This is a genomic window from Novosphingobium sp. ZN18A2 (genome assembly GCF_036784765.1).
GTDB lineage: Bacteria > Pseudomonadota > Alphaproteobacteria > Sphingomonadales > Sphingomonadaceae > Novosphingobium.
Window position 1 is genome coordinate 1973624 of sequence record NZ_CP136651.1, and the last position, 114755, is coordinate 2088378.

Sequence of the window (114755 nt, forward strand, 5' to 3'; positions counted from 1 at the left end):
GTATCTCAATTCGCCCGATACCCCGCTGTTCGACAAGGGGCGCACGCTTTACAACCTGCACCGCGCCGCGCCCGCCGCGCGCCGGACGGACCGGCTGGTCGTGGTGGAAGGGTACATGGACGTGGTGGCCCTCGCCGCCGCCGGAATCGCGGAGGCGGTCGCCCCGCTGGGCACGGCGCTGACCGAGCACCAGATCGAACGGCTCTGGCGCGTGGTCGAAACGCCCGTGCTGTGCTTCGATGGAGACGCGGCGGGCAAGCGCGCCGCGAAGCGCGCGGTGGAGCGCGCCCTCCCCCTGCTGCGCCCCGGCCATTCGCTTCGCATCGTCAGCCTGCCAGGCGGGATGGACCCGGACGACCTGATCAAGGCCGAAGGACCGCAAGCGATGGAGCGCGTGCTGGAAGGCGGCAAGTCGCTGGTCGAGACCCTGTGGGAGGCTGAGCGCGATGCGTCACCGCTTGTCACGCCCGAAGACAAGGCGGGTCTGAAGGCGCGCCTGCTGGACCATGTCGAGACGATCCAGCACCCCGATATCCGTTCGCTCTACCGCCGCGACCTGCTGGAGCGATTCGATTCGTTTGCCTTCGCGCGGCGCGACCGCCAGCGCGGATCGCCGCGCGGGGTTGCTCCCTGGCGCGCGGCCGCACCCCCGCCGATGCCCGCACAGGCGCGAGACAGGCTGCGGCGGATCGGCAACGGGGATGGCCTGCTGGCCGCCGTCGTCGCCGGATTTATCGCGCGTCCGGCCTTTCTGGCACGCCATGCGGAGACGCTGGCGAAGGTCGATTCGCCCGACCGGGGCTTTGCCGCGACGATCGACGCGCTCATCGAAATTTCGGAACGCACGGAACCGCTTGAAACCGCTGCACTCCATACCATATTGGCCGAACGTCGGTTGAAGGTTCCGCAACCTTCCGATTATGCCGGAATGCGGTTCGGTTTTCTGGAGGCCGGCAGCGGAAGCGGGGGCGATGAACTTGCCGAAGCGCTCTCCCTGCTGGTTGAAAGACCGGCTATCGAGGCGGCGCTGGCAGAAGCGACACGGCGCTTCGAACAGGAACTTTCAGACGAGGCCTTTGCCGAACAGCAAAGGCTTCGTGAACGAAAGCTGGCCTTCGAGGCCCGCTTGAGGCAAATGGCAAGCTCCCGCGCGGGGCAGGAATAGGTAAAACAGACGAGCGATGGCTTCGACCACCAACGAAACCGATAGCGGCGATGCTCCGCTGATCGACCTCAACGATGCTTCGATCAAGAAGCTGATCGCCCGTGCGAAGCGCCGCGGCGTTATCACGGTCGATGAACTCAACGAGGCTCTGCCCTCCGACCAGATGAGCCCCGACCAGATCGAGGACATCATGGCCGCCATCTCCGAGATGGGCGTCAACATCGTCGAATCCGACGAGGACGCGAACGATCAGGAGGATCAGGGGCCGGAAGAGATCGACGAATCGAACGACGACGACAGCGGCGGCAGCCCCAAGCCGCAGGTCGAGACCAAGAAAAAGGAAACGGTCGAACGGACCGACGACCCGGTGCGCATGTACCTGCGCGAGATGGGCGCGGTCGAACTGCTCAGCCGCGAAGGCGAAATCGCGATCGCCAAGCGTATTGAGGCCGGGCGCGACACGATGATCATGGGCCTGTGCGAAAGCCCGATCACCTTCCACGCCATCATCCTGTGGTCCGAGGCGCTGAACAACGGCGAAATGCAGCTGCGCGAGATCCTCGATCTCGACGCCATGCTGTCGAAGGAGCCTGCGCCCGAAAACCTTTCGGATGACGAGGAAGGCGAAGACGACGGCGAGATTTCCGAAAAGACGGCCGGCCCTTCCTACAAGGAAGAGGACGACGTCGAAGAGGAAGAGTCCGAGGAAGACGACGAAGACGGCCTGCGCGAACGGCGCACCCGCCAGACGGAGGACGACGACGAGGACAACACCCTCTCGCTCGCCCAGATGGAGGCGGCGCTGAAGCCCGAAGCGCTTGAGAAGTTCGCGACGATTACGGACCTTTTCCGCAAGTTCGAAAAGATCCAGGCCGCGCGCCTCGACGCGCTGGGCGCGGGCAACCCGTTCCCGCCGGCCAAGGAAAAGCAGTACCAGCAGCTGCGCGAAGACCTTACCGCGCAGGTGGAAAGCGTGCAGTTCCACGCGACCAAGATCGAATTCCTGGTCGACAACCTCTATGCCTTCAACCGCCGGCTGACCGCGCTGGGCGGCCAGATGCTTCGCCTTGCCGAGCGCTACAAGGTGTCTCGCAAGGATTTCCTTGAAAGCTACATCGGCAACGAGCTGGATGAAAACTGGCTCCAGGCGCAAAGCGGCAAGGACAAGAAGTGGGCCGCGTTTGCCGACGCCGAAGTCGAAGCGGTTGAACGCATCCGCGCCGAAATCGCCGACATCGCGGCCGCCACCGGCATGTCGCTGGGCGAATTCCGCCGCATCGTGAACATGGTCCAGAAGGGCGAACGCGAAGCGCGCATCGCCAAGAAGGAAATGGTCGAGGCGAACCTGCGGCTCGTGATCTCGATCGCCAAGAAATACACCAATCGCGGTTTGCAGTTCCTTGATCTTATTCAGGAAGGCAACATTGGCCTGATGAAGGCGGTCGACAAGTTCGAATACCGCCGCGGTTACAAGTTCAGCACGTATGCGACGTGGTGGATCAGGCAGGCGATCACCCGCTCGATTGCCGACCAGGCGCGCACCATTCGCATCCCGGTGCACATGATCGAAACGATCAACAAGCTGGTGCGCACATCCCGCCAGTTCCTGCACGAGCAAGGGCGTGAGCCCACGCCGGAGGAAATGGCCGAACGGCTTTCGATGCCGCTCGAAAAGGTGCGCAAGGTGATGAAGATCGCCAAGGAGCCGATCTCCCTCGAAACGCCGATCGGCGACGAGGAAGACAGCCATCTGGGCGATTTCATCGAGGACAAGAACGCGATTATCCCGGTGGACGCGGCGATCCAGTCGAACCTCAAGGAAACGGTCACGCGCGTGCTGGCCAGCCTTACCCCGCGCGAGGAGCGCGTGCTGCGCATGCGCTTCGGCATCGGCATGAATACCGATCACACGCTTGAGGAAGTGGGCCAGCAGTTCTCCGTTACCCGCGAACGCATCCGCCAGATCGAGGCGAAGGCGCTGCGCAAGCTCAAGCACCCGAGCCGCAGCCGCAAGATGCGCAGCTTCCTCGACCAGTAAAGCACGCTGCCAACACGAAATCAGCCAACACGAAATCAGGAGGGGCGCCGGCGATGCTGGCGCCCCTTTTCATTGCGCAGCGTCGATATCAGTGATCCGAACTGTAGACCGCGACAGTTGGCGCAATCGGGTCGAGGCGCACCCACAAGGCGATGCCCGCTGCCGCAAACAGCAGGATCGCGCTGAAGAATGTCGCCCTGCCGCTTGCCGTGATCCGCACCAGCGGCCAGGCAAGGGCGGATGAAAGCGCCAGCGGCACCACGGCGGCAAACGGCATGACCGGTCCCACCGCCTGCATCGCCAGATGCCCCAGCGTCAGCATATAGCCGATACCGATCATTGCGGCGGCGCTACCGGCCAGCGTTCCCGCCAACTTTCCCAGCCGGGATGCCGCGAGCGCCATCCCTCCCAGCAACAGTGGCACAAGGATCGGATATGCCGCCGTCGGCGCCAGCGCTTGTGCCACCGCCCCAAGCGCGAGCAGCGGTATGGCGGCACCGATCGCGAATCCCGGTGTCGTTTCTTCGCGGCGGATTCCCGTCCAGCCGGTCACCAGCGTCCACACGGCAGCGCATATCAGCAGGGCCTGTGCTTCAAGGCGCGGGATGGCGGCCAGTCGGTCATAATAATTGACGTTCGGCCCCGCGCCCGAAAGCAGGTTGAACAGCCACAGGGCCACGCCCGCCCCGGCGACGAGCAGCAGCAGCGAGGCGAATCCGCGACCCAAGGCGCCAGCCCGCGTGCGCTTCCAGCCCCCGATGGCATAGCCGGCAATGGCCAGCCCCAGGATCGCCCATCCGAATGCTGCCGCGTAATGCACGAAAACCAGACCGAACAGGTCGAAGAAGACAAGGTCGGGCGCCCTGCCCGGCAGCTTTTGCGCCGAAAGCAGGCCGCGCGCGATATCCAGCACCTGCCGCCCCATGTCCTGCATCGCCCCCTGGTCCAGTGCCGCGGGCGTCGCGGCGGGCGAATGATAGAGTTGCGGCCTGCCGATGAATGCGAAGTTGAATCCGGGAAGCCCGACGGCCTTCGATTCGGTCATGTCGGTATCGTTGGGCAGCACCTTGTAGACGAACACGCTCAACGAACTGGCCACCGGGCGATGCACGCTTCGCGCGAACAGGCGCATCATCACGCCGTTATCCTCGCCCGTCTCGAACATCGAGGTGCGCCCGCCCCCGCCGCGCGCCTCGGTATTTACGACCACGCCCACCTTCTTGCGCAAAGGATCTGCGCTGAAGAAACCGTGCGCGCCGTCCAGCCCCAGTTCCTCGCCATCGGTGAACAGCACCATCAGCGTGCGCCTTGGCCGCCCCTGCGAAAGAATCGCGCGCGACGCTTCCAGCACGGAGGCAACGCCCGCGCCATCGTCCGCAGCGGCGGGAGACCCCCAAACACTGTCGTAATGCGCCATCAGCAGAACCGCGGGCATCGCGGGATCGGTGCCCGGATAGGTCGCGACGATATTGACGAGTCGCGGGGAGGGAACGGCTTTGCCGCCCTGCCGGTCCACCGCCTTGCGTCCCGTTGCGGTCAACGGCACGGGGTGCGTGACGACATGGAAGCCCAGGCTTTCCAGACGCTTGACCAGGTATCCGCGGATGCGCTCGTGGTCCGCGCTTCCGGCCGGGTGTGGGACGCGACCGATCGCCTCGATATCCGCCATGGCGCGGCCCGCCGAAAATTCGCGCGGTGGAGCGTTGGCCGGGAGCGGTCCGGGCGGAGTCGTCCCTATGACCGCAAGCGCAAACGCACCGCACAACGCAATCAGAAACGCGAACCAGTTACGCATGTCGAATGTCCCCCTCGCCCCTCGCTGCACCCCCCGCGTAGGGCCAAGGCGCGCGTTTGGCGAGAGCAATGCCGGCCCGTCCACAGGGCGGGCAACCGCAATGCGGTCGAAAGTGGCAGGGTAGGCCTGCCCAAGACTCGCCATATGACGAAGTCGCGACTAAGGGGTGCCCAACGATTCCCCGTGCAGGACAGGCCCACGCTCATGCGCATTGCCATTGCATCCGACCACGCCGCGTTCGACCTCAAGGCCGAACTGCGCGAATACCTTATCGAACTGGGGCACGAGGTCGCCGACCTTGGGCCGGAAACCGCCGACCGGGTGGACTATCCCGATTTCGGATACAAGCTCGCCTCGGTCGTCGCAGATGGCACCGCGCAATTCGGCGTTGCCCTGTGCGGTTCCGGCATCGGCATCTCCATGGCGGTCAACCGCGATCCCGCCTTGCGCTGCGCGCTGGTTTCCGAACCGCTTTCCGCGTCGCTCGCGCGTGAGCACAACGATGCCAACTGCATCGCCATGGGCGCGCGGCTGATCGGGCTGGATATGGCCAAGGCGTGTCTCGATGCGTTCCTGAGCACTGAATTCGGCGGCGGACGCCATGCCGGCCGCGTTGAAAAGCTTTCCCACCCCGCAATCTCGCAGGAGACCGCCCGATGAGCACCGCCGCAGCCTCACAAAAGGTCCGTTCCTCGGGATTCTTCACGTCTCACCTGGCGGACGTCGATCCAGAGGTGCACGCGGCGATCCGGGGCGAGCTGAAGCGCCAGCAGACCAAGATAGAGCTGATCGCCAGCGAGAACATCACCAGCCTTGCGGTGCTGGAAGCGACCGGTTCGGTTTTCACCAACAAGTATGCCGAAGGCTATCCGGGCAAGCGCTATTACGGCGGCTGCGAATATGCCGACGTGGTAGAGACGCTGGCGATCGAGCGCGCGAAGAAGCTGTTCGGCTGCAATTTCGCCAACGTCCAGCCCAATTCGGGCAGCCAGATGAACCAGGCGGTGTTCCTTGCCCTGCTTGAACCGGGCGACACCTTCATGGGGCTGGACCTGAACTCTGGCGGACACCTGACGCACGGATCGCCCGTGAACATGAGCGGCAAGTGGTTCAATCCCGTGCCCTATGGCGTGCGCCCTGACGACCACCTGATCGACATGGACGATGTTGCCCGCCTTGCCCGCGAACACAAGCCGAAGCTGATCATCGCCGGCGGCACCGCCTATTCGCGCATCTGGGACTTCCCGCGCTTCCGCGAGATCGCGGACGAGGTCGGCGCGTGGCTGCTGGTCGATATGTCACACTTTTCGGGCCTTGTGGCGGGCGGCGCGCATCCTTCGCCCTTCCCCCACGCGCATGTGGTGACCACCACCACGCACAAGAGCCTGCGCGGGCCGCGTTCGGGCGTGATCCTTACCGATGACGAGGCGCTGGCCAAGAAGCTCAACAGTGCGGTTTTCCCGGGGATGCAGGGCGGCCCTCTGGTTCATGTAATCGCAGCCAAGGCGGTGGCGTTCGGCGAAGCGCTGAAGCCCGAATTCAAGGCCTATGCCCAGCAGATCGTCGATAACGCGCGGGCGCTTGCCTCCAGCCTTCAGGAACAGGGGCTGGCCATCGTTTCGGGCGGTACGGACAACCACCTCATGCTGGTTGACCTTACGGCGAAGGACGTGACCGGCAAGGCGGCCGAAAAGGGCCTCGATCGCGCCTGGCTGACCTGCAACAAGAACGGCATCCCGTTCGATACGCGCTCACCATTCGTTACCTCCGGCATCCGTCTCGGCACGCCCGCAGGCACGACGCGCGGATTCGGCACGGCCGAATTCCGCACCATCGGTGAGCTGATCGCCGAAGTAGTCGACGGAATGTCGAGAAACGGCGACGAAGGCGATGGCCAGGTCGAACAGCGCGTGCGAGACCGGGTGGCGGACCTTTGTGACCGCTTCCCGATCTATCCGGAGATGTGAATATGAACGACCGCGAACCCGATCTTGCCGCCCGCGCCATGGATGAAGCCAAGGCGATGGCAAAGGAAGGCATGGGGCACCCCAGCACCAGGCCTGTGCTGATCGGAACCGCGGTGGGTGCCGTTGCGGGCGCCCTGCTCCCGGTGGTTTCGGTGCCGCTCGGCATGGTTGCCGGCGCGGGGTTCGCGTTCTGGCAGAGGATCAAGCGATAAACGATGCGTTGCCCGTTCTGCGCCCATGAAAACAGCCAGGTAAAGGATAGCCGGCCCAGCGAAGACAACGCGGCCATCCGGCGGCGGCGGCAATGCGAAAGCTGCGGCGCGCGCTTTACCACGTTCGAACGCGTGCAGTTGCGCGAAGTGATGGTTCTGAAAAGCGGCGAAAAGCGCGAACCTTTCAACCGCGCCAAGATCGAGAACAGCGTAACGCTGGCCTGCCGCAAGCGCGGAATCGCGCAGGAACGGCTCGACCAGCTGATTTCGGGCATCCAGCGTCAGATCGAGACGATGGGCGAAGGCGAGGTCCGCGCCCAGGCGATCGGTGAAATGGTGATGGAGGGGCTGCGCCAGCTCGACAGCGTGGCCTATATCCGTTTCGCCAGCGTCTATCGCGACTTCACCGAAGCGCGCGATTTCGAGGAATTTGCAAGCTCCGTTCGCGAGGTCGGCGGATCTTGAACCCGGCGCCGGTCATCGTGCTGGTGCGGCCGCAGCTTGGCGAGAATATCGGCAAGGCGGCCCGGGCCATGCTCAATTTCGGGCTGACCGAAATGCGGCTGGTCACGCCGCGTGACGGATGGCCTAATCCATCGGCCGGTCCCGCCGCATCGGGTGCGGATATCGTGCTGGAAAACGCGCGGGTGTTCGAAAGCGTGGCCGATGCGGTTGCGGATTGTGCCCACGTCTATGCCACCACCGTGCGCAAACGCGGCGTTACGAAGCCGGTCCAGACGCCGGAGGAAGCGGCGCGCGCGATCTCCACCCAACCCGGGCGAAGCGCATTCCTGTTCGGGCCTGAGCGGTCGGGGCTCGAAACGGACGACGTCGCGCTTGCAAGAACGATTGTGACGGTGCCGATCAATCCCGAATTCGGATCGTTGAACCTGGCCCAGGCGGTGATCCTCTGTGCCTATGAATGGTCAAAACATGCCGCGCTTGCGCAGCCGACGGTGGAAGACCTTCTTCCCCCTGCCCCGCAGGACGAGTTTGAAGGGATGTTCGAACAGCTTTGCAAGCTGCTGGAACCAAAAGGCTATTTTCTTCCGGAAAGCCGTGCCGCATCCACTCGTCGCACCTTGCGCACGATGCTGACCAAGCCGGCCTGGAACCATCTTGAAATCCGCACCCTGCGCGGTGTGCTGTCCGCCATGGCGCGCGGACCGAAGGAATAGACCTCCGCCTATTCCCCGGACGAGCGCAGCCGTTCCCAGGCCTGGCGTTCATACGCCATCGATGCGTCCACCAGCCTGTCCCAGAAATCGCCGACCAGACCGACGGGCACCCCCTGTTCGAATGCCGCGCGCCGGGCGGACATCACGTGGGCGCGGTGGGGCGCCTCATCCGCGATGGCGCTGTGATCCTGCTTGAAGCGTGCAGCGGCCCGCATATAGGCGAACCGCCGCGACAATTGCGCGATGATTTCGCGGTCGATCTGCTCTACGCCCGCCGTCACATCGGCAAGGCTCTGGCAGTCCTCCGGCTCGGGCGCCCCCATGCTCATCGGGCCAGTTTATCGCGATTGTTTGCGCCTTGCTATGCCCCCTGCGCTTGACAAATCCGGCAATGGCGCTAGTTGCGCGCCTTCACTTCGAACCCGCCATTGCGGCGGACAACGTTCGATTGGCCCCGCACCCCGGTGAAGCGGTGGCCGCGTCCGGAAACGGTCCGGACGGTGCGATGCCGGGTTCAAGCGGGGCGAATCGTCGCCCGGCCAGCAAATTGGAGGCATGCGCCATGTCGAAGCGCAAGGCATCGAAGTACAAGATTGACCGCCGTCTGGGCGAAAACATCTGGGGCCGCCCGAAAAGCTCGGTCAACAACCGCAGCTATGGCCCCGGCCAGCACGGCCAGCGCCGCAAGAGCAAGCTTTCGGACTTCGGCATCCAGCTGCGCGCCAAGCAGAAGCTCAAGGGCTATTACGGCGACGTGACGGAAAAGCAGTTCAAGCGCACCTACCAGGAAGCGTCGAAGATGAAGGGCGATACGGGCCAGAACCTGATCGGCCTGCTCGAACAGCGCCTGGACATGGTTGTGTATCGCGCCAAGTTCGCGCCGACGATCTTCGCTGCCCGCCAGATCGTTTCGCACGGCCACATCCGCGTGAACGGCGTGAAGTGCAACATCGCCAGCCGCCGCGTGCGTCCGGGTGACATCGTCAGCCTGGGCAACAAGGCCAAGGAAATGGCGCTGGTTATCGAAGCGCAGTCGCTGGCGGAGCGCGAGATTCCGGAATACGTGGCGACCGACGGTACCGACAAGGTCACCTTCGTGCGCGTCCCGACGCTGGACGAAGTGCCCTATCCGGTGAAAATGGAACCGAACCTGGTCGTCGAATTCTATTCGCGCTGATCGGTTCGACCGGAACGAAATTGCAAAAGGCGGGGTGTTTGCCCCGCCTTTTTCTTTGGCCGGTCGTCATGGAAGCGTCAGGGCGGCGCTACCGGCGTTGGTAATCGCGCCGGAAATCGCTTGCGAAGGCGGCAAAGCGGTCGTCCGCAATCGCATCGCGCATCGCCTGCATCAGTTGCTGATAGAACCACAGGTTGTGCTCGGTCAGCAACATGGCGCCCAGGATCTCGCCCGACTTGTGCAGGTGGTGGATATAGGCGCGCGAATATCTGGCGCAGGTGGGGCAGGCGCAGCGATCGTCAATCGGGTCCAGATTTTCGGCGTGTTTTGCGTTGCGCATGTTCAGCGTGCCGTTCCACGTAAACGCCTGCGCGGTCCGGCCCGAGCGTGTCGGAAGAACGCAATCGAACATGTCCACGCCGCGTTCCACCGCGCCGACAAGATCATCGGGCTTGCCAACGCCCATCAGGTATCGCGGACGGTCGGCGGGCAACTGGCCGGGCGCGAAGTCCAGCGTTGCGAACATCGCTTCCTGCCCCTCTCCCACGGCAAGCCCGCCGATCGCATACCCGTCAAACCCGACCTCCGCGAGCTTGACGGCGCTTTCTCCGCGCAATTGCTCGTCCAGCGCACCCTGCTGGATACCGAATAGGGCGGCGCGCGCCGCGTGCTCTCCGCCCGCGTCGAATGCGTCGCGGCTTCGTTTCGCCCATCGCATGGACATTTCCATCGACCGCGCGATCTCGTCGCGCGGGCGGTCTGCGCGCGGGCATTCGTCAAAGGCCATGACGATATCCGAACCGAGCAATCGCTGGATCTCCATCGATCGTTCGGGGCTCAGCATATGCCGCGACCCGTCAAGATGGCTGGCGAAGGTCACGCCGTCCTCGGTGATCTTGCGCAAGTCCGCCAGGCTCATCACCTGGTATCCGCCGCTGTCCGTCAGGATCGGCCGGTCCCAACCCATGAACCTGTGCAGACCGCCAAGCCGCGCGATGCGTTCCGCGCCGGGACGCAGCATCAGGTGATAGGTATTGCCAAGGATGATGTCCGCGCCCGATGCGCGCACATCCTCTACCTTCATGGCCTTGACCGTGGCGGCTGTGCCCACCGGCATGAAAGCCGGCGTGCGGATATCGCCGCGCATCATCGAAATGGTGCCGGTGCGCGCCTTGCCGGACGTCGCGTGGATCGAGAACGAGAAACGGGTGGTCATACGTCCGCCCGCCCCTAGCCGCAGCCTGGCCATTCGTCGAGATCAGCCGATACCGAATATGCCTTGCAAATGGACCGGCGCCAGTATGGCCGGAGCCGGTCCGCAATCGACTCTGTCCGGAACGCATGGTCCGGTTGTTCTGCGGCGCCTTTCACGGCAGCAGCAGGCTGGCGTCACCATAGCTGTAGAAGCGGTAGGCATTGACGATTGCGTGCGCATAGGCGGCCTGCATCCGCTCCAGCCCCATCAGCGCGCTGACCAGCATGAACAGCGTGGATCGCGGCAAGTGGAAGTTGGTCATCAAGCCGTCGATCGCGCGGAAGGTATAGCCCGGCGTGATGAAGATCGACGTATCGCCTTCAAACGGGCGGATCACCTTGTCTTCGCCTGCCGCGCTTTCCAGCACGCGCAGGCTGGTTGTGCCCACAGCGATCACGCGATTTCCGGCAGAGCGCGCCGCGTTGAGCCGCGCGGCGACGTCAGCGTCAATCCGCCCCCATTCCGCATGCATGGCATGGTCCGTGGTGTCATCTGCCTTTACGGGCAGGAACGTGCCCGCACCGACATGCAGGGTAAGCGTTTCGTGCCCGATCCCGGCATTTTCCAGCGCCTGCATCAGGCGCGGCGTGAAATGGAGCGCGGCCGTGGGGGCGGCCACGGCGCCTTCCTTTTGCGCGAACATCGTCTGGTAATCGCTGCGGTCGGCCTCGTCCGTGCCGCGCTTGCCCGCGATATAGGGCGGAAGCGGCATCTGCCCCGCCCGTTCCAGCAGGACTTCGACCGGCTCTTCGCCTTCGAACGCGAACATCCAGCTTCCGTCCGCAAGCCGATTTTCCGCGATGGCGGATACGCCTTGCGGAAATTCCACGCGGTCCCCTTCGCGCAGGCGCTTCGCATTGCGGACGAATGCCTGCCAGCGACGCAAGTCGACACGCTTGTGCAGCGTTGCCCCTATCCGCGCCTCGCCGCGTCGGCCTTCCAGTTGCGCCGGGATAACGCGGGTGTCGTTGAACACCAGGATATCGCCCGGCCGAAGCACATCGGGCAGGTCACGAACCGTCCGGTCGGCGAACGGCGCGCTCCCTTCGGCCACCAGCATGCGCGCGCAATCGCGCGGGCGGGCGGGCCGCAGGGCAATCCGCTCGGCAGGAAGGTCGAAATCGAAAAGGTCAACGCGCATGGGCGCGCCGATAGCGCAACAATCCGCTCAGTTCGAGAGCGGCTTGTCGAGCATGTCGGGGGTAACCGTCTCTTCCGGCGCCGCTGCCTTCGGCGCAGGCGGCGCCTTGTGGTCGCTGGCGATCGACGCCTGCAGGATGCGCGTCGGGTTGGCCGGCGGTTCGCCCCGCGCAATGGCATCGACATATTGCATGCCCGAGATCACGCGCCCGAAGTTGGTGTATTTGTGGTCCAGCCCGAAGCGCGGATAGAACATGATGAAGAACTGGCTATTCGCCGAATTCGGATCATCGGTACGCGCCATCGAAACCGAGCCGCGCAAGTGCGGCGCTCCGTTGAATTCCGCCTGAAGATCGGGAAGTTTCGAACCGCCCTGCCCCGTGCCGGTGGGGTCGCCGGTCTGTGCCATGAACCCGTCGATCACGCGGTGGAATATTATGCCGTCATAAAAGCCCTGACGGGTCAGCGTCTTGATTCGCTCCACCGTCCTGGGCGCCCACTTGGGTTCAAGCCTGATCGCGACGCGCCCACCGTCGGACAGATCGAGCAGAAGGATGTTTTCGGGATCGTCCTTCATGTTGAAGTCGACGTGCCAGAAATCGGTCGTTGCAGCCGTGGGACGCGGCGCCTCTGCCGGTGCAGCCGCGGCCGGGGCTGCGGCATCACTGGCAGGGGGGCTGGCGGCCGGGCTGGCAGCGGGTTGCGCGGCCGCTGGCGCGCTGTCCTGCGCCATCGCCGGCGTTGCGGTGAAGGCGGCAAATGCAAGAACGGCAGGGCCGATTGCAGCAAGGAAACGCGTCAGCATCGGGGACTTTCCATTTTTCATGTCGCAGGCGCGGATAGGGCGGTCACGCTGTCCTTGCAATGAACGATTGTAGCGGCCAGGGCCCGCCGCCGGGATAGTCAGTAATCGCCCAGGCGGCCGATCCTATCCACCCGTGAAATCACATCTTCGCGCACGGTGGGCGTCACGAAGTCTTCGATCTCCCCGCCGAACATGGCGATTTCCTTTACCAGCTTGGATGCGATGGGTTGCAGGCTGACATCCGCCATCAGGAAGACCGTTTCGATCCGGTCGTTCAACTGCTGGTTCATTCCGGCCATCTGGTATTCGTACTCGAAGTCGGCAACGGCGCGCAGGCCGCGCACGATAACGGTCGCGCCCTCGCGCTCGGCGAAGTTCATCAAAAGCGCGTTGAATCCGATGACGTCGACATTGTCGATCCCCTGGCTGGCGATCTCCCGCTTGACCATCGCAATCCGCTCGTCCGGCGTAAACATCGGATTTTTCGAAGGATTGGTGGTTACGCCGATGATCAGCCGATCCACCAGCTTTGCGCCACGCCGGATGATGTCGATATGCCCAAGCGTGATCGGGTCGAACGTCCCGGGATAGACTCCGATACGTTCCCGACCATTGTGATCTGGCATGTCAGCGATCCCTTTCAACGATAAAGCGCGCCAGTGCGCGCAGCAGGTCGGCCTTCGGGCCGTAGGATGCGAGATGGGCAATGGCCTGGTCGACCAGCATGTGCGCCTGCTCTCGCGCGCGGTCGAGGCCAAGGAGCGTCAGGAACGTCTCTTTCCCCTGCGCTTCGTCCTTGCGAAGGGCCTTGCCGGCCAGTTCCTCGTCCCCCTCTGCATCGAGAAGGTCATCCACGATCTGGAAGGCAAGGCCGATATCGCGGGCATAACCGCGAAGGTGGGTCCGCCCTTCCGGCGGCAGATGGCCCAGGATGGCCCCCATTTCGACCGCCGCGCCAAGCAGCGCCCCGGTCTTGAGTTGTTGCAGCCGGGTGACGGTTGGCAAATCGAAGCTGGCGGTTTCCGCGACGATATCCATCATCTGCCCGCCGGCCATGCCGCCCGCGCCCGATGCACCGGCAAGTGTGCGGACAAGTTCCACGCGCACGAACGGATCGCCGGTTGTCGCCGGGTCCGCCAGCACTTCGAAGGCGAAGGCATGAAGCGCGTCGCCGGTAAGCACGGCGGTTGCTTCGTCGAAGGCGATGTGCGTGGTCGGCTTGCCGTGGCGCAGGGCATCGTCGTCCATGCAAGGGAGATCGTCATGCACCAGCGAATAGCAGTGGATCGCCTCAAGCGCGGTGGCGGCACGGACAGCAGCATCGCGATCGACGCCGTAAAGCGCGGCCGTTGCCGTCAGCAAGAGCGGGCGAACGCGCTTTCCGCCTCCGATCGCTGCATAGCGCATCCCTTCCACCAGCTTGCGCCGCGGATCGTCGGGCAAGGGCAGCAATGCATCGAAGCTCGCGTCGATCTCACGCGCGATCGTTTCGAGCGCGGGTTTCAGCAAAGCGTCCGAAGGCGCGGTTTCGGCCACGCTCAAGCGCCTGCCGGGCTCTCGTCGAACGGGCGCGTTCCACTTGCGTTTCCGTCCCGGTCCGCAACGATCGCTTCTATCCTCGCCTGCGCGGAATCGAGCCGCTTCTGGCAATGCTGGCGAAGCGCGTCTCCGCGTTCGTACAGGCCGATCGACTGGTCGAGCGGCACGTCCCCGCTTTCCAGCTTGCGAACGACATCCTCTAGCTCCCTCAGCGCATCCTCGAACGAGAGCGCATCGATATCAGGCTGGGTCTCCATGAGTGCGAGCATTGACGGCGCGGACGCCAAGGGTCAAGCAGGGAGCATAAGGGGAGAGGGGCAAATGCATCCGATTGTCGTTTCTTTCGCGGCCCGGCCGGGCCACGCAGATCGCATCGCGGGCTGAACGACGATGTTCATCGGACACTGGGCCCCTGCCCTCGCCGCCGCAACGAGCCGCCGCGCCCCGAAACTGGGCACACTGTTCATCGCCGCCCAGCTTGTCGACTGGCTGTTTTTCGCGTTCCTGCTGCTTGGCATAGAGCATATGCGGTTCTCGCCCGGCATCACCGCGATGAACCCGATGGACCTTTATGACATGCCCTATACCCACAGCCTGCTGGGCAGCCTTTTCTGGTCAGTGCTGTTCGCGGGACTCGTCTGGGCCGTCATGAAAGACAGCGTTGCGGCCGTCATCGCCGGTGCGGTCGTCTTCTCGCACTGGTTGCTGGACCTGCTTGTGCACACCCGCGACCTGACCATCGCCGGATCTCCGCCCAAGTTCGGGTTCGGCCTGTGGAACCATCCGGCCGTAGAAATGCCGCTGGAAGTGGGGATCACGTTGCTGGCGCTGTGGTTCTACTGGCGCACGATGAAGCCATCCACCTTGCGCGTGCTTGTGCTGGCGGCGGTGCTCCTGCTTCTCCAGGCGGTCAACTGGTTCGGCGGCGCGGCAAGCGAGGTGAGGCCGGGGACTAGCTATCTGGCGTTCTTTGCCTATGGCCTTGCCACGCTCACCGCGTGGTGGGTGGGGAAAAGCGCCCCGGCGCGCGCGCGACAGGACGGCCGCGTAAACGCATAAACGGCCTAGCCGCGCGCGCGACACGCGGCTAAAGGCGCGGGCATGAGCGATATCAACCCGGAAGTCGTCGCCGCGCATGGCCTGTCCGAAGAAGAATACGGGCACGTCCTTCACGCCCTTGGCCGTGAGCCGAACCTTGTAGAACTGGGCATTTTTTCGGTCATGTGGTCCGAGCATTGTTCCTACAAATCGAGCCGAATCCACCTGAAGAAGCTGCCGACAGAGGCGCCGTGGGTAATCTGCGGCCCTGGCGAGAACGCGGGCGTCATCGACATCGGCGATGGGCCTGACGGCCGGAAGCTGGCGGCCATCTTCAAGATGGAGAGCCACAACCACCCCAGCTATATCGAACCCTATCAGGGCGCGGCGACGGGTGTGGGCGGCATCCTGCGCGACGTGTTCACGATGGGCGCGCGTCCCGTCGCCAACATGAACGCGCTCCGCTTCGGACGGCCCGATCATCCCAAGATGAAGCACCTGGTGCAGGGCGTGGTCGCGGGAATCGGGGGATACGGCAACTGCGTGGGCGTGCCGACGGTGGGCGGCGAAACGAATTTCGATCCGGCTTACGACGGCAACATCCTTGTCAACGCGATGACGGTGGGCGTCGCCGATGCGGACAAGATATTCTATTCGGCGGCGACGGGCGTCGGAAACCCGATCGTCTATGTCGGTTCAAAGACCGGGCGCGACGGCATCCACGGCGCGACGATGGCCAGCGCCGACTTTGGCGAGGATGCCGAGGAAAAGCGACCGACCGTTCAGGTGGGCGACCCCTTCACCGAAAAACTGCTGATCGAAGCCTGCCTTGAACTGATGGCGACCGACGCGATCGTTGCGATCCAGGACATGGGTGCGGCCGGCCTCACCTCGTCCAGCGTGGAAATGGCCACCAACGGCAAGGCCGGCATCCGGCTAGACATGAACAAGGTGCCCTGCCGCGAAGAGGGGATGACACCCTACGAAATGATGCTCAGCGAAAGCCAGGAGCGGATGCTCATGGTGCTGAAGCCGGGCAAGGAAGCCATGGCAGAGGCGATTTTCCGCAAGTGGGAACTGGATTTCGCGATCATCGGCGAAGTCACCGATACGCAGCACATGGTGCTGGAATTCGATGGCGAGGTGGTTTGCGACATTCCGCTTGGCCCGCTTGCCGCCGATGCCCCGCTTTACGATCGCCCGGCGTTGAGCCGCGCGGATTACAAGAGCTGGGCAAAGGTTCCCGCTCTCAAAAACGTGCCCGAAAAGCCCGACATCCGCGCGGACCTGCTGAAGATGATGGCCTCCCCCGCCCTCGCCTCACGACGCTGGATCTGGGAGCAATACGATTCGCAGGTCGGTGCCGATACGCTTTCGAAGCCCGGTGGCGATGCGGCGGTGGTTCGCGTCCACGGCACGAAAAAGGCGCTGGCGATGAGCACGGATTGCACACCGCGCTATTGCTATGCCGACCCCTACGAAGGCGGGAAGCAGGCCGTTGCCGAAACCTGGCGCAACATCTGCGCGGTCGGCGCAAAGCCGCTGGCGATCACCAACTGCCTGAACTTCGCCAATCCGCAGCGGCCGGAAATCATGGCCCAGATCACCGGCTGCCTTGAAGGTATGGGCGATGCGTGCCGAGCGCTCGATTACCCGATCGTTTCCGGCAACGTCAGCCTCTATAACGAAAGCAAGGCCACCGGCGGCGGCAGTGCGATCCTGCCCACGCCCGCGATCGGCGGCGTCGGCGTGCTGGACGACATGGACAAGATGGCGACCATCGCCTTCAAGGACGGCGCGCAGAAAATCCTGCTGGTTGGCGCGGACCCGCGCGTTGTCCCCGAACTGGGCCAGTCCTTGTGGCTTGACGTTTGCCACGGAATTCGCGGCGGCCAGCCCCCGAAAGTCGATCTGAAGGCGGAGCGGCGGCATGGCGAATTCGTGCGCGAACTGATCGCCGGGGAAATCGTGACCGCCGCGCATGACGTATCGGACGGCGGAATCCTTGTCGCAGTTGCGGAAATGGCGCTTGCCGCGAATATCGGCGCGAGGCTGGAACTGCCTTCGTTCGAAGACCTGGTGGATGCGGAAAAGATCCGCCACGCATGGTCGCTCTTCGCAGAGAACCAGGGGCGCTACCTCGTCACCGAGCCGTTCGATTCGCACGTTGTCGAGAAAATGGCGCGCGAGCGGGATATCGGCTGCTGCTTCGTGGGATGGACCGGCGGCGATTCCATCGTGTTGAGCGTGGGCACCGAAGCCAACTACCCGGAGGTCAGCCTGTCCGACCTGCGCGAAGCGAACGAAAGCTTCTTCCGCGACTGGATGGAGGGATAGGCGAAACGCCGCTGCCGGTCAGGCGGCGGCGAGGTCTTCCTGCGCGCTGGCCGGCGCGAGCATATCGTAGGGGTCGATACCTTCCTGTCGCCAAACGCGATGGCATTCCCGGTACCAGTCGGGATCGGGAATGTTCAGCATTTGCCGCGCTTCGGCCAGGTCCATGGCCAGAAGGTCGCGGATCGACATACCCACCAGCGAGGGGCAGGCGACGCCGGTCTTGTGCGCCTGGCGAACCGCTCTCCACACCGGCGCGCTGGTCTTGCGCAGGCGTTTCATATGCGCGGCGCCCGCGTATCCCAGCAAGAGGTGTCCGTGGCTGGGGTTCTGTCCGTGCGTGAAGAGAAGCACGCACTGTTCGCCCAGCGCATCGCGGCCATAGCCGGTCAGCACGTGCATAAGGTCATGCGTGTCGCGCAGGCGATGCCCATACCACTGGATCAGGTCGGGATAGGTCGGCCGGTCCGCCTTTTCCGATTCCTCGACAAGGCCGGCCGCGCTCAGCCCTTCCCGCTCCATGAAATCGCAATAGGCGTGCGCCACCGATCCCGCAGGCAAACGGCGCAAGGCCGCGTGATCGTCAAGGATGGAGGGAAGATCCGCCTCGGTCGCGCGCAGATGCTCGCCCTGATCGCTCAACGCGAGGTCACGCACGCGGGGGATAAAGGTCTTTGATGGCAGCGCTTCGAATATCTTGAAAACTTCCGCCGTATTTTCCTTGTCCTTCAAAAGGATACGGAAATGATGCCACGCCTTCAGCGGCTCGTACTTGGGTTGCGGCCGCGATGGATCGCGCAGCGGCGTACCGTCACTGGCGCAGATGGCGCCTCTTGTCGCGGAATTCATAACACTGGCATCGGTCATCGCGGCGAGCCTTGCATCGGTTCGGAGGATCGGATTTGCCTCCAGTACTTACATATATGTCAATATAAGGTTTCAAACCGAAATGCAATGTGTCTCGCCGGTCAACCCGTCACCCATTCCGACTGCTGGATGCCGAGCAGCGAGAGGACGGATGTCAGGTCGCCGCGATCGATCCATCCGTCGGCGGCGGCCCGCGCCTTTGGCTTGGCGCGATAGGCAAGCCCGTAGGTCGCTTCCTGAAGCATGGGAATGTCGTTCGCGCCGTCGCCCGTGGCAAGGCTGACCGCCCCTTCTCCCAGTCGCGCGGCCTCTTCCAGCAGAACGCGCTTCTTTACAGAACTGTCGGTAATCCCCCCGACAAGGCCGCCGGTCAGCTTGCCGTCCTGCACCCCCAGGCGATTGCCCACCACGCGTTCGAAGCCGAGCTGTTCGGCCACCGGATCGGCGAACTGGTGAAAGCCGCCTGTTACCAGCACGGTAAGGCAGCCGCGCGCCTTCAACGTGGACACCAGCGTGCGCGCGCCGGGCATCGGCTCAATCCGTTCGGCAAGGCATTGCTGGATCGCCGATTCGTCCAGGTCGTGCAGCAGCATCACGCGTTCGCGCAGCGCGCTTTCGAAATCGAGTTCGCCCTGCATGGCGCGTTCGGTGATTGCCGCGATCTGCGGCTTGATCCCGGCGAAATCGGCCAGTTCGTCAATGCATTCGGCGGAGATCATCGTCGAATCCATATCCGACACGAACAGACGCGGCACTTCGATCGGCCGGTTGCTCAGCAACAGGTCGCTGGGGGCGAAGCATTCGTCCAGGATCGCGCGCACGCCAGCCGGATCGCCGTCCGCCAGTTCGATCTGGAGAACGTGCGAGCAGAATTCCAGCATCCCCGCGCCAGCGATGTTCCAGCCCTTTTGGGACAGGCGGGAAGCGGCCGTCGCAAGATTGTCTTCAAGCGTGGCCGGGTCTGCTATCAGCCGGGCAATGAGCACGAACGCGTCCTTTTCAAATGCAGCCGCCGCGCGGCCAAGGCTGGCGCTCATCGCAGGGCCGACCGCCAGCGGCAAGTCCGATCTTGCGGTGCGCCTTGCCCTTCTTGCGGCGGAGCGCGGGCAACAAGCCATCGTCATCAACGCCGACAGCGCGCAGGTCTATGCCGATCTTGCGGTATTGAGTGCGCGCCCGACGCAAGAGGACATGCGCGGGGTACCGCACCGGCTTTTCGGAACCTGGAACGGAGCGGTCGCCTGTTCTGCGGCGGATTGGGCCAACGCGGCCCGGCAGGAGATTACGGACGCCCATGCCGCGGGCGTGCTGCCCATTCTGGTGGGTGGCACCGGCCTATATATCCGCACGCTGCTTGAAGGGATCGCGCCCGTGCCGGAGATCGATCCGGCGATACGCGATCGGGTGCGGGCCATGCCGGTCGCCGATGCCTATGCCGCCCTGCAGGCGGAAGATGCCGAACGGGCCGGCAGGCTTGCCCCCAATGACGCTTCGCGCATCACGCGCGCGCTGGAGGTTGTCCGGTCAACCGGACATCCGCTGTCCTTCTGGCAGGAACGGCGCGAAGGCGGGATCGGCGGCATGGTCACTTTGCTGCCGCTTGTTTTGCTGCCCGATCGTGCATGGCTCTATGAAAGGTGCGACAGGCGCTTTTCCGCGATGTTCGAGGACGGGGCGGTCGAGGAAGCGGAAACCCTGCTTGCCCGCCAGCTCGATCCGGCGCTTCCGGTGACGCGCGCGATCGGGGTGCGAGAGATCGCCGCGATGCTGGCCGGAGAATTGTCGCGCGAAGACGCTGTCGCCGCCGGGCAGCAAGCCACGCGAAACTATGCGAAGCGGCAATATACCTGGCTCAGGCACCAGCTTCCGCACGAATGGCCACGAGCCGCATCGGAAAATGTCATTTCTGACGATCAAATTGTTTCATTATTTCAATTATAGAGGTTGACAGGATACTTTTCGTTCATTAGCAGCCCACCCAACCGTCCGGCTTGCCGGATGCCCGGAAGGGAGAGAACGGCCCGGCGCAGCCAGCCCTGCGCCGGGCCTATTGTTTCCGCGCGGGCACAGGCGCATGGGGCGGTGAGCACAAGAAGGAAGATTTGACGTGAAAAGCGAGCGCAGCGGCGCCGAGATCCTGGTCGAGACCCTGTGTGCCAAGGGAGTCGAATTCGTCTTCGGCTATCCCGGTGGCGCGGTCCTGCCGATCTATGACGCGTTGTTCGACGACAAGCGCATCCGCCATATCCTGGTCCGGCACGAGGCCGGCGCGGCCCACGCCGCCGAAGGATATGCCCGTTCGACCGGCAAGCCCGGCGTGGTGCTGGTCACGTCCGGCCCCGGCGCGACCAACGCGGTGACCGGGATCGCGGACGCCTTCATGGATTCGATCCCGATGGTGGTGATCACCGGCCAGGTGGCAACCGGCCTGATCGGCACCGACGCATTCCAGGAAGCCGATACGATCGGCATTACGCGGCACTGCACCAAGCACAATTACCTGGTGAAAAACCCGGAAGACCTTGCCGCCACGATCGACGAGGCGTTCCGTATCGCGACAGAGGGCCGGCCCGGCCCCGTTCTGGTCGATATTCCCAAGGACGTGCAGGTCGCGACCGCATTGCTGGATCTGGACGCGCTTGAAAAGCGCACCCGCTTCGCGCCGCAAACCGAAGGCGCGCCGGCCGAAATCGCGGACGCGGTCGCCATGATCTCCGCGGCGCAGGCGCCCGTGTTCTATACCGGCGGCGGCGTGATCAACTCCGGCCCCGAAGCGACACGGCTCCTGCGCGAATTGCAGGCGCTTACCGGCGCACCGGTCACGTCCACGCTGATGGGCCTTGGCGCCTTCCCCGCCGATCATCCCGCATGGCTGGGGATGCTGGGAATGCACGGCACATACGAAGCGAACCTGACGATGAACCGCGCCGATCTGGTCGTGTGCATCGGCGCGCGCTTTGACGACCGCGTGACCGGCCGGCTTGATGCGTTCTCGCCCGACAGCCGCAAGATCCACATCGATATAGACCGCGCCTCGATCAACAAGACGGTGCCTGTCGACCTGCCCATCGTGGGCGACTGCGCAACCGTGCTTGGCCAGTTGATCGCGGCGTGGAAGGCCAACGGATACGAAAAGGCAGACCTTACGGAATGGTATGCCCGCATCGACGGCTGGCGCGCGCGGCAGAGCCTTGCCTATCCGAAAAACGAAGCCGCGATCATGCCGCAACTGGCGATCGAACGCCTCTATGCGCTGACGAAGGATCGCGATCCGATCATCACCACGGAAGTGGGCCAGCACCAGATGTGGGCGGCACAGCACTTCCACTTCATGGGGCCGAACAGGTGGCTGACCAGCGGCGGGCTCGGCACGATGGGCTATGGCCTGCCGGCAGCCATCGGCGCGCAGCTTGGCAACCCCGATGCGCTGGTGATTGACGTTGCGGGCGAAGCCTCTATCCAGATGAACATCCAGGAACTGGGCACCGCCAGCCAGTACCGGTTGCCGGTCAAGGTGTTCATCCTCAACAACGAATTCATGGGCATGGTCCGCCAGTGGCAGGAACTGACCTATGAAAGCCGCTATTCCAATTCCTATTCGGACAGCCTGCCCGATTTCGTCAAGCTGGCCGAAGCCTATGGCTGGAAGGGCATTCGCATCGAACAGGAAGCGGACCTCGACGCCGGGATCAAGGCGATGATCGACCATCCGGGTCCGGTTATCGTGGATTGCCTTGTGGCCAAGGAAGCCAATTGCTTCCCGATGATTCCAAGCGGGGCTGCGCATACCGAAATGATGCTTTACGGCGACAGCGTTGCCGGAACGCTCGACGATGAAGCCAAGGCTCTGGTCTGAGGACACCCGAACAGTGATGAAGATCAAGGAGCAGGCATCGGAACGCCACGTGCTGGCGATTACCGTGGACAACGAAGCGGGCATTCTCGCACGGATCGCGGGCATGTTCACCGCGCGCGGTTACAACATCGACAGCCTTACCGTTGCCGATATCACGGAAAACCACGCGGTCAGCCGTATCACCATCGTCACCCACGGCCCGCCCTCGGTGATCGATCAGATCCACGCGCAGCTTGAACGGCTGGTGCCGGTCCACAAGGTGACAGACCTCACCGAAATCGGCCCTTATGTCGAGCGTGAGCTGGCGCTGGTGAAAGTCGCCGGCAAGGGCGAAACCCGCGTCGAGGCGCTGCGCCTGGCCGACGTGTTCCGCGCCAAGGTTGTCGACACGACGACAGAAAGCTTCGTTTTCGAATTGACCGGCGCGCCGGACAAGATCGACCGTTTCGTATCGCTGATGCGCGAGCTTGGCCTCGTCGAGGTCGGGCGCACCGGCGTTGTGGGCATGATCCGCGGCGCGGAATCGGTTTGAACCACACCACTCTCCAAGATGCCGGCAGGGTCCGGCGCAAGACATGAGCAAGGGACTAACATGAAGGTCTATTACGACGCCGACTGCGACCTCAACCTGGTAACCGACAAGAAGGTTGCCGTGCTCGGCTATGGCAGCCAGGGGCACGCCCACGCGCAGAACCTGCGCGATTCCGGCGTCAAGGACGTTGCCATCGCCCTCCGCCCCGGTTCGGGGAGCGCGAAGAAGGCGGAAGACGCCGGCTTCAAGGTCATGGCGAATGCCGATGCGGCCGCATGGGCCGACATCCTGATGATCCTGGCGCCCGACGAGTTCCAGGCCGAAATCTATGCGGCTGACATCCACGCCAACATGAAGCCCGGCGCGGCGCTGGCCTTCGCGCACGGCCTTAACGTCCACTTCGGCCTGATCGAGCCGCGCGACGACATCGACGTGATCATGATCGCGCCGAAAGGCCCCGGCCACACCGTGCGCAGCGAATATCAGCGCGGCGGCGGCGTGCCCTGCCTGATCGCGGTGGCGCAGGACGCAACCGGCAATGCGCACGACGTGGCCCTCGCCTATGCCAGCGGCGTTGGCGGCGGGCGTTCGGGCATCATCGAGACGAACTTCAAGGAAGAGTGCGAAACCGACCTGTTCGGTGAGCAGGCCGTGCTGTGCGGCGGCCTGTCGCACCTGATCATGGCGGGCTTCGAAACGCTGGTCGAAGCCGGTTACGCGCCGGAAATGGCCTATTTCGAATGCCTTCACGAGGTGAAGCTGATCGTCGACCTGATGTATGAAGGCGGCATCGCCAACATGCGTTATTCGATCTCGAACACCGCGGAATACGGCGATTACCACACCGGTCCGCGCATCATCACGGACGAGACCAAGGCCGAAATGAAGCGCGTGCTGGCAGACATCCAGCAGGGCAAGTTCGTCCAGCGCTTCATGACCGACATCAAGATGGGCTATCCCGAGATGAAGGCAAAGCGGAAGCTGCAGGCCGAACACCCGATCGAGCAGACCGGTGCCCAGCTTCGTGCGATGATGCCCTGGATCGGGGCGAACAAGCTGGTGGACAAGGCCAAGAACTGACCGACCGGCGGCCAAGAGCCGTCGACGATCGTAATGGAACCATAACGGAGTCTCCGGTATTGATCCAATTTGGAGGAATACCGGAGACCGTTCGTGGTTCGCAGTTTCGTCAATGCGGTGATGCTTGCAGCTGCGCTTGGCGCGTTGGCGGGGTGCGGGCAACGCAATGGTGGCGCGCCGGGACCGGACGCCTCTACCGTTACTGCCGCTTCCGTAACGCCGGACGCGAACGCTTCCTCCGCTTCCGCTGACGATCCATGCGGCGCCACGCGCGTCGAGAAATACATGAACCGGCGCGACGAACCGACCCTGCGCGCTGAGATCGCCGGGCTTTTTCCCGGAGAGACCATTCGCTGGATTCGTCCGGGCGAGGCTGTCACGCAGGACTATCTGCCCGGACGGCTCAACATCATCGTAAGCGAAGACAACCGGATAGACGCCATCCGCTGCGGCTGACGCCGTCGCGCTCCACCGCAAGGATCAGCGCATGGCGGCAAAAGCCTTGCGCAGTTCGGCGGTGAAAGCCCCCGGTTGCTCCCAGGCGGCGAAGTGGCCGCCCTGTTCCATGTCCCCCCAATGGACGAGATCGGGAAAGACCCGTTCGCACCATTTGCGCGCGGCGGGGATGATTTCCTTCGGAAAGGCGCTCACCGCCACGGGCATTTGAACCGTTTGCGGGGAAAAGCTCCCGAAGCTCTCCCAATAGAGCCTTGCGGACGATGCGCCGGTCGCGGGCAGCCAGTAAAGCATGATGTTGTCCAGAATGGCGTCGCGGCTCAAAGCCTCTTCGGGAGAACCGGCGTTGTCCGTCCACGCCCACATCTTTTCGTAAATCCACGCCGCGAGGCCGACCGGGGAATCGACGAGGCTGTAACCGATTGTCTGCGGGCGGGTGCGCTGCTGCGTGGAATAGCCCGAATCCCATTCCTGATAGTGTTGAAGCGCGGCAAGCGCGCGTTGCTCGTCAGGACCGGGCGCGGCAAGATCTTCCGGCTGCGGACGCGCAATCGGCATGGTCAGGTGGATGCCCGCACAGCCCGGCACCTTCTGGACGCCGATTGCGGTCGTCACCGCCGAGCCCCAGTCGCCGCCCTGCGCAAACCACCGGGTATAGCCAAGCCGCTCCATCAGAACGCCCCACGCCCGAGCTATCCGCTCTACCCCCCAGCCGGTGCCTTCGGGCTTGCCGGAAAAGCCGAATCCGGGAAGCGAGGGCATGACAAGGTGAAACGCGTCCTGCGCCCTTCCCCCATGTGCTTCGGGATCGGTCAGCGGCCCGATCACATCACGAAATTCGACCACGGAGCCGGGCCATCCATGCGTCATGACAAGAGGGGTGGCATTTTCCACCGGAGAACGGACGTGCAGGAAATGGATGTCCAGCCCGTCAATCCGGGTGATCGACTGCCCGCTTTCGTTCAGCCAGTCCTCGCACCGGCGCCATTCATAGTCCTTGCGCCAATAGCCGACGAGATCCTGCATCGCCTGCAGCGGCACGCCCTGCGACCAGTCGCCCACCGTTTCCTTCTCGGGCCAGCGCGCCATGTCGATGCGTCTTGCCAGGTCATCAAGCTGGCTCTGCCGGATTTCGATGCAAAGCGGTTTCACGTCTTCGGCCACGCACATCCTCCAAAATTGCCCGGTTCCAATATTGTCCGGAAAGGTCTTTCGTGCATCATGCCCGCGCAACGATCTTGCGTCGATGCCTCTTTCGGCTCCTGCAGGACTGGACATTCGCGCGCGAATTGATCATAGGCTCGCCGCATGACGATCCGGCTGGACCTTACCCTGCGACTTATCCGCCCTTGGGCGTGAGCTGACGCGTCGTATCCGCGGCGCGCACGGCGCCCAGGGGACCCGACGACCCGACAACGGCACCGCAGAATTCCAGAACCGAGATACAAAGCCATGACAATGCTCCGCGACCCTTCGGTGAAATACCGACCGTTTCCCCAGATCGCCCTGCCTGACCGGCAGTGGCCCACGCGCGTAATCGAAAAGGCGCCGCGCTGGCTTTCCACCGACATGCGCGACGGCAACCAGTCGTTGATCGACCCGATGGATGCCGAAAAGAAGAAGCGCTTCTTCGATCTGCTGGTGAAGGTCGGCCTCAAGGAAATCGAGGTCGGTTTCCCCAGCGCTGGCGCGACCGAGTTCGATTTCATTTCCGGCCTCGTCCGTTCGGGCAGCATTCCCGACGATGTGCTGGTGCAGGTGTTGACCCAGTCGCGCGAAGACCTGATCAAGACCTCGTTCGAAAGCCTTGAGGGCGCGCATGCGGCGATCGTCCATCTCTACAACGCGGTTTCGCCGCTGTGGCGTCAGGTGGTTTTCGGGCTGGAAAAGCCACAGATCAAGGATATCGCGGTCGGCGGCGCGAAGGTGCTGCGCGATCAGGCGGCGCGCTTCCCCGGTACAGACTGGCACTTCGAATACAGCCCAGAGACATTCTCTACCGCGGAACTCGATTTTTCGATCGAATGCTGCGAAGCGGTGATGGACGTGCTGCAACCGACGGCGGAGCGCCCGATCATCCTCAACCTGCCGGCAACGATCGAGGCGGCAACGCCCAACGTCTATGCCGACCAGATCGAATATTTCTGCCGCAACCTGCCGAACCGCGACCGCGCGGTTATCAGCCTGCATACGCACAACGACCGCGGCACCGGCGTCGCGGCGGCGGAAATGGGCCTGATGGCGGGCGCCGACCGGGTGGAAGGCTGCCTGTTCGGCAATGGTGAGCGCACGGGCAACTGCTGTCTGGTGACAGTCGCGCTCAACATGTACACGCAAGGTGTTGATCCCGAACTGGATTTCTCCGACATCGACGAGGTTATCCAGACGGTCGAATACTGCAACCAGCTGCCCGTGCCGGCGCGCCATCCCTATGGTGGGGAACTGGTGTTCACCGCGTTTTCCGGCAGCCACCAGGACGCGATCAAGAAAGGCTTCGCCGCGCAGGAAAAGCGCAACGACCAGGTATGGGCGGTTCCCTACCTGCCGATCGACCCGGCGGACCTTGGCCGCAATTACGAAGCGGTGATCCGCGTCAATTCGCAGTCCGGCAAGGGCGGCTTCGCGTGGGTGCTCGAACAGGATCGCGGGTTGAAGGTGCCCAAGAAGATGCAGGCGCACTTTTCACGCCACGTGCAGGACCTGGCGGACAAGGTAGGGCGCGAATTGCAGGCGCAGGACATCTGGGACGTATTCCGTGAGGCCTATCGCCTTGACGAACCCCAGCATATCCAGCTGGTCGACTATGACGAAACCCGCACACCCGACGGCACGCGGATTTTTTCGGGCAAGGTTACCGTCGACGGCAAGGAACGCACGATCAGCGGGCGCGGTAACGGGCTGATCTCTTCGGTCGTCGCAACGCTTCGCGAAGAATTCGGCGTAAACCTGACCGTCCGCGATTATTCCGAACACGCGATGGCGACTGGCACCGATGCGCGCGCGGCCGCCTATGTCGAATGCGAGCTTCCCGATGGCGAGGTCATCTGGGGCGTCGGCATCGATGAAGACGTGGCCACCGCCACCGTTCGCGCGGTGTTGAGCGCGGCGAACGCGGCGGAACGCTGAATCATACACCCTGCCGGCGGCGCCAGGAACGCGGCCGGCTGGGGTTTCCCGCGTGCTTCTGATTGCGTTGCAAAGTGTCACTCGACGGGCGCGTCCGCGTAATCCATAGTCTGCCCCAACGAAAACGAGCGCGTGGGAGCGGACTGGAAATGAACGACGTTACGGCCGAAGAGATTCTGGAACCCGATCTGCCGATTATAGATCCGCACCACCACCTTTGGGACTTGCGGCCGCTTATCGGCAGTTTTCCGGAACCGTATCACCCTTTCATCGCCGCTCTTCTGCCGTCCGCATATTACACGTTCGACGCGCTTAACGCCGATGCGAAGAGCGGTCACAACGTGATCGGCACGGTATTCATGGAATGCGGCGCCTTTTACCGGGCCGGTGCCAGCGACGCGATGAAGCCGGTTGGCGAAGTGGAGTTCGTGAACGGAGTTGCCGCGCAAAGCGCAAGCGGGCTCTATGGCGATTTTCGCGCGTGCGAGGCGATCATCGGCCATGCCGACATGCAGCTTGGCGACGGCGCGCGCCCGGTCCTGGAAGCGTTGATCGCGGCGGGCGGCGGACGGTTCAAGGGCATCCGTCACCAGGGCGCCTGGGATGCCGATCCGGATGTGCTGGGGCCGCCGTTCCACGCGCCCGAGGGGCTTTATCATTCGGCCGCTTTCCGGACGGGTTTCAAGCACCTTGGCGAACTGGGCCTTACCTTCGATGCCTGGTTGCTGGAACCGCAGCTTGGCGACGTGCTGGACCTTGCGCGGGCCTTCCCCGATCAGCCGATCGTGCTCGACCACTGCGGCACCCCGCTCAACATCGCGAGCTACAAGGGCAAGATGCCCGAACGTTTCGACGCATGGCGCGAAAAGATCCTTGAAATCGGCAAGTGTCCCAACGTTTCGATCAAGCTGGGCGGCCTGGCGATGGCTTTTTGCGGGATGCCCGAGGAAGGGCCGGAAGCGGGCGTTCATTCCGAGAAACTGGCCGATATGTGGCGTCCCTATATAGAAACCTGCATCGAGGCGTTCGGCACGGACCGCGCGATGTTCGAAAGCAACTATCCGGTCGACAAGTGGGGCGCGAGCTATCCGGTGTTGTGGAACGCCTTCAAACGACTGGCAAGCGGCGCCACGCCCGATGAGAAGCGCGCGCTTTTCGCCGGGACGGCGGCAAGGTTCTACGGCATCGAAGACCTGTTGACCTGAACGGCACACCGCCGCATAGCATCAGTTTAACCGATCGATTAACACGGAGTCCGTCCGAGCATGGCCTTGCCCGACGTCTGTTCCCGCTTGCGCCTGCCGGTCATCGGCTCGCCCCTGTTCATCATTTCCGGACCGGAACTGGTCATCGCCCAGTGCAAGGCAGGAATCGTGGGCAGCTTCCCGTCGCTCAACGCCCGGCCGGTAAGCCAGCTTGACGAGTGGCTGCACCAGATAACCGAGGAACTGGCCGCGCATAACCGCGCCAATCCGGATCGTCCGGCGGCGCCCTTCGCCGTGAACCAGATCGTCCACAAGACGAACAACCGGCTCGATGAAGACATGGCGCTCTGCGAAAAGTGGCAGGTGCCGATGATGATCACGTCGCTTGGCGCGCGTGAGGACGTTTATGCCGCCGCGCATCGCTGGGGCGGGATCGTTTTGCATGACGTGATCAACGATTTCTTCGCGCGCAAGGCGGTTGAAAAAGGCGCGGACGGGCTGATCCCGGTCGCCGCCGGCGCAGGCGGCCATGCCGGCACCCAATCGCCTTTCGCGCTGATGCAGGAGATTCGCAGCTGGTTCGATGGCCCGGTGGCGCTGTCGGGAGCAATCGCGCACGGACGATCAATCCTCGGCGCGCAGGCGCTTGGCGCCGATTTTGCCTATATCGGCTCCGCCTGGATCGCCACGCAGGAAGCGCGCGCGGCAGAGGGGTACAAGAAAATGATCGTGGAAAGCGCGGCGGGCGACATCGTCTATTCCAACCTGTTCACTGGCGTTCACGGTAACTATCTGCGCAATTCCATCGTCAATGCCGGGCTCGATCCCGACAACCTGCCCGTCAGCGATCCGTCGAAGATGAACTTCGGTTCGGGCGGAAATACCGAGGCAAAGGCGTGGAAGGACATATGGGGCTGCGGCCAGGGTATTGGCACCATCGACGCCGTTGAAACCGTTGCCGACCGCGTGAACCGCTTTGCGGACGAATATCACGAGGCCCGCGCCGCCCTCGCGCGCGAAACGGAACGCTACCCCCACTGAGTCGCGCCCCAAAGCGCATCGGCCATCCGGTCGAGATGACTGAAATCCAGCGCCGGATCGTGCCGGTTGAGGGGTAGTGCGCCGATCCGGCGGGGATCGAGCAGCAGCCGACGCAGCGCGCGTTGCAGCAAGTCCAGGCGCGCCAGTGCGTCCGTATCTGCAAGCGAGGCCGCACGCCCTCTGCGCGCGGACCACGCGGCCTCGATCCGGCCGACACGTTCGATCACCATTTCGTTATAGTGCCGGTGCGGCCCGCGATGTAGCGGCAGGCCGATCCTGCGCGCCGCGACACGCGATGCGGGAAGCAGCATCCCGTTCCGGCGGAAATCGTGAAAGCCGGTCCGCTCCGCGCCCAGCGCTTCCAGCATTGCCGCCAGCGACCGCCGCCGCAGCAACTGGCGCGGCAATATGTGGTGCCGCTGCAATCCGGCATCGTAAGCCGCATCCCCCGGCCGGTTGACGGCGCGGAACGAAAGCGTCGATCGAATGTGCCCCGTCACACCCTGCTTGCGGAAAGCAGTCCGCCGGGTCCGGGCTCTACCCGCAACGCTCCGCACCCCGGAAATTCGATCGTTTTCGCGGCTTCTGCCGGCCCGTTCGCCACCAACCAATCGGCAAGACGCATGGCAAGCCGGCCATCGTCTGCGGCAAGGTCCGGATCGGCCGAAGCAAGCTCGAAATCCTGCCCTCCGGCGAACGACAAGCCGGTGCTGCACAGGTTCCCGATGCGATTGCGGTAGAAGGCCGCCAATGCAAGCGACGGGAACGGGCCGCCATCAAGCCATGCGGTAATCGCGCTTTCGAACCAGTTCGCGCTGCTCAGGCTTTTGGAGGGCAACCATCCCACTGCCCTTATCCCGTCCAGCCCCGAAAGCGCCGCGGCCAGCCCGGCGACCGTGCGAATGACGGGCATCAGCCGTTCCGAACCTGCAAGGTGCGGACCAAGCGCGATGATCACGGCCTCGCCGGGCGGATCTGGGGTAGTTGCCGGCAGGTTGAAACGGTGTGGCATGGACGGCAGGTCTGCCGGACCTCCCGGCGAAAGGCCGACAAGATCGAACGTCAGGCCATCACGCAGAACCTCTATCCATCCGGAAGCGGCATCATCCGCGTGGGAGACGGTAAAAGCCCCTGTTCCCGCCGAACACGCCTTTATCGCCGCAAGGCCGGGCCGGCGGCCCGATTCGAAAACGAGACACGCCATCCGCATGCCTTCGTTCCGCCGGTCGCTGTCAGCCACGTTTGTCCCCTTGCAAGACACTTGGCCTATCCGTCACGGTGCGTCGAGTCAGCACAACCGTTGACGCCTCCATTTCGGAGGCTGATCCCGAAATTCAGGTTCAAAACGCACCGATCTCCAGGCCGGTGACAAGCGCCTGGCCCATTTCCCGACATTGCTTCAGGATCGCTTCGTCCAGCGTCTTGGGCGCCAAGATCTCGTCGGGTGTCTGCGCATCCGTATTGGCGATAAGGCGTTCGGCAACGCGCTTGAGGCGCCATCCTGTCGCTATGCGGTCGATCTGGGCCTGTGCCCCCGCTCCGTCCGATCCGGCGGCGATCAGCGTGGCGAAGGCTCTTCCCTCTACCTTGCCCAGAACCGGGTAATAGCACCGATCGAAGAACTCCTTCATCTCGCCGCTCATCGTCGCGAGGTTTTCCGGGCAGGCGAAAATATATCCCCCTGCCCCCAGGACATCGTCCGAATCCGCATCGCACGCGCGCAGAACGCGCACGTCGCCCGCCCCGCGCGCACCTTCGAACGCGGCTTCGGCCATGGCTTTCGCGGCACCTGTGCGCGAATGCCAGACGATAAGGAGCTGCCTGGAACTCATAGGCTGAAAGGTCTCCGCGCGGTGCGAGCGGTTGTCAACAAGTCCGTGCGCACCGGCGACGGCCCTCTTTCTTGTCGCCCCGCAATCGGATAGCCGGATGGGCATGAAGCTCGTCACATGCATCGATTGCTCCCTTTCCGGCCTCGCCTGGCGCTGGCGCGGCGGCAACATGGATATGGCGGACGCTGGCCTGCCTCCGGGCGGGCTGGATGAGAACCTTGTGGACCAGTTGCTGCTCTCTCGCGGCGTGGCGGCAGACGACCTTGCGCGGCACCGCCGCCCGACCTTGCGGGACTTCCTGCCCGATCCTTCGATCTTCCGCGACATGGACAACGCCGCCGCGCGCCTTTCATCCGCGGTCGAAGCGGGCGAGGCGATCACGATCTATGGCGATTACGACGTCGACGGTGCAACCAGTGCGGCCCTGCTGATCCTGCTACTGCGCGAACTGGGTGTTGAAGCGCGCCATTACATCCCCGACCGCCTGCTGGAAGGCTATGGCCCCTCGGGCGAAGCTCTGGTGCGCCTGGCGCGCGAGGGATCGAGCCTGATCGTGACGGTCGATTGCGGCGCCATGGCGCACGAAGCGCTGGCTGCCGCGGACAAGGAAGGCGTGGACGTTATCGTGGTGGACCACCACAAATGCGCGCCGGAACTTCCGCGTGCGGCGGCGCTGGTCAATCCCAACCGGCTGGACGAAGACGACGAAGCCGCCGCGCACGGGCATCTCGCCGCCGTCGGTGTCGCGTTCCTGCTGGCAATCGCAACCGTGCGGGACTTGCGCGCGCGCGGTTATTTCAAGACACGCCGCGAACCCGATCTGATGGCCCTGCTCGATCTCGTCGCGCTGGGCACCGTGGCGGACGTTGCGCAGATCAGGGGACTGAACCGCGCCTTCGTGGCGCAAGGCCTGAAAGTGATGGGCAAGCGGCGCAACACGGGGCTTTCCGCGCTGATCGACGCAAGCAGGCTGAACCGGGCACCGACATGCAGCGACCTTGGCTTCGCGCTTGGGCCACGCATCAACGCCGGTGGCCGCGTGGGAGAGGCAACGCTTGGCGTGCGCCTTCTGACCACGACCGATCCCGACGAAGCACGCGACATCGCGCAGCGGCTATCTGCCCTGAACGAGGAACGCCGCGCGATCGAACAGGCGGTTCAGGAAGCGGCCGAAGCGCAGATGGATGCGCAGCACAACCGCTCCGTCCTGCTGCTTTCCGGCGCAGGCTGGCATCCCGGCGTGATCGGCATCGTTGCCGGGCGAATCAAGGAGAAAAGCGGAAAGCCGTCGCTGGTGGTCGCACTGGACGCGGACGAGGCCGGCAACGGCAAGGGATCGGGCCGGTCTATTGCCGGGGTGGACCTGGGCGCCGCAATCATCGCCGCGCGCGAGGCCGGGCTGCTGGTCGGCGGCGGCGGGCATGCAATGGCCTGCGGGCTGACAATCGAACCGTCGCGCTTGCCGGACCTCGCCGAATGGCTGGACGATCGCCTTGCCCGCGACGTGGCCGAAGCGCAGGCGCGCCAGTCGCTGTTGCTTGACCTGTCGGTTGCGCCCGGCGGATTGACGCCTTCGCTGGTCGAAACGCTTGAAGAAGCCGGGCCGTTCGGCGTGGGCTGGCCGGGGCCGCGTGTCGCGGTGGGGCCGGTGCATCTCGTCAAATGCGATATCGTGGGAGCAGGACACGTCCGGATGGTGGCCGCGGGCGCCGATGGACGCAGTTTCAAGGCTATCGCATTCCGCGCCGCCGAATCCGAAATGGGCCAGGCGCTGCTGCATGGCGCGCGCGGCAGAAAGCTATGGCTGGCGGGCCGCGTGAAGATGGACGACTGGGGCAGCCGCCCCGCCGCCGAGCTGCACGTAGAGGATGCCGCCTGGGCGGATTGAACGGCTATGCACGGCCAGTGTCACAACGGGGGTTGACCCTTTTCGATCTGTCCCTTAGAGGCGCGGGCCTTGCCAGCGGCGCCAGCCGTGCACGGCCCCTTCGTCTAGCGGTCAGGACGCGGCCCTTTCACGGCTGAAACACGGGTTCGATTCCCGTAGGGGTCACCATCTCCGCCGAGCCAGCGCTCGGGCGCGATGGCGCGGAGCGGTGAAGCAGAACGGCCCCTTCGTCTAGCGGTCAGGACGCGGCCCTCTCACGGCTGAAACACGGGTTCGATTCCCGTAGGGGTCACCACTTCCCGATCCAGACAAGACCATCTGCGGGCACGAGCCAGCCTGCCAGCCACACGTTCCGTGATGCGGTCGCGGGCCGCACCGCCGTCGGCAAACGCAATGCCCGTCAATCGGTCGATTCGACGGGTTCGGCGGTCTCCTTCGGTTCCGGCACGAAATCCGGAACGCGGCGCGCGGTCAGAATCTTTACCGGCGGGTCCAGCATCTGCCCTTTCAGTCCGCCCTCGCCCTTGGTGGGCGAAAGCGGGGATTCCCAGATCGCTTTTACCACGTCCATTCCCGCGACGACGTGCCCGAACGCCGCATAGCCGGCCCTTGCTTCGGGATCGTCGGATTCGGGATGTGCGTCCAGCGATGGCATGTCCGACAGGAGTATCGAAAACTCGCTGGTCGCCGTTCCCGGCGCGAATCGCGCCATGGAGAGCGTTCCCGCCTTGTGCAGGATACCGGTCTCGCTGGTCGGTTCGTGCGCGATGGGTGGCAGCACGCGCTTGGGATCGCCACGCGTGCCGGCCTGTATCAACCCGTTGGGCTGTTTGCCCCAGTCGAGCCGCATGGAGCGGTAGAAAACGATGCCGTCGAACCGCTTCTCGTCCACATAGCGCAGGAAATTGCGCACGGTGACGGGCGCATCCTTCGCATCGAGTTCGACAACGATCGTGCCCTTGCCGGTGTTGAGCGCAACGTCCACGGTATCCGGAAGCGGCGCTGCGGACGGTTCGGACGCGGGCGAACGCGGCGCGGCACCCGCCAGAAGCGCCGCGAGCGGAAGGGCGGCAAGAACGAATCGGCGTTTCATGGTGCAATCATGCCCGAACGCGGCCTGCGGAAAACCCCTCTGCGAAAAGCACTTGCCGCAATACGCGGCGTCTTGCGGCCGCACTGTCAGACTTCTGTCACAAATTCCCCGTAACGGGCGCTGGTGCCCTGCCGTATCAACCCTGCTTGCCCGTTCCGCCCGCCCTCGCCTATGGCCGTATCGGCCGCGCGTGGACTGCACCGGACGGCCGCAAAACTGGATCGCCGAGTGGAATGCCGTCGATGAAGGGTTCCTCGATTTCCTGGACAGCGGTTGCAATCGCCGTGGCGGCAACGCTCGCCCTGTTGCTGGCGGGTACCAACGCCTGGCTTGCAACCGGTGTGCTCGTCGTCTGGCTCGGCACGATCTGGCTGGGCCGGCCAGCGCCCGAAATCGAATACCGCAATATCGAGGACGGCAGCCTTTCGCGCCAGGCGATGGTCGACCTGATCGAATCGTTCGGCCTGCCCCTGATGATCATGGACGACCAGCGTATCGCATCTGCCAATGCGGCGGCGCGCGAAGCGCTTGGCCAGCACATCGTGGGGCAGGATGCGCGCGTCGCCCTGCGCCATCCGGAAGCGATCCGGCTTGTTTCAGAACGTAGCGGTCGCGCGGTGGTAAAGGGGCTGACCGGACCGCGCAGCATCTGGCAGGTCAGCGTCGTTCCCATCGATGACCGATTCTCGCTGGTGGAACTTGTGAACCGCACGGCCGAGGCAGACATAAGCCGCGCCCATACCGATTTCGTTGCCAACGCCAGCCATGAGCTGCGCACGCCGCTCGCCTCGATCATCGGCTATATAGAGACGCTGGCTGATCCTGACGCGAAGATCGACAAGGCAACCGCCGCACGGTTCCACAGCACCGTTCTGCGCGAGGCGAAGCGGCTGCAAACGCTTGTGGAAGACCTGATGTCGCTTTCGCGGATCGAGGCCGAAAAGCACGATGCCCCGCGTGACGACGTTGCGCTGGACCAGCTTGTCCAGTCGATCCACAGCAGCATGGTTGCAAACGTAGGAGAAGGCCGGCTCGACCTGCAATGGTCGGGAGACCCTATCGTCGTGCGGGGCGACAGGCAGCAGTTGGACCAGTTGATCCGCAACCTTGTCGACAATGCGCTGAAATACGGCGATCCGGAAAAGCCGGTAACGCTCTCGGTCCGCTGCGAAAGGAAGAACGCCATCCTCGAAGTGCGCGACCGCGGCGAAGGCATAGCCGCCGATCACCTGCCTTATCTGACCCGCCGGTTTTACCGGACCGACCCCGGTCGAAGCCGCGCCGCGGGCGGAACGGGCCTGGGCCTTGCCATCGTGAAGCATATCGTAGAGCGGCACCGCGGCACGCTCGACATCGCAAGCAAGGTTGGCGAAGGCACCACGGTAACCGTGTCGCTTGCGTTGAAAGACCCGGAAGGCTGAGCGCCCCGAATGCGTTGCGCGGCATGGCGGAATGAAGGTTTTTATGGGCGGGCCACCAGCCAATGTCGGCGCCTGTCATGCCAGCGCCACCTTCGATGCGCATGACAGGACAATCCCCACATATTCCGCAGCATCGCGCGGTTCCATTTCCCGGCAAGATCGTTGAATTTGCGGCGACACCGGATATTTTCACGAATCCCCGCCATTTTCCCGGCTGGGCTTACATCACCGGAAGGCACGGCTGACCATGGTCGCACAACATACCGTCAAGGCTTTCGACGAAGACATCACGCGCCTGCGCGGAATTATCGCGGAAATGGGCGGGCTGGCAGAACTTTCCATCAGCGAGGCGATGGACGCGCTGGTAACCGGCGATGAGGATCTCGCCGCGCGGATCGTCGCGCGTGACAAGCGCATCGACCAGCTGGAATCGGAGGTCGACCGGCTGGCTGTGCGCTTCCTTGCGTTACGCGCACCGATGGCGGACGACTTGCGTGAGGTTGTTGCCGCCCTGAAGATCGCGGGCGTGGTGGAGCGCGTGGGCGACTATGCAAAGAACATCGCAAAGCGCGTCGGCCATATCGAGGGGCGCAAGCGTTTCGAACCGCTCACCCTGCTTCCCGCCATGGCCGAAATGGCGAGCGAGATGGTGCACGACGTGTTGACCGCCTATGCCGCACGCGATGCAGATGCCGCGGTGGAAATCGTGCGGCGCGATGCCAAGGTGGACGCCTTTTACGACAGTATCTTCCGCAACTTCGTTTCCTATATGGTTGAAAATCCGGCTACAATCAGCACGGCCGCCCAGTTGCTGTTCGTCGCGCGAAACATCGAACGCATCGGCGATCATGCCACCAACATTGCAGAAATGGTCTATTTCGCCGCGACCGGTGAAACGCTGCCCGACCGGGAAGACACGATCCCGCCGGCATAGCGCGCGCGACAGATTTGACGGCCGTTCGACACATCATGCGTAGATTATGGTCATAGCGGTGTAACATTAGGCGTGTTGGCCTTGCGCAACCGCACAGGAGATATTGCCGTGCCCGCGCCGAAACTGCTGCTTGTCGAAGACGATTCCGCCCTGGCCGAACTGGTCGAATACCGCTTTCGCGGTGAAGGCTATGACGTGCGCTCAACCGATGACGGGGACGAGGCCCTGATCATGGCGAGCGAGGACGTGCCGGATCTGGTCCTGCTGGACTGGATGATCGGCGGAACCAGCGGGATAGAAGTCTGCCGCAGATTGCGCCGCAACAAGGAAACGGCCCACGTGCCGATCATCATGCTCACCGCGCGCAGCGACGAGGATGACCGGGTTCGCGGGCTGGAAACGGGCGCGGACGATTACGTGACCAAGCCTTTCTCCCCGCGCGAACTTATTGCCCGCGTCGGCGCGGTCCTGCGCCGCGTGCGGCCTGCCCTTGCGGGAGAGACGATCTCCGTCGGCGACATCGCGCTCGATCCCACCGCGCACCGCGTCACCCGCCGCGGACAGACGATGAAGATCGGGCCAACCGAATTTCGCCTGCTTCGTCATCTTATGGAACATCCGAACCGCGTGTTTTCGCGCGGACAATTGCTCGATGCGGTATGGGGCAGCGGCAGCGATATCGAATTGCGCACGGTCGACGTTCACATCCGCCGCCTGCGCCAGGCCATTGCCTTGCCCGGCGCCGCCGATCCAATCCGTACCGTGCGATCGGCCGGCTATGCTTTCGAAGGCGCCTGAAGAAACACGCCTTATTCCTTGATCCGGCGCGTATAATCTATGTCGGAAAACGTCAGCCATCCATAGTGATAGTTGGCGTAGAAAATACCAAATGCGATGGCGGAAACGATCGTCGTCCACAGGATGATCCGTCCGGGGCGGAAGTTCGTCGGTGCGCTTTCGGCCTGCCCCTTTACAAGCGTCGCGTCATCGTCCTCATGCGGGGTGCGCAACCCGAACGGCATCACCACGAACGCGGTCAGCACCCAGAACAGGCCGTAGATCATGATGATCGAGAACCAGCGCATCGCCTGTTTACTCCTCGCACAACAGCACCTGGACGACGGGCTTCTTGCCCGACCAGCGCTGCGCCGCACGGCGCGCGGCCAGTCTGGCGGCTTCCGCGACGGCCAGCCTGTCTTTCTTGCGGTCGCCCTTAAGGTCACGCAGCGCCTGCGCCACGTCTTCGCGTGCCTCGGCCAGGAAGGCGGCCATGTCGTCCTCCAGCGGCAGCCCGATCGGCGCAACCTCGACCTGTGAAACGAGCTTCCCTGCCGGAGACACGGCCAGTGCGACCGTGACGAGCCCCTGGAACGCCAGCTTTCGCCGTGCAGCCATCGCTTCGCCGTCCGCAGGCCCGATGATGTCGCCATCCAGAACGAGCCGCCCCGCGCGCACTTCGTCGATCTTTTCCGGCCCATCGGGCGCCAGACGCACAAGATCGCCGTTCTTCTGCACGATGGTGCGCGCAATACCTTCTTCGCGGCCCAATCGCGCCTGTTCCGTCATATGCCGCATCTCGCCATGCACGGGCACCAGCATCTCTGGCTGCAACCATTCATAAAGCGCGACAAGCTCTGGCCGCCCCGGATGGCCGGAAACGTGGATCATGCTCTGGCGGTCCGTCACCAGCATCACGCCCTTGGCGACAAGCGCGTTCTGGATGCGGCCGATGGCCAGTTCGTTTCCGGGGATCTGGCGGCTTGAAAAGACCACCGCATCGCCCGCTTCAAGCCGGATCGGGTGCTGGTCGCCCGCGATACGCGCCAGCGCCGCGCGGGCCTCGCCCTGCCCGCCGGTGGCAAGCACCATCACTTCCCCGCGCGGCAGGTCCATCGCCTCGTCCATTCCGATCGTTTCGGGAAAGTCTTTCAGATAGCCCGATGCCTGCGCCACGCGGATGATCCGGTCGAGCGAACGCCCGGCAACGCACAGTTGCCGCCCGGTCGCCTGCGCCACTTCTCCCAGTGTCCGCAGGCGCGCCACGTTGGATGCGAAGGTCGTTACCACCACGCGCCGTCCGGACAGGCCGGAGACCGTGTCGAGCAGTCCGGCGCGAACCTCTCCTTCCGAACCCGACGGCTTGGGATTGAAGACGTTGGTGGAATCGCAGACCAGCGCAAGGACGCCGTCCTCGCCGATTTCTATCAGTTCCTCTTCGGTTGCCGGTTCGCCGATGCGCGGCTCGTCATCCAGCTTCCAGTCGCCGGTGTGGAAGATGCGGCCGTGCGGCGTATCGATCAGCAACGCGTTGCCTTCCGCAATGGAGTGCGCCAGCGGAATGTAGCGAATGTCGAACGGGCCAAGGCTGAACGCACCCTCGTTGGGGATCACGTTCAGCTCCACCTCGTCCAGCAGCCCGGCTTCTTCCAGCTTTTCGGCAACAAGCCGCGCGGTGAACGGCGTTGCATAAAGCGGCACGCCGAGTTCCTGCGCGAAATAGGGGACGGCGCCGATATGATCTTCATGCGCGTGCGTCAGCACGATGCCCAGAAGATCGTCGGTCCGCTCCTCGATGAACTCAAGGTCCGCGAACACTAGGTCGACGCCCGGATAAAACGGATCGGCAAAGGTCATGCCCAGGTCAACCATCAGCCATTTGCCGTCGCAGGCATAAAGGTTGACGTTCATCCCGATCTCGCCCGAACCACCCAGGGCGAGGAAGAGAAGTTCCTTTTTCGATTTCACTTGGCTTTTGCTCGTTCCGCAAGAATGGCCAGACCTTCAAGGGTCAGGTCGACGTCGACCGCGTCGAAGATATGGGTGTGATCGTCGAACAGCACGGCAAGGCCACCCGTCGCGATAACCTTTGCCGGTCGGCCGATCTCCGCACGAATGCGCTCGATCAGACCTTCCATCATCGCCACGTAGCCCCAGAACACGCCGATGTGCATCTGGTCTTCGGTGTTGCGGCCGATCACGCTGAGCGTGCGCGGCGGCTCGATCGCGATGCGCGGCAGCTTGGCCGCGGCGCTTACCAGCGCATCGAGCGACAGGTTGATGCCCGGCGCGATGATCCCACCCTTGTAGGCGCCGTTGAAATCGATGGCGTCGAACGTGGTGGCCGTGCCGAAATCCACGATAATAAGGTCGCCGCTGTATTTCGCGTGGGCGGCAATGGCGTTGACGGCCCGGTCCGCGCCCAGCGAGCGCGGTTCGTCCACGTCGATGTCCATGCCGTAATCAACCGGCGCAATACCGGCGATCAGCGGATCGCACCCGAAATACTTCTGCGAAAGCACTTCAAGGTTGTGCATCGCGCGCGGGACGACCGTCGACACGATAACTTTGTCCACTGCCTTAGGGTCATACCCCTCAAGCTGCATCAACTGGCTGAGCCACACGGCATATTCGTCACCAGTCCGGCGTGGATCGGTGGCAATGCGCCATCGCGAAAGGATCTTGCCGTCTTCGACCAGCGCGAAGACGACATTCGTGTTACCCGCGTCGATTGCCAACAGCATGTCTAGAGCTTGTCCTCGGCCACCAGTTCAACGTCGCCCGCCGCAATGACACGCATGGTGCCGTCCGCCAAGCGCAGAAGCGCAATTCCGTTGGCATCTATTCCCGCAAAGGTTCCGGCGATCGGCTCACCTTCGCCATCGCGAACCACGATCGGCGTTCCCGCTGGGTGTGCGACCGCAAGCCATTCCTCGCGCAGGGCGGGCCATTCTCCCGCATGCCAGCGGGAAAGAAGCAGGCTCCACCGGGTTTCGAGGCGGGCGGCAAACGCATCGCGCGGCACATCGAAGCCCAGGGCGGCAAGGCTTTGTGTCTGGCGGCCCGGAACATCGGGTGCGGAGGCGAGGTTCACCCCTATGCCAACCACGATTGCGTCGCCTTGCCGTTCAAGCAGGATGCCCGCCAGCTTCGCGCCATCGACCAGCACGTCGTTCGGCCATTTCAAACTCAGGCCCGGCAGGTCTTGCGCAACGTCGCGCACGGCGCGGTGCACGGCAAGGCCCGCGACAAGCGCCAGCGTAGGGGCTATAGGATCGCCTGCGCGTAGCCACGCGACAGTCGAACCCATGAAATTGCCGGCACCGTCGCTCCATGCCCTGCCCGCGCGACCCCGCCCGGCGGTTTGCCGGTCCGCCACGAGCCAGGCGCCTTCTGACGGGCGCCCTCCCCCGCTCAACCGCGCCAGCAGCGCGGCGTTGGTGGAGGGCAGTTCCGGTACGGTCTCGATCAAGCGGACGGTATCAAACGACGTGGAACAGCGCGGTTGCCGCGCCATCGGCCAGTCCGCCCAGCCACTTCGTCAGGAGATAGCCGAAGGGCGAGATAACAAGCGTCGCCACCGTCAGGATCACGAGGTGCGACAGTTCCGCCGGCCCGGTAACGCGGCCGGTTTCCTCGTCGAAATACATCACCTTCACGACCTTGATGTAATAGAACGCACTTATAACCGAAGCGGCGATACCGATTGCGGCCAGCGGCGTCAGCCCTGCCTCGACCGCGGCCTGGAATACCACGAACTTGCCCCAGAAGCCGAACAGCGGCGGAATGCCGGCCAGGCTGAACATCACGGTTGCCAGCGCCAGTGCCAGGCCCGGCCGGGTGCGCGAAAGGCCGCCCAGATCGGCGATGGCTTCCACCTGGTTTCCGTTTTCGTCACGCAGCAGCAGGATCGCGACGAAGCCCGCCACGCTCATCGCCACATAGATCCACAGATAGACCAGCATGGCCGACGCACCCTGAGGCGTCGCGGCGGCAAGACCGATCAGCATGAAGCCGATGTTGTTGATCGACGAATAGGCCATCAGTCGCTTGATGTTGGCCTGCCCGATCGCTCCCAATGCACCGACGATGATCGAAAGCAGCGCGGCGAAGATCACGATCTGCTGCCATGCGCCGGTCTGTCCGCCAAACGCATCGAGCGATACGCGCATCAACAGGCCCAGCGCGGCCACCTTGGGCGCGGTGGCGAAGAAGGTGGTGACCGGGGTCGGCGCGCCTTCATAAACGTCCGGCGTCCACATATGGAACGGCGCGGCGCTGATCTTGAAGGCAAGCCCCGCCAGCATGAAGATCACGCCGAACAGTGCCCCCATCGCCGCCGGGCCATCCAGCGCGGCACGGATGCCGGCAAAGTTGGTCGTGCCGGTAAAGCCATAGGTCAGGCTCATGCCGAACAGCAGGATGCCGCTGGCGAGCGCGCCGAGCACGAAATACTTGAGGCCCGCTTCCGCCGAACGGTCGTCCGTCCGCAGGAAGGCCGCCAGCACGTATGCCGCGAGCGAGTTCAGTTCCAGACCGATATAGAGCGCCAGCAGGTCCGTTGCGGCGAGCATGATCCCCATGCCCAGTGCGGCGAACAGCACCAGCAACGGGAATTCCGCGCGCATCGCGCCAACCCGTTCGAAGAAGCTGGGCGCGATCATCAGCGTGACCGCGGCGGCGGCATAGACCAGAACCTTGCCGAAGGCAGCGAAGGCATCGACGTGCAACTGGCCGTAGAAGGCCGAAGTCGACGGCCCCATCGCCCCGTCACAAAGCGCGGGCACGGTAAGTGCGGCCGCTGCGACGAGCGCCGCAACCGACAGGATCGAAATCAGGCGCGAAGCCTTGTCTCCACCCCACGCGGCGACAAGCAGAAGCGCCAGCCCCGAGATGCTGAGCACCTCTTCCGGAGCGACAAGCCAGAGTGAATGCGCGAGATCCATCAGTGCGCCCCCTCTTGCGCTTCAGCAATTTCGTGATGTTCGGCCCTGGCTGCCGCTTCGGGATTGCCGGGCGTCGGTTGCGCGTCGCTCTTCGGCGCGGTGGCCGCGACGCGCGCTTCGATCGCCTGGATGTCCGAACGCATCGGCGCAAGGAAGCTTTCCGGATAGACGCCCATCCACAGGATGACGAGGCCGAGCGGCACGACCATGGCGATTTCGCGCCAATCGAGGTCGGCCATCGCCGCGGCATCGGCGTTCTTCTGCTCACCGAAGATCACCCGGCGATAGAGATAGAGCATATAGGCCGCGCCCAGGATGATGCCCGTCGTCGCAACCAGCGCCACCCAGCTTGAAAGCTGGTAGATACCGGCGAGGCTGAGGAACTCACCCACGAAACCGCTTGTGCCCGGAAGGCCGATAGAGGCCATCGTGAACAGCATGAAGAACAGCGCATAACGCGGCATGTTGATGGCAAGACCGCCGTAACGGTCTATCTCGCGCGTGTGCAGCCGGTCGTAGATGATGCCCACCGAAAGGAACAGCGCGCCCGACACGATACCGTGGCTGAGCATGACGATCATCGCGCCTTCAAGGCCCTGCACGTTGAAGGCGAACAGACCCACGGTCACGATCGCCATGTGCGCGACCGATGAATAGGCGATCAGCTTCTTCATGTCGTGCTGCACGAGCGCGACCAGCGAGGTATAGACCACCGCGATCATCGAAAGCGCGAAGATCACCCAAGCGAAATCGGCGCTCGCCTGCGGGAACATGGGCAGGCTGAAGCGGATGAAGCCGTAACCGCCCATCTTCAGCAGCACGCCCGCCAGGATGACCGAACCCGCGGTCGGCGCCTGGACGTGCGCGTCGGGAAGCCAGGTGTGGACCGGCCACATCGGCATCTTCACCGCGAAACTGGCGAAGAAGGCCAGCCACAGCCAGTGCTGCGCATAGACCGGGAAGTCATACTGCATCAGCGTGGGAATGTCTGTCGTGCCCGCCTCGTTCGCCATCCAGAACATCGCGATCAGCATCAGCACGGAGCCGAGCAACGTGTAGAGGAAGAACTTGTAGCTGGCGTAAATCCTGTCCGTGCCGCCCCACACGCCGATGATCAGGTACATCGGGATCAGGCCGGCTTCGAAGAAGATGTAGAACAGGAACAGGTCCTGCGCCGCGAAAACGCCGATCATCAGCGTTTCCATGATCAGGAACGCGGCCATGTATTCGCCAACGCGCTTGTCGATCGATTTCCAGCTGGCGCCGATGCAGATCGGCATCAGGAAAACCGAAAGCTCGATCAGCAGCAGGGCGATACCGTCAATTCCCAGTTTCCACGAGAACCCGGCAAACAGGTCAACATGTTCGCGGAACTGCCACTGCGCACCGCCGATATCGAAGTTCGCCCACAGCACCACGCCCAGAGCGAAATCGACCAGCGTCGCGACAAGCGCGATCATCCGTGCCGTCCTGGCGTCTGCAAACAGGCAGGCCACCGCCGCGACGAGCGGCACCAGCAGCATCAGCGAAAGGATCGGAAAACCGGTCATTGTGCGATCACCCAGCTGATTGCCGCGACAAGGCCGACAAGCATGACCAGCGCGTAACTATAGAGATATCCCGACTGCAGCTTCACCGCCCCGCGCGTGCCCTGCGCCACCACCCAGGCAGCGCCGTTGGGGCCGAAGCGGTCGATGATGCCGATATCGCCGATCTTCCAGAACTGGCGGCCGATCCAGAAGGCCGGGCGCACGAACAGGAAGTTGTACAGCTCGTCGAAGTACCACTTGTTGTAGACGAAGCGGTAAACCACCCCGAACTGGCTGACGAAAGCCGCCGGCAGCTTGGGGTTGCGGATATAGGCATACCACGCGACGCCGAAGCCGATCAGCATGACGATGGTCGGGGCCAGCTTGGTCAGTTCCGGCAGTTCATGCATCGCGTGCATCAGGTGCGCGTCGAAGAACAGGCTGCCCTTCCAGAAGCCCTCGCCCGTTTCGGGGCCGACGAACCAACCGGTAAAGACCAGCCCTGCGAAAATCGCGCCCATGCTCAGCACCGCCAGCGGCACCATCATGTTGAGCGGGCTTTCATGCGGGTGATAGCCGCCGGTGGTGTCCGCGCCCGCCTGTTCGGGCGTCTTGTGGACCGAATGCTGGATATGCTCGCTCTCGATCCAGCGCGGCTTGCCGTAGAACGTCAGGAACACGAGCCGCCATGAATAGAAGCTGGTCAGCAACGCCGCGATCACGCCCATCCACCAGGCGAACCCGCCCAGCGGCGTGCCGGAAGCGGCGGCGGCCTCGATGATCGCGTCCTTCGAATAGAAGCCCGCGAAGCCGAAGAAATTCTCGATACCCACGCCGGTGATCGCCAGCGTACCCGCCATCATCGCGGCAAAGGTCCACGGAATCTTCCGCCACAGGCCGCCGTAATAGCGCATGTCCTGCTCGTGATGCATCGCATGGATGACCGAACCCGCGCCAAGGAACAGCAGCGCCTTGAAGAAGGCGTGGGTGAACAGGTGGAACATCGCCGCGCCATAGGCGCCGACGCCGGCGGCGAAGAACATGTAGCCCAGCTGCGAACAGGTGGAATAGGCGATCACCCGCTTGATGTCCCACTGCGTGGTGCCGATCGTGGCGGCGAAGAAGCACGTCGCCGCGCCGATGAAGGTCACGAACAGCGAGGCATCGGGGCTGGCATGGAACATCGGCGACAGGCGGCAGACCATGAACACGCCCGCCGTAACCATCGTCGCGGCGTGGATCAGCGCCGAAACCGGGGTCGGGCCTTCCATCGCGTCCGGAAGCCAGGTGTGTAGCCCCAGCTGCGCGGACTTGCCCATCGCGCCGATGAACAGAAGGATGCACAGCACCGTCATCGTATCGAAACGATGGCCGAGGAAACCGATGGTCGAACCCGCCATTCCGGGGGCCGCCTGCAGGATTTCGGGGATCGATACGGTGTTGAACACCAGGTACGTGCCGAAAATCCCCAGCATGAAGCCAAGGTCGCCAACGCGGTTGACCACGAAGGCCTTGATCGCGGCGGCGTTTGCGCTGGGCTTACGGAACCAGAACCCGATGAGCAGGTAGGAAGCGAGGCCGACACCTTCCCATCCGAAGAACATCTGCACCAGGTTGTTCGCCGTTACCAGCATCAGCATGGCGAAGGTAAACAGCGACAGGTAGGCGAAGAAGCGCGGCTGGTCCGGATCGTCCTCCATGTACCCCCACGAATAGAGGTGGACGAGCGCGGAGACGCTGGTGACGACCACCAGCATCGTTGCCGTCAGCGCATCGACGCGCAGTTCCCAGTTAAAGGCCATCCCGCCCGACTGGACCCAGTGCAGCACCGGCGTAACCGTCGCTTCGGCGCTGCCCGCGAGATAGCTGATGAAGATCGGCCAGGACAGCGCACAGGCGATGAACAGCGCGCCGGTGGTGGCGACCTTGGCCGGCACGTTGCCGATGGCGCGGTTGCCCAGACCGGCGACGATCGCTGCCAGAAGCGGCAGGAAAACGATGAAGAGAATGGCGTGCAACGGACTATCCCTTCATCCGATTGACATCGTCCACCGCGATCGTGCCGCGGCGGCGGAAATAGATCACCAGGATCGCAAGGCCGATCGCCGCTTCGCCGGCCGCCACGGTCAGCACGAACATCGCGAAGACCTGGCCGGTTAGATCGTGGAGATAGGCGCTGAAAGCGACGAGGTTCAGGTTCACCGCCAGAAGGATCAGTTCGATCGCCATAAGGATCACGATCACGTTCTTGCGGTTAAGGAAGATGCCGAGCACGCCCATCACGAAGAGGATCGAACTCACCACGACATAGTGTTCGATTCCGATCACAGTTCGACCCCCTTTCCGACCTCGGGCTTGACGTTGCGCGTGGCCTCTTCGGGCCGGCGGGTTACCTGTTTCCACACGCTCTGCCCGCGGTTGTCGCTGCGCTGGCGGTGGGTAAGCACGATTGCGCCGATCATCGCGACCAGCAGGATGATGCCCGCGGCCTCGAACAGGAACAGGTAGCGGGTATAAAGCAGCGCGCCGATCGCTTCGGTGTTGGTGGTGCCCAGCGAAGGCGCGGCCGAACCGTCGGGCGACCCCAGCTTCAACCCACCCGCGCTGTTGGCGAACAGGCCGATGCCCAGTTCCACCAGCAGGACGATGGCCAGCAGCAGCCCGACCGGGAAGTTGCGGACAAAGCCCGCGCGCAGTTCCGCGAAATCGATGTCGAGCATCATCACGACGAACAGGAACAGCACAGCGACCGCGCCCACATAGACGATGACGAGCAGCATCGCGATGAACTCTGCCCCCGCGATTACCATCAGGCCGGCGGCGTTGAAGAACGCGACGATCAGCCACAGCACCGAATGGACCGGGTTGCGCGCGAAGATCGTGAACGCGCCCGCAAGAAGCATGATGCCCGCGAAAAGATAGAATGCGATTGTCTGAATCATGGCCCCGGCGCCCCCTATCGATACGGTGCGTCGGCTTCAAGGTTCGCGGCGATCGCACGCTCCCACTTGTCCCCGTTCGCCAATAGCTTGGCCTTGTCGTAAAGCAGCTCTTCGTGCGTTTCGGCCGCGTATTCGAAGTTCGGCCCTTCGACGATGGCATCCACCGGGCAGGCTTCCTGACAGAAGCCGCAATAGATGCACTTCGTCATGTCGATGTCATAGCGCGTGGTGCGGCGTGATCCGTCATCGCGCGGCTCGGCCTCGATGGTGATGGCCTGCGCCGGGCAGATCGCCTCGCACAGCTTGCACGCGATGCAGCGTTCCTCGCCGTTGGGATAACGACGCAGGGCATGCTCGCCGCGAAAGCGCGGGGAAAGCGGGTTCTTCTCGAATGGGTAGTTGATCGTCGCCTTCGGTTTGAAGAAGTACGACAGCGTGAGGGCGTGCGCCTTCACGAACTCCCAGAGGGTGAAGCTCTTTACGAGCTGGCCGACACTCATGCGAAATGTCCCGTAAGCATCAGGTAGCCGCTGACGACGAACACGAACAGCAGCGAAAGGGGCAGGAAGATCTTCCAGCCAAGGCGCATCAGCTGGTCATAGCGGTACCGCGGCACGGTCGCCTTCACCCAGCCGAACATGAAGAAGAAGATACAGATCTTGATGAGCAGCCACACGAATCCGGGCAGCAAATACAGCGGCGCCCAGTCGATCGGCGGCAGGTAGCCACCCCAGAACAGCGTGGCGTTCAACGTGCACATCAGCAGAACGTTGGCATATTCGCCCAGCCAGTAGAGCGCGAAGGCCATCGACGAATATTCGGTCTGATAGCCGGCCACCAGTTCGCTCTCCGCCTCGGTCAGGTCGAACGGTGCGCGCTGCGTTTCGGCAAGGCTGGAGATGAAGAACATCACCCAGATCGGGAACAGCAGCGGGTTCAGCGCGAAGGCATTGAAAATGCCAAGGATGTGCCCCTGCTGCGCCTGCACGATGGCGTTCATGTTGAACGTTCCGGCCCACAGCACGATGCAGATCAGGATGAAGCCAATCGAAACTTCATAGCTGATCATCTGCGCCGAAGCGCGCATGGCCGAGAAGAACGGATATTTCGAGTTGCTCGCCCAGCCCGCGATCACCGTGCCGTAAACGCCCAGTGAAGAGATCGCGAGGACATAGAGCAGCCCGACGTTGATGTTGCCAAGGATCGCGCCCGAATTGAACGGGATCACCGCCCAGGCCGAAAGCGCCACCGTGAAGGTGATGATCGGCGCGATCAGGAACAAGCCCTTGTTCGATGCCGAAGGAATGATCGTTTCCTGCAGCATCACCTTCAGGCCGTCCGCGAAGGACTGCAACAAACCGAAAGGACCGACCACGTTGGGGCCGCGCCGCAGCGCCATGAAGGCCCACAACCGGCGCTCCGCATAGATCACCATCGCCACCGCCAGCATCAGCGGCAGCGCGATAAGCAATACGCCGCAGATCGTGGCGACGAACCACGCCCAGTCATAGCTCATGCCAAGGGATTGGAAGAATTCGGTCATTCCGCGGCCTCCGCGAAAGTCTCGCCATGCAGCAGTTCGGCCGAGCAGCGCTGCAGCGTCGGGCTAGCCCGGCAGATGGCGTTGGTAAGATAGCGGTCCTTGATCGGGTAGCCGATCGTGCCTTCGGCTTTCGCGTCCTTGGGCGCGGCGGGAAGCGCGCCATAGTTCGCCAGGCCTTCCGTGCCCAGCGCCGGAACCTCGGCGATCATCGCGGCGCGCAGTTCGTCAAAGCTGTCGAACCCGACAGAGACTCCCAGCGCATCCGCCATCGCGCGAAGGATGGTCCAGTCCTCGCGCGCGTCGCCCGGAGCGAAGATAGCCTTTTCGGCGTATTGCACGCGGCCTTCGGTGTTGACGTAAGTTCCGTCCTTCTCGGTGAAGGCGGAAGCCGGCAGCACCACGTCGGCCGCGTGTGCGCCCTTGTCGCCGTGGTGGCCGATATAAACGATCATGCTGTCCGCGAACTTCGTGAAGTCCACCTCGTCCGCACCCAGCGCGATCACCATCTTCGGCTTCGCCGCCACAAGGTCGGCAATGCCGCCCTTCTGCGCGTAACCCAGCATCAGGCCCCCCATGCGCGCGGCGGAGAAGTGGAGGACGTTGAAGCCGTTCCACCCGTCACGGACGAGCTTGAACTTCTCGGCAAAGGCCAGCCCTGCCTCGATGCCGCCCTTGGCGGCACCCGCGCCGCCAACGATGATCGCCGGGCGCTCAGCCGCCTTGAATGCATCGTTCACATCCTTGGGCAGCTTGCCCATCACTGCGATGTCGTCACCCAGGAAGGTGGCGGGATAGGTCGTCTCCCATTCGGGGCCGACCACAAACACTTTCGCGCCCTTCTTCACCGCCTTGCGGATGCGCACATTGACCAGCGCGGCCTCGTCGCGAACCTGGCTGCCCACGATCAGGATAGCGTCGGCGTTCTCGACTTCCGCGAACGTGGTGTTGAAGTTCACAGCGGCGAGGTTGGTGCAATCATAGGCCAGACCGGTCTGCCGACCTTCGAGAAGCTCGGACCCCAGCGCGTTCGCCAGTTTCTTCGCTGCGAACATCGTTTCGCAATCGACGATGTCACCCGCGATCACCGCAACGGCCTTGCCGGGGTTGATCTTGCCGATGGCCGCGAATGCTTCCTGCCAGCTGGCCGCCTGCAACTTGCCGTCAACGCGCAGCCACGGCTTGTCGAGACGGCGGCGGACAAGGCCATCCACGCAGAACCGGCCCTTGTCGGTAAGCCATTCCTCATTCACGTCATCGTTCACGCGCGGCAGGATGCGCAGCACCTCGCGCCCGCGGCTGTCGACACGGATGTTGGAGCCGACCGCGTCTGACACGTCTATCGAGAGCGTCTTCTTAAGCTCCCACGGACGCGCCTCGAACGCATAAGGACGCGACGTGAGCGCCCCGACCGGACAAAGGTCGATCACGTTCGCCGAAAGCTCGTGCGCGGCGGCCTGTTCCAGGTAGGTCGTGATCTGCATGTTCTCGCCGCGATAAAGCGCGCCGATCTCGTCCACGCCTGCGATCTCTTCGGAGAAACGCACGCAGCGGGTGCAGTGGATGCAGCGCGTCATCACCGTCTTGATGAGCGGCCCCATGTACTTCTCTGTCACCGCGCGCTTGTTCTCGTGATAGCGAGAGCCGCCGCGGCCATAGGCGATGGACTGATCCTGCAGGTCGCACTCGCCGCCCTGGTCGCAAATGGGGCAATCGAGCGGGTGGTTGATGAGCAGGAACTCCATCACCCCTTCGCGCGCCTTGCGGACCATTTCACTGTCCGTGCGGATTTCCTGACCTTCGCTGGCGGGAAGCGCGCACGAAGCCTGCGGCTTGGGCGGCCCCGGCTTCACTTCGACCAGGCACATCCGGCAGTTGCCGGCGATACTGAGCCGTTCGTGATAGCAGAAACGGGGGATTTCCTTGCCGGCAAGCTCACACGCCTGCAGGACGGTAGCGCCCTGCGGAACTTCGAGTTCAACGCCGTCGACTTTGACCTTTGGCATCAGGGCTGGCCTGTATAGCTGGGGGCAGTCGGCGCGACGAAGCGTTGCCACATCCCTTCGGCGGCAAAACTACGCACGCTCTGCGCGGTGAATGAGAGAGTTTGACCTTTCGGCAGGCATTTGCCCAATGCCGGTGCAAGCGCGCGCGCAGCCGTGTCTTCATCAATCGAAGCGGGCTTCGTGCGCAGCAAGGCATCGGCACCAGCCGGATCAGTCATCGCGATGCAATCCTCAAACTGCGCAAGTCCGCGTGCAATGGGAAGATCATCACCTGTTGCGACGAATGTGCGAGCCGGCACGACGGAGTCAGGAGGTGGCGCTATATAAGTGCGCCGGTTGGCAAGATATGCTTGTTCGGCCAGCAAGCCCCTCATCGCTGACTGAGAGGTCGAAAGGCCCCTCTCCTTCGTCGCACCTATCATGGTGTCACCTAGGCAATAGTCGACAACAAGAAAAGTGCCGATATTATGGCTGCCTTTCGGCTTAACGTAAGACTTGTCGTCGCTATTCCGCAGGTACCAATCGGTACGTTGCGGAACGCTCTTCTGTACGCAGAGCGCAACATAATTGACGAGTTCGCGTCGCTGCGCTTCGTCAAGGCTATTCGGCTTCTGCTTGAAGCGCGTTCCGATCTGCGATTCCGGATTGAGCGGATGCTGCTCGTCATGCGCGAGGGCGGGTGCACTGGAAATCAGGCAGCATGCCCCAGTTGCAATCAGAGCCGGTCGGGCCAACGAATGTCTCACTCGGCAGCCTCCCGCACGTTCTCTGCAATGCGGCGTTCGATTTCGGGGCGGAAGTGGCGCAGCAGGCCCTGGATCGGCCACGCCGCCGCATCGCCCAGCGCGCAGATGGTGTGGCCTTCGACCTGCTTGGTCACTTCGAACAGCATGTCGATTTCGGCCGGATCGGCATCGCCGCTTTCAAGCCGCTTCATCACGCGCCACATCCAGCCCGTGCCCTCGCGGCACGGCGTGCACTGGCCGCAGCTTTCGTGCTTGTAGAAATAGCTGATGCGGCTGATCGCCTTCACTATGTCGGTGGACTTGTCCATCACAATCACCGCCGCGGTACCAAGGCCCGAGCCGACCGCCTTCAGGCCGTCGAAATCCATGGGTGCGTCCCAGATGTCCGCCGCCGGAACCAGCGGGACCGAAGACCCGCCGGGGATCACGGCCAGCAGGTTGTCCCTGCCGCCGGTAATGCCGCCGCAGTGCTTTTCGATCAGCTCTCCGAACGGGATGCTCATCGTTTCCTCGACCACGCAGGGCTTGTTCACGTGACCGGAAATCTGGAACAGCTTGGTGCCGTGGTTGTTCTCGCGCCCGAAGCTTGAAAACCACGCCGCGCCGCGCCGCATGATCGTGGGCGCGACAGCAATCGATTCCACGTTGTTGACCGTGGTGGGGCAGCCATAAAGGCCCGCGCCCGCCGGGAACGGCGGCTTCAGGCGGGGCTGGCCCTTCTTGCCTTCAAGGCTTTCGATCATCGCGGTTTCTTCGCCGCAGATGTATGCGCCCGCGCCGCGATGCACGAACACGTCGAAATCATAGCCCGAACCGCAAGCGTTCTTGCCCAGCAGGCCGGCCGCGTAGGCTTCCTCACGCGCGGCGAAGAGCACTTCGGCCTCGCGGATATATTCCCCGCGGATATAGATATAGGCCGCGCGCGCGCCCATCGCGAAACCGGCGACCAGCGCCCCTTCGAAAAGGAGGTGCGGATCGTGCCGCATGATCTCGCGGTCCTTGCACGAACCGGGTTCGGATTCGTCGGCGTTGATGACCAGAAAGCTGGGCCGCGCGTTACCGCTCGAATCCTTCGGCGCTTCCTTGGGCATGAACGACCATTTGAGGCCGGTCGGGAAACCGGCGCCGCCGCGACCGCGCAGGCCCGAAGCCTTGATCTCCTCGATGATGACATCCTTGCCCTTGGCGAGGATGTCCTTCGTGTTGTCCCATGCGCCGCGCGCCTGCGCCTCTTTCAGGTTCCACGGCTGGTAGCCATAGACATTGGTGAAGATGCGATCCTTGTCTTCAAGCACCACGCTTCTCCCCACTGAGGATACGACGATAGACGAAAGCCCAGATCACACCGCCCGCCAGCGCGGCGGGCACAACGCCCAGCCACTCTGCCTGTTCAAGCCAGCGGCCCTGCGTGGCCCGCGTGATAAGCGCGAAGATCGGCACGAAAGTGATCCCCCAGATCAGGCCGGTGCGCAGCGGATGCGCCTCAAGCTGGTCGAAGCCCGCCATTACCATTCACCCCGGTAATCGTGGTTTTCGGCGACCATGTCTTTCAATGTGGTGGGACCACCCAGCGGCTCCACGGTGTGACGTCCGGGTTCCTGCGTGCCCGGCTTGGGCGTTTCGCCCTTGGCCAGTGCGTCAAGCACCGCATCAAGCCGTTCCGGCGTCAGGTCTTCGTAGTTGTCGTCGTTGATCTGGACCATCGGCGCGGATGCGCAGTTGCCCATGCATTCCACCTCGGTCAGCGTCCACAGGCCGTCTCCGGTCGTGTGCCCCTTCTTCATGCCGCGCTTGTAACAGGCGTCCATGATGCCTTCCGACCCGCGCAGCATGCACGGCGTCGTACCGCAGACCTGCACGTGGAAGCGACCCACGGGCTGAATGTTGTACATGGTATAGAACGTCGCGACTTCGAGCACGCGGATCACCGGCATGTCGAGATAGGTGGCGACGTACTCCATCACCGGCAGCGGCAACCAGCCCTGCGTGTTCGTTTCCGCGCCCACCTGGCGCTGCGCAAGGTCGAGCAGCGGCATCACCGCGCTGCGCTGGCGGCCTTCGGGATAGCGCGCGACGACCTCTTTCGCCTTGGCCGCGTTTTCCTTTGTCCAGGCGAAGTTGCCCCAGCGCGCGCGCAGTTCCGCGCTATCGGGTTCGGGATGACGATCGGCCATCAGCGACCTCCCGCCCGGCGCGCGGCAATGCGGCGCCACTGCTGGTTCGCGAAGGTCGCGATCTCGTACCCGCCGATCCCGGTGATCATCATCGGCAGCCAGTCGGGCGTCTGCGCACCCAGAAAGACCATCGCGAAGAAGACCGCCGCCAGCGCCAGTCCGGTGACGGAGGCGAGCACGGTCAATTGTTGCTGCGTATTGAAATTCAACGGTCGCACTCCCCGAACACCACGTCGATCGCGCCGAGAATGGCGGTCGCATCGGGCAGCATGTGGCCCTTGCTCATGAAGTCCATCGCCTGCAGGTGGCTGAACGCGGTTGGCCGGATCTTGCAGCGATACGGCTTGTTGGACCCGTCGCTGACCAGATAGACGCCGAACTCGCCCTTGGGGCTTTCGGTCGCGACATAGACCTCGCCCGCAGGGACATGGAAACCTTCGGTGTAGAGCTTGAAGTGATGGATCAGCGCTTCCATCGAACTCTTCATCTCGCCGCGCTTGGGCGGAACCACCTTGCGGTCGCTGCTCGCCACCGGCCCGTCGGGCATTTCGGCAAGGCACTGCTTCATGATCCTGGCCGACTGGCGCACTTCCTCCACACGAACCATGAACCGGTCATAGCAGTCGGAATTCGTGCCTACCGGGATCTCGAAGTCCATGCGGTCATAAACGTCGTAAGGCTGGCTCTTGCGAAGATCCCACGGAATGCCCGCGGCGCGGATCATTGGGCCGGAAAAGCCCCAGCGCATCGCGTCTTCGCGGCTGACGACGGCGATATCGACGTTGCGCTGCTTGAAGATGCGGTTGTCGATGACAAGGCTCATCGCGTCCTCGAACAGCTTCGGCAGACGCGTATCGAGCCAGTCGGCAATGTCCGTCAGCAGCTTCAGCGGCACGTCCTGGTGCACACCGCCGGGGCGGAACCACGCGGAGTGCATCCGCGCACCCGAAGCCCGTTCGAAGAAGTTCAGGCAGTCTTCGCGAATTTCGAACAGCCACAGGTTCGGCGTCATCGCGCCCACGTCCATCACGTGGCTGCCGATGTTCAGCATGTGGTTGCAGATGCGCGTCAGCTCCGCGAACAGCACGCGAAGGTATTGTCCGCGCAGCGGAACCTCAAGGTTCAGCAGCTTCTCGATCGCCAGCACATAGCTGTGCTCCATGCCCAGCGGAGAGCAGTAATCGAGGCGGTCGAAGTATGGCAGCGCCTGCGTATAGGTCTTGTGCTCGATCAGCTTTTCAGTGCCCCGGTGAAGCAGGCCGACGTGCGGATCGATGCGTTCGATCACTTCGCCGTCCAGTTCCATCACCATGCGCAAAACGCCGTGCGCGGCCGGGTGCTGCGGTCCGAAATTGATCGTGTAATTGGTTACGACGTCGCCTTCGGTGGTCGGCGACTGTTCCAGCGAGAGGCCACTCATGCGCCGTCTCCGTCAGTCTTCTTCTTGCGGGCCGCGGGCTTCCTTGCCGGAGCCTTGGGCTTGGCCGCCCCTTCGGCCTTCTTCGCCGCCGGCTTTTTGGCCGCGGGCTTTTTCGCGAGCGCCTTCTTGGCAGGCGCCTTTTCCGCCGGCGCGGCATCCGCCTTGGCGGCGGGAGGCGGCGGAGGCGGAGGCGGTGGCGGCGGTGGCGGCGGGGCCGCTTCGGCCTTCTCGTCACCCGGCAGTACGTATTCCGCGCCTTCCCACGGGCTCATGAAGTCGAACGTGCGGAAATCCTGCGCCAGCTGCACCGGCTCATAGACCACGCGCTTGTCCTCTTCGGAATAGCGCAGCTCGACATAGCCCGTCAGCGGGAAGTCCTTGCGCTGCGGGTGCCCTTCGAAGCCATAGTCGGTCAGGATGCGGCGCAGGTCCGTGTTGCCGGCGAAAAGCACGCCGTACATGTCGAACACCTCGCGCTCCAGCCAGCCCGCGTTGGGCCACAGCGTCGTCACGGTCGGCACCGGCGTATCTTCCGAAGCGTTGACCTTGCAAACGATGCGGTGGTTCTTGGTCAGCGACAGAAGCATGTAGACGACTTCGAAACGCTCTGCGCGCGCCGGGAAATCGACCCCTGCGATCTCCATCATCATCTGGTATTCGTGATCGTCGCGCAGAAGGCGCAGCGCGTCCTCTATACGGTCGCGCACGACCGTCAGCACGATCTCGCCATGCTCTTCCTTCGCGGAGAGCAGCATATCGCCCAGAGCGGCGGAAAGCGCGTCTTTCACACCCTCGTTGGAGGACCACTTCGGCGCGGAGTGGAGAACTTCGGTCATGTGCCCCTCCTCAGCGCTCGAGCGTGCCGACGCGGCGGATCTTCCGCTGCAACTGCATCACGCCGTAAAGCAGCGCCTCCGCAGTCGGCGGGCAGCCGGGCACATAGATATCGACCGGCACGATCCGGTCACACCCGCGCACCACCGAGTAGCTGTAGTGGTAATAGCCGCCGCCGTTCGCGCACGATCCCATGGAGATCACGTACTTGGGGTCGGACATCTGGTCATAGACCTTGCGCAGCGCCGGGGCCATCTTGTTGCACAGCGTGCCGGCGACGATCATCACGTCCGACTGGCGCGGACTGGCGCGCGGCGCGGCGCCGAAACGTTCCATGTCATAGCGCGGCATGTTCACGTGGATCATTTCAACCGCGCAGCAGGCGAGGCCGAAGGTCATCCACCACAGGCTTCCGGTGCGCGCCCACTGGAACAGTTCCTCGGTCGAGGTGACGAGAAAGCCCTTGTCCGAAACCTCGTTATTGAGGTCGGTGAAAAAGGCCTGGTCGGGCGGGGTAACGTCGCCGGCGCTGGCCAGCGGTTGCCCCTTGCTGTCGACGAGAGTGCTCATTCCCAGTCCAGAGCTCCCTTCTTCCATGCATAGATGAAGCCGATCACCAGTTCGAACAGGAAGACCATCATGGTCGTCCAGCCCGCCCAGCCCGTATCGCGCAGCGAAACGGCCCACGGAAACAGGAACGCGGCTTCCAGATCGAAGATGATGAACAGGATCGCCACGAGATAGAACCGAACGTCGAACTGGCTGCGCGGATCTTCGAACGCGGGAAAGCCGCATTCATATTCGCTCAGCTTGTCCGACGTCGGGTTGTGCGTCCCGGTCAGATAGGAAACCCCGATCGGCGCAAATACGAAGAAGGCCGAAAGGGCGAGAGCGATCCCGATAAAGATCAGGATCGGAAGATATTGTGACAGATCGACCAAGAGCTGACTCGTCGTGGCTTGGGATGTGCCACGCGCCCTAGTCCCGCCTTTCGGGCGGCGCAAGTGGGTGCAAGTGCGAAATGCCGGTTTTAGCGGCTATTGCGAATGACTTGCAGAAACTCGACTGGTCGCACGCCCCGCTCGCGCTGCCTCTGTTACATGTGTGTCATTTCATCTGCGACTTGATCGTGCGTTGCGTCGCCTTGCCATAGGGCGGCCGCAACCCGGCCAGGGCGGCAATGTCGCGCTTCGGCTGGCGATAAACCGAACGGGCGTGGCTGAACGTGCGGAATCCCTCGACACCGTGATAGCTGCCCATTCCGGACGGTCCGACCCCGCCGAACGGCAAGTCGTCTATGGAGACGTGGAAGATCACGTCGTTCACCGTCACACCGCCCGAAATCGTGCGGTTCAGCACCGTTTCGCGTTCGCCTGCGTCTTCCCCGAAATAGTACAGCCCCAGCGGCCGGTCATGCGCGTTCACATAATCGATCGCCTCGTCGATACCGCGATAGGTTTTCACCGGCAGGATCGGCCCGAAGATCTCGTCCTGCATCACTTTCATATCGTCGTTCACGCCGGTCAGGATGGTGAGCGGCATCTTGTTGCCGTTGGTGGTGGAAAAATCCTCGCCAGCCGGGTTCACCTCGATCGCTTCGGCACCCTTGGCCTTCGCATCGTCGATCAGGCCCTGCAGCCGCTCGCGGTGACGCCCGTTTATTACGGATGTGTAATCATCGTTGGAAAGCAGCGTGGGATACATCGACGAAACGCCCTGCACGACCGAATCGATGGCCTGCGCCTGCATCTCTTCGGGTACGAGCATGTAATCGGGCGCAAGGCATATCTGTCCGGCGTTCAGCATCTTGCCCAGCGCGACGCGTTCCCCCGCGCGCTTCACTTCGGCGCTGCGGCCGAAGATCGTCGGGCTTTTCCCGCCAAGCTCCAGCGTAACGGGGACAAGGTTGTCCGCCGCCGCATGAAGCACGTGCCTGCCGATGGACGTTGCCCCGGTGAACAGCAGGTGATCGAACGGCAGCGAGCAGAAATCCTGCCCGGTCTGCGGCCCGCCGGTGACGACCGTCACTTCGTCCGCCGCGAAATAGCGCGCGAAGACATCCGCCATCAGCTGCGATGTGCGCTCGGTAAACTCGCTGGGCTTCAGCATCGCCCGGTTCCCCGCCGCGAATGCCTGCGCCAGCGGCGCCATCGTCAGCCCCACGGGAAAGTTCCAAGGGCTGACAATTCCGACAACGCCCTTCGGCTCATACCGCACTTCGGCCTTCGCGCCGAGCAGGCCGAGCGGAAAATTGGGCTTGCGCTTTTCCGCCTTCGCCCACTTCGCCATGTGCTTCTGGCAATAGCGGACCGAGCCGACGGACGGCATGATATCGGTCATCATCGACTGTTCGTGGCTGCGGTGGCCGAAGTCCGCGCTCATCGCCCTGGCAAATTCCTCGCCGTGCGTCTTCATCATGGCAACGCACCGTTCCAGCCGGTCATTCCTGACGGCCAGCTCTTCCGGCCGGGCTGCCGTGAAGGCGGCGCGCTGCTGCTCAAGCGCGGCAAGCATCGTTTCGCGGCTGGTTTCCTGCATACTCTCCCCCTTTTCATTATGTCCGTTCTGGCGGCAGTCTATCCGAACCCCTGCAGCACGAACAGTGGCCATGCGGCACAAGCCAGTAACGACCCCAGTGGCAGCACGGTGTCACCCGCCACCTCTCGCTTCATGGCCATCATCGCAACGGCGGCGAGTATCCCGGCGATGCTTGCGCCTAGCAGAACCTCGACAACGCCCAACGGTCCCAGCCAAAGCCCGATTGCGCCAAGCAGCGGCGGATCGCCGCGCCCCATTCCCTCAACGCCGCGCGTCCGTCGATAAGCGAAAGAGACTGCGGCAAGGATTCCCCAGCCCAGCACGCCGCCGGTCAGTGACGCGAACAGCCGCGCATGCATGTCTCCTGCCCAGCCAAGCCCCGCCACCGCGACAATACCACTCAAGGCCAGCGCTCCCACAAGGCGCATGGGCAGCCACAGGTGCTTGAGATCGAGCAGGCCGAGCAGAAGCAGTTGCCAGCCCATCAGCATGGCGCACAGCGCCACAAGCGCATCCTCGGCGAAGATCCAGGGCAGCGCACCGATCAGCAAGCCCGCGACCTCTGCACCCGTTTGCCAGCGGTCTATCGATGCACCACAAGCGCGGCACTTCCCGCGCGAAAGCACGAACGAGACGATCGGCACCAGTTCCACCGGAGCCAGAACTTTCCCGCAAGAATCGCACCGGGAACGGCCGAACACGACGGATGCCCCCTGCGGCATACGCACCAGCGCGGCGCCGATGAAACTCCCCATCAGGGCGCCCAGGATGCCGCCGCCTGCTATCATCACCCATTGCGGAACGAGCCATAGCGTGTCCGTTTGCAGCAAGCCGCGCCCCCTTCCCGCCGGTCCGGTGCATTTTCGCCGTCCGGCAGCCCGATCCGACCAACGGTCGAATTGCAATTTGTGCGGTGCAGCAGTATGCGCTGCACCGAACCCAACCCTCATTTCCCTAGCACAGGAAGGCTCAGAGGCCATGGCCCAGTTCTCCGCCGCAGATCCGATTGTAATCCTTTCCTACGCCCGCACGCCGATGGGCGGGATGCAGGGCGCGCTTGCGGACGTTTCCGCAACCGACCTTGGCGCAACCGCGGTGAAGGCCGCAGTGGAACGTGCCGGCGTTTCGGGCGACGGGATTGAACGTATCTACATGGGCTGCGTGCTTCCCGCCGGGCTCGGCCAGGCTCCGGCACGCCAGGCCGCGATCAAGGCCGGCCTGCCCAAGTCGGTGCAGGCGACCACGGTCAACAAGGTCTGCGGCTCAGGCATGCAGACGGTCATCATGGGCGCGGAAGCGCTCGCCAGCGGATCGGTGGACATGGTGATCGCGGGCGGCATGGAAAGCATGACCAACGCCCCATACCTGCTCAAGAAGCATCGTTCGGGCGCGCGCATCGGCCATGACACCGCTTATGACCATATGTTCCTCGACGGGCTGGAAGACGCATACGAAGCGGGCCGCGCGATGGGCACTTTCGCGCAGGATACCGCCAACGAATACCAGCTGACGCGCGAAAACCAGGACGAATACGCCATCGAATCGCTGCGCCGCGCGAAGGCGGCGGTCGACGAAGGCAAGTTCGCGGACGAGATCGCCCCGGTTACGGTGGTCACCCGCAAGGGCGAAACCGTGGTCGATACAGACGAGCAGCCCGGCAAAGGCCGCCCGGACAAGATTCCCACGCTGCGCCCGGCCTTCGCCAAGGACGGCACGATCACGGCCGCAACCTCCAGCTCTATCTCGGACGGCGCCGCCGCCTTGGTCATCACCCGCGAAAGCGTGGCCAAGGCACAGGGCAAGCAGCCGGTTGCAAAGATCGTCGCCCTCGCCGCGCATGCGCAGGAACCCAAGGATTTCACAACCGCGCCGGTCGGCGCCATCACCAAGGTGCTTGATCGCGCGGGCTGGACGATGGACGAGGTCGATCTGTTCGAAGTAAACGAAGCCTTCGCCTGTGTCGCGATGTTTGCAATGCACGACCTTGGCATTCCGCACGACAAGATCAACGTGAACGGCGGCGCGACCGCGCTCGGACACCCGATCGGCGCATCGGGATCGCGCATCATCGTTACGCTTCTGAACGCGCTCAAGGCGCGCGGCCTGAAAAAGGGCGTTGCGTCGCTTTGCATCGGTGGCGGCGAAGCGACGGCGGTCGCTGTCGAAATGGCTTGATCCTGCCGGCCCGGATATCCGGGCCGGCCTCTCCCGTTACCTCCATATTGAACGTACTTCGTGAAGTGCGGCGAGCGTGCTATGTGCGCATCGTCGTGCTTACGACGCCAAGACAAGAAAATAAGGGGGAGATGTTATGAAGAAACTTCTGGTCCTGTCATTCGTCGGCGCTCTGGCTGCCTGCCAGCAGCAACCCGCTCCCGAACCCACACCTACAGCCACCGAAACGGAAGCGACACCGCTTACGGCCAACGGCTCGCCACCGGGCGTGTACGAGGCCACCTCTGCCGACGGCACCGTCACGACCACGACGATCAATGCCGACGGCACGTACACCGATACCGACGCCAGCGGCAAGGTTCTGGCAATGGGCGCCTGGTCCGTGAAGGACGGCAAGACATGCTTCACGCCAACCGGTGGAAGTGCGGAACCCCAGTGCTACACCGAAACCGCACCGGCGGCGGACGGATCGTTCACGGTAACGTCCGACAAGGGCGAAACGCAATCGGTCAAGCCGGCTGCAAGCGAAGCCGCTCCTGACGCTTCTGCGTCCGCATCCGAATAGGGCAATTTCAGGTTTTCGAAAAAGAGGCGGGGCGGTCATCCGACTGCCCCGTTTCGATTCAGGCCCGTTTCAATTCAGGGGTTCCCTACGCCCCAGACGTGGCTCTGTCCGATCCAGCCCTTGCGCCCGCCAACGTCGATCTTGCACCAACCCGCTTCGCAATCGCCAAGGCGCCCCACCACGCCCGGCTGCGCGCGCCAGAGCACGCGCCCCGTTCCATCCGGATTCTCAAGCATTCGCGCGTTCTGATCGCCCTTGACCATCGCGGTACGCGTGCGGCTGAGGAAGCGCGACAACAGCCAGCCACGCGCGCCATCGGGGTCTTCTATCAGGCGCCAGCCCCCCATCGTGCGCAACACCTTCACGGGCAGTCCCTTCCGCTGGTAGACCCACGCGATGCGATAGGTAAGTCCGGGGCCGACGCGGACGTTCGCCTTGTCCTTGCTCATTGAAGCCCAATAGGGAACCGCAATGTCCTGCGCGCTTGCCAGCACTGGCGAAGCGCACAGCAACGCGGCGGCAGCCACGGCAAACAACCTTGCGGAAACGTTCGGAATCAAACGATTCATCCTCAACCCACGATACGTCACAGCGATACAACATCGGCTGTGCGTTACAAGGCAATCGACGCGCGCACCGGCGCCTCTTTTTACCGCCGCGCTTGACCGTGCCGGGCAAGGCGTCATAGCCATCGGGGCGATGACCGGACCCCGCCCCTCGCCCGCTTCTACCGCCGACATGAGGCCGGAACGCCGAGTCGAAGGGCGGCCCGCCGTTATCGTCACAAGGCGCCTTTTGCCCGAAACGGAACGGCGCATGGACGAATTGTTCAACGTGTCGCTCAACGGGGCGGACGAACCGATGAGCCGCGACCAGCTTGTGGCCGCGATGCAGCGGTGCGACGTCCTGGTGCCCACCGTGACCGACCGGATCGACGCAGGGATGATCGAGGCCGCGGGCGACCGGCTGGGCCTGATCGCCAATTTCGGTGCCGGCATCGAACATATCGATCTTGCCGCGGCACGGGCGCGCAGGATCATCGTCACCAATACGCCGGGCGTGTTTACTGAAGACACCGCGGACATGACGATGGCGTTGATCATTTCCGTCCCCAGGCGGTTCGTGGAAGGCGGTCGCATGTTGCGCGCGGGGGAATGGAAAGGATGGGGACCGGTCGCGATGCTGGGCCACAGGATCGGCGGCAAGCTGCTGGGGATCGTCGGCATGGGCCGGATCGGCCAGGCCGTTGCCCACCGCGCCCGCGCCTTTGGCCTGTCGATCGCCTACCACAATCGACAGCGTTTACCCGAAGCGATCGAAAACATGCTGGGCGCGCGCTACGAACCCGATCTGGACCGGCTGGTGAAAGAAGCGGACATCCTGTCGCTGCACTGCCCGGCAACGCCCGAAACGCACCACATGATCGATGCGCGCCGCATCGCGCTGATGAAGCCCAATGCCTATCTGATCAACACCGCGCGCGGCGAGCTTGTAGACGAAGACGCGCTGATCGCCGCACTGCAGGAAGGCCGGATCGGCGGTGCGGGCCTTGATGTCTATGCGAATGAACCGGAAATCGATCCGCGCTTTCGCACGCTAGGCAATGCCACCCTGCTTCCCCACGTCGGCAGCGCCACGTTCGAAGGCCGGCAGGCGTCTGGCGAAAAGGTGATCGCCAATATTCGCTTCTGGGCAGACGGGCACCGCCCGCCCGATCAGGTGCTTGAAGGCTGGGCGTGATCGGCAAGCCGGCCTGACGCACAGGAATCTTTCACAACCGGCTTGTAAGGCATCCGTTTGTTGCTCTAGAGCGCCGCGCCAGAAGATCGTGCGCCGGGCCGGGGGCGGCGCCATGGGAGGGTTGCGCGTGATCAAGAAAGTTCTGACCGCTGTCGCGGGCATCGCCCTTGCGGCACCCGTCATGGCTCATGCCCAGGCAGCGGGTAACCTGACGCTGGCCGACGCGGCGAACTCCGGCGACACCGCCTGGATACTGGTTTCCTCGGCACTGGTCCTGATGATGGCGATGCCCGGCCTTGCGCTGTTCTATGGCGGGCTGGTCCGGCAAAAGGGATTCCTTGCGGTGCTGGTCCAGATCGGCGCGATCGCTGCGGTTGCTTCGCTGCTGTGGGTGGTGGTCGGCTATACGCTGGCCTTCGGCAATGTCACCGGCGGATGGCTGGGCAGCGGAAATGCCTGGATGCTGATCAATCTGGGGAACGTTCGCGGTAGCACGACCATCCCGGAAAGCGCCTTCGTCCTGTTCCAGATGTGCTTTGCGCTGATCACGCCTGCCCTGATGGTCGGCGCCTGGGTGGATCGTGCGCGGTTCGGCTGGGTGGTCGCGTTCTGCGCCTTGTGGGGCCTTATCGTCTATGCCCCGGTCGCGCACTGGATCTGGGGTGGCGGCTGGCTTGCAAGCAGGCTGGGCACACTGGATTTCGCGGGCGGCATCGTGGTCCATACCACGGCCGGCGTTTCGGCGCTTGTCATCGCGCTTTTGCTGGGCAAGCGGATGGGATTTCCGAAACAGTTGATGCTGCCCCATTCGCCTGCGCTCACGATGGCGGGCGCCGCCATGCTGTGGGTGGGCTGGTTCGGCTTCAACGGCGGATCGGCCCTTGCCGCGAATGACGATGCCGCCGCCGCCATCATCAACACGCATGTCGCGGCCAGCGTTGCCGCGCTCGTCTGGTTGCTGGTTGAACGCGTGACCGTGGGCAAGCCCACATCCGTCGGCTTCGCGACCGGTGCGGTTGCCGGACTCGCAACAATCACGCCCGCTGCGGGCTTCGTTTCGCCGGGAACGGCGATGCTGTTCGGGGTTGCCGCCGCAATCGTTTGCTATGCGATGATCCAGCTTGTGAAACAGCGTTTGCAGATCGACGATTCGCTCGATGTTTTCGCGGTTCACGGCGTGGGCGGAATGCTCGGTTCGCTGATGCTGGCGATATTCCTTTCGCCCACGTTCGGCGGCACCGGCTATGCCGCAGGCATGAGCATGGGCAGCCAGATCCTTGCGCAAGTCGCCGGTGTCGGCGTTGTCGCGTTGTGGAGTGTGGTCGCGACGGTGATCTGCGCGCTGATGGTCTCGATGGTCATCCCGATGCGCGTGACGGAGGATGACGAACGCACCGGCCTCGACCTTTCCAGCCATGGCGAACGGGCCTGGGACTTCGACTGATCAAGGCGGGATCGAAACAGGCGGGGCGGCTTCCGAGGGTGTCGCCCCGATTCCTGCCCAAATTCTGAAAACCCATTGCGGGCGGGAATACCGAGGGGAATCAGCCCTCGAAATCGACCATGATCTCGCCCGATATACGCTCAAGCGCCTGGCGGACGTGCGCAATCGGCGTTCCGTCCGGAACCTGAACCCGCGCGCGTGCGCGGAACAAGGGCTCGCCCGACATCGCGCCCGGCTCCGTTTCCGATTCGAGTTCGTCGATGTTGACGTGAAGCGCGGCAAGCGCGGCGGAAACCTCGCGGACGATCCCCGGACGATCGGCGCCGACAATTTCGAACGTAAACGACTGCCCGCCTTGCGGCACCGATTCACCAGAGGGGACCGACGTCACCTGGAACCCGGCGGCATTCATCGCTGCAAGCGCCTCGTCCAGTTGCGCCTGCCGATTGGCGGGCAGTTCGACGAAAACCGACCCGACGAATTTGCCGCCAAGGCGCGCGAAGTGGCTTTCAAGCCAGTTGCCCCCGGCACCCGCGATTGCCTCTGCCAGAGAGCTCGCAAGACCGGGGCGGTCTTCGCCCACCGCCATCAGGATAACGTGCATGCTCCGCCTCTCCTCGTCGCCCGCGACCGGAAGATGCCTAGCGATCACGCGGTGAGCAAGTGGCTGGCCATCATCGCTCAATCCCCGGTCAGGATGCGATCCACAAGTTGCTTCACGGTTGGCGTGAAGTTGTTGGAATAGAACGGATCCTGCTTGAACCGGAAGGCGGCGTGGCCGGCGAACATCAGGTTCTGGTTCACGTCGCCGCCGTGCGCGATGTCCTGCAGGGTCTTCTGGATGCAGAAGCTGCGCGGATCGGCAAGGCGTCCGGTGGTGTAATCGTCATGGTCCTTCCAGGACGAGAAACCGCAATGCGACAGGCAGCCCATGCAGTCCTTCTGGTCCTGCTGGATTTCCTTGCGCTCATCCGGATTGACGAAAATGATCGTGTCGTCGGGCGTGCGCAGGCCTTCCGTATAGCCGGCTTCCACCCATTCGCGCGCGTGCTGCAGATCGTTGGGCGTTACCCAGAAATTCTTGCCCTTCACCCCCGCGTCGAGCCGCACCGTATGGTCACCCGCTTCGACCTTGGAATAGGGAATCTGGCGTTCGGACCGCGCTTCAAGGTTGCGCAGGAACGGGTTGCGCACCGCCGAGGAATAGAACCCGGTGGGTGAGAAGCGGTGGAGCAGCACGTCACCCGGTTCAAGGTCGCGCAACGCATCCTTCCAGCCCTGCGGAATCGGGCTTTCCTCGGTAAGCAGCGGACGCGTGCCGAACTGGAAGGCGATGGTGCCCAGTTCGGGATTGTCGATCCAGTCGTTCCATTCGCGCAAGTACCAGACACCGCCGGCCATCACGATCGGCACGTCGTCGGAAATGCCTTCCTTGCGCATCGTATCGCGCAGCGCCTTGACGCGCGGATAAGGATCTTCGGGTTTCAGCGGGTCTTCCGCGTTGGACAATCCGTTATGCCCGCCAGCCAGCCACGGATCTTCATAGACCACGGCGGCCATCAGGTCCGAGACCTTGTGATAGGCACGCTTCCACAACGCACGGAACGCGCGCGCGGACGAGATGATCGGCAGGTAGTTCACGTTGAAACGCTGCGCGATCTCGGCCAGCTTATAGGGCATGCCCGCCCCGCAGGTAACGCCCGTCACCATGCCGCGCGTGCGTTCAAGGACGCCTTCCAGCACTTGCTGCGCGCCGCCCATTTCCCACAGCACGTTGATGTTGATCGCACCCTTGCCGCCGGCGATCTCGTAGGCGCGCTTAACCTGTTCCACCGCGCCGTCGATCGCATAGCGGATCAGCTGTTCGTGCCGCTCCTTGCGGGTCAGCTGTTCATAGACCTGCGGCACGATCTTGCCTTCGGCATCGTAGCTGTCGGCGTTCACCGCGCTGACCGTGCCGATGCCGCCCGCCGCGGCCCATGCGCCCGAACTTGCATGGTTCGTCGCCGATACGCCCTTGCCACCCTCGATCAGCGGCCAGACTTCGCGGCCGCCATAGAGAATTGGCTTCAAACCCTTGAAAGACGACATTCTCTACCCCTTCAGCGCGCTGCGGCGCGCACAACCTTGCCGCCTTCTAACCGGCAAGGAACGATATTTGCAGGTTCGGGCCGATCCCCTGTCGCCTCGAACTGAGCATAATACCCGGCAATCGCCGGCTTACGGTGAAACTGGGTGAGGCGAAAGCCCACCGCTTCGAATTCGCACAACAGAAGCGCCGGCGGTATCCCGTGCTGATCCGTCGGCCTGTCGACATCGACGACGACGACCTCTCCACCCTTCTTCAGCGCGGGGCGCAGGTTCCACAGGAACGCATAGGGTTCGGCCACTTCGTGATACATGTGCACCAGGAAAATCCGGTCGAAACTGCCCGCGGGAAGTTTCGGGTTGCCGGGCGTTCCCAGCTTGATCGAAACATTGTCCAGCCTGTCGCGTTCAACCCGCGCGCCAAGCCGGCGGATCGCCCCGATCGCGATGTCTTCTGCCAGAACGCGGCCCTTGGCCCCCACCCGTTCGGCAAGACGGACCGTGTAATACCCCTCGCCCGCGCCGATATCGGCCACGGTCATGCCCGGTTCTATATCGGCCATGTCCATGACCGTGGTCGCTTCGTTGCGGTTGTCCCGGTCTTCCTCGCTGCTGAACTGCGTCGATCCGGGTGCGGACACGGGCCGGTGCGCGCGCGGAAACTCGCGCACGGCATCCGGCCGGTCACTGTCCTTTGCCTGGTGGCATGCGGCCAGCGCCAGAAGCAGAAAGGCAGCAGCCCATCTCAATCGTCGTCCTCCACTTCCACGGTCTCGCCCGTCACGCGCTGCGAAAGGGCGGCGGCCATGAAAGGGTCAAGCGCGCCGTCGAGCACGTCTGTCGGGTTGGTCGAAACCACACCGGTGCGCAGGTCTTTCACCTGCTGATACGGTTGCAACACATAAGACCGGATCTGGTGCCCCCATCCGATCTCGGTCTTGGCGGCATATTCGCCTGATGCCGCCGCTTCGCGTTCGGCAAGCTCCTTTTCGTAAAGGCGCGCCTTCAGCATGTTCATCGCGGTGGCGCGGTTCTTGTGCTGCGAACGGTCGTTCTGGCTGGCCACCACGATCCCGGTGGGCTGGTGGGTGATGCGAACCGCCGAATCGGTTGTGTTGACGTGCTGGCCGCCCGCCCCGCTCGCGCGGTAGGTGTCTATCTTCAGGTCCGCCGGATTGATCTCGACGTCGATATCGTCATCGATAACCGGATAGACCCAGACGGAGCTGAACGAGGTGTGGCGCCGCGCCGAACTGTCATAGGGACTGATGCGCACCAGGCGGTGCACGCCGCTTTCGGTCTTGGCATAGCCATAGGCGTTCTCGCCCTTGATCAGCAGCGTGCAGCTTTTGATCCCGGCCTGTTCGCCCGAATGGTAATCCACCAGATCGACCTTGTAGCCGTGGCGTTCGGCCCAGCGCGTGTACATGCGCTGCAGCATCTCGGCCCAGTCCTGGCTTTCGGTTCCGCCCGCGCCGGCATGGACTTCCAGATAGGCGTCGTTCCCGTCGGCCTCGCCAGCCAGAAGCGCCTGGACCTTGTCCTTGTCCGCGCGCTCTGCCAGCGCTTCCAGCGAACTCAGCCCTTCGGAAACGATCGTATCGTCACCCTCGGCCTCGCCCATTTCGACGAACTCCACCGCGTCGGCCATTTCCTGCGAAATCTCGTTCACGGTGCCGACCGCGGCTTCGAGCCTGCGCCGTTCGCGCATAACGGCTTCCGCGTTCCTGGGATCGTCCCACAGGGTGGGGTCCTCTACGCGCGCGTTAAGCTCGTCGAGCCGCCGCAGCGCGCGGTCCCAGTCAAGGAACTTGCGCACCAGCGCCAGCGATGCTTCGATACGTTCGATGTTGGCCTGCCCTTCGGCACGCATGGCAATCCAATCTCCATAAGGTAGCCGCTCCCCCTAGCGGGGCCACGCGGATTGTAAAGCGAACGGACGCGACAATACCCGTTCGCCCTCGCGGAGCGCCGCGGGTCAGTGCCCGTGCAGCTTGCGCACCGCCTCAAGCGTCAGCTTCACGTGGTCGCGATAGTCCATGTCTGAATGCACCATCACGATCTTCCCGTCCTGGCCGATCACATAGCTGGTCCTGCTGGTCAGCCCGGTCGAAGCACCTTCCTTCTTCAGGTCCACGTCATAGGCGGAGACCACCGCCGGGCTGGCGCTGGCAACCGGGAACTTGTCGCGACATTCAAGGCGCGAAAACTTCTTGAGCGCGGGCAGGTCGTCCGTCGACATGCCGATCACGCTGGCACCCAGCGCCTTGAACTTCGCGATCGATTCGGCGAAGGCGTGCGCTTCCAGCGTGCATCCCGGCGTAAACGCCTTCGGGAAGAAATAGAGCACCACCGGTCCGCGTTTCAGGGCCTTGTCCAGGTTGAACGAAAACACCTTGCCGGCCAGCGCGCCACGCGCGGAAAACTCGGGCGCAGTGGCTCCGACCGGCAGTTCGGCATGGGCAGCCACCGGCACGGAAAGTGCCAGCGAAGCGGCGGCAAGGCGAAGGACAATCTGTTTCATACCAAACCGGATAGCACTTCTCTCAGCCCGCGTCAGCAGGTGTCAGTAAATGCCGCCCTGCTCTTCCGCGAAGTTGCCCGGTTCGTCCTTCTGTTTCTGCTGTGCGGCCGCAAGACGCGCTGCACGTGCGCGGCGCAAAGCGTCGAGAATCTGTTCTTTTGCAGTCAGTTCACCCGCGCCGATCGTCCGCTTGGGTTCCGTATCCGGCTTGAACGCCTCCCAGATCACCGAAGCCTTCGCCACCCTGTCTTCGGGCGTCCCGGAGAACACGCGCTTGCCTGTGACCCGGTCGATGCGGACCATGCGGATACCGTCTGGCGCGGCAAAGGGAATGTCGCTCCAGCGCTTGCGCGTGGCCTGCACGAATTCCTTGAACACCGGCGCCGCGATGCGCCCACCCTGCGCCCATCCGCCAAGACTGCGCGGCTGGTCGTATCCCACATAGACCCCCGCGATGATCTCGGGCGTGCCGCCAACAAACCACACGTTGTTCGGCCCCGTCGTCGTGCCGGTCTTGCCGAAGAGCGGGAGGTTGAGATCGCGCAGGACGACCGCGGTGCCGCGCGTCACCACGCCTTCCAGCATGTGCACCACCTGGTATGCGGTGCGCGGATCGAGCACCTGCTTGCCATTGTCAGCAAAGCGGGGCATCGGCTTGCCGTCCCATTCGGGCATGTCGCACCCGTCGCACCGCCGCGTATCCGCGCGCCAGATCACCTTGCCGTTGCGATCCTGCACATAGTCGATAACCGTCGCCGGATGCTGGCGGCCATGGTCCGCGATGGCCGCATAGGCGTTGACCATCTTCTCTACGGTCGTGTCGCCCGCGCCCAGCGCCATCGACAGGTATGGCTTGTAATCGCCGATTCCCACCCGCTTGATCGTGTTCACCACGTGATCCATGCCGGTATCGTTGGCGATGCGCACCGTCATCAGGTTGCGCGACTGCTCAAGCCCCCAGCGCATCGTGTGGGTGCCGGCCCCGCCTTCGTTGGCGAAGTTGCGGAAGCACTTCTGGCCAAGCGCCGCGCCCTGATAAACGCAGAACGTTCCATCCAGCACCTGCGTCGCCGGGGTCATCCCGTAATCGAGCGCGGTTGCATAAACGAAAGGCTTGATCGTCGATCCGGGCTGGCGTTCGGCCTGTGTCGCGCGGTTGAACGCGCCAAGCCGGGAATCGAAACCGCCCTGCATGGCAAGAATCCGACCATTTTGCGGATCTTCCACCACCATGCCGCCGGAAACCTCGGGGATAATTTTCAGCGCATAACCGTTTCCGTTCGGCGCGGCCGCCACAACGTCGCCCGCCTTCGGTCCGGACGGCAGGCTGATCGGATAGGTCTTTCCGTCGGTGAACCCGATTGTACCCTGCCCGCCAGAAACGTCCGTCAGCACCCCGACACGCCAGTCGCGATAGTTGATGCCGATGTAGGACGAGGCGAGTTCGGACCGCCATTTGCCGTCCGTCATCTTCAGGTGCGCGATCGGCCCGTGCCATCCGCGATTGCCACCATAGCGCATCAGCCCCGCGCGCAAGGCATCGCGCGCCGCGTTCTGGAGCTGCATGTCCAGCGACGTGCGCACCCACAACCCGCCCGCATAGACGCTGTGCGGCCCGTCCTTCGCGGTTTCGCCATAGCGGCTGATCAGGCGGCGACGGACTTCCTCGAAGAAATATCCGGCGTCCGCCCGGTATTCGTCGTCGCGCTGGTTGACGAGGCCCAGCGGCTTCGCTTTCGCGATGTCGGCCGCTTCGCGCGTTGCCCAACCGTTGCGCACCATCTGGTCAAGCACCCAGTTGCGGCGCTCTATCGCCTTGGCCTCGTATTTCTTGCGGCCATAGATCTCGGGCGCCTTGGGCAGGATGGCAAGAAACGCGGCCTCGTGCAGGTCAAGCTGGTCCACGTCCTTGTTGAAATAGGCGCGCGCGGCCGCCTGAACGCCGAAGGCATGCCGCCCCAGCGGGATCTCGTTCAGGTAAAGCTCAAGGATCTGCTGCTTGGTCAGCACGCCTTCGATGCGCCGGGCAAGGATCATCTCCTTGATCTTGCGGCTGATCGAATACTGGTCCCCGATCAGGATGTTCTTGGCGACCTGTTGCGTGATGGTAGAGCCGCCCTTGGCCCGTTCTCCCGTGCCTAACTTGCGCACATAGTCGATCACCGCGCCGACCAGGCCGCCCAGATCGACACCGCCATGCGTCCAGAACGTGCGGTCCTCGGCCGAAAGGAACGCATCGATCAGGGGCTTGGGAAAATCCGAGAAGCGAAGCTGCACACGCCGCTCGCGCGCATAGCTGTAAACGATCTCGCCGTTGATCCCGCGAACCATGGTCGGCAGCGGCGGTTCATAGGTCAGCAGCTTGTCGGTGGACGGCAGGTCGCGAACGACCATGAACCATGCGCCCAGCAGGATCAGCGCGAACGCGCCAAGCGCGAAAACGCCGCGCCGGAACCACTTGCCATTGCGCCAGTTGCGCCGCCACCAGTCGGCAACGCCCGCATAGTCACGGCGAATGCGATATCGGAAATGTTCCAGCAGGGTATCGTCGGCCATCGTGGCGGCCCTCTAGCACGATGCTTTCGTCGCGCGCCAGTGGCCTGCGACCGGCTGATGACGGCTCATTGCCCGGACGCGCTCTTGCGGGCGAGGAAAATCTCGATCGCCTTCGCCAGATCGTCTGCAAAACCCTTGCGCCACGCGGGGTCCGTCAGGCGACCGGCATCCTCAGGATTGCTGATATAGCCCGCCTCGACCAGAACCGACGGCAGATCCAGCGATTTCAGCACCACGAACGCGGCCTGCCGCTGCGGCGTGGGGTGGAAGGCGACGTCCGGCCTGGCCTCTCGCAGGATAAGGTCCGAAAATGACCGGGATTCCCGCGCCGTCTCACGCCGGGAAAGATCGACAAGAATGGTCGACACCGCATCCGGCTTTTCACCCAGGGCGACGCCATTGATGGTGTCCGCGCTGTTTTCGCGATTGGCCAGATCGGCCGCCACAGCGTCCGATGCGCGATTGGACAGCGTATAGACGGTCGCGCCGCTGGCCGTGGGATTCCCGGCGGAATCGGCGTGGATCGAAACGAACAGGTCGGCCCCCAGCCTGCGGGCGATGCCCGATCGCTCCTCAAGCACAAGGAACCTGTCGTCCGAACGCGTCAGCGCAACGCGCACGCGTCCGTCTTTCAACAGCGCATCGCGCAGCGCCAGCGCCAGCGCCAGCGTAACGTTCTTTTCCCGCAGCTTGCCGGCCCCGCTGGCCCCCGGATCGTGCCCGCCGTGACCGGCATCGATCACCACAAGAGGGCGGCTGGCATCGGCAGGCCCCTGAATTGGCGGAAGGCCGATCTGACCTTCGCTATCGGGCAAGGCGATGCGGATCACGTAATCGGGCACGCGCGCGCTTTCATGCACGCCGCAGGACGCCAGCGGCATAACCGCGGCCATCGCAATTGCCCGCCACGCCAGTTTGGTAAGAATACGCATTTCCGGATCGGTTCTATGCATCGCCTGCAAAGCGGCGGTCCAGCATAAAACGTTCCGGCAGAAAACCTTGCGGCGAAGATAGCGAAAGGGCCGCGCAACGGTTTTGATTGCCGCTTCGCAATTGCAATGCTAGCAACTCGTTCCATCGGGGCTGTCCAGCCTCGCCGCCTTCCGATCCAGTCACGGGAAACCGGGCAGTGAAAGGCGCGGAAATCCCGCGGCAACGGCGATCTGGACCTGTCCCGCCACCGCGAGGCTCAAAAAGCAATAACGCTTGCGCCGCGCGACAGAGGTTGAAGCCGTGATGATGAGCCGTTTTCCGTTCCAGATTGCATGCGCCGGGCAGGCCCATGCGCGTTGGAACGCCGCCGGCACGCGCCAGTCGCCGCGAATCGTCCTCACCGCAGACACACGAACACCGCCGCCGGTCGGCCAGCGAAACGAACGAAACGTTCCCCCGCTGCGTACCGGCACTTTCGCATTCGCGCCGCGCAGCGGCCGGGAAATCACCCGGACCGAGCGCGCGCGCGCTTACACAAGGAACCGCACCGCGGCATCGGGCCCTGCCCTGCGCCGGTGCGGCTGGAGACATCACAATGACCACGCGCATGCTGATCGATGCGCGCCACCAGGAAGAAACCCGGGTGGCGGTGCTCAAGGGCAATCGCATCGAAGAGTTTGATTTCGAGTCCGCAGAACACAAGCAAATCAAGGGAAATATCTACCTCGCCAAGGTGACGCGCGTCGAGCCGTCGCTGCAGGCGGCGTTCGTGGATTTCGGCGGGAACCGTCACGGTTTCCTCGCCTTCAGTGAAATCCATCCCGACTATTATCAGATCCCCAAGGAAGACCGCGAAGCGCTTCTGGCAGAGGAAGCCGCGCACGCGGAAGAGGAAGCCGCGCTTCGCGCCGCGCAGGAAGCCGAGGACGACGAAGACGACGACGCCGATCTCGACGATGAATCGAGCGACGCGCTGGCCGACGAACTCGCCGGTGACGGCGTGACCGAAGTCGACACGTCCGAAAAGGCCCAGGTCGCCACGATCGAGGGCGGAATGGTCGAAAACGGTTTCGACGGCGACGGCGATGACAGCGACGAAGGCGACGAGTCCGACGACGACGACGGAAATGGCGAAAGCGGTGACGAGCAGCGCGCCCGCTCCGGTCGCCAGCGCCGGGGCCGCCGCCGGGGCCGTTCGCAGGCCAAGGAAGTGGATGAAGTGCGCGCCAAGCGCATGGCCCTGCGCCGCCGCTACAAGATCCAGGACGTGATCCAGCGCCGCCAGGTCCTGCTGGTGCAGGTCGTGAAGGAAGAGCGCGGCAACAAGGGTGCGGCGCTGACCACCTACCTCAGCCTTGCCGGCCGCTATTGCGTGCTGATGCCCAATTCGAGCCACGGCGGCGGCATCAGCCGCAAGATCAGCTCGGCCGCGGACCGCAAGCGGCTGAAAACGATCATTTCCGAGCTTGACCTGCCCCGCTCGATGAGCTGCATCGTGCGCACCGCCGGGCTGCAACGCACCAAGACCGAGATCAAGCGCGATTTCGACTATCTCGCCCGGCTGTGGGACGGCATCCGCGAACAGACGCTCAAGTCCAGCGCCCCGTGGCTGATCCATTCGGACAGCGACCTTGTGAAGCGCGCGATCCGCGACATCTACAATCGCGAGATAGAGGAAGTCATTGTCGAAGGCGACGATGGCTATCGCGCCGCCAAGGACTTCATGAAGCTGCTGATGCCCAGCCACGCGCGGCGGGTAAAGCACTATGCCGATCCGGTGCCGCTGTTCCAGCGCTATGGCGCGGAAGACCAGCTGACCGCCATGTACGATCCGGTCGTGCAGCTGAAAAGCGGGGGCTATCTGGTCATCAACCCGACCGAGGCGCTGGTGTCGATCGACATCAACTCTGGCCGGTCGACCAAGGAACACGGGATCGAGGCGACCGCGCTTTCCACCAATCTTGAAGCCGCGCGCGAGATCGCCCGCCAGTTGCGCCTGCGCGACATGGCTGGTCTTGTTGTCATCGACTTTATCGACATGGAATACGGATCGAACATCCGGAAGGTCGAGAAGGCGATGAAGGAAGCGCTGAAGAACGACCGCGCGCGCATCCAGGTGGGCCGGATTTCGGGCTTCGGTCTGATGGAAATGAGCCGCCAGCGCCTGCGCACCGGCGTGCTTGAGGCCACCACGCGCGCCTGCCCGCATTGCGACGGTTCGGGCCTTGTCCGCACCGCCTCTTCCGCGGGGCTTTCCGCCCTGCGCATGATCGAGGACGAGGCCGCCAAGGGCAAGGGCAGCGTGATCACGCTCTATGCCAGCCAGGAAGCGGCGATCTACGTGCTCAACGCCAAGCGCTTCGACCTTCAGGAGATCGAGGAACGCTATGGCGTTTCGGTGGAGGTCATCCCCGAGGGCGAAAACGAAGGCGCGAAAATGCGCGTTTCCTCGCGCGGGCCACGGCCCGACTTCGTTCCCAGTTTCGAACCCATCGTCGACGATGACGAACCGGAAATCGAGGACGAGGACGAATTCGAAGACGAAGACGAAAGCCAGCGCGAAAGCGGTGAAGGTTCCGGCCGCAAGAAGCGCCGTCGCCGCCGTCGCGGCCGCAATCGCGACCGTGCCGACAATGGCGACAATAGCGACGAACAGGACGAGGCTGACGCTTCTGCCGATACTGCAACCGATGAAGATGCTGGCGACAGCGAGGAAACCGGTGAAACCGCCGAAGGCGAAGAAGATCGTCCGCGCAAGCGCCGCCGTCGCGGCCGCCGCCGGCGTGGCGGTCCGCGCGAAGACGGCCAGGACAATGGCGAAGCCGGCGTCGACAATGCGATAGAGGAAGGTGCGGACAGCGAAGCGATGAACGAGATGAGCGAACAGCTCATCGACGACATCGCGGTTATCGCGGAGCCGGATGCCGCTGCCGCAGACGCTCCGGCCGAGACGGCTCAGGCGGACGAGGCTCCCGCAGAGGAGGTGAAGCCGAAGAAGCGCACCCGCCGCAAGAAGGCCGACGCTGCCGCGCAGGACACCCCTGCCGCCGACGCTCCGGTTGCGGAGGAAGCGCCGGCCAAGCCCAAGCGCACCCGCCGCAAGAAGGCCGATGCCGAGCCGGTTGCCGAAGAGTCGCAAGCCGCCGAAGAGGCTCCGGCAAAGCCGAAGCGCACCCGTCGCAAGAAGGCCGATGCGCCCAAGGAAGAAGCGCCGCAGGCCGACACCCCGGCAGAGCCGGAAGCGCCCGCCAAGGCCGAAGAACCTGCCGCGACTCCATCGGATGCGCCCGAAACGGCCGTGACGGAATCCGCAGAAGCGCCGGATGCCGAAACCTCGGAAGACCAGGAGGCTCCGCGTCGCGGCTGGTGGCAGCGAACGTTCGGCAACTGACCTGTAGCAAGTGAATAGCGGAACCCCTACCCGGCCCGAAGATCGCCCAGCGCATCATCGGCCGGGCGGGGGATTTCGCAACCCGCCCGGAAGCCCGCCGAACCGCGCCCGGTTTCGCGATTTCCTGAAATTCCTGCTGTGGGAAATGCGGAGGGCAAAACTTCCGCCCGTGCCTGAAGGCCTGGCGACCGGCGACAAGCCGGATATCGCGACCATGCCCGAAGGCCATGTGTGCTGGCTTGGCCATGCCGCCTTCGTCATGCGACTGGGCGGAAAGCTGATCCTGACAGACCCCTATCTGGGAGACGTTGCCGGCCCGATGGGCATGGGGCCGCGCAGGTTCCTGCCCCCTGCGCTGCGCGCGGACGAATTGCCCCGGCTCGATTGCATCGTCATCAGCCACAACCATTACGATCACATCGATACCGCCGCACTGCGCGCGTACCGCTACCGCGCGGAAACGCCGGTCGTATGCCCCCTTGGCGTGGGTACATTGCTGCGACGCCTGGGTTTTCCGGACGTGACGGAACTGGACTGGTGGGAGACGATCGCCCTTGGGTCTGCGGAGATAACTGCCCTGCCCGCAGTGCATTTTTCGGGACGTGGACCGTTTGACCGTAACAAGACGCTGTGGGCGAGCATGGCGATTTCGGGGGGCGGCAAGAAGATCTGGTTCGGCGGAGACACCGGATACGGCGCGGTTTTCCGCGAAATCGGAGAGCGCGCCGGTCCGTTCAATCTCGCACTCGTCGGCATTGGCGCCTATGAGCCGCGCATAATCATGGAACCCAGCCACGCGACGCCCGAAGAGGCGATATCGATCGCCCGCGATATTCGCGCGGACCGGACCGTGGGCATGCACTGGGGGTCCATCATGCTGACGCCCGAAAACCCGTTTGAGGCGCCCGAACGCTTTGTGCGCGCCGCCCGCGACCAGCAATATGGCGAAGCCAATGCACTGGTGATGAAAGTGGGCGAAGTCCGCGCGATCTAGCGGCCCAGTTCCGCGTGGAAATACCCCGCGTGTAAATCTCCCGCGTGCAAATCGGCCCGGTTGCTACCCGCTCTTGCGCCCGACGCCCCATTCCATCCAGCCTGCCCACTTCGGCGCTTTGGGCGCATAGGTGCATTCGTGATCTTCCAGCACAAAGCCCCCGTCGATCACAGCACCGCCCACTGACCGGGTAAGGTGGCATCCACCGGCGAGCCGCTTCCACACCGGCTCGATCCGGCGTTGCCACTTTTCAACGCGGTGATCCGGTGAAAGCCCGTGCTCAAGGAACAGGAACTGGCCGCCCGACTTCAGTATGCGCCTCATTTCGGAAAGAACGCGCACGGGATCGTCAACCGAACACAGGGTATACGTGCACACGACCGTGTCGAACGTATCGTCGCCGAAGGGAATGGCTTCCCCCTTCCCTTCACGAATATCGGCGTCCCAACCCTTTTTCCGCGCCTGCTCTTGCGCATAGTCGAGCAGCTTGCGCGTCGGATCGATCCCGGAAAATGCGGAAACTTTCCGGCGATCGTAGAAGCGCTGGTTGATCCCGCCCCCGCAGCCAAGTTCGAACACGTTTCCGCTTGCCAGCGGGATTACCTTTTCCCGCAGGTCCATGATCGCGGGTGTGCAGCATGCGCACGTGATCAGGCGCGGCACGATGTGATCGTCGTACCAGGTTTTCAGGCCCACTTGCCCCCCTCTCCGTCTGTTTGCACCTGCTTATCACACGCATGAAATCGTGCCACCGTGATGAGTGGCGAGCATGTTGCACGATGAAACGCTGTCTCACGCCCGAGGTGCCGCCGCCTGTCGGCCTGACGGTTTTGCGTCCGGGGATCCCCCCGTCACCCCGGACGCAGCCCCGACAGCCGCCTAGCCGATGAACGCCTTCTTCCTGGACACGAGCGTGATGCCCGGCGCCCGGAACAGAACCGTCGGCAATCTGGTCCGCACTTTCGCTTCGACTTCTATATAGCGCGCATCGCCCGGCGCCCCGCCACGGGAAACGTCTATCGCCGTTGCCGCAAGCGCATCGCTGCCGTGATAGCTGTCCAGAACGATCTCCCGGATCTGGGCGTCGCTGCGCTGCGGATTTGCCGAAGCATATTGTGCGGCTTCGCTTACCGCGCGGTTCAACTGGCTCTTCGTCAGTAACAGGCTGCCTGACGAAAGGGTGCCCAACGCCATCGCAAGGACGATCGGCAAGGCCAGGATCGTTTCAACCGCCGCGAAACCTTCCTGCCGCCTCGCGAGGCTGGAAAAAACAGTCATCATGTCTGTCGCCCCCGTCAGATCGCATGGCTGCTGGCCAATGCGAATGCCCCCATTCGATGTGACCGGGTTACGACCCTTGAACCCGGCCCCGGGCGCAATGTGAGCGTTGCAGAGGTTTCTTTCGGGTTAATCTCCATTTCGGACTGATCCGACGGAAAGGCGAAATTAACCATTCATGGTCGAGTGACGCGGGATAAATCCAATCGCGAAAAAATCGGGCGCTAAGGATAGATTTTTCGCCATTTGCATGGCGGTTGGCGTTCCCTGCGCTTGCCCGACGCGGCCCAATCGCTAATAGGACTCGACAAGAACGAACTCGGTCCGGGCAATCGGACCCGCACGCCACAGGGGCAGATCATGGCAACCTTCACACTTCCGAAGAACAGCAAGATCACCGGCAAGTCGCAGCACCACGCTGCCGCGACCCAGGGCAGGATCCGCAAGTTCAAGGTCTATCGCTACGATCCGGAAAGTGGCGAGAACCCGCGCTACGACACGTTCGAGATCGATCTCGACGAATGCGGTCCGATGGTGCTGGACGCCCTGATCAAGATGAAGTCGGAGCAGGACCCCACGCTCACGTTCCGCCGTTCTTGCCGCGAGGGGATCTGCGGTTCCTGCGCCATGAACCTCAACGGGCGCAATGGCCTCGCCTGCACCACGGCTATCGAGGATCTGAAGGGCGAGATTCGCATTACCCCCCTTCCGCACATGGAAGTGGTCAAGGATCTCGTGCCCGATTTCACGCACTTCTATGCGCAATATGCCTCCATCCGTCCGTGGCTGCAGACCGTATCGCCCACGCCATCCGGCAAGGAGCGCCTGCAAAGCCCGGAACAGCGCGAAAAGCTGGACGGCCTTTACGAATGCATCCTTTGCGCGTGCTGCTCCACGTCGTGCCCGAGCTATTGGTGGAATTCGGACAAGTTCCTTGGCCCAGCGATCCTGCTGCAAGCCTATCGCTGGCTGGCCGACAGCCGCGACGAAATGACCGGCGAACGGCTGGACGAATTGGAAGACCCTTTCCGGCTCTATCGCTGCCACACGATCATGAACTGCGCGAACGTTTGCCCCAAGGGACTGTCGCCCGCGCGCGCCATCGCCGAAATCAAGAAGATGCAGGCAGAACGGGTTGTCTGACGGTTTCGCAGGCCGGGGATTTCGCAGCGAACCCGATCCGGAAAATCCGGGTTGGCGCACATGGCAGCTGGACGACGAAACGCGCTTCAACGCGTGGATGTTTCCCAAGCTGATCATTCGCCGCGACGAAGACGGAAAAGCTCGGTTGCGCGCTTTCCCTGAGCGACGGCACACCAACCTTGCGGACAATATCCACGGCGGAACCACGCTTTCGCTGATCGATATCGCGTTGTTCGGTTGTTCGCGCATGCTTGGCGTTATCGAGGCGGGAACGGCGGTTACGCTCGATCTTTCGGTCCAGTTCATCGGCGCCGGCCGTGCTGACCTGCCGATCGACGCGGTAACCGAATTGCTGCGCGAAACGCGGCGACTGGTCTTCCTGCGCGGGGTGGTAGAACAGGATGCAGAGATTATCGCCGCCTTTTCCGGCACCATCCGCAAACCGACGACGCCGAAGTGATGCGGGTTAGCGAGCGCTATGCCGCGCTTGTCGCCGCAGGCGAGTTGAAGCCTGACGCGGACCAGGCGCGCGCGGCCGAACAGCTTGACCGATTGCAGGCCGAGCTTGAATCGCCTTCTGCGACCCCCGGGATTTTCGCAAAGCTGCTTGGCCGCACCACATCGGTTTCGCCGCGCGGAATTTACATGTGGGGCGGCGTCGGTCGCGGCAAGTCCATGTTGATGGATCTGTTCCACGAAAGCCTGAACGTTGCGGCGAAGCGGCGCGTCCATTTCCATGAATTCATGCTGGAGGTTCACGCACGGCTGCGCGAGGAGCGCAAGAAGATGGGCGGCGATCCCGTCCTTCCCGTTGCCGCACAGATCGCTGCGGAAACCAAAGTGCTCTCGTTCGACGAGATGGTCGTCAACAACAGCGCCGACGCCATGATCATGAGCAGGCTGTTCACGGCCATGATCGTCGATGGCGGCGTTACCGTGGTCACAACGTCGAATCGCGCGCCAGATCAGCTCTACAAGGACGGGCTGAACCGCGAGCATTTCCTGCCGTTCATCGACCTGATCGAGGAAAGGCTGGAAATCCTGCCGCTCGACGGCCCCACCGATTACAGGCTCGAACGCTTGCGCGGCGTTGGCACATGGCATGTTCCCAACGGTCCGGAAGCAACCGAAGCGGTCCGCGAAGCGTTTTTCCGCCTGACCGACTATCCGCCCGAGGACAGCGAGCACGTCCCCTCCGCCGAACTCGATGTCGGTGGGGGGCGGATGATGCACGTTCCCAAAAGCCTGAAGGGCGTGGCGGTGTTCAGCTTCAAGCGGCTGTGTGCCGAGGCGCGGGGCGCATCGGACTATCTTGCCATCGCCCGCAATTATCACACGGTGATCATCGTGGGAATTCCGCAGCTGTCAAAGGAACAGCGCAACGAGGCGGCGCGGTTCGTGACAATGATCGACGCGCTTTACGAACATCGGGTGAAGCTGATCGCCACGGCCGATGCCTTGCCGTCAAACCTCTATGCGGAAGGCGATGGCCGGTTCGAGTTCGAACGGACCGAGAGCCGGCTGATCGAGATGCAGTCGGCAGACTATCTGGCCCTTGGCCACGGCGAGGAATGACACGACACCGCACGCACAGCGCCTGATTGTTCGCGCGCATTTTGTTGTCGGCCAACGCCATCCAGGCGAGTGTCATGGCCGGTCGGAAGGCGCGAAAACCCCGGCGAAAAAATTTCGATTCAGCAAAAGAAAATCCCGCACGGAACGGTCCGCGCGGGATTTTGCGTTAACGAATCGGTCATTACCAAGTCGATCTCAGGGAACTATTGCCCCCATGAGACCCTGCGACCCCTTGGTCCTGCGCTTCATGCGTCAATCGCAAAAACCACAGGCAAACCAGAGGGTTAGCTCACTTGAACAAGAACGACCAGAGCCAGCCACCAGTCATGTTTGCCTCCATCAAATGTTGGAGACATTTCTATAGCATTGAGAATGATGGTTAACAATCTCTAAACGTTTCGGATTCGGTGGAACCGTCGCGCCGCACCATTCCCGCATAGTGATCGCGCAATTGCGCGAAGGGTTGCGGGCGTCCGATGAAATAGCCTTGCCCCTGGTCGCAATTCAGTTCGCGCAGCAGGTTGAACGTGGCGATATCCTCTATGCCTTCGGCAACCACGACCTGCCCCAATGAATGCGCAAGCCCGATGGTGCTGGAAACGATTTTGCGGTTGCGATCGCTGCTCGTGATGGCCGCCACGAACCGACGATCGAGCTTCAGTTCGTCGCTCGGCAATTCGGCCAGATAGGAAAGGCTCGCTTCACCCGTGCCGAAGTCATCGATCGAAAGCCTGAAACCCATCGACCGTAGCTGGCCCAGGTTGTGGCGGGCCGCCGGACGATTGTGAACGCTGGACGTCTCCGTCACTTCAATCGTCAGCAACCGGCAATCGATACCGCGGCGGCGGACGATCTCCGAAATGCTGCTGACCAGCGACGGCTTGTCGACCATCTGCGCCGAGAGGTTGATGCTCATCTGGAAACGCTCGCCGAACGAGTTCATCGTTTCCGCCGACGTAATGGCCTGCTCCAGAACCCAATAGGTGAGCGTGTCGATGCGCCCGGCCCGCTCCGCCTGGAGGATGAAGGCGTCGGGCTGGATCGGGCCGCGCGTCGGGTGGTTCCAGCGGATCAGCGCCTCTGCGCCAGCGATGCGGTTTTCGCGATAGTCCCACTGCGGTTGGTAAGCGAGCCAGATGTCGCCGTTGCGCAGCCCCTCGTCTATACGTGCGTGAAGCGAGAGTTCCCACGGCGCTTCGGCAAGCCGCGCGGCTTCGAAATATTCAGCCGTCCTGCCGTTTTTCAGCGCCTCGCTGGCACTGGCAAGCGCACTATTCAGCCGCGCGAGCGCATCCAGACCTTCGTTCCGGTCAAGCCCGAAGTGGATATTGGTATCGAACGTGTGCTCGCCGATCTGGAGCGGCGCGGAAAAGAGCGCGCGCAACCCCTCCAGGTGATTGAGCTGGGTTTCAAGCGGCCGCGCCTCGTCGAGCCACGCGAAATGGCCGCCTTCACCATGATAGATTTCAGAACAGCCGGAACCAATGGAAAGCCGACGGGCAATCTGCTGGGCGCACTCACCGTGGAGCGAAGAAGGCAGTGTGGCCAGAAACTCGTCATAGCGCGCGATAACGCCCACCACGACATCGTGACCGGTCGGCAGGCTTCGTTCAGTTAACGCCAGCATATTGGGCAAGCCAGACCTGCTGGTATGCTGGACCCGTTTGCGCCACTTTTGCCAGAGGCGGCCCACGCCATACACAATGATCGTAACGAGTGCGACTTCGGGGGCGGAAACAATCCCTGCAAATTGCAGGACGATCGGCAAAAGCAATACTGCTGCGAGCGCCAACACGTATAGCCCCCTACGCACCAATCGCCGACTCGCTCTGCTGGCAAAGAAAATGATAACAGAAGATAGAAGAAATAGCGGAATCCATCCAAGAACGTACGGAATCGGTTTCTTGAGTTCCTGCGCTCCTGAAATATCCACGACAACTGGCGCAACTCTCCCGTGCCCGAAGTAGCCAAGTTCACTGCTGTGATCTTCGGAGCTCACAATAACTGTTCGGCCGGTCAGAAGGCCGGGCTCAAAGTCACCTTGAATAAACTGTTTCGCTGTAATCGTGCGCACCGATTCAGGTGCCATTGACGGATCGAAGGCATAGAAGCGTTGAAGGCCCGATCGAACGCCGGAAACACTAGATGCTAGGGTTGGATAAGAACGGTCCCCAATGTCGACCGTGTACGGCGTATCAAGCGCGAAATCGAGAAAATTGGTGTGCCAATCCGAAACGACAATTGGGGCATGGCCGACGATCGAATCGGGCGGAAACTCAAAGTTTTGTGCGGTGAAATTGCCATTTTTTGCACCACGAACGACGAAAGCCAAATCACCGCCAAAGCTCTTCACAACCTCGGCCAGCGATGAATCTGCAGCTGGATCCGCGCCACTATCCACTTTGCTGTCGAAATACACCTTGTGCGGCATTTGCCGACGGAGAAGTTCTAGGAGATGCGCCTGTTGCCTTGTTGACCAGGTAGGATTGTTCTTGTTGGCCGTATCCTGAGCGATCGAAAGAACAATGATGGAATCAGGCGCCCGGACCTCTCCCACCTTGAACCTGACGTTCCAATAAGCGTGGTTCAACGGTTCGGCGACAGCGAACAGGCCGCACAGCAGCCCGATCAGCACGGCAATCGCCAAAGGTGTTTTCAGAAACGTTCGCATCAACCGTCACGGACCATCAAACCAAGAGTGGTTTAGTCCGCAATGGTGAAGAACGTCCTAAGATGGTTACCGGATGTCAACCAAGTCGCCCCAGCGCCTTGTCCAGCATCAGCAATTGCCAAAGCACGCGACTGTTATCGCTACGCCCCGAAGCATGGGCAGCGGCCAGCGCGCCGATCCGCTTGCGGTCGAACCATCCTGTTGCCGCGAGCGGCCCCGAAGTGCCGATGGCGGCTGCATCGGCGGCAAGCGGGCCGCGCAGCCACGCGGCAATCGGCGTCACAAAGCCCATTTTCTGCCGGAACAGGATCTCGTCGGGCAAATAGCGGCGCATGGTCTTTTTCATCAGCCATTTGCCCGTGGCGCGGTGCACACGCATCGCTTCGGGAAGGCGTGCGCCGAATTCCACCAGGCGATGGTCGAGCAGCGGCTCGCGCGCTTCAAGGCTCACGGCCATACTCGTCCGGTCGACCTTGGTCAGGATATCGCCGGGCATATGGAATTTGAGGTCTGCATACTGCGCGCGGTCGAGGCCGCTTCGCGCGGGCGCCTTGCGCATCAGGTCGACGAATGGCGCCTCCCCCCGGTAGCTTCCGCGCAGGCGTTCGAAATCGGGCGTATAGAGCGCGGCGCGTTGTTCGGGCGTCGTTACCGAAACGGCCTGCGCATAACCTTCTTCTCCGTTGCGGGCGAGGCTCAACAACGTGGCCCTGGCGCGAAACGGCCGGGGTGCCCAGTCCGCCTTGGGGTACAGGCGCCCCAACCCGCCAAAAACGGGTTCGCGAAACGATCCCGGCAAAAGGCCGCGAACCTGCTCCTCACGATGATGGAACACTTGCCGCCGATACCCGGCGAAGGCCTCATCCGCGCCATCGCCCGACAGCGCGACGGTCACGTGTTCGCGGGCAAGCTCGCACACCCGCAAGGTGGGCAGCGCGCTGGCATCGGCGAAGGGTTCGTCGAAGATTTCCGCAAGCCTGCCTGCAAGCGCGAAATCGTCGGCCGAAACGACGCGCGAACGATGGGATGTTGCAAACTTGCGCGCCACAAGGTCCGCATGGGCCGTCTCGTCGAAGTCGGGCACGTCGAACCCGATCGAGCAGGTCTTTACCGGATGGCTGCTCGCTTCCGACATAAGCGCCACCACCGAAGAGCTGTCCACACCGCCGGAAAGGAACGCGCCCAGCGGCACGTCCGCCAGCATCCGTGACGAGACAGCCTGTCGCAAGTGGTGCAGCATTTGTGCTTCGAGGTCCGCTGCCTTGCCCGGCTCACGCTCCGTAAAGGAAACGTCCCACCATTGGACCGGCGGCGGAGGCGGCGCGTCGTGGCGCAGCAGGCGATAATGCCCCGCCGCCAGCTTTTCGACGCCTTTCAGGATCGATGCGTGTTCGGGAACGAAGCCCCAGGTCAGGTAGTCCTCGACCGCGAGCGGGTCGATCTCTCGCCGCAAGGACGGATGGGCAAGCAGCTGCTTCAGTTCCGATCCGAAGATCACGCTGCCGTCAGCAAGGTGCGCCATGTGCAATGGCTTCACGCCCAGGCGATCCCGCGCGAGCAGCAGCGTTCTGCGGTCAAGATCGTAGAGCGCGAAGGCGAACATGCCTTGCAGGCGCGGCAGGCAATCGACGCCCCAACGCTGCCACGCGGCCAGGATTACTTCGCCATCGCCATCGGTGTGGAAATGCGCGCCTTGTGCAGCAAGTTCGGCCCGCAATTCGCGGAAATTGTAAATCTCGCCGTTGAAGACGAGCATCGCGCGCCCGTTTGCAGAGGCCATGGGCTGCGGCGATCCGGCAAGGTCAATTATGGCGAGCCTTCGAAACCCCAGCCCTATGCCCGGCGCGGTCCAGATGCCGTGCCCGTCCGGGCCGCGATGGACAATGGCATCGCACATCCTTTCGATCCGCGCCGGATCGACAGGCTTCAGCCCCTGCGTATGGAAAATACCGGAAATTCCGCACATCCGCGCGGCCTACTCCACAGCGCCGATGCGGTCCATCCACGGACCGGGCGCGCCTATGGAAGCCAAGAAGGCGGTAATCGCGCTTTCCGCGTTGCCGCCGTCCGCCTGTTCGCTCGACACGATCAGCGTCGCGGTCGGTGTCGCCCGGACCAACAGCCGGTCGCGGATGTTCGCCAGCTTGAGCCGCAGATTGCTGCCGGTGGTCATGCCATCGGTCCGATACCAGGTAACGGCGATCCGCTCCGTCCCGTCCGGCGCCTGTATCCGTTCACCAAGGCCGCCGTCCGGCCCCGGCGCCGGAGAGGCCCAGGCCCAGTCGCTCCCCAAAGGCACCGCACCCTGCCCGAAGCCCCCGGCTTCCGCGCCGTCCCCCTGCCGCGAATAGAGTGCGTAGGAAACATCCACGACGTGACCGGCACCGTCCACGTACCGGCCAAGCAGGCGATGGTCCGCACCCTGGTGAACCGGCTGCCAAGTGTGGGCGGGCGCATAATCCACGCGGTGCCATCCGGGCACATCGGGAAGGTGTATCTGCGCGGCGATGGTGGCCGACATACGGTCCGCCGCAAATGCCCATAGAGAGACAGCCAGAACAATCGCACCAAGGGCGGCCAGCACCGCCGTCAAAGGCGCGGTCGCGGACGAAAGGCGGCGAAGCAGCAGGTTTTCTTCGACTGCCGGTGCATCGACGATCGGATCGTCCATCGGCCGGTCGAAAAAAGGCCAGCTCATCGCCATGACAAGGCCCATGACGATCGCGAAGAAGACCCAGCCATAGAAGATGTGATCGAAGCCCGCGGCGAACTCCACCCCGCGATACTGGGCGATAAATATCGTGCCCCATGCGCGAACACCGTTGGCAAGGATCGGCACCACAAAGCAGGCTGCGAGCAGCGCCGCCCTGCGCGGCCAGCTGCGGAAGCAGACATTGGCCACAAGCGTGCCATAGGCCACCATGGCGATCAGGAACTTCACGCCTGAGCATGCCTCGGCCACTTCGAAATAGCCGCGCGGCGTTGTGATGAACACGCCCTGGATCGACGCCGGAACGCCCGATCCGTGCAGCAAGGCCATCGTGATCCTTGCTGTCGCCAGCTGCAATGCGGGAATGAACTCGTCGCCGAAGGGGACGAGGAAGACCATGTAGAACAGCGGAAAGGCCAGACCGGCGCTTACCTGCGGGCCGAGCAGCGCAATGGCGCTGCCCTGGAACATGATGACCACGCCCGCCTGCGACAGCAGGCTGAAGCCGGCAAAGCCGCCCAGCACCCAGACAAAGGCACCGCCCGCGAACCACAACAGCCCCGGCCACCACGCCTGCGGCTGAAGGCGCTTCAATTGCGGCCAGCGAACCGTGACAAGCCAGCCAAGGATCGCCGGTATCAGCAGGATGTGGTTATAGGTTGAACTGTCCCACCATTGGCGGCCCATCGCCGCCCAATCGCCGATGAACAAGACAATGAGCGCAAGCCACACCGCGCAGAGGCTGGTCATCGCAACGCGCCAGGACGGGGAAAGCCCGTCCATGAACTTTCTGATCGGCGCGGGCGCGGCGCGCGCCAGGTCAAGCTGCATGGCGATGGTCCGGCTGATCGAGGCCGCACCACGCGGCAAGCGGCGCCAGCACGGCGTCCCACGCCTTTTCGGCTTCCACGAATGCACGCCCGGCCCGGCCCATGCGCGACGCCGCGTCGGGGTTTTCCAGCATTTCGACGGTGCGCCGGGCAAGCCCCTCCACGCCATCGGCTATCGCGATCTGGTCGCCTTCCTTCGCCCCGATGCCCAGCGCCGCTTCGGGTGTCGCGAGAACGGGGCGCGCCATGGCCATCGCTTCCAGCACCTTGTTCTGAACCCCGCGCGCGATCAGCAGCGGCGCAACGACAAGGTCCGCGCCGGCCAGCCAGGGCCGCATGTCTGGCACGCCGCCATGCACACGTGTTCCGTTGCAGCCTTCAAGCGCGCGGACTTTTGCCGTGGGCGCCCGGCCAACTATATGGAACCGCGCATTGCCGATCCGCTGACGGACCAGCGGCATCGCATCGCGCGCAAACATGGTCACCGCCTCTATGTTGGGCGGATAGTCCATCTGGCCGGTGAAGACGATGTTCGCCCCGCCACCCAGCGCGTCCGGCACAGCGCGAACCGTCGCCGGATCGAAGAACCGCGTATCTATTCCATTCGACATGGCAGACACCCTGTTTCCGTCCGCCGTTGTCAGGCGCGACCGGAACAGGGCGGCTTCCTCATGCGTCGAAAGAATGGTTCGATCTGCGCGCGCGGCAACCCGGTCCTCGAACCGGGAAAGCAGCCGTGCCTCGCGCCGGTAAAGCGTGGCGACCGGCGCATGGGCGCGTTTTGCGTAATCCTCAAACTTTGCCGAATCCACGTCAACCAGGTCCATCACAATGCGCCCGTCAAAGCGGTCGGGCAGGTATTGCGCCATCTGGCCGCTGAACACGACGATGACGGAGACCGGACGCGACGCCAGGACATGCGCCACAAAGTCCCGAATCCGCCGCGAGGCGAAGGCGGCAAGGCTGACAGGAATGCCCGTCGCCACGGCCTCTATCGTTGCCAGCGGCACCGGCCTGGTGCGTGAAACGATGCAGTGGCTGGCGGACAGGCGCGCAAGATCGCCTTCATGCGCGGCGTCGTCTTCGGATTCGACAAACGTCGCCACGTGGACCGGCGCAAGCGCAGCAAGGCGCTTCAGGATATTGTGCGAACGGATCTTGTCCCCGCGATCGGGCGGGAACGGGATGCGGTGCGCAAGGAACAGGATCTCGCTCATGCAAGGCCGCCCGCGATCAAGGGGCCAAGCCGGTTCGCGATGCCCAGCGGCAGCCTTTGCCACGCCGCGATCCGCGCGCGGTATCTGGGGCTGAGCGGATTGACATCGCGCGGTTGCTGCCCCGATGCCGTCCATTGGGAATAGCCCAGCGGTTCGGGCGTAAAGCCCCAGTTGCGCTTGAACCTGTATGCCCCGGTTTCGACCTTCGAGCGCCCGAAATCGAACCGATCGCACCCGCGCTTCCGCGCGTGGCACATCAGCGCGTAATACATAACGTCATTGGCCCGAAGCGCGCGGGCCGCGTGAACGCCGCCGCCCCAATAGGGCATCACAGCGCCGCGATGATACAGGCTCAACACGCTGGCAACCGGCACGCCTTCGTGCACAACGGTCAGGATATCGGCGTCCTCGCCGAAACCGTCCATCACCGTATCGAACAGCTTGCGCGGGAATACCGGCGTGCCAAGGTTGCGCACGCTTTCGGCATAGACGGCAAAATGCATGGCGCGATCGGCAGCGGACCGTCCGGTCTGCACTTGCATTTCGCGCGACAGCCCTTTGCGCACTTCGGCGCGTTGCTTGCGCGGGATCGCCGTCAATTGCGCCTCGTCGTCTTCGGCAAGCGGCGCGACGAATCCCGCGTGGCTGTCCAGCTTGTGGTGCCAGCCACGCGCTTGCGGCAGACGCCCGCCACGCAGTTCGACCGATGGGCACTGGTGACGCATGGCGAGTTCCTCTGCCGCGCGCAGCAACCCTTCCCCTTCGCCCGCATGGTCTTCCAGCAGTCCGCCGCCCACCCCAAACCCGGTGGAAACCAGCGCGCGGCCGAACAGCGCGGAATGCACTTCGCTGAGCGGAAGGAGCGCACAGATCGTCCCGCCGCGTTCCGCGATCAACCAGTGCGTGCGATGGCCGCAGGCGCGTTCCACCGCGTCCAGCCACTCGGGTCGGTGGAACGCGGTGGCGTCGGGGTGCCGGGCAACGAATGCCGAAATGGCCGCCCGGTCGCCGGGGTCCGCGATGCGCACGGTGCCGCGCGATGGTGAAAACGGCGCATTCATGACGCCATGCCCGCCTGGCTGGCGGCAACCTCGTCCATCCGGCCCCAGCGGAAATCGCCGATCAGTTGCGAAAGCTTGGCCTGCATCCGGTCAAGGTTGGTGTAATGCCGCAGCCGCGAACGCAGCGGCGCGTTTGCGACGCGCGGCTGGCCCGGATCGATCTCCCACGGGTGGAAATAGAACACCGCCGGGCGGCCGTCCCGAGCGTTCACCTGCCGGATCGCCCAGCGCGACACGCCATAGGGCAACACGCGGAAGAAACCGCCACCGCCCGCCGCAATGCGCCGCCCAGCCAGTTCGGCGGTCGTCACGGGAATCTCGATCAGGTCGGACCCGGCAACCGGACGGAACGCGAACCGCGGTGCCTCGCGCCAGCCATAGTGATCGTGCACGATAGGCGCGACGGACGAGGAATAGACGTAACCCTGTTCGGCCAGCACTTCATGCGCCCACGGCGTGCGCGCATCGATGGAAAAGCTGGGCGCGCGATAACCGCATACCTTCTGGCCGGTAATGTCTTCCAGCACCTTGCGCGTTTCCGAAATGTCGCGCGCGAAGCGTTGCGGGTCCAGCGTGAAGACGCGCGCATGGTCCCAACCGTGGCTGGCGATTTCATGGCCGGCATCGGCAATCGCCCGCATCATCGCAGGGTGGCGTTTCGCAACCCAGCCCAGCGTGAAGAACGTGCCCTTCACGCCTGCATTGGCGAACATTTCCAGAATGGCGGAACAATTGGCTTCCACGCGGGGGACCAGCCCGTCCCAGTCGCCACGCTCGATCACTTTTTCGAACGCGCCGACCTGGAACCAGTCCTCAACATCGACGGACAGACCGTTCACGGGCAGTCCATTGACAGGCGGCCCCGGTTCCGTGGCCCGATGTTCCGTGGCCCGATCGGCCTTCATCGCGCGCTCCCTTGCCGCTGTCAGGCTGCGGCCCGCTGCGGGTCTTCACCCTCGAACCATTCGATCAGCATCGTCAGCGTGTGGCGCAGCATCTGCTCCTGTTCATCCACCCGCGCTTCGAGAGAGGCGATGCGCCGGGCGGCCTCGCCCAGGGCTTCCAGGATCTCGTCGTCGTCCGGGCGGTCCGCCGCGTTGGCCGTGCCCTTCATCTCGGCAAGCTCGATCACCGCCTGCTGCAACTCGCTGATCTGCTCGTCCCGGCTGGCAAGTGCCTCCTCGATCGCGGCGCGGCCGGCTTCGACCGTTTGCACCGGTGCGCCATCCGCGACATCCATTTCGGCCAGGACCCGCGCCGCCTCCGGTTCTTCAGGCGCCGTCGGCGCATCGGCCGACATGTCCGCTAGGACGGCCGCCAGCATTTCACGGTCAAGGTGCGCGCTGTTCTCAATCTCGCCCATCAGCAGAAGACGGTTCACGATCTGGTTGATCCGGCGTGGAATTCCGGCGCTGGCGTCGGACAGGTCATCGAACAGCGCCCGGTCGAACGAAGGCCGCTCCCCGTCCCAGCCCACACAGCGCAGGCGGTGCTCCACATAGGCGCCCACCTCGGCCGCATCCATGCCGGTAAGGTGATGGTTCGCGATCACGCGCTGGCGCAACTGCTCAAGGTCGGGACTGGTGCGCAGGTGCTCGCGAAATTCGGGCTGGCCCAGCAAGAGCAATTGCAGCAGCGGATGCGCGCCAAGCTGGAAGTTCGAAAGCATCCGCAGCTCTTCCAGCGCACCGAACGAAAGGTTCTGCGCTTCGTCCACAACCAGCAGGCAGCGCCGCCCGGCACGCGCTTCTTCCTGCAGGAAGGCTTCGATTGTCGCCAGCGCCGCCGCCTTGTCATGCCCGGCAACGTCAAGCCCGAAGGCATGGGCGGCAACGTGGATCAGTTCTTCGCCGTCCAGCGCGCTCGTCACGATCCGGGCGATGGTCAGCCGCTGCCGGTCCACCGTTGCCATCAGGTGCGCGGCGAGCGTGGACTTGCCCGCGCCGACCTCGCCGGTGATGACGATGAAGCCCTCGCCCTGCGCAAGGCCATATCCCAGGTAGGACAAGGCCTTCCTGTGCGTGTTGCTTTCGAAATAGAACTCCGGGTCCGGCGTCAGCTGGAACGGGCGTCCTGAAAAGCCATAGAAGTCGTCGTACATCGAATGCGCTCCAGGCCTAGAAGTTGTACCGCAGGCCAAGCAGGGCCGAACCATAGAGCTCGTCCTGCACAACCCTGCGGTCCACGCCGTCCACGCCCACCGCCGCTGTCGCGATGAGCCTGTCGGTCAGGTTGCGGAAATAGGATGCGTTGGCGCCGACAACGGTCGCGTCGCCCAGCGAGGATTGCCCGCTTTTGAACCAGTTCGCATAAAGCGAGGTCGAAAAGCTCGATACGCGGTCGATCGGCCCGCTCAGCCCCGCGTTGACATACCAGCTTTCGTCCACGGTGCCGTTCGCTACCGCCAGTACGGTGCCCGGCGCGGCAATGTATTTGCGGTGATTGTAGCCCACGCCGATGCCCACGCGCATCCGGCCGACACGGTGGCCATAGGTCGCGCTGACGCCGCGCGCGCGGAATACCGATCCCGCAAGAGACGAAAGCGCACCGTTCACGCAGGAACCGCCGGTGGAACCGATGGCGCAGCCGTCGATATTCCCGTTGAACGGATCGCGCGAAACCTCGAAGTCGGTCGGCAGGGCGCGAATGGCGTTGCCAACCTGGCCGCCGAAGCCCGAAATCCCGTCATATACCGCCACGTTCAGCGAACTGCGGCTGTCGGGAATATAGCTGAGGCTGCCCCAATAGGTGGTCGTGCCATAACGGCGGCCGACATAGGCCTGCAGCGCCGTGCGGCGGCTTGGCCGCCAGACCACGCCCGCATCCCAGATCAGGCCGCTGGTGTCATAGGCGATCACACGGGGCGCGGACCCATCGGTAACATAGCGCCCGTCCGCCCCGATCACAGGATTGCCGTTCGCATCGCGCACCGCATCGCGGGACGATACCTGCACGTCTTCGTAACCGATCCCCGCAACGACGGCGAAATCGTAGGTAAGCGGAACGGTCATGTCGGCGCGCGCGTGGAAATCCGTAACCCTTTGGTCGAGGTTCGAGATATCCTCGCGATTATATCCGGCGGTACCCGTCAGTCCCACCGGAAGCACCGTGCCCGGCCGGACGCCAGCGGAGAGCTGCGCGCTCTGCGTAACCGAGTGGTCGAAGATGTCGACCGGCGCCTGCCCTTGGGCGACCTGCACGTGGGGAGAGCCGACCTTGGTATAGCCCGCCATGTACGATCCGTTGATCGCCACGTCTCCGGCGTGCGTCGTCAGCGATGGCCCGGCATAGGCCGACCACACCTGACTTACCGCGTCATTCACCGCGACAGGGTTCAGCGTGCCCGCACCCGACGCCTCAACCCGCGTGCGCGCGGCCATGCCGCCCGCCTCGATCGAGAGCGTGCGCGGGACCACATCGTGCCGGACGCGGGCAAGGCCCGATACGGTATCGCTGTCGGCCAGGTTGCCGCTTTCGCCAAACCGGCGTTCATAGCGCACCGAAACCGCGCCTTCGGTGTTGCGGCCGGAAATCGACGCATCGGCCCCCGCCGCAACACTCGTGTAGGTCAGAACGTCACCGCCATGCTTCAGGTCGGTGGTAAGGTTCTGCGTCACCTCAAGATAGGGCGTGACCGTGGTCCGCGCGCCCGATGCGCCGATGGCCCCACCGTGCCCCGCCTCGCGCGCCGTGCGCTCCGCCCCGGCAGAAGAAGAGGCTCCGCCGCCAAGGTCGTATTCAAGTTGCTGCGCAAAAGCCGAAAGCGGCGCCAGGACGGCAAGCGCGGCCCCGGCCAGCACCGCGTGGCGCGCCAGAGATGCGATGGTCCTCATTCCTTGTATCCGTAATACGAACCGAAGCGCCGCCCGGTGGGCGAGAACTTGGTGCAATTGAGAAGAAGCTTGATGTCCTCGCAGCCCGACAGGATGCCGAGCGCATCGCGCAGCGCGGCCTCTCCGGTGCGGTCGGCCCGCACCACCATCACCGCCTGGCCCACGTGCATGGCAAGTTCCGACGCGGGGGACGCGGCCAGCGCGGGCGGCGAATCGAAGATCATGATGCGGTTGGGCGCCTGCGCGCTTAACCGGTCGAGCACGATTTCTGTGCGCGAGGACGCAAGGAATTCCGTGTCCGAACCGGTCGAATTGCCTGCGGGCAGAACCCAGAGGCCCGGAATATCGGTGCCCAGTATGCAATCCTCTACCGCGATGCAGGGATCGGCCAGCGCATCCATGAAGCCCGGACCGCCGGGCAGGCCCAGCGTGGACAGAACCGATGGCTTGGCGAAATCGGCATCCACCAGCAGGACTTGCGTGTCCTTTTCCGCCGCCATCGAGAGGGCGAGGTTTACCGAACAGAACGTCTTGCCCTCTCCCGCATGGGCGGAGCAGACAAGGATGCGTTCGCCGCGGTCCGGGCCGATCCCGGCGCGCGATTCCGCCGCCGCCAGAAGCAGTTGGCGCTTCACGATGCGGAACTCTTCCAGCACGCCCGTTACCTGGCCTTCGGGCTCTATCAGGCATTGTTCGCGCAAGTGCAGCCGGTCGACCGGGTGGTAGGGGCCGGAAAACGGCCGCAAGGGCGGATCGAACGTTTTTTCGTCGGCGGCGGTCACGTCTGCCGGGACGGTCGGCACGTCCCCGACTTGCGCTTGCGTCGGTGCAGGTTGCGCCGGTTCGGCAGGTGCCGGGCTTGCGGGCGCGCGGCGCTGCAATTCGGGCGGCAGGTGCGGGCGCTGGATCGCCGAAAGGTCTATCCCTTTCGATGCGCGTTCGATCAGGGAAGCGCGTTCGCCGGGCAGCGGGATTCTGGAGTGTTCGGTCATTCGCCTCGCCCCCTCACGCAACCATGCCGCGTTTCATGAATTCAAGCGCGAGCAGCAGGACGAAAACGCCCGCCAGCCCCGCGGTGCCCCCGGCAAACCACTTGAGGTGCTTCACCCGCTGCGCGCGCGCCGCGCGGGTCAGCGATTCCGAAACCTGGCCGAGCACCTGCAACCCCGTCGCGCGCTCAAGCTGCCCGGTGGTCGCGAAGGTCGACCGCGCCTGCCCCAGGGCAAAGGCCGCGCCGCCGCCCGCGCCAAGGCCGATCACCAGCACCAGAGCCAGCAGAAGCGGGCGGTCCGGCGCAACAGGCGTGCGCGGGGTGGTGGGCGGATCGATCACGTCGAACTTCACCGCATCGCGCTCGTTCTCCACCTGCCCGCGCAAGCGCAACGCTTCCCGGTCGCGAAGCAGCTTGTCGTACTGGTCTTTCAGAACCGAATAGTCGCGGTTGATGCGCGCGGCCTCTGCCGCAACGGCGGGTTCGGAATATTGCTTGGCTTCCATCGACGCGATGTCCTGCTGGAGCGTCTGCTTGCGCGCCGAAAGCGCCGCCACGCTGGCTTCGCGGTCCGCCTTGATCGATTGCAGCGAGGTATAGGCCGGGTTCGGCGTGCCGTAGGTCCGGTTGCCTTCCGCGGCGACCTGCTTCTTCAGGCTTCCGATCTGGGCCTTGAGCGCGACGACATCGGGGTGATCGTCCGTCAGACCGCGCGCCTTGTCGGCAAGAAGTTGCGACTGGGCCTGCGCCAGCGCCCCGGCAGGGCCGCCCTGCGCGCCCGGCGTTACGATGGTTTGCGGTGTTCCGGCGATCTGCCCGTTGATCGAGGCGAGCGCGCTTTGCGCCGCGACAAGGTTCGCTTCCACTTCGGTAAGCTGCGACCGCGAGGTTTCGAGCCGGGCCGAAAGGCTGCCGGTGCCGGGAAGAAGGTCCGAATTCTTGGCTTCAAAGGCTTCGCGCTTCTGTTCGGCCGCCTCCAGGTCTTTCTGACGGTCCGCCAGCTGCTGGTCCATGAACGAAAGCGTGCTGTTCATCTCGCCGCGCCCGCCCGACAGGTTCTCCTCGCGGAAGATGTCGATCATCTTCTGGACGATGTCCTGCGCCAGCTTTGCGTTCTGCACATCGCCGAACTGGCCGTATCCGGCGGTCGCGGTGATTTCGAACAGGTTGTCCTGCTGGCTGACCACCTTGATCTGCTTGGCCAGGCCCTGGACCGCGGATTCCATCTGCTTGTCATTGGTGATCGTATCGCCAAGGCGCGTGCCCCGGATCACCTTTTCAAGGTTGACCGAACTCGTCAGCGTCTGGCGCACACGATCGATATCGCGGCGGCGGTCCCCTTGCGAAATGCCGATCTGGTCCGCCAGCACGTTGTCGATCTGGACGAAGATGCGCGCTTTCGATTCATAGCTGTTGGGAACCAGCGCCACTGCCGCCCAGCCCAGCAGGCAGACGATCCAGGCAATCGCCAGCGCAAGCCAGCGTCGTTGCCAGATCCCGTGCAGCGCGATGCGCACTTCCTCATAGATGCCGTTCATCGGTCGTATCGTCCCTGCGCCGGCCCGATCAGAACATGCTTTCGGGGATGATGATCACGTCGCCCGGCTGAAGCAGCACGTTCGCCTTGCTGTCGCCCTTGCGCAGCAGGTCCGAGATGCGGACGTTGTATTCCTTCTGTTTTCCGGTCGTCTTGTCGAAGCGGATCAGCCGCGCCTTGTTGCCCGCCGCGTATTCCGACAGCCCGCCCACCGCGATCATCGCGTCGAGCAGCGTCATGTTGGCGCGGTAGGGGATCGACGCGGGCTTTTCCGTCGCGCCAACGATGCGAACCTGCTGGCTGAACGTGCCCGCGAACTTGTCGACAATGACGGAAACGATCGGCTGTTCGATATACTGCGAAAGCTGAAGCTTGATGTCTTCGGCCAGCATGGACGGCGTCTTGCCCACGGCGGGCATGTCCGTGATCAGCGGCGTGGTGATCCGCCCGTCGGGCCGGACCTGCACCTTCGCGCCCAGTTCGGGGTTGCGCCACACGAAGATCGTCAACTCGTCAAGCGGGCCGATCCTGTATTCCTCGCCCGGCTGTTCCTGCATCGAAACGAAGGAAGCCGGAGGCAATTCCGGGGCCGACCCCATCCCGGCACATCCCGAAAGTGCAAGGCTCAACGTGGCCGTTCCGGCAAGCAGTTTCGGGAATCGCGCGTTCATCGCCATTTTACGTCCTTTGTCGCGTTGGCGCCCCTCCGCCGGCCGGCCGGAAATGCGGGACACCACCATTGGGCCCGGCTATCGCGAAAAAGGGTGAAGATACCGTTAGCCTTGTTGCGCAACCGATTGCGCAACAAGGCCGTTTGCGCGCTTGTCCCGCATCGGGACGGCGCGCGCGCAAGGTATTAATCAGACAAGGATTTCAGCTGCAGGCCCTTGGCCAAGGAACATGGCCGGACTGGCGCTGGCGCCATAGGCCCCGGCGCAGAACACCGCCACCAGATCTCCCACCTCGGCACGCGGGAAACCGGCCTTGTCGGCCAGCCGGTCAAGCGGGGTGCAAAGGCACCCAACGACATTGGCCTCTTCCTCTACCGGCGCATCGAAGCGCGTGGCGATGGCGACCGGATAATTGCGGCGCACGACGGTGCCGAAATTGCCGCTGGCGGCAAGCTGGTGATGCAATCCGCCATCGGTGACGAGATAGGTTTCGCCGTGGCTCACCTTGCGGTCCACGATGCGGCAAAGATAGACGCCCGCCTCTCCGGCGATATAGCGGCCCAGCTCTATGCAGAATTGCGTTTCCCGCAATATTTCAGGAAGATCGGCCAGCTTTCTTGAAAGCGCATCACCGACCGCCGCGATATCCAGTGGCTCGTCGCCGGGGAAATACGGGATGCCGAATCCGCCACCCAGGTTGCAATGCGGCAGAGGGGCGCCGCTCGCCACGGCAAGGTCTGCGGCAAGCGTCAGCGTCTGGGCCTGCGTATCGATGATCGCTTCGGCCGAAAGCGCCTGGCTTCCCGCGAATATATGGAACCCCCGCCATTCGGCGCCGGATGCGATGATATCGCGGGCGAGCGCCGGCACGCGTTCCGCATCGATGCCGAACGGCTTGGCCCCGCCGCCCATCTTCATGCCCGATCCCTTCAGATCGAACGAGGGGTTAACCCTGATCGCAAGGCGCGGCGCGATACCCAGACGCTCACCAATCGCCAGCGCGCGCGCCGCCTCTCCTTCGGATTCAAGGTTCAGCGTAACCCCGCGCGAAATCGCGGCCTCAAGTTCCGCGTCGCGCTTTCCCGGCCCGGCAAAGCTGATACGCCGCGGATCGATACCCGCCGCGCCCGCCATCTCCAGTTCTCCGCCCGATGCGATATCAAAGCCGTCGACAAGCGGCGCAAGGTGTTCCAGCACCGGCCCGAACGGGTTCGCCTTTACCGCATAATGCAGGGCAAGCCGTTCGGGCATGGCGGCGCGAAGCTGTGCGATGCGGTGCGTAAGCAGGTTGCGCGAATAGATGAACAGCGGCGTTCGCCCCGCTATTTCAACCAGTTCGGATGCTTTCTTGCCGCCGATTGCCAATTCGCCGTCAAGCGCGGCGTACCCTGCGGGAATGGGGCCAATCGGCTTCATGCGTTCACCTGTTCGCGCAGTTGCGCGGCAAGCGCCACGCGATCGATCTTGCCATTGGGGCCGATCGGCATCGCCTGCCGCCAATGGACCATCCGGGGCACCATGAAGTTGGGGAGCATCCTGGTAAGCGCGGGAACCAGCCCGGCTTCGGCTTTCGCGGGATCGCCCGATGCCCGCGCCACAAGGTGGATCGCCTGCCCCAGCGCCGGATCGGCAACGCCGATTGCCACGGCTTCTGCAACCAATCCGGTCGCGACGGCGGCATCCTCCACCTCCTGCGGGCTGACGCGGTTGCCCGATGTCTTGATCATCGCGTCACGCCGGCCCACGAAATAAAGCAGGCCGTCGCCATCGCGGCGAACCCTGTCGCCCGACCACACGGCCAGACCGCCATGGCGCGACCAGGGGGGCGCGGGCCTGAACCGTTCGGCGGTCCGCTCTGCATCCTGCCAGTATCCCTGCGCGACCAGTGGGCCGGCATGGACAAGTTCCCCCTCCTCACCCGGCGCGGCCTCTTTCCCGCTGTCCGCAACCACCATGATTTCCGCAAAGGGTATGGCCTTGCCGATGGACGTGGGATGCGTGTCGACCAGCGAGGGATCGAGATAGGTTGACCGGAACGCCTCTGTCAGGCCGTACATCGGATAAAGATCCGCCGCCGGAAACAACGTGCGCAGTGCGCGGACCAGATCCGGCGTCAGCGCCCCCCCGCTGTTCGTCAGCCGCCGCAACGACCCGGCGGCGTCCTGCGGCCAGTCCTGCTCGACCAGTTGCACCCAAAGCGGCGGAACGGCGGCCAGCGTTGTGATCGCGTGTTTCGCCACCGCCTTCACCACGTCACGCGGCATCAGGTAATCGAGCGGGACGACCGCGCCGCCCGCATACCACGTCGAAAGAAGCTGGTTCTGCCCGTAGTCGAAAGCGAAAGGCAGCACCGCCAGCGTCCTGTCATGCGGCCCCACACCCAGATAGCCCGCGACGCTTGCCGCGCCCAGCCACAGGTTCGCGTTGCTGAGCATCACGCCCTTGGGCCGCCCGGTGGAACCGCTGGTATAAAGGATCGCGGCAAGCCGGTCGGCGGTCTCACCCGAAGGTGGCAGGATTTCGGTTGCCGCGTCGACGGCATTGCGCGCCTCGCCTTCCTCCACAACGATTGCCTGTGCGGCGTCCCCCGCTTCAAGCGTTGCAAGCCGTGCCTTGTTGGAAACCAGCATCGCCGCGCCGCAATCACCAATGATATGCGCGACTTGCGCGCGTTTCAGCAAGGGATTTACCGGCACGTGGACCAGTCCCGCCCGCACGGCGGCCAGCGGCATCAGGCAGGCGATCTCCGTCTTGGGCAGCCAGGTCGCGATCCGGGCGCCGGGATCGGGCACTTGCGCGCACAGCCACGCCGCCAGCGCGCCTATACGCCGGTTTAACTCCTTGTAGCTTAACACCCTGTCGCGCAGGACCAATGCGTCCGCATCGGGATCGCCGCGCAAGGCAAGGTGATCAAGCGGAAGCACTGTCGGTTCGGGGTCGGCGGACAAGGCGGCTCTCGAATGGTGAAGCGAAGGGGTAAACGGGTTTGAACGGGATCGTCTATCACGCCGATCTTAATGAAGCGCAACGCCGCAATGGCCTTTGCCCGACCGGAAGCTCTCCGTTTGAGCGGCTGGAGTGGTTCGCGCTTCTCTCGCGCGAATGCCTTGCCGCACATCCCCCGTTGCTCGCCATCGCCCGCGACGGAGAGCGGTGGGCCGCCCTTCCCCTGATGGAAACCGGCGCGCGGCAACTGTCCGGCCTGGCGAACTGGTACAGCTTCTTCCTGCGCCCGCTTGGCGACCGTTCGCTTCTGCCCGCAATCGCGCGCGACCTTGCATCGCGGGCCGATCGCATAACGCTGGCGCCCTTGCCGCAGGACGATGCGAACGCCCTTGCCAGCGCGTTCGGCCATGCCGGATGGTTCGCGCAACTGGAACCGTGCGACAGCAACCATTTCCTGGACATTGGCGGGCGCACATTCGACGAATACTGGGCGTCCCGGCCCGGACGGCTTCGCGAAACCGTCCGCCGCAGGGGCAAGACGGGGATTGTCGACCTGAAGGTTGAAACCCGCTTCGATCCGGCGGACTGGGCCGCATACGAGCGCATTTACGGCCTGTCGTGGAAACCGGAGGAAGGAAGCCCCGCGTTCCTGCGCAAGTTCGCCCGGGAAGAGGGAACGGCAGGCCGCCTTCGCCTTGGCCTTGCCAGCATCGACGGCACGCCGGTTGCCGCGCAAATGTGGACCGTGGAAGGCGGGACTGCCTTCATCCACAAACTGGCGCATGACGAGGCTTTCAGGAAGCATTCCCCCGGCACACTGTTGAGCCACGCGCTGTTTCGCCACGTTATTGACCGGGACAATGTTGCGGAAATCGACTTTGGAACGGGCGATGATCCCTACAAGCGCGACTGGATGGAGGACGTGCGCCTGCGCTGGCGCCTCGACGCCTATCGCCTTGCCGCGCCGCGCCAGTGGCCGTCGCTGGGCAAGGCCCTTGCGCGCCGGATGCTTCGTTCGCACCCTCTTGTCTCGTCTCAATCGCGCGGTTAAGGCGCCCCGCACTGGTGGAAACGACAGGAAATCGCCCCGCGTGAGCAGTCTTGCCAACGATACCGATACCGTCCTGCGCGCAATCCTGCGCGACGTGCTTGGCCTTTCAGAAGACCAGGTAAAGGGCTTCGACAACGATACCGGCCTGTTCGGCGCCTTGCCCGAGCTAGACTCGATGGCGGTCGCCGGCCTCCTTACCGAAATGGAGGACCGGCTCGATATCATGATCGAAGATGACGAAGTCGACGGCGAAATGCTGGAAACCTACGGCAACCTGCTGACATTCGCAGAGGCAAAGCGCGCCGCGTGATTGCCGCGTGGACCTGCCCCGGACCCGCGGGCCCGGTCACCGAATATGCCCTTGCCTTCGACAGGACGCGCAAGCACCGGCTACTGATTATCCCCGCGCTTTTCGAGGAAGCCAACCGCACCCGCCGGATGCTGGTGGAAGCGATGCGTCGGATCGACGCGGCGGGAATCGATTGCTTCCTGCCAGACCTGCCCGGATGCAATGAAAGCCTGCAGGATTTCAGCGCGCAGAGTCTTGATACCTGGCGCGCGGCAATGCGGGCGGCGGCCGAGGAATTTGGCGCAACGCACCTGTTCGCGGTGCGCGGCGGGGCGCTTCTGGCACCAAAATCGCTGCCAGGTTTCGAATACGATCCGGCAAAGGGTTCATCCATCCTGCGCCAGTTGCTGCGCGCGCGCGTGATCGCGTCGCGCGAGGCCGGGCGAGAGGAAGATACCACCGGCCTTATGGAAACGGGCAAGCAATCGGGCATAGAGCTTGCGGGCTATCGCTGCGGTGCAGCGCTCGTCGCCGGACTGGAAGCCGCCGTGCCGGAGGAACGCGGTCGGCGTAAGATAAGCCAGGGTGAGCTTGAAGGCGCAGGCTTGTGGCTGCGCAGCGAACCAGGAGACAATCCCGCGCAATCGCGCGACATTGCCGCCATCGTCGCGGCGGAGATCGCGGCGTGACGCGGCTTCACACAACCTTTTCGTGCGAAGGCGCGACTCTCGCCGGAACGCTCGACACCGGGCCGCTTGCAACCGGGCTGCTGATGGTTTCCGGTGGCAACGAAATCCGGTCCGGAAGCTGGTCGGGGCAGGCGCAACTGGCCGCCCGCGTGGCCTCCGCCGGGTTCCCCGTTTTCCGATACGACCGGCGCGGCGTGGGCGACAGCGAAGGGACGAACGGCGATTTCCGCCGCAGCGAGCCCGATATACGCGCCGCCCTTGCCGCCTTCCGCGTGGCCGCGCCGCAGCTTGAACGCGTGGTCGCCTTCGGCAGTTGCGATGCGGCGACGGCGCTGATGATGTTCGGCCCGTCCCTGCCAGTCGACGACCTGGTGCTGGCCAATCCGTGGACGATTGACGGCGAAAAGGCACCCGACGCGATGCCCGCATCAGCCATTCGCAGCCGCTATCTCAGAAAGCTGGCCAATCCGCGCGAAATCTGGCGCCTGCTGACGGGCCGTGTCGATATGGGCCAGTTGGCGCGCGGGTTGAAGGGCGCGGCGGCCGGTGCGCCTGTCGCCTCGCCGATGGTCGGGCGCATGATAGCCGGCACCGATGCATTTGCCGGCCCCGTTTCGATCCTGCTCGCCGCCAACGACCGGACCGCGCAGATGTTCGAAGAGGTCTGGCCGGCCCGCGATCCGCGCGTTGAGCGAATCCAGTCCGCATCGCACAGCTTTTCGGACGACGAAGCGCGCAGCTGGCTGCTGGACCGTGTGCTGCGCGCCTTGCGGTAATTCGCCGCGTCAGGCTTCCGCCACGTCCTTTGCATTCGCGAAATCGCGCGCGGCCAGGAACCGTTCCGCATCCAGCGCTGCCATACAGCCCGTGCCCGCGGCGGTAACCGCCTGGCGATAGACGTGATCCATCACATCGCCGCAGGCGAAGATGCCCGGAACGGACGTGCGCGGCGTGCCCGGCTCTACCAGCAGGTAACCGCCCGCATCCATCGGCAGCTTGTCCCTGAACAGCTCCGTTGCCGGGGCATGGCCGATGGCGACAAATGCGCCGTCCGTTTCGATATGAGAGGTTTCGCCAGTTTCGGTGTCCGTCAGGTCAAGCCCCGTCAGCCCCGCACCGCCCGTATCGCCCACGAAGCGATCGACCGTCTTGTTCCACAGCACCTTGATGCCCTTGTGCGCGAAAAGGCGGTCTTGCAGGATTTTTTCGGCGCGCAGCGAGTCGCGGCGATGGATCAGCGTCACGTCCGGGCTGTGGTTGGTGAGGTATAGCGCTTCCTCGACCGCCGTATTACCGCCGCCGATCACCACCACCTTCTTGCCGCGATAGAAGAACCCGTCACACGTGGCGCAGGCCGAAACGCCCTTGCCGCCCAGTTCCTGCTCGCCCGGAACGCCCAGCCACTTGGCCTGCGCGCCGGTTGCGATCACCAGCGTATCGCCTTCGTAAATGTCGCCGCCATCGCCCGTTGCGCGGAACGGAGAGCCGGACAGGTCGATATCGACAATCGTATCCCACATCATCCGCGTGCCGACGTGTTCGGCCTGGGCCTGCATTTCCTGCATCAGCCACGGCCCCTGGATCACGTCGCGGAAACCGGGATAGTTTTCGACATCCGTCGTGATCGTAAGCTGGCCACCGGGCTGAAGCCCCTGCACCACGATCGGTTCCATTCCAGCGCGCGCGCCATAGATCGCGGCGCTCAGCCCTGCCGGGCCGGATCCGATAATAAGCATGCGGGTCTTGTGGGTGGTCGCCATGGTGCCTCCGGTCTTGCGTGGCCCGCGAAATAGGAATTGCACGCGCGCCTGACCAGCCTGCACGTGCGCTTTTACGCAGCTTCGTGGCACGATTGCTTCGTTTTCAGGCGATCAAGCGCGCTTCGATGCGTTCCAGAAGCGCGGGATCGACACCCAGCACTTCCGCCGCATAGGCTTCGACCGAGCCGTGACGTTCCCGGATCCGGGCAAGTGCGGTTTCCAGGTATTCGGGATGGACGGACATCAGCGTGCGGATCGCGTCCTCGTCCATTTCCGGACCGAACCCCGCGCGGACATGGCGGGCACCGGCCCCGATCCGCGCCTCGATGTTTCCCGCGCTGTTGGTCAGCAGGTAATCCGCCATCGCGTCGTCCGGGTGAACCCCCAGCAGGTTGTGGACCAGCGCCGCACCCAGCCCGGTGCGATCCTTGCCCGCCAGGCAATGGAGCAGGCTTGCCCCGTCGCGATTGGCAAGTGCATCGAACATCAGGCGATAGGTGCCCACCAGCACCGGGCGCCAAGGCATCGATTCGTATAGCCGCACCATCGCCGCATGGGCATCGGCCGCGGTCTGCACCTCGCGCGCGGCTTCCTCGTGCGCGGCCTGCCCGCTGCTGCCCGCCGTTTCACCGGGATGAAACAATACGTCGCCCGAAAAGTCCTCGTGACGCAGGCACGGGTTCAGCGCCCGCTCGCTATCGCCGCGCAAGTCGATAACCGTTGCGATATCAAGGGTATGGACCCTTTCCAGATCATCCGGCGTGGCTTCCGAATGGTGGCCGGACCGCCACAGGGTTCCGCGCCGCAATATGCCGCTGCGGGCGCGATAGCCGCCATAGTCCCGGAAATTGTGAATCCCTTCCATCGGGATTACGCGTTCGGCGTCTGCCATTGTGTCAATCTCTGTCATCGCGACCGGCCTAGCGCAGCCTTGCGAAGGATTCGAGACGTTTCAGCCCACGGGCCGTTCCGCGAACGACATGGCCCGGCCGACCACCGCTTCGGACGGCGTGGGCTTAAGCACAAGCTCGCCCCGCAAAACGCCAAGGTCATGGCCAAGCGGCTGGGGGTCGCCGGTATAGAGGATGTAGGGCACGCCCTTGCTGTCCAGTTCCTTTGCCACCGGCGCGCAGGTGATCCCGTTGCCCAGCGATACGTCGAGGATGGCGACATCGATCATCTGGCTGACCAGAATATCCATCGCTTCGTCTATGCAGCAGGCGGTCAGCGGCATGCAGCCCGCTTCGGACACCGCGCATTCCAGATCGAACATGATCAACGGTTCATCGTCGAGCAGGAGGATGCGCAGCGAACGGCCCATCAGGCACGCCTTCCCGCACGCGCGTCGAACGCTTCACCTGCAATGGATGAATTGGCCCTGCCGAACACCTGCAATTTCCCAGTCATTCCCTGTCGATTCCAGTCGCACCGGAATATTGTAATGCACGACAACAACTTTGGTTTCCGTGATATTAGCAAAACATCATTTTTCCTGGCCGAACCCCGATTCCAGAAAGCGTTCGGCACATCCGGCCAGAACCGCCGTGCCCAGCGGCAGGACGGTTTCGTCCACCACCATCCTGGTGGAATGGATCGAACAGCACGATCGCCAGTCAACGCCTTCGTGCGCCACGCCCAGGAAGAACATCGCACCCGGCATCTTTTCCAGCACGTATGAGAAATCCTCTGCCCCCATGACGGGCGCATCAAGACGCATGAAACCGTCCGGCCCCGAAAGATCGCGCACCACGGCTTCGCCCAGGTCGACCGCGCGCGGATCGCAGACGGTGACGGGAAACCCTTCTTCAATCGCGATGTCGGCGGTCATGCCGTGCGCTTCGGCAATGCCCTGCACCAGACGCGTCAGCAGTTCTGCCACCTTGGCGCGATGCCCGGAGGAGAGCGTGCGTATCGTGCCTTTCAGGAATGCGCTGTCGGGAATCACGTTGAACGTGGTTCCGGCATCGATTTTCGCGACGGTTACCACCACCGCGTCGGCGGCATTGAACCTGCGCGTAACCATGGACTGGATCGCCGTCACGATTTCACAGGCCACCGGGATCGGATCGGCCGCATCGTGCGGCATCGAGGCATGGCCGCCGGCACCCTTGATCGTGATTTCGAACTGGTCCGCCGATGCCATCAGCGCGCCGGCGCGGCCCGCGACAAGGCCGTGCGGGCTGTTGGGCATGATGTGCAGCGCGAACGCCGCATCGGGCAACGGACGATCCTTTCCGCCCAGCAGCCCGTCATCCAGCATGAAGCGCGCGCCGTGATGCCCTTCCTCGCCCGGCTGGAACATGAAGCGCACTTCGCCCCTGATCCTGTCGGCACGCGCGCACAAAAGCTCGGCGGCGCCGGCCAGCATGGCGGTGTGCGTATCGTGTCCGCAGGCGTGCATGGCGCCGGGAATTTCGGACGCGAAATCGAGGCCTGTTTCCTCGATCATCGGCAGGGCATCCATGTCCCCGCGAAGAAGCACGCAACGCCCCTCTCCCGCGCCGCCCATTAAGGTGGCGACCAATCCGGTGGTCGAAGGCCCTTCCGCCCATTCGAGCGGCAGATGCGCAAGCGCCGCGCGAACCTTGTCGCGCGTTTTCGGGGTATGTAGGCCAAGTTCGGGCTCGCGATGGATCGAACGGCGCAGGCTGACGATCCGCTCGCCAATGCCCCGTGCCTGCTCCAGAAGTTCGGCGTGCAGCATGAACCCTTCTCCGTATTTCTCGCGGTTGTCACGAGCCGGCGCCTCGTCCGGACCGAATTCCGCGTGGCGCCGAGAGGTAACGCGGCGGTGGCGGAATGCAATGGCGTCTGCTTGCGGGGCTGCGTAGTGGCCTGACAATGCAGGTTTCAACGCGGCCCCCGGCCAGCTTCCAACCGCCCTTTCCTGCACGGGACCGGCCTGCCACGCTTGCGCCCCTGCGGGCCGCCCTGTAGAGGGCGCGCAAACCTCCCTTTACGCCTATTCCCAGAGGAAACCGATGGCCGCCCAGTACGCCTTCGTCATGAAGAGCATGACAAAGACCTTTCCCGGTGCCCAAAAGCCGGTGCTCAGCAACATCAACCTGCAATTCTATCAGGGCGCCAAGATCGGCATCGTCGGCCCCAACGGCGCGGGCAAGTCCACCCTGATGAAGATCATGGCGGGGATCGACACCGATTTCACCGGCGAGGCATGGCCGGGCGAGAACATCACGGTCGGCTACCTGCCGCAGGAGCCGGAGCTCGACACGTCCAAGACCGTTCTGGAAAACGTGAAGGACGGCGCACGCGAAACCGCCGACATGGTCGAGCGGTTCAACCAGATCGGCATGGAAATGGCCGAGGAAGATGCCGATTTCGATGCGCTGGGCGCCGAAATGGCCGAACTGCAGGACAAGATCGACGCGGTCGACGGCTGGACGCTGGACAACCAGCTTGAAATCGCGATGGAAGCGCTGCGCTGCCCCCCGGGCGACTGGCCGGTGGACAACCTTTCGGGCGGTGAAAAGCGCCGCATCGCGCTGACCCGCCTGCTGATCCAGAAGCCTTCGATCCTGCTGCTGGACGAACCGACCAACCACCTTGACGCGGAAAGCGTCGAATGGCTGGAGAACCACCTGAAGGAATATGCCGGCGCGGTGCTGATGATCACCCACGACCGCTATTTCCTTGATAACGTGGTGGGCTGGATTCTCGAACTCGATCGTGGAAAATACTTCCCCTACGAAGGCAACTACTCGACCTACCTCGAGAAGAAATCCAAGCGCATGGAGCAGGAGGAGCGCGAGGAAAGCGGCCGCCAGAAAGCCCTCAAGGAAGAGCTTGAGTGGATCAGGCAGACCCCCGCCGCGCGCCAGACCAAATCCAAGGCGCGTATCCGCAAGTTCGAACAGCTTCAGGAAGCGCAGGCGGGCCGCGCGCCCGGCAAGGCGCAGATCGTTATCCAGGTGCCCGAACGCCTTGGCGGCAAGGTTATCGAGGCGAAGAACATCTCGAAAGCCTATGGCGACAAGCTGCTGTTCGAAGACCTGTCGTTCATCCTTCCGCCCGGCGGTATCGTTGGCGTGATCGGCCCCAACGGCGCCGGCAAATCGACGCTGTTCAAGATCATCACCGGGCAGGAAACCCCCGATTCCGGCGAGATCAGCATCGGTGACACGGTTCATCTGGGCTATGTCGACCAGAGCCGCGACCACCTGGACGACAAGCACAACGTCTGGGAGGAAATCTCGGACGGGCTGGATTACATGAAGGTCAACGGCCACGACATGAGCACGCGCGCCTATGTCGGCGCGTTCAACTTCAAGGGGCAGGACCAGCAAAAGAACGTGGGCAAGCTGTCGGGCGGCGAACGCAACCGCGTGCACCTTGCCAAGATGCTGAAGGAAGGCGGCAACGTGCTGCTGCTGGACGAACCGACCAACGATCTTGACGTGGAAACGCTGGCCGCGCTGGAAGACGCGATCGAGAATTTCGCGGGCTGCGCCGTGGTCATCAGCCACGATCGCTTTTTCCTTGACCGTCTGGCCACGCACATCCTTGCCTTCGAGGGCAACAGCCACGTCGAATGGTTCGAAGGCAACTTCGAAGCTTATGAGGAAGACAAGCGCCGCCGCCTGGGCGACGCGGCCGACCGGCCGACGCGTCTTGCCTACAAGAAGCTTACGCGCTGATCGCTGCGATCAATTCGGGCCGGGGAAACCCGGCCGGCGCGCAAGTTCTGCAATGAATTCGGGTGGGGGGCGCCGCTAATGGCGCTCCTCTTCCTTTTCCTCGATATCGGGATCACCGGCTTCGGACCGCGGCAGAAAATCGCGTGACAGCGCGTGATAAAGCCGCGGCTTGCAAACCTGCGCGCCGGACCAGTCCGCGATCAGCGCGGTCAGCACCAGCGGCAGGATCGACCCGCTGCTGCCGGTCGTCTCGCTAAGGATGATAACACCGGTCAGCGGCGCGCGAACGACGCCGGTGAAATAGCCCGCCATGCCCAGAAGGACGATGGCGCCGGTGGATTCGCTGGGGAACACCATCGCCAGCAGCTTGCCGAACCCTGCGCCAACGGCCAGCGACGGCGCGAAAATACCGCCGGGAAGGCCGCTTGCGCTGGTCGCGAGCGTGGTGACGAACTTTGCCGGGCCAAGCCACACGCTGCCGTCCTGGCCTTCAAGCAGCGCCTTGGCCGGGGCATAGCCGGTGCCCCAGGTCGCGCCACTGGTAACGACGCCCAGAACGCCGACGGCAACGCCGCAAATCAGCGCGACGACCAGAGGGCGCGCGAACACGCCGGACTTCGCTTCGCGGCGACGGCGCGTGATCAGAAGGAGAAAACGCGAAAACAATCCGCCCAGCGCGCCGCCCGCAAGCCCGGCGATCGGCGCGATGATAAGCGCCGATCCCACCGGAAGCGGATCGGACAGGGTGCCGAAATAGAGGTAATTGCCCGCCAGCCCCTGGCTGGTAAGGCCCGAAATCATCACCGCGCCCATGACGAGAACCGCCACGCGCTGTTCATACGCGCTCGCCAGTTCCTCGATCGCAAACGCGATACCCGCGATGGGCGTGTTGAATGCGGCCGCAACGCCCGCGGCGCCGCCCGCGATCAGCACACCGGATGTCAGGCGCGCACCGAACAGCCTGTGGCACCCGACCATGATCGCCGCGCCAAGCTGGACCGTCGGGCCTTCACGCCCGACCGACGCGCCACCAAGGATCGCGCCAAGCGTGACCACCAGCTTGAACAGCGCGGTCTTCATGCCCAGCAATCCGCGCGACAGAAGTCCATCCGGATCGCGGCTGGCGGCGATAACCTGCGGAATGCCCGACCCGCGCGCCGCCGGTGCAACCAGCAGCGTCATCCATGCGAAACCCACAAACAATGCAGGCGTTACGACCAGCGGCGAATAAGGCCACCGCGCCACCATCGAATCGAACACGCCCTGCGCCTTGTCCGCCGCCTCTGCGAAAAGCAGGGCGACAAGGCCGATCATCACCGCACCAAGCAGCGACCCCGAACGTCTGCGCCACTCATGCGGGAACAGCTCGCCGTGGTCGGAATGGATCAGGTTGGAAAAGCGCTTGCGGAGGGTTGGCATCGCTTGGCGGTTAGCCCCCAGCCCGAACCGCGTCCACCCCTTCCCTGCGATTCATTTGTCAAACCGGAGTTCATAAAACCGTGCCTCAAGATGAACAAACACCGATAGGGCGGTTCAGGACCAAGTCAGTCGACGCCATATAGAACCGATGACAGGTGGTGCCGCGATCGTCGCGGCAAGATGGAGAGCGAGAAATCACAATGAACATCAAGTCCCTGCTCAAGTCATCTGCCCTTGCCGCGGCTGCAGGGGCGATGGTCATGATAGCCGTCCCGGCCGAGGCTGCGCCGGACCGCGCGCGCAATGTCTCGCGCGAAGAAGGCAATCGTCACGGCAACTTCCGGGCGCACCAGTCGCGTTCGCAGAATGTCCAGCGCCAGCAATCGCGACGCGGGAACGATCGCCGCGCCGAAGCGCGCCAGCAGCGCCAAAGCTATCGCAACCAGGCGCGCCAGGCGCAGCGCCGGCAGAGCCGCAACTGGGGCGACGCCAGGGCGAACGCGATCCAGCGCCAGCGGACGCAGAACGTGCAACGCCGGAACTGGTCGGGGCGGACCGAAAACCGCAACCAGGGCAACTGGCGACAATACCAGCGCAATCGCACCTATGCGGACCAGAACCGCAATCGCAGCTATACCGACCGCCACCGGACGGAGCGCCGCGATTACCGGAACAATCGGCGCGATCACCGCGCGGACCGGCGCGATTACCGGAACGACCACCGGTATGCCTATCGCAACAACAACTATCGTCGCTGGAATCACGACTGGCGGAATGATCGCCGCTATAACTGGAGCCATTATCGCCGGTCCCACCGCAACGTCTATCGCGTCGGCCGGTATTACGCGCCCTACTCGGGTTACAGCTACAGCCGCATCGGCATCGGATTTTTCCTGAACTCGATGTTCTATGGCCAGAACTACTGGATCGGCGATCCGGGATATTATCGCCTGCCGCCGGTCTATGGCCCCTATCGCTGGGTGCGCTATTACGACGACGTGCTGCTGGTGAACATCTACAGCGGCGAAGTGGTGGACGTGATCTACGACTTCTTCTGGTAAGAGCTTCCAGATCGAAGACTTCAGGAGCCCCCGCCCGTAACGGCGGGGGTTTTCCGTGGCGCCCCGCCGCTGCGCGCCGCTGCCAGCAATCGCCTTGCGCGCATGAACATCTCGATCCGTTGCAGCGTGAACATGCCCATCGCGAACGCGATCAACACGTCGGTCAGCAGCATCGTCGCCGCGTGCGACATCGGGCCACCCGATTCCAGGTACATCTTCGATCCCGTGCGGATCACGACCAGAACCAGCAGCAGCCCGAGCGCGGCGGGAGATTGCGCATGGTCAAGCGCGTGCGTTACCGGATCGACCGAGATGTGCATGGTCTTGCCGCGCAACCATCCGGCAACGGCCCCTGCGGCAAGGGCCATTGCGATCCACAACCAGCCCGCCCCTTGCGGCGGCATGGTTATCAACATGGTCGCCATGAAGGCGCCGTAGATCGCCGGGAGAATCCAAAGCCGTTCAAGCCGCAGCGGGCGCGTCTTTCCCATCCGCCTGAACCGGATGGCAAACACGATGGCGATCACCATGACGGGGATCAGGAACCCGATCAGCCCGTGCGAAGCCGCCCCCTGTTGTGGCATCGAACTCTCCCCTTCCCGGCCTTGCTTGCCCTCTGACTATTCGCGATCGCCGCGCCAGGCCAGCCTGGGCTTGCGGGCAGCCTGCGTTTCGTCAAGCCTCCGGCGCGGTGCCAACACAGGCGCGGCCTTCAGCGCTTCGTCACCGGCCCGCGCGCGTTCCGCAAGGCTGCGCAGCGCGCCGATGAACTGGTCCAGCCCCGCCCGGCTTTCGGTTTCGGTCGGCTCTACCAGCATCGCCCCGTGCACCACCAAGGGGAAATAGACCGTCATCGGATGGAATCCCTCGTCGATCAGGCCCTTGGCGATGTCCAGCGTGGAAAAGCCCTGCGCCAGTCCGTCGTCGCTGAACAGCGCCTCGTGCATGCATGGGCCGCTGCTCCCGTATGGCGCGTCGAGCACGCCTTCCAGGCTGCGCAGCACATAGTTGGCGTTTAGCACCGCGTCCTCCGCAACCTGCCGCAAGCCGTCCGCCCCGTGGCTGAGGATATAGGCGAGCGCGCGCGTGAACATGCCCATCTGCCCGTGGAAAGCGGCCATGCGCCCGAAGGCATGGGCGTGTCCCATCGCCTTCGCATCCTCTTCCTCCACAAGATGCACCACGCCGTCGGCACCCTTCGCCGTGAACGGCAGCGGGCCATAGGGGGAAAGCGCTTCCGACAGGACAACCGGCCCGGACCCCGGCCCGCCGCCGCCGTGCGGCGTGGAAAAGGTCTTGTGCAGGTTGATGTGCATGGCATCGACGCCAAGATCGCCCGGCCTCACCTTGCCCACAATCGCGTTAAAATTGGCTCCGTCGCAATAGACGAAGCCGCCCGCTGCGTGAACCGCATCGGCAATGCGTTTCAGGTCGCGTTCGAACAGCCCGCAGGTATTGGGATTGGTGATCATCACCGCCGCTACATCGGGGCCAAGCCGCGCTTCCAGCGCCGCCACGTCCACGCGGCCATCCGCGGTGCCGGGGATGCTTTCAACGCGGTAGCCCGCAAAAGCTGCGGTCGCCGGGTTCGTGCCGTGCGCACTTTCGGGCACGAGCACGACTTCGCGCGCGTCGCCGCGCGCCTCAAGCGCGGCCCGAATGCACAACAGGCCGCACAATTCGCCGTGCGCGCCTGCCTTGGGCGCCATCGCCACGCCGTGCATGCCGGTAAGGTCGATCAGCCAGCCGGCAAGCTGGTTGATGACATCCAGCGCACCGCGAACGGTATCCTGCGGTTGCAGCGGATGAACGTCCGCAAAGCCGGGCATCCGCGCCACGCGCTCGTCAAGCCGCGGGTTGTGCTTCATGGTGCATGACCCCAGCGGAAAGATGCCCAGGTCGATCGCATAGTTCTGGCGCGATAGCCGCGTGTAATGGCGCACCGTTTCCGGTTCGGAGAGGCCGGGCACCGCAACCGGCGCGCCGCGCAGGTGCTTTTCCAACCCCGCCATCGGTTCGCCGGGATCGTCGTCGAAATCGACGCCGCAGCCGTCCATGCGGCCCAGTTCGAAGATCAGCGGTTCTTCCAGCTGAAGGCCGCGGTTGCCGGTAAAGGTTTCGCCCGGCGCATCGCCGCCGGGTTCGCCGCCCATTTTGGGGCGCCAGCCAGAGGGGTTCATGTCGTTCATGCCAGCACCTCCTCAAGCGCGGTTGCCAGCGCCTCGATATCCTCCCGCGTGGTGCATTCGCTCGTCGCGACGAGCAGGCCGTGCGACAGCCCCGCCTCGTCCGGATAGAGCCTGCCCAGCGCGACCCCGCCCAAAACCCCCCGTTCAGACAGTGTGCGCACCACGGGCCGCGCATCGACGGGAAGCAGAACGGTGAATTCGTTCACCCAGGCATCGTTCAGGATCGACACGCCGGGAATGGCCGAAAGCCGCGCGGCGGCCTGCCGCGCACGGTCATGGCCAAGCCGCGCCATGCGGGACAGGCCCTCACCGCCCAGCAAGGTCAGGTGAATGCTGAAAGCAAGCGCACAAAGCCCCGCGTTCGTGCAGATGTTGCTTGTCGCCTTTTCGCGCCGGATATGCTGTTCGCGCGTCGAAAGCGTCAGCACGTATCCGCGCTTGCCCGCCGCATCGACCGTTTCTCCGCAAAGGCGGCCCGGCATCTGCCGCACGAATTTCTCGCGGCAGCCGAACAGGCCCAGGTATGGCCCGCCGAACTGCAGACCGACGCCAAGCGCCTGCCCCTCACCCACCACGATGTCCGCGCCAAGCGCACCCGGACTTTCGACAAGGCCAAGCGCGACCGGCTCGGTAACCACCGCGATCAGCAGCGCGCCCTTGTCGTGCGCGGCTTCCGCTATCGCGGCAAGATCGGGCAGGCGGCCAAGCACGTCGGGATATTGCACCACCACGCATGACGTCTGGTCGGAGATCCCGCCGATAATGGCTGCATCGTCCGGCACGGCCGACAGGTCTGGCGCGGTGTGGCGCACCGCGTCTCCGGTAAAGCGCGCCATCGTCCGCACCGTTTCGGCATAGTGCGGATGCACCCCGGATGAGAGCAATGCGCCCTTGCGCCGCGTGATCCGGCCCGCCATCGCCACCGCTTCCCAGCACGCGGTTGATCCGTCGTACATCGATGCGTTGGCGATATCGGTCCCGAACAGCCGCGCAACCTGCGTCTGGAATTCGAACAGCACCTGCAGCGTGCCTTGCGCGATTTCAGGCTGGTATGGCGTGTAGGCGGTCAGGAATTCGCCGCGCTGGATCAGGTGATCGACGCTCGCCGGAATGTGGTGGCGATAGGAACCCGCCCCCAGGAAGAACGGGACGGAGCCTGCCGAAAGGTTCCTGGCCGAAAGCGCGGCCATGTGCCGTTCCACCGCCATTTCGCTGGCATGGTTCGGCAGGCCTTCGATCGGGCCGGGCTGAAGGAACTCTGCCGGCACGTCGGCAAACAGCGCGTCGATATTGGTCGCGCCCACGACGCCGAGCATTTCCGCGCGGTCCGCATCGTTGAGAGGAAGGTAGCGCATGATCGTTACAGGCCTTCCACGTATTCCTTGTAGGCTGCCTCATCCATGAGGCTTTCCAGCTGCGCCGGATCGGACAGGGTCATGGACCACAGATAGCCGGCATTTTCGGCATCGGTGTTGACCAGCTCCGGCTCTTCTTCCAGCGATCCGTTGCCTTCTACGATCGAACCGGAAACCGGCGCATAGACGTCGCTTGCCGCCTTGACCGAATCGACCACGCAGCAACTGTCGCCCTGCTTCACGCTCGCCCCCGCCTCGGGCAGTTCGACGAACGTGATATCGCCCAGCTGGCCCTGCGCGTAATCGGTGATCCCGACGCGGGCGGTTTCGCCCTCGACCGAAATCCACTCGTGCTCCTTGGTGAAATAAACGGCCATGTCAGGCTCCCTTGCGATGGTAACGGTGGGGGACGAAGGGCAGCGCGACAACTTCTGCCGCAAGGCGCTTGCCCCGCATCTCGATTTCAAGTTTCGTGCCCGGCGCGGACAGCGCGGCATTCACGTAACCCATGGCGATGGGTCGTTCGCACGTGGGTGAGAATCCGCCCGAGGTAACGCTGCCGACGATCTGTTCGCCGTTGAAGATGGTCGCCCCTTCGCGCGCGGCCATACGGCCTTGCAGCGCCAGCCCAACGCGCAGCACCGAAGGTCCGTCCGCGATCAGCGACAGGATGCGGTCCGCGCCGGGAAAGCCGCCTTCGGCCCGCCGGCGCTTGCCGATGGCAAAGGCCAGTCCGGCGCTGACCGGATCGACCGTTTCGGAGAGATCGTGGCCGTAAAGCGGAAGCCCGGCCTCAAGCCGCAGCGAATCCCGCGCGCCAAGCCCGATGGGCTTCACTTCGGGTTGTTCGCACAGCAGGTCCGCGATCTGCGCGGCGGACGCGGCCGGCAGGGAAATCTCGAAACCATCCTCACCCGTGTATCCCGAACGGCTGATCGTCACCTCCGCATCGCCGATCCGGAACGTGCCGAAACGCATGAAGGTCAGC

109 protein-coding genes and 2 tRNA genes (2 of these 111 running past the window's edge) are annotated in these 114755 nt (G+C 63.7%); 39 read left to right on the plus strand and 72 right to left on the minus strand.

The window, feature by feature from the left end:
* Positions 1-1165 carry the 3' portion of a DNA primase gene (gene dnaG, locus RXV95_RS09490; RefSeq protein ID WP_338465809.1) on the plus strand. Its footprint begins 674 nt before the window's first position, so 1165 of the gene's 1839 nt are visible here — the last part of the coding sequence; the start codon falls outside the window, past its left edge; it ends in the stop codon at positions 1163-1165.
* A gap of 16 nt (positions 1166-1181) precedes the next feature.
* The gene (gene rpoD / locus RXV95_RS09495; RefSeq protein WP_338465810.1) at positions 1182-3203 is read left to right on the plus strand and encodes an RNA polymerase sigma factor RpoD; all 2022 of its coding nucleotides are present in this window, start codon (positions 1182-1184) and stop codon (positions 3201-3203) included.
* Positions 3204-3291: 88 nt separating this feature from the next.
* Here rpoD and RXV95_RS09500 read toward each other — a convergent pair whose 3' ends face one another.
* On the minus strand, positions 3292-4872 hold the full coding sequence (locus tag RXV95_RS09500) for a M28 family peptidase (protein WP_338465811.1): 1581 nt from the start codon (positions 4870-4872) through the stop codon (positions 3292-3294).
* A 330-nt stretch (positions 4873-5202) separates the two neighbouring features.
* Between RXV95_RS09500 and rpiB the strand changes: the two genes are divergently transcribed.
* The 5 genes from rpiB to RXV95_RS09525 are packed head-to-tail and all read left to right on the plus strand — an operon-like array spanning position 5203 to position 8355.
* The gene (gene rpiB, locus RXV95_RS09505; RefSeq protein WP_338465812.1) at positions 5203-5658 is read left to right on the plus strand and encodes a ribose 5-phosphate isomerase B; all 456 of its coding nucleotides are present in this window, start codon (positions 5203-5205) and stop codon (positions 5656-5658) included.
* The gene (gene glyA / locus RXV95_RS09510) at positions 5655-6965 is read left to right on the plus strand and encodes a serine hydroxymethyltransferase (RefSeq protein WP_338465813.1); all 1311 of its coding nucleotides are present in this window, start codon (positions 5655-5657) and stop codon (positions 6963-6965) included. The genes rpiB and glyA overlap by 4 nt, the downstream gene beginning before the upstream one ends.
* Before the next feature lie 2 nt (positions 6966-6967).
* Positions 6968-7177 carry a hypothetical protein gene (locus RXV95_RS09515; protein ID WP_338465814.1) on the plus strand — a complete coding sequence of 70 codons (210 nt, stop codon included), beginning with the start codon at positions 6968-6970 and terminating at the stop codon, positions 7175-7177.
* A 3-nt stretch (positions 7178-7180) separates the two neighbouring features.
* Positions 7181-7642 (plus strand): transcriptional regulator NrdR, encoded by a 462-nt coding sequence (gene nrdR, locus RXV95_RS09520; protein ID WP_338465815.1) that lies wholly within the window; start codon positions 7181-7183, stop codon positions 7640-7642.
* On the plus strand, positions 7636-8355 hold the full coding sequence (locus RXV95_RS09525) for an RNA methyltransferase (RefSeq protein WP_338468542.1): 720 nt from the start codon (positions 7636-7638) through the stop codon (positions 8353-8355). Before nrdR ends, RXV95_RS09525 begins: the two co-directional genes overlap by 7 nt.
* Positions 8356-8363: 8 nt before the next feature.
* On the opposite strand, the gene RXV95_RS09530 is transcribed toward RXV95_RS09525, so the two are convergent.
* Positions 8364-8684 (minus strand): chorismate mutase, encoded by a 321-nt coding sequence (locus RXV95_RS09530; RefSeq protein ID WP_338465816.1) that lies wholly within the window; start codon positions 8682-8684, stop codon positions 8364-8366.
* Between the two features lie 233 nt (positions 8685-8917).
* Between RXV95_RS09530 and rpsD the strand changes: the two genes are divergently transcribed.
* A complete protein-coding gene (gene rpsD / locus RXV95_RS09535; protein WP_338465817.1) occupies positions 8918-9532 on the plus strand; it encodes a 30S ribosomal protein S4 in 615 nt (204 codons plus the stop codon).
* Between the two features lie 88 nt (positions 9533-9620).
* Here rpsD and tgt read toward each other — a convergent pair whose 3' ends face one another.
* The 6 genes from tgt to RXV95_RS09565 form a co-directional block, all read right to left on the minus strand.
* Positions 9621-10748 (minus strand): tRNA guanosine(34) transglycosylase Tgt, encoded by a 1128-nt coding sequence (tgt, locus tag RXV95_RS09540; protein WP_338465818.1) that lies wholly within the window; start codon positions 10746-10748, stop codon positions 9621-9623.
* A gap of 151 nt (positions 10749-10899) precedes the next feature.
* A complete protein-coding gene (gene queA, locus RXV95_RS09545; protein WP_338465819.1) occupies positions 10900-11928 on the minus strand; it encodes a tRNA preQ1(34) S-adenosylmethionine ribosyltransferase-isomerase QueA in 1029 nt (342 codons plus the stop codon).
* A 27-nt stretch (positions 11929-11955) separates the two neighbouring features.
* Positions 11956-12732, minus strand: coding sequence for a peptidylprolyl isomerase (locus RXV95_RS09550; protein WP_338465820.1), 777 nt, complete (start codon positions 12730-12732; stop codon positions 11956-11958).
* A 98-nt stretch (positions 12733-12830) separates the two neighbouring features.
* Positions 12831-13358, minus strand: a complete 528-nt coding sequence (gene coaD / locus RXV95_RS09555; RefSeq protein ID WP_338465821.1) for a pantetheine-phosphate adenylyltransferase — start codon at positions 13356-13358, stop codon at positions 12831-12833.
* Between the two features lies 1 nt (position 13359).
* Positions 13360-14268, minus strand: a complete 909-nt coding sequence (locus RXV95_RS09560) for a polyprenyl synthetase family protein (RefSeq protein ID WP_338468543.1) — start codon at positions 14266-14268, stop codon at positions 13360-13362.
* A gap of 2 nt (positions 14269-14270) precedes the next feature.
* Complete coding sequence (locus RXV95_RS09565) at positions 14271-14528, minus strand: exodeoxyribonuclease VII small subunit (RefSeq protein WP_338465822.1); 258 nt, start codon at positions 14526-14528, stop codon at positions 14271-14273.
* A 133-nt stretch (positions 14529-14661) separates the two neighbouring features.
* On the opposite strand from RXV95_RS09565, the gene RXV95_RS09570 reads away from it, so the two are divergent.
* Together RXV95_RS09570 and purL are read left to right on the plus strand one after the other, a co-directional pair.
* Positions 14662-15330 carry a hypothetical protein gene (locus RXV95_RS09570; protein WP_338465823.1) on the plus strand — a complete coding sequence of 223 codons (669 nt, stop codon included), beginning with the start codon at positions 14662-14664 and terminating at the stop codon, positions 15328-15330.
* 42 nt (positions 15331-15372) lie between these two features.
* Complete coding sequence (purL, locus tag RXV95_RS09575) at positions 15373-17646, plus strand: phosphoribosylformylglycinamidine synthase subunit PurL (RefSeq protein ID WP_338465824.1); 2274 nt, start codon at positions 15373-15375, stop codon at positions 17644-17646.
* 18 nt (positions 17647-17664) lie between these two features.
* On the opposite strand, the gene RXV95_RS09580 is transcribed toward purL, so the two are convergent.
* Positions 17665-18510, minus strand: a complete 846-nt coding sequence (locus RXV95_RS09580) for a Coq4 family protein (protein ID WP_338465825.1) — start codon at positions 18508-18510, stop codon at positions 17665-17667.
* Between the two features lie 101 nt (positions 18511-18611).
* Positions 18612-19496, minus strand: a complete 885-nt coding sequence (gene serB / locus RXV95_RS09585) for a phosphoserine phosphatase SerB (RefSeq protein WP_338465826.1) — start codon at positions 19494-19496, stop codon at positions 18612-18614.
* Here serB and miaA point away from each other — a divergent pair.
* From miaA to RXV95_RS09610, 5 genes are all read left to right on the plus strand, one after another.
* Positions 19489-20451, plus strand: a complete 963-nt coding sequence (miaA, locus tag RXV95_RS09590; RefSeq protein ID WP_338465827.1) for a tRNA (adenosine(37)-N6)-dimethylallyltransferase MiaA — start codon at positions 19489-19491, stop codon at positions 20449-20451. The genes serB and miaA overlap by 8 nt on opposite strands.
* A 166-nt stretch (positions 20452-20617) precedes the next feature.
* Positions 20618-22366, plus strand: a complete 1749-nt coding sequence (gene ilvB, locus RXV95_RS09595) for a biosynthetic-type acetolactate synthase large subunit (protein ID WP_338465828.1) — start codon at positions 20618-20620, stop codon at positions 22364-22366.
* 16 nt (positions 22367-22382) lie between these two features.
* On the plus strand, positions 22383-22898 hold the full coding sequence (gene ilvN / locus RXV95_RS09600) for an acetolactate synthase small subunit (protein WP_338465829.1): 516 nt from the start codon (positions 22383-22385) through the stop codon (positions 22896-22898).
* A gap of 60 nt (positions 22899-22958) precedes the next feature.
* Positions 22959-23978 (plus strand): ketol-acid reductoisomerase, encoded by a 1020-nt coding sequence (ilvC, locus tag RXV95_RS09605; RefSeq protein WP_338465830.1) that lies wholly within the window; start codon positions 22959-22961, stop codon positions 23976-23978.
* Positions 23979-24071: 93 nt separating this feature from the next.
* Positions 24072-24434, plus strand: a complete 363-nt coding sequence (locus tag RXV95_RS09610; RefSeq protein WP_338465831.1) for an I78 family peptidase inhibitor — start codon at positions 24072-24074, stop codon at positions 24432-24434.
* A 24-nt stretch (positions 24435-24458) separates the two neighbouring features.
* Here the strand turns inward: RXV95_RS09610 and RXV95_RS09615 are convergent, their stop codons facing one another.
* Positions 24459-25604, minus strand: a complete 1146-nt coding sequence (locus RXV95_RS09615) for an epoxide hydrolase family protein (protein WP_338465832.1) — start codon at positions 25602-25604, stop codon at positions 24459-24461.
* A 282-nt stretch (positions 25605-25886) separates the two neighbouring features.
* Here RXV95_RS09615 and leuA point away from each other — a divergent pair, with 282 nt between their 5' ends.
* The 3 genes from leuA to RXV95_RS09630 all read left to right on the plus strand — a co-directional run bounded on the left by leuA (position 25887) and on the right by RXV95_RS09630 (position 29806).
* Complete coding sequence (gene leuA / locus RXV95_RS09620) at positions 25887-27560, plus strand: 2-isopropylmalate synthase (RefSeq protein WP_338465833.1); 1674 nt, start codon at positions 25887-25889, stop codon at positions 27558-27560.
* Positions 27561-27709: 149 nt separating this feature from the next.
* Complete coding sequence (locus tag RXV95_RS09625; RefSeq protein ID WP_338465834.1) at positions 27710-28765, plus strand: amidohydrolase family protein; 1056 nt, start codon at positions 27710-27712, stop codon at positions 28763-28765.
* A gap of 60 nt (positions 28766-28825) precedes the next feature.
* Positions 28826-29806, plus strand: a complete 981-nt coding sequence (locus tag RXV95_RS09630; protein ID WP_338465835.1) for a nitronate monooxygenase family protein — start codon at positions 28826-28828, stop codon at positions 29804-29806.
* Here the strand turns inward: RXV95_RS09630 and RXV95_RS09635 are convergent.
* The 3 genes from RXV95_RS09635 to RXV95_RS09645 all read right to left on the minus strand — a co-directional run bounded on the left by RXV95_RS09635 (position 29794) and on the right by RXV95_RS09645 (position 31638).
* Positions 29794-30306: an AHH domain-containing protein gene (locus RXV95_RS09635; protein ID WP_338465836.1), complete on the minus strand. Its 513-nt coding sequence runs from the start codon at positions 30304-30306 to the stop codon at positions 29794-29796. The two genes, RXV95_RS09630 and RXV95_RS09635, sit on opposite strands and share 13 nt — an antisense overlap.
* Positions 30303-31046 carry a hypothetical protein gene (locus RXV95_RS09640; RefSeq protein WP_338465837.1) on the minus strand — a complete coding sequence of 248 codons (744 nt, stop codon included), beginning with the start codon at positions 31044-31046 and terminating at the stop codon, positions 30303-30305. Before RXV95_RS09640 ends, RXV95_RS09635 begins: the two co-directional genes overlap by 4 nt.
* A 100-nt stretch (positions 31047-31146) precedes the next feature.
* Entirely contained in the window at positions 31147-31638 is a 492-nt protein-coding gene (locus RXV95_RS09645) for an NAD(P)H-dependent oxidoreductase (protein WP_338465838.1), read from the minus strand.
* Positions 31639-31741: 103 nt separating this feature from the next.
* Between RXV95_RS09645 and recJ the strand changes: the two genes are divergently transcribed.
* The 3 genes from recJ (at position 31742) to RXV95_RS09660 (ending at position 33821) form a co-directional block, all read left to right on the plus strand.
* Positions 31742-33526, plus strand: coding sequence for a single-stranded-DNA-specific exonuclease RecJ (gene recJ / locus RXV95_RS09650; protein WP_338465839.1), 1785 nt, complete (start codon positions 31742-31744; stop codon positions 33524-33526).
* 93 nt (positions 33527-33619) lie between these two features.
* Positions 33620-33694 (plus strand) — tRNA-Glu (locus RXV95_RS09655).
* Between the two features lie 52 nt (positions 33695-33746).
* Positions 33747-33821: transfer RNA gene (locus tag RXV95_RS09660), tRNA-Glu, on the plus strand.
* 105 nt (positions 33822-33926) lie between these two features.
* On the opposite strand, the gene RXV95_RS09665 is transcribed toward RXV95_RS09660, so the two are convergent.
* Entirely contained in the window at positions 33927-34619 is a 693-nt protein-coding gene (locus RXV95_RS09665) for a peptidylprolyl isomerase (protein WP_338465840.1), read from the minus strand.
* Positions 34620-34861: 242 nt separating this feature from the next.
* Between RXV95_RS09665 and RXV95_RS09670 the strand changes: the two genes are divergently transcribed.
* The 3 genes from RXV95_RS09670 to phoB all read left to right on the plus strand — a co-directional run bounded on the left by RXV95_RS09670 (position 34862) and on the right by phoB (position 37772).
* Positions 34862-36040 (plus strand): ATP-binding protein, encoded by a 1179-nt coding sequence (locus tag RXV95_RS09670; protein WP_338465841.1) that lies wholly within the window; start codon positions 34862-34864, stop codon positions 36038-36040.
* A gap of 247 nt (positions 36041-36287) precedes the next feature.
* Positions 36288-36974: a phosphate signaling complex protein PhoU gene (phoU, locus tag RXV95_RS09675; protein WP_338465842.1), complete on the plus strand. Its 687-nt coding sequence runs from the start codon at positions 36288-36290 to the stop codon at positions 36972-36974.
* A gap of 108 nt (positions 36975-37082) precedes the next feature.
* Complete coding sequence (gene phoB, locus RXV95_RS09680; protein WP_338465843.1) at positions 37083-37772, plus strand: phosphate regulon transcriptional regulator PhoB; 690 nt, start codon at positions 37083-37085, stop codon at positions 37770-37772.
* A gap of 11 nt (positions 37773-37783) precedes the next feature.
* Here the strand turns inward: phoB and RXV95_RS09685 are convergent, their stop codons facing one another.
* The 23 genes from RXV95_RS09685 to RXV95_RS09795 all read right to left on the minus strand — a co-directional run bounded on the left by RXV95_RS09685 (position 37784) and on the right by RXV95_RS09795 (position 59256).
* Positions 37784-38059, minus strand: a complete 276-nt coding sequence (locus RXV95_RS09685; RefSeq protein ID WP_338465844.1) for a DUF1467 family protein — start codon at positions 38057-38059, stop codon at positions 37784-37786.
* A gap of 7 nt (positions 38060-38066) precedes the next feature.
* Complete coding sequence (locus tag RXV95_RS09690) at positions 38067-39719, minus strand: ribonuclease J (protein ID WP_338465845.1); 1653 nt, start codon at positions 39717-39719, stop codon at positions 38067-38069.
* Positions 39716-40495 carry a type III pantothenate kinase gene (locus RXV95_RS09695; RefSeq protein ID WP_338465846.1) on the minus strand — a complete coding sequence of 260 codons (780 nt, stop codon included), beginning with the start codon at positions 40493-40495 and terminating at the stop codon, positions 39716-39718. The genes RXV95_RS09690 and RXV95_RS09695 overlap by 4 nt, the downstream gene beginning before the upstream one ends.
* Positions 40496-40497: 2 nt before the next feature.
* Positions 40498-41223 carry a biotin--[acetyl-CoA-carboxylase] ligase gene (locus tag RXV95_RS09700; RefSeq protein WP_338465847.1) on the minus strand — a complete coding sequence of 242 codons (726 nt, stop codon included), beginning with the start codon at positions 41221-41223 and terminating at the stop codon, positions 40498-40500.
* A gap of 10 nt (positions 41224-41233) precedes the next feature.
* Entirely contained in the window at positions 41234-42697 is a 1464-nt protein-coding gene (gene nuoN / locus RXV95_RS09705) for an NADH-quinone oxidoreductase subunit NuoN (protein ID WP_338465848.1), read from the minus strand.
* Positions 42697-44247, minus strand: coding sequence for an NADH-quinone oxidoreductase subunit M (locus RXV95_RS09710; RefSeq protein WP_338465849.1), 1551 nt, complete (start codon positions 44245-44247; stop codon positions 42697-42699). Before RXV95_RS09710 ends, nuoN begins: the two co-directional genes overlap by 1 nt.
* Positions 44244-46244, minus strand: a complete 2001-nt coding sequence (gene nuoL, locus RXV95_RS09715; RefSeq protein WP_338465850.1) for an NADH-quinone oxidoreductase subunit L — start codon at positions 46242-46244, stop codon at positions 44244-44246. The genes RXV95_RS09710 and nuoL overlap by 4 nt, the downstream gene beginning before the upstream one ends.
* Positions 46245-46248: 4 nt before the next feature.
* The gene (gene nuoK / locus RXV95_RS09720; RefSeq protein ID WP_338465851.1) at positions 46249-46554 is read right to left on the minus strand and encodes an NADH-quinone oxidoreductase subunit NuoK; all 306 of its coding nucleotides are present in this window, start codon (positions 46552-46554) and stop codon (positions 46249-46251) included.
* Positions 46551-47168: an NADH-quinone oxidoreductase subunit J gene (locus RXV95_RS09725; protein WP_338465852.1), complete on the minus strand. Its 618-nt coding sequence runs from the start codon at positions 47166-47168 to the stop codon at positions 46551-46553. Before RXV95_RS09725 ends, nuoK begins: the two co-directional genes overlap by 4 nt.
* 14 nt (positions 47169-47182) lie before the next feature.
* Positions 47183-47668, minus strand: coding sequence for an NADH-quinone oxidoreductase subunit NuoI (gene nuoI / locus RXV95_RS09730; RefSeq protein ID WP_338465853.1), 486 nt, complete (start codon positions 47666-47668; stop codon positions 47183-47185).
* A complete protein-coding gene (gene nuoH / locus RXV95_RS09735; RefSeq protein WP_338465854.1) occupies positions 47665-48711 on the minus strand; it encodes an NADH-quinone oxidoreductase subunit NuoH in 1047 nt (348 codons plus the stop codon). The genes nuoI and nuoH overlap by 4 nt, the downstream gene beginning before the upstream one ends.
* Positions 48708-50714 carry an NADH-quinone oxidoreductase subunit NuoG gene (nuoG, locus tag RXV95_RS09740; protein WP_338465855.1) on the minus strand — a complete coding sequence of 669 codons (2007 nt, stop codon included), beginning with the start codon at positions 50712-50714 and terminating at the stop codon, positions 48708-48710. Before nuoG ends, nuoH begins: the two co-directional genes overlap by 4 nt.
* Positions 50714-51448 carry a hypothetical protein gene (locus RXV95_RS09745; protein WP_338465856.1) on the minus strand — a complete coding sequence of 245 codons (735 nt, stop codon included), beginning with the start codon at positions 51446-51448 and terminating at the stop codon, positions 50714-50716. The genes nuoG and RXV95_RS09745 overlap by 1 nt, the downstream gene beginning before the upstream one ends.
* An 8-nt stretch (positions 51449-51456) precedes the next feature.
* Complete coding sequence (gene nuoF, locus RXV95_RS09750) at positions 51457-52758, minus strand: NADH-quinone oxidoreductase subunit NuoF (protein WP_338465857.1); 1302 nt, start codon at positions 52756-52758, stop codon at positions 51457-51459.
* A complete protein-coding gene (locus RXV95_RS09755) occupies positions 52748-52966 on the minus strand; it encodes a hypothetical protein (protein WP_338465858.1) in 219 nt (72 codons plus the stop codon). Before RXV95_RS09755 ends, nuoF begins: the two co-directional genes overlap by 11 nt.
* On the minus strand, positions 52966-53634 hold the full coding sequence (nuoE, locus tag RXV95_RS09760; protein WP_338465859.1) for an NADH-quinone oxidoreductase subunit NuoE: 669 nt from the start codon (positions 53632-53634) through the stop codon (positions 52966-52968). Before nuoE ends, RXV95_RS09755 begins: the two co-directional genes overlap by 1 nt.
* A complete protein-coding gene (locus RXV95_RS09765; RefSeq protein WP_338465860.1) occupies positions 53634-53843 on the minus strand; it encodes a hypothetical protein in 210 nt (69 codons plus the stop codon). Before RXV95_RS09765 ends, nuoE begins: the two co-directional genes overlap by 1 nt.
* Complete coding sequence (locus RXV95_RS09770; RefSeq protein ID WP_338465861.1) at positions 53840-55054, minus strand: NADH-quinone oxidoreductase subunit D; 1215 nt, start codon at positions 55052-55054, stop codon at positions 53840-53842. Before RXV95_RS09770 ends, RXV95_RS09765 begins: the two co-directional genes overlap by 4 nt.
* Positions 55051-55890: an NADH-quinone oxidoreductase subunit C gene (locus RXV95_RS09775; protein WP_338465862.1), complete on the minus strand. Its 840-nt coding sequence runs from the start codon at positions 55888-55890 to the stop codon at positions 55051-55053. Before RXV95_RS09775 ends, RXV95_RS09770 begins: the two co-directional genes overlap by 4 nt.
* A 10-nt stretch (positions 55891-55900) precedes the next feature.
* A complete protein-coding gene (locus tag RXV95_RS09780) occupies positions 55901-56458 on the minus strand; it encodes an NADH-quinone oxidoreductase subunit B family protein (protein WP_338465863.1) in 558 nt (185 codons plus the stop codon).
* Positions 56455-56829, minus strand: a complete 375-nt coding sequence (locus tag RXV95_RS09785; protein WP_338465864.1) for an NADH-quinone oxidoreductase subunit A — start codon at positions 56827-56829, stop codon at positions 56455-56457. The genes RXV95_RS09780 and RXV95_RS09785 overlap by 4 nt, the downstream gene beginning before the upstream one ends.
* 166 nt (positions 56830-56995) lie before the next feature.
* Complete coding sequence (locus tag RXV95_RS09790; protein ID WP_338465865.1) at positions 56996-58426, minus strand: coniferyl aldehyde dehydrogenase; 1431 nt, start codon at positions 58424-58426, stop codon at positions 56996-56998.
* Between the two features lie 38 nt (positions 58427-58464).
* Positions 58465-59256: a prepilin peptidase gene (locus RXV95_RS09795; protein ID WP_338465866.1), complete on the minus strand. Its 792-nt coding sequence runs from the start codon at positions 59254-59256 to the stop codon at positions 58465-58467.
* Positions 59257-59404: 148 nt separating this feature from the next.
* Here RXV95_RS09795 and RXV95_RS09800 point away from each other — a divergent pair, with 148 nt between their 5' ends.
* Together RXV95_RS09800 and RXV95_RS09805 are read left to right on the plus strand one after the other, a co-directional pair.
* Positions 59405-60601 carry an acetyl-CoA C-acyltransferase gene (locus RXV95_RS09800; protein ID WP_338465867.1) on the plus strand — a complete coding sequence of 399 codons (1197 nt, stop codon included), beginning with the start codon at positions 59405-59407 and terminating at the stop codon, positions 60599-60601.
* A 136-nt stretch (positions 60602-60737) separates the two neighbouring features.
* Positions 60738-61166: a hypothetical protein gene (locus RXV95_RS09805; RefSeq protein WP_338465868.1), complete on the plus strand. Its 429-nt coding sequence runs from the start codon at positions 60738-60740 to the stop codon at positions 61164-61166.
* Positions 61167-61240: 74 nt separating this feature from the next.
* On the opposite strand, the gene RXV95_RS09810 is transcribed toward RXV95_RS09805, so the two are convergent.
* On the minus strand, positions 61241-61735 hold the full coding sequence (locus RXV95_RS09810; RefSeq protein ID WP_338465869.1) for an SH3 domain-containing protein: 495 nt from the start codon (positions 61733-61735) through the stop codon (positions 61241-61243).
* Between the two features lie 169 nt (positions 61736-61904).
* On the opposite strand from RXV95_RS09810, the gene RXV95_RS09815 reads away from it, so the two are divergent.
* Together RXV95_RS09815 and RXV95_RS09820 are read left to right on the plus strand one after the other, a co-directional pair.
* A complete protein-coding gene (locus RXV95_RS09815) occupies positions 61905-62906 on the plus strand; it encodes a D-glycerate dehydrogenase (protein WP_338468544.1) in 1002 nt (333 codons plus the stop codon).
* Between the two features lie 181 nt (positions 62907-63087).
* Positions 63088-64350 (plus strand): ammonium transporter, encoded by a 1263-nt coding sequence (locus RXV95_RS09820; protein ID WP_338468545.1) that lies wholly within the window; start codon positions 63088-63090, stop codon positions 64348-64350.
* 100 nt (positions 64351-64450) lie between these two features.
* Here the strand turns inward: RXV95_RS09820 and RXV95_RS09825 are convergent, their stop codons facing one another.
* From RXV95_RS09825 to RXV95_RS09860, 8 genes are all read right to left on the minus strand, one after another.
* Positions 64451-64954: an ACT domain-containing protein gene (locus RXV95_RS09825; protein WP_338465870.1), complete on the minus strand. Its 504-nt coding sequence runs from the start codon at positions 64952-64954 to the stop codon at positions 64451-64453.
* 77 nt (positions 64955-65031) lie between these two features.
* Positions 65032-66441, minus strand: a complete 1410-nt coding sequence (locus RXV95_RS09830) for a nitronate monooxygenase (RefSeq protein WP_338465871.1) — start codon at positions 66439-66441, stop codon at positions 65032-65034.
* 11 nt (positions 66442-66452) lie between these two features.
* On the minus strand, positions 66453-67187 hold the full coding sequence (locus RXV95_RS09835) for a class I SAM-dependent methyltransferase (protein ID WP_338465872.1): 735 nt from the start codon (positions 67185-67187) through the stop codon (positions 66453-66455).
* On the minus strand, positions 67184-68311 hold the full coding sequence (gene prfB, locus RXV95_RS09840; protein WP_338465873.1) for a peptide chain release factor 2: 1128 nt from the start codon (positions 68309-68311) through the stop codon (positions 67184-67186). Before prfB ends, RXV95_RS09835 begins: the two co-directional genes overlap by 4 nt.
* A 105-nt stretch (positions 68312-68416) precedes the next feature.
* A complete protein-coding gene (locus RXV95_RS09845) occupies positions 68417-68962 on the minus strand; it encodes a peroxiredoxin (protein WP_338465874.1) in 546 nt (181 codons plus the stop codon).
* Between the two features lie 42 nt (positions 68963-69004).
* Positions 69005-71518 carry a transglycosylase domain-containing protein gene (locus RXV95_RS09850; RefSeq protein ID WP_338465875.1) on the minus strand — a complete coding sequence of 838 codons (2514 nt, stop codon included), beginning with the start codon at positions 71516-71518 and terminating at the stop codon, positions 69005-69007.
* Positions 71519-71583: 65 nt separating this feature from the next.
* Positions 71584-72450: an N-acetylmuramoyl-L-alanine amidase gene (locus tag RXV95_RS09855; protein ID WP_338465876.1), complete on the minus strand. Its 867-nt coding sequence runs from the start codon at positions 72448-72450 to the stop codon at positions 71584-71586.
* A gap of 180 nt (positions 72451-72630) precedes the next feature.
* Positions 72631-72960, minus strand: coding sequence for a hypothetical protein (locus RXV95_RS09860; RefSeq protein WP_338465877.1), 330 nt, complete (start codon positions 72958-72960; stop codon positions 72631-72633).
* Positions 72961-73046: 86 nt separating this feature from the next.
* Between RXV95_RS09860 and RXV95_RS09865 the strand changes: the two genes are divergently transcribed.
* A complete protein-coding gene (locus RXV95_RS09865; RefSeq protein WP_338465878.1) occupies positions 73047-75842 on the plus strand; it encodes a ribonuclease E/G in 2796 nt (931 codons plus the stop codon).
* A 169-nt stretch (positions 75843-76011) separates the two neighbouring features.
* Entirely contained in the window at positions 76012-76836 is an 825-nt protein-coding gene (locus tag RXV95_RS09870; RefSeq protein WP_338465879.1) for an MBL fold metallo-hydrolase, read from the plus strand.
* A gap of 63 nt (positions 76837-76899) precedes the next feature.
* Here the strand turns inward: RXV95_RS09870 and RXV95_RS09875 are convergent, their stop codons facing one another.
* Both RXV95_RS09875 and RXV95_RS09880 read right to left on the minus strand, forming a co-directional pair.
* Positions 76900-77532 (minus strand): class I SAM-dependent methyltransferase, encoded by a 633-nt coding sequence (locus RXV95_RS09875; protein WP_338465880.1) that lies wholly within the window; start codon positions 77530-77532, stop codon positions 76900-76902.
* A 183-nt stretch (positions 77533-77715) separates the two neighbouring features.
* Positions 77716-78117: a TadE family protein gene (locus tag RXV95_RS09880; protein WP_338465881.1), complete on the minus strand. Its 402-nt coding sequence runs from the start codon at positions 78115-78117 to the stop codon at positions 77716-77718.
* 357 nt (positions 78118-78474) lie between these two features.
* Between RXV95_RS09880 and RXV95_RS09885 the strand changes: the two genes are divergently transcribed.
* From RXV95_RS09885 to zapE, 3 genes are read left to right on the plus strand one after another with little or no spacing between them, the layout of a single operon-like run.
* Positions 78475-79257, plus strand: a complete 783-nt coding sequence (locus RXV95_RS09885) for a succinate dehydrogenase iron-sulfur subunit (protein WP_338465882.1) — start codon at positions 78475-78477, stop codon at positions 79255-79257.
* The gene (locus tag RXV95_RS09890; RefSeq protein WP_338465883.1) at positions 79250-79717 is read left to right on the plus strand and encodes a PaaI family thioesterase; all 468 of its coding nucleotides are present in this window, start codon (positions 79250-79252) and stop codon (positions 79715-79717) included. Before RXV95_RS09885 ends, RXV95_RS09890 begins: the two co-directional genes overlap by 8 nt.
* Positions 79717-80832, plus strand: coding sequence for a cell division protein ZapE (zapE, locus tag RXV95_RS09895; RefSeq protein ID WP_338465884.1), 1116 nt, complete (start codon positions 79717-79719; stop codon positions 80830-80832). Before RXV95_RS09890 ends, zapE begins: the two co-directional genes overlap by 1 nt.
* A gap of 379 nt (positions 80833-81211) precedes the next feature.
* On the opposite strand, the gene RXV95_RS09900 is transcribed toward zapE, so the two are convergent.
* The 13 genes from RXV95_RS09900 to RXV95_RS09960 form a co-directional block, all read right to left on the minus strand.
* Positions 81212-83479, minus strand: coding sequence for an EAL domain-containing protein (locus RXV95_RS09900; RefSeq protein WP_338465885.1), 2268 nt, complete (start codon positions 83477-83479; stop codon positions 81212-81214).
* Positions 83480-83579: 100 nt separating this feature from the next.
* Positions 83580-85469 carry an XrtA/PEP-CTERM system amidotransferase gene (locus RXV95_RS09905; RefSeq protein ID WP_338465886.1) on the minus strand — a complete coding sequence of 630 codons (1890 nt, stop codon included), beginning with the start codon at positions 85467-85469 and terminating at the stop codon, positions 83580-83582.
* A 9-nt stretch (positions 85470-85478) separates the two neighbouring features.
* Positions 85479-87044 carry an exosortase A gene (xrtA, locus tag RXV95_RS09910; protein WP_338465887.1) on the minus strand — a complete coding sequence of 522 codons (1566 nt, stop codon included), beginning with the start codon at positions 87042-87044 and terminating at the stop codon, positions 85479-85481.
* Positions 87034-88260, minus strand: coding sequence for a TIGR03087 family PEP-CTERM/XrtA system glycosyltransferase (locus RXV95_RS09915; RefSeq protein ID WP_338465888.1), 1227 nt, complete (start codon positions 88258-88260; stop codon positions 87034-87036). Before RXV95_RS09915 ends, xrtA begins: the two co-directional genes overlap by 11 nt.
* On the minus strand, positions 88257-89321 hold the full coding sequence (locus tag RXV95_RS09920) for a FemAB family XrtA/PEP-CTERM system-associated protein (protein WP_338465889.1): 1065 nt from the start codon (positions 89319-89321) through the stop codon (positions 88257-88259). The genes RXV95_RS09915 and RXV95_RS09920 overlap by 4 nt, the downstream gene beginning before the upstream one ends.
* Entirely contained in the window at positions 89318-90166 is an 849-nt protein-coding gene (locus tag RXV95_RS09925) for an XrtA system polysaccharide deacetylase (RefSeq protein ID WP_338468546.1), read from the minus strand. The genes RXV95_RS09920 and RXV95_RS09925 overlap by 4 nt, the downstream gene beginning before the upstream one ends.
* An 80-nt stretch (positions 90167-90246) precedes the next feature.
* Positions 90247-91422: an XrtA/PEP-CTERM system-associated ATPase gene (locus tag RXV95_RS09930; RefSeq protein WP_338465890.1), complete on the minus strand. Its 1176-nt coding sequence runs from the start codon at positions 91420-91422 to the stop codon at positions 90247-90249.
* 16 nt (positions 91423-91438) lie between these two features.
* Positions 91439-93154, minus strand: a complete 1716-nt coding sequence (locus RXV95_RS09935) for a preprotein translocase subunit YajC (RefSeq protein ID WP_338465891.1) — start codon at positions 93152-93154, stop codon at positions 91439-91441.
* Positions 93151-94146: an AAA family ATPase gene (locus tag RXV95_RS09940; RefSeq protein WP_338465892.1), complete on the minus strand. Its 996-nt coding sequence runs from the start codon at positions 94144-94146 to the stop codon at positions 93151-93153. The genes RXV95_RS09935 and RXV95_RS09940 overlap by 4 nt, the downstream gene beginning before the upstream one ends.
* Before the next feature lie 13 nt (positions 94147-94159).
* Positions 94160-95683 (minus strand): XrtA system polysaccharide chain length determinant, encoded by a 1524-nt coding sequence (locus RXV95_RS09945; protein WP_338465893.1) that lies wholly within the window; start codon positions 95681-95683, stop codon positions 94160-94162.
* 28 nt (positions 95684-95711) lie between these two features.
* Positions 95712-96353: an XrtA/PEP-CTERM system exopolysaccharide export protein gene (locus tag RXV95_RS09950; RefSeq protein WP_338468547.1), complete on the minus strand. Its 642-nt coding sequence runs from the start codon at positions 96351-96353 to the stop codon at positions 95712-95714.
* Between the two features lie 189 nt (positions 96354-96542).
* Positions 96543-97769 (minus strand): pyridoxal-dependent decarboxylase, exosortase A system-associated, encoded by a 1227-nt coding sequence (locus RXV95_RS09955; protein ID WP_338465894.1) that lies wholly within the window; start codon positions 97767-97769, stop codon positions 96543-96545.
* Positions 97766-99301 (minus strand): acyl-CoA ligase (AMP-forming), exosortase A system-associated, encoded by a 1536-nt coding sequence (locus tag RXV95_RS09960; protein ID WP_338465895.1) that lies wholly within the window; start codon positions 99299-99301, stop codon positions 97766-97768. The genes RXV95_RS09955 and RXV95_RS09960 overlap by 4 nt, the downstream gene beginning before the upstream one ends.
* Positions 99302-99339: 38 nt before the next feature.
* On the opposite strand from RXV95_RS09960, the gene RXV95_RS09965 reads away from it, so the two are divergent.
* The 4 genes from RXV95_RS09965 to RXV95_RS09980 are packed head-to-tail and all read left to right on the plus strand — an operon-like array spanning position 99340 to position 102104.
* Positions 99340-100350: a GNAT family N-acetyltransferase gene (locus tag RXV95_RS09965; RefSeq protein WP_338465896.1), complete on the plus strand. Its 1011-nt coding sequence runs from the start codon at positions 99340-99342 to the stop codon at positions 100348-100350.
* A gap of 40 nt (positions 100351-100390) precedes the next feature.
* Positions 100391-100660, plus strand: coding sequence for an acyl carrier protein (locus RXV95_RS09970; RefSeq protein WP_338465897.1), 270 nt, complete (start codon positions 100391-100393; stop codon positions 100658-100660).
* The gene (locus RXV95_RS09975; protein ID WP_338465898.1) at positions 100657-101328 is read left to right on the plus strand and encodes a hypothetical protein; all 672 of its coding nucleotides are present in this window, start codon (positions 100657-100659) and stop codon (positions 101326-101328) included. The genes RXV95_RS09970 and RXV95_RS09975 overlap by 4 nt, the downstream gene beginning before the upstream one ends.
* Positions 101325-102104: a hydrolase 1, exosortase A system-associated gene (locus RXV95_RS09980; RefSeq protein WP_338465899.1), complete on the plus strand. Its 780-nt coding sequence runs from the start codon at positions 101325-101327 to the stop codon at positions 102102-102104. Before RXV95_RS09975 ends, RXV95_RS09980 begins: the two co-directional genes overlap by 4 nt.
* Before the next feature lie 9 nt (positions 102105-102113).
* Here the strand turns inward: RXV95_RS09980 and trxB are convergent, their stop codons facing one another.
* The 4 genes from trxB to RXV95_RS10000 form a co-directional block, all read right to left on the minus strand.
* Positions 102114-103088: a thioredoxin-disulfide reductase gene (gene trxB / locus RXV95_RS09985; RefSeq protein WP_338465900.1), complete on the minus strand. Its 975-nt coding sequence runs from the start codon at positions 103086-103088 to the stop codon at positions 102114-102116.
* Positions 103089-103191: 103 nt separating this feature from the next.
* On the minus strand, positions 103192-103980 hold the full coding sequence (locus tag RXV95_RS09990) for a tyrosine-protein phosphatase (RefSeq protein WP_338465901.1): 789 nt from the start codon (positions 103978-103980) through the stop codon (positions 103192-103194).
* 60 nt (positions 103981-104040) lie between these two features.
* Positions 104041-104409, minus strand: coding sequence for a response regulator (locus RXV95_RS09995; protein WP_338465902.1), 369 nt, complete (start codon positions 104407-104409; stop codon positions 104041-104043).
* Positions 104410-104571: 162 nt separating this feature from the next.
* The gene (locus RXV95_RS10000; protein ID WP_338465903.1) at positions 104572-105792 is read right to left on the minus strand and encodes a M20 family metallopeptidase; all 1221 of its coding nucleotides are present in this window, start codon (positions 105790-105792) and stop codon (positions 104572-104574) included.
* A gap of 277 nt (positions 105793-106069) precedes the next feature.
* Between RXV95_RS10000 and ettA the strand changes: the two genes are divergently transcribed.
* Positions 106070-107743, plus strand: coding sequence for an energy-dependent translational throttle protein EttA (gene ettA / locus RXV95_RS10005; RefSeq protein ID WP_338465904.1), 1674 nt, complete (start codon positions 106070-106072; stop codon positions 107741-107743).
* Positions 107744-107818: 75 nt separating this feature from the next.
* On the opposite strand, the gene RXV95_RS10010 is transcribed toward ettA, so the two are convergent.
* Entirely contained in the window at positions 107819-109162 is a 1344-nt protein-coding gene (locus tag RXV95_RS10010; protein ID WP_338465905.1) for a chloride channel protein, read from the minus strand.
* A 200-nt stretch (positions 109163-109362) separates the two neighbouring features.
* On the opposite strand from RXV95_RS10010, the gene RXV95_RS10015 reads away from it, so the two are divergent.
* On the plus strand, positions 109363-110223 hold the full coding sequence (locus RXV95_RS10015) for an RcnB family protein (protein WP_338465906.1): 861 nt from the start codon (positions 109363-109365) through the stop codon (positions 110221-110223).
* A 20-nt stretch (positions 110224-110243) separates the two neighbouring features.
* Here the strand turns inward: RXV95_RS10015 and RXV95_RS10020 are convergent, their stop codons facing one another.
* The 5 genes in view from RXV95_RS10020 to gcvT are tightly spaced (at most 36 nt apart) and all read right to left on the minus strand, a layout consistent with a single transcriptional unit that may run on beyond the window.
* Positions 110244-110807, minus strand: coding sequence for a hypothetical protein (locus tag RXV95_RS10020; protein ID WP_338465907.1), 564 nt, complete (start codon positions 110805-110807; stop codon positions 110244-110246).
* Positions 110808-110843: 36 nt separating this feature from the next.
* Positions 110844-112412 carry an aminomethyl-transferring glycine dehydrogenase subunit GcvPB gene (gene gcvPB / locus RXV95_RS10025; RefSeq protein ID WP_338465908.1) on the minus strand — a complete coding sequence of 523 codons (1569 nt, stop codon included), beginning with the start codon at positions 112410-112412 and terminating at the stop codon, positions 110844-110846.
* Positions 112409-113767, minus strand: coding sequence for an aminomethyl-transferring glycine dehydrogenase subunit GcvPA (gene gcvPA / locus RXV95_RS10030; RefSeq protein WP_338465909.1), 1359 nt, complete (start codon positions 113765-113767; stop codon positions 112409-112411). Before gcvPA ends, gcvPB begins: the two co-directional genes overlap by 4 nt.
* Positions 113768-113772: 5 nt before the next feature.
* Positions 113773-114144, minus strand: a complete 372-nt coding sequence (gcvH, locus tag RXV95_RS10035) for a glycine cleavage system protein GcvH (RefSeq protein WP_338465910.1) — start codon at positions 114142-114144, stop codon at positions 113773-113775.
* Position 114145: 1 nt separating this feature from the next.
* On the minus strand, positions 114146-114755 hold the 3' portion of the coding sequence (gcvT, locus tag RXV95_RS10040) for a glycine cleavage system aminomethyltransferase GcvT (protein WP_338468548.1). Its footprint extends 485 nt past the window's final position; only the last 610 of its 1095 coding nucleotides appear in the window; its start codon lies beyond the right edge, outside the window — the gene reads right to left on this strand; the stop codon is at positions 114146-114148.

Bases quoted from the DNA above. Each gene is read 5' to 3' on its own strand.
- rpoD (WP_338465810.1), top strand. From the start codon at position 1,182: ATGGCTTCGACCACCAACGAAACCGATAGCGGCGATGCTCCGCTGATC.
- purL (WP_338465824.1), top strand. From the start codon at position 15,373: ATGAGCGATATCAACCCGGAAGTCGTCGCCGCGCATGGCCTGTCCGAA.
- RXV95_RS09665 (WP_338465840.1), bottom strand. From the start codon at position 34,619: ATGAAACGCCGATTCGTTCTTGCCGCCCTTCCGCTCGCGGCGCTTCTG.
- RXV95_RS10000 (WP_338465903.1), bottom strand. From the start codon at position 105,792: ATGCTGCACGCCGAACTTCTGGAGCAGGCACGGGGCATTGGCGAGCGG.
- RXV95_RS09950 (WP_338468547.1), bottom strand. From the start codon at position 96,353: ATGAACGCGCGATTCCCGAAACTGCTTGCCGGAACGGCCACGTTGAGC.
- RXV95_RS09905 (WP_338465886.1), bottom strand. From the start codon at position 85,469: ATGTGCGGAATTTCCGGTATTTTCCATACGCAGGGGCTGAAGCCTGTC.
- RXV95_RS09855 (WP_338465876.1), bottom strand. From the start codon at position 72,450: ATGCGTATTCTTACCAAACTGGCGTGGCGGGCAATTGCGATGGCCGCG.
- RXV95_RS09645 (WP_338465838.1), bottom strand. From the start codon at position 31,638: ATGAGTTCCAGGCAGCTCCTTATCGTCTGGCATTCGCGCACAGGTGCC.
- RXV95_RS09990 (WP_338465901.1), bottom strand. From the start codon at position 103,980: ATGGCAGACGCCGAACGCGTAATCCCGATGGAAGGGATTCACAATTTC.
- nuoG (WP_338465855.1), bottom strand. From the start codon at position 50,714: ATGCCAAAGGTCAAAGTCGACGGCGTTGAACTCGAAGTTCCGCAGGGC.
- RXV95_RS09805 (WP_338465868.1), top strand. From the start codon at position 60,738: ATGAAGAAACTTCTGGTCCTGTCATTCGTCGGCGCTCTGGCTGCCTGC.
- RXV95_RS09885 (WP_338465882.1), top strand. From the start codon at position 78,475: ATGGCAACCTTCACACTTCCGAAGAACAGCAAGATCACCGGCAAGTCG.
- phoU (WP_338465842.1), top strand. From the start codon at position 36,288: ATGGTCGCACAACATACCGTCAAGGCTTTCGACGAAGACATCACGCGC.
- RXV95_RS09800 (WP_338465867.1), top strand. From the start codon at position 59,405: ATGGCCCAGTTCTCCGCCGCAGATCCGATTGTAATCCTTTCCTACGCC.
- nuoN (WP_338465848.1), bottom strand. From the start codon at position 42,697: ATGGATCTCGCGCATTCACTCTGGCTTGTCGCTCCGGAAGAGGTGCTC.
- rpiB (WP_338465812.1), top strand. From the start codon at position 5,203: ATGCGCATTGCCATTGCATCCGACCACGCCGCGTTCGACCTCAAGGCC.
- RXV95_RS09830 (WP_338465871.1), bottom strand. From the start codon at position 66,441: ATGTCGTCTTTCAAGGGTTTGAAGCCAATTCTCTATGGCGGCCGCGAA.
- nuoH (WP_338465854.1), bottom strand. From the start codon at position 48,711: ATGACCGAATTCTTCCAATCCCTTGGCATGAGCTATGACTGGGCGTGG.
- RXV95_RS09770 (WP_338465861.1), bottom strand. From the start codon at position 55,054: ATGAGTGGCCTCTCGCTGGAACAGTCGCCGACCACCGAAGGCGACGTC.
- glyA (WP_338465813.1), top strand. From the start codon at position 5,655: ATGAGCACCGCCGCAGCCTCACAAAAGGTCCGTTCCTCGGGATTCTTC.
- RXV95_RS09780 (WP_338465863.1), bottom strand. From the start codon at position 56,458: ATGAGCACTCTCGTCGACAGCAAGGGGCAACCGCTGGCCAGCGCCGGC.
- RXV95_RS09755 (WP_338465858.1), bottom strand. From the start codon at position 52,966: ATGGCGGGCTTCGACCAGCTTGAGGCGCATCCGCTGCGCACCGGCCTG.
- RXV95_RS09790 (WP_338465865.1), bottom strand. From the start codon at position 58,426: ATGCAGGAAACCAGCCGCGAAACGATGCTTGCCGCGCTTGAGCAGCAG.
- RXV95_RS09865 (WP_338465878.1), top strand. From the start codon at position 73,047: ATGACCACGCGCATGCTGATCGATGCGCGCCACCAGGAAGAAACCCGG.
- RXV95_RS09915 (WP_338465888.1), bottom strand. From the start codon at position 88,260: ATGAGCGAGATCCTGTTCCTTGCGCACCGCATCCCGTTCCCGCCCGAT.
- zapE (WP_338465884.1), top strand. From the start codon at position 79,717: ATGCGGGTTAGCGAGCGCTATGCCGCGCTTGTCGCCGCAGGCGAGTTG.
- RXV95_RS09710 (WP_338465849.1), bottom strand. From the start codon at position 44,247: ATGACCGGTTTTCCGATCCTTTCGCTGATGCTGCTGGTGCCGCTCGTC.
- RXV95_RS10020 (WP_338465907.1), bottom strand. From the start codon at position 110,807: ATGCCACAACAGGGGGCGGCTTCGCACGGGCTGATCGGGTTCCTGATC.
- RXV95_RS09820 (WP_338468545.1), top strand. From the start codon at position 63,088: ATGGCTCATGCCCAGGCAGCGGGTAACCTGACGCTGGCCGACGCGGCG.
- RXV95_RS09670 (WP_338465841.1), top strand. From the start codon at position 34,862: ATGAAGGGTTCCTCGATTTCCTGGACAGCGGTTGCAATCGCCGTGGCG.
- rpsD (WP_338465817.1), top strand. From the start codon at position 8,918: ATGTCGAAGCGCAAGGCATCGAAGTACAAGATTGACCGCCGTCTGGGC.
- leuA (WP_338465833.1), top strand. From the start codon at position 25,887: ATGACAATGCTCCGCGACCCTTCGGTGAAATACCGACCGTTTCCCCAG.
- RXV95_RS09880 (WP_338465881.1), bottom strand. From the start codon at position 78,117: ATGATGACTGTTTTTTCCAGCCTCGCGAGGCGGCAGGAAGGTTTCGCG.
- RXV95_RS09775 (WP_338465862.1), bottom strand. From the start codon at position 55,890: ATGACCGAAGTTCTCCACTCCGCGCCGAAGTGGTCCTCCAACGAGGGT.
- nrdR (WP_338465815.1), top strand. From the start codon at position 7,181: ATGCGTTGCCCGTTCTGCGCCCATGAAAACAGCCAGGTAAAGGATAGC.
- RXV95_RS09685 (WP_338465844.1), bottom strand. From the start codon at position 38,059: ATGCGCTGGTTCTCGATCATCATGATCTACGGCCTGTTCTGGGTGCTG.
- nuoI (WP_338465853.1), bottom strand. From the start codon at position 47,668: ATGAGTGTCGGCCAGCTCGTAAAGAGCTTCACCCTCTGGGAGTTCGTG.
- gcvH (WP_338465910.1), bottom strand. From the start codon at position 114,144: ATGGCCGTTTATTTCACCAAGGAGCACGAGTGGATTTCGGTCGAGGGC.
- gcvPA (WP_338465909.1), bottom strand. From the start codon at position 113,767: ATGCGCTACCTTCCTCTCAACGATGCGGACCGCGCGGAAATGCTCGGC.
- RXV95_RS09550 (WP_338465820.1), bottom strand. From the start codon at position 12,732: ATGCTGACGCGTTTCCTTGCTGCAATCGGCCCTGCCGTTCTTGCATTT.
- RXV95_RS09995 (WP_338465902.1), bottom strand. From the start codon at position 104,409: ATGGGCCGTTCGCTGCGCATCCTCCTGCTCGACGATGAACCGTTGATC.
- RXV95_RS09615 (WP_338465832.1), bottom strand. From the start codon at position 25,604: ATGTGCGTGGCCGAAGACGTGAAACCGCTTTGCATCGAAATCCGGCAG.
- nuoE (WP_338465859.1), bottom strand. From the start codon at position 53,634: ATGGCCGATCGTCATCCCGAACCCGATAGCGCGGAACTGCGCGCGCGC.
- xrtA (WP_338465887.1), bottom strand. From the start codon at position 87,044: ATGCAGCTTGACCTGGCGCGCGCCGCGCCCGCGCCGATCAGAAAGTTC.
- RXV95_RS09810 (WP_338465869.1), bottom strand. From the start codon at position 61,735: ATGAATCGTTTGATTCCGAACGTTTCCGCAAGGTTGTTTGCCGTGGCT.
- ilvC (WP_338465830.1), top strand. From the start codon at position 22,959: ATGAAGGTCTATTACGACGCCGACTGCGACCTCAACCTGGTAACCGAC.
- RXV95_RS09695 (WP_338465846.1), bottom strand. From the start codon at position 40,495: ATGCTGTTGGCAATCGACGCGGGTAACACGAATGTCGTCTTCGCGCTG.
- RXV95_RS09845 (WP_338465874.1), bottom strand. From the start codon at position 68,962: ATGAAACAGATTGTCCTTCGCCTTGCCGCCGCTTCGCTGGCACTTTCC.
- RXV95_RS09515 (WP_338465814.1), top strand. From the start codon at position 6,968: ATGAACGACCGCGAACCCGATCTTGCCGCCCGCGCCATGGATGAAGCC.
- RXV95_RS09630 (WP_338465835.1), top strand. From the start codon at position 28,826: ATGGCCTTGCCCGACGTCTGTTCCCGCTTGCGCCTGCCGGTCATCGGC.
- RXV95_RS09580 (WP_338465825.1), bottom strand. From the start codon at position 18,510: ATGACCGATGCCAGTGTTATGAATTCCGCGACAAGAGGCGCCATCTGC.
- ilvN (WP_338465829.1), top strand. From the start codon at position 22,383: ATGAAGATCAAGGAGCAGGCATCGGAACGCCACGTGCTGGCGATTACC.
- queA (WP_338465819.1), bottom strand. From the start codon at position 11,928: ATGCGCGTTGACCTTTTCGATTTCGACCTTCCTGCCGAGCGGATTGCC.
- prfB (WP_338465873.1), bottom strand. From the start codon at position 68,311: ATGCGTGCCGAAGGGCAGGCCAACATCGAACGTATCGAAGCATCGCTG.
- ettA (WP_338465904.1), top strand. From the start codon at position 106,070: ATGGCCGCCCAGTACGCCTTCGTCATGAAGAGCATGACAAAGACCTTT.
- RXV95_RS09930 (WP_338465890.1), bottom strand. From the start codon at position 91,422: ATGTACGACGACTTCTATGGCTTTTCAGGACGCCCGTTCCAGCTGACG.
- RXV95_RS10010 (WP_338465905.1), bottom strand. From the start codon at position 109,162: ATGCCAACCCTCCGCAAGCGCTTTTCCAACCTGATCCATTCCGACCAC.
- RXV95_RS09825 (WP_338465870.1), bottom strand. From the start codon at position 64,954: ATGCACGTTATCCTGATGGCGGTGGGCGAAGACCGCCCCGGTCTTGCG.
- RXV95_RS09945 (WP_338465893.1), bottom strand. From the start codon at position 95,683: ATGAACGGCATCTATGAGGAAGTGCGCATCGCGCTGCACGGGATCTGG.
- recJ (WP_338465839.1), top strand. From the start codon at position 31,742: ATGAAGCTCGTCACATGCATCGATTGCTCCCTTTCCGGCCTCGCCTGG.
- tgt (WP_338465818.1), bottom strand. From the start codon at position 10,748: ATGACCACCCGTTTCTCGTTCTCGATCCACGCGACGTCCGGCAAGGCG.
- RXV95_RS09940 (WP_338465892.1), bottom strand. From the start codon at position 94,146: ATGACCGAACACTCCAGAATCCCGCTGCCCGGCGAACGCGCTTCCCTG.
- coaD (WP_338465821.1), bottom strand. From the start codon at position 13,358: ATGCCAGATCACAATGGTCGGGAACGTATCGGAGTCTATCCCGGGACG.
- RXV95_RS09935 (WP_338465891.1), bottom strand. From the start codon at position 93,154: ATGAGGACCATCGCATCTCTGGCGCGCCACGCGGTGCTGGCCGGGGCC.
- miaA (WP_338465827.1), top strand. From the start codon at position 19,489: ATGAGCACGAACGCGTCCTTTTCAAATGCAGCCGCCGCGCGGCCAAGG.
- RXV95_RS09920 (WP_338465889.1), bottom strand. From the start codon at position 89,321: ATGAATGCGCCGTTTTCACCATCGCGCGGCACCGTGCGCATCGCGGAC.
- gcvPB (WP_338465908.1), bottom strand. From the start codon at position 112,412: ATGAACGACATGAACCCCTCTGGCTGGCGCCCCAAAATGGGCGGCGAA.
- RXV95_RS09850 (WP_338465875.1), bottom strand. From the start codon at position 71,518: ATGGCCGACGATACCCTGCTGGAACATTTCCGATATCGCATTCGCCGT.
- RXV95_RS09625 (WP_338465834.1), top strand. From the start codon at position 27,710: ATGAACGACGTTACGGCCGAAGAGATTCTGGAACCCGATCTGCCGATT.
- RXV95_RS09565 (WP_338465822.1), bottom strand. From the start codon at position 14,528: ATGGAGACCCAGCCTGATATCGATGCGCTCTCGTTCGAGGATGCGCTG.
- trxB (WP_338465900.1), bottom strand. From the start codon at position 103,088: ATGGCGACCACCCACAAGACCCGCATGCTTATTATCGGATCCGGCCCG.
- RXV95_RS09500 (WP_338465811.1), bottom strand. From the start codon at position 4,872: ATGGCGGATATCGAGGCGATCGGTCGCGTCCCACACCCGGCCGGAAGC.
- RXV95_RS09570 (WP_338465823.1), top strand. From the start codon at position 14,662: ATGTTCATCGGACACTGGGCCCCTGCCCTCGCCGCCGCAACGAGCCGC.
- RXV95_RS09955 (WP_338465894.1), bottom strand. From the start codon at position 97,769: ATGAAGCCGATTGGCCCCATTCCCGCAGGGTACGCCGCGCTTGACGGC.
- RXV95_RS10015 (WP_338465906.1), top strand. From the start codon at position 109,363: ATGAACATCAAGTCCCTGCTCAAGTCATCTGCCCTTGCCGCGGCTGCA.
- RXV95_RS09530 (WP_338465816.1), bottom strand. From the start codon at position 8,684: ATGAGCATGGGGGCGCCCGAGCCGGAGGACTGCCAGAGCCTTGCCGAT.
- RXV95_RS09815 (WP_338468544.1), top strand. From the start codon at position 61,905: ATGAGGCCGGAACGCCGAGTCGAAGGGCGGCCCGCCGTTATCGTCACA.
- RXV95_RS09725 (WP_338465852.1), bottom strand. From the start codon at position 47,168: ATGATTCAGACAATCGCATTCTATCTTTTCGCGGGCATCATGCTTCTT.